Here is a 115343-nt window from a genome sequence, read left to right as displayed (position 1 = left end):
CGGCCGTCACTCTACTGGCGCAGCGGGCGGGCGCCTCACCCGACGACCACCGCCCGCACGCAGAGCACGTCCGGCAGGTGGGAGGCCAACAGCCGCCAGCTCTCGCCCTCGTCGGCGCTGGCGTACACCTCGCCGTTGCGGTTGCCGAAGTAGACGCCGGCCGGATCCGCGTCGTCCGTGCACATCGCGTCGCGCAGCACCGTCCCGTAGTGGTCGCCGTCCGGCAGGCCGTCCGACAGGGCCTCCCAGCTCCGGCCCGCGTCACTCGTACGGTAGACCCGGCACCGCCGCTCCGCCGGGACCCGGTCGGAGTCGGCCGTGATCGGGAAGACGTACGCCACGTCGGCGCGGTGCGGGTGCGCGGCCGCCGCGAAGCCGAAGTCGGAGGGCAGCCCCGCGCCGATGTCGGTCCAGGTGCCGCCCGCGTCGTCGCTGCGGTACACCCCCCAGTGGTTCTGGAGGTAGAGCCGGTCCGGGTCGCCCGCGTCCTGGGCGATCTTGTGCACGCACTGGCCGAACGCGGGGTGGGGGTCCGGCAGGAAGACCGCCGACACCCCCTGGTTCGACGGTGACCAGCTCGCGCCGCCGTCCCGGGTGCGGAACACCCCGGCCGTGGAGACCGCGACCGTCACCGCGTCCGGGTCCCGGGGGTCCGTGACGACCGTGTGCAGTCCCTCGCCACCGCCGCCCGGGACCCACCGGGACCGCGTCGGGTGCTCCCACAGCGGCCGGACCAGCTCGAAGCTCTCCCCGCCGTCCTCGGAGCGGAACAGCGCGGCCGGCTCCGTGCCCGCGTACACCACGCCGGGCGCCGCGGGCCCGGCCGGGTGGAGCTGCCAGACCCGCTCCAGCGAAGCCCCGGTGTCCTTGGGGAACTTGACGGCGGGCCGCACCGGCTCCGTCCACGTGGCGCCCAGGTCGTCGGAGTGGAACACCGACGGACCCCAGTGGGAGCTGTCCCCGCCGACCAGCACCCGCGGGGTGGCCCCGCGCATGTCGATACCGACCGCGTACACGGCCTGCGCGTTGAAGTGAGGGCCCTGGAACTCCCACCGGCCGCCGCGCCTGCGGCCGGTGAACAGCCCCTTGCGGGTGCCTACGGTCAGTAGTACGTCGGTCATCGCCGACACCTCCTGGACGCCTTTGTCGCGGATACGGGCCAGTGTGCACCCGCCCACTGACACCGGCGCCCGGAGGCGGCGTCCGCCCTGGTCGGGGCGGGCGCGTCAGACCGAGCGGTGGTACTGGTCCGGCACGTGCGCGTCACCGCCGAGCTCCCGCGCCGCGTGCCGCGCCCAGGACGGGTTGCGCAGCAGCTCGCGGCCCAGCAGCACCGCGTCCGCCTCGCCGTTCGCGACGATCTTCTCGGCCTGCTCGGCCTCGGTGATCAGCCCCACGGCGGCGACCGGCAGCCCCGTCTCCTCCTTCACCCGCGCCGCGAACGGCACCTGGTAGCCGGGGCCGACGGGGATGCGGACGCGCGGCGCGTTGCCGCCGGTCGACACGTCGAGCAGGTCGACGCCGTGCTCCTTGAGCAGCGCGGCGAAACGGACGGTGTCATCGGCGGTCCAGCCCGCCTCCTCCAGCCAGTCGGTGGCGGAGATCCGGAAGAACAGGGGCAGTTCCTCGGGCCACACCTCCCGCACCGCGTCGACGACGCCCAGGGCGAAGCGCGTGCGGTTCTCGAAGGAGCCGCCGTAGGCGTCGGTGCGGTGGTTGCTGTGCGGGGAGAGGAACTCGCCGATCAGGTAGCCGTGCGCGCCATGGATCTCGAGCACCTGGAAGCCCGCGTCCAGCGCGCGCCGGGCGGCCGTCGCGAACCTGCCGGTGATCTCCTGGATCCGTTCCGGCGTCAGCTCGTCGGGGACGGGGTGGCCCTCGTCGAACGGCACCGCGCTGGGGGCGACCGGCTGCCAGCCGTGCGCCTGGGGGCCGACGGGGGCGCCGCCCTTCCAGGGCCGGTCGGTGGAGGCCTTGCGCCCGGCGTGGCCGATCTGGATGCCCGGCACGGTGCCCTGGCCCTTGAGGAAGCCCGTGATCCGGCGCAGCGCCTCGACCTGTGTGTCGTTCCAGATGCCGAGGTCGTACGGGCTGATGCGGCCCTCGGGCGCCACCGCGGTCGCTTCCAGCAGGATCAGGCCGGTGCCGCCGGCGGCGCGGGCCGCGTAGTGGGCGAAGTGCCAGTCGTTCGCCACGCCCGCGTCCGGCCCCGTGGCCTCGGCACTGTACTGGCACATCGGTGCCATCCAGACGCGGTTGGGGATGGTCAGCGACCGCAGGGTGCGGGGCTCGAACAGTGCGCTCACGGCGGACTCCAGTCAGGGCGGGGCCGGTTACGGTTCGTACGATAACCATCGTAGTACGCCACCTGTCAAACTACGAGGCTCCTCGTACAATGGAGGGAACCGACCGACCTGGAGCCGCCGTGACCACCGCGACCAGCCCGCGCGCACTCGCGCACCCCGCGCGCGACGAGATCCGCCTCGAAGGCGTGCTCCACGCGCTGTCCGACCCCATGCGGCTGCGAGTCGTCCGCGAACTGGCGGCGTCCGGTACGGAGGTGGCGTGCTCGTACATCGAGCTGCCGGTCACCAAGTCGACCACCACGCACCACTTCCGCGTCCTCCGCGAAAGCGGCGTCATCCGCCAGACCTATCGCGGCACGGCCAAGATGAACGCCCTGCGCCGGACCGACCTGGAGGCCCTCTTCCCGGGCCTGCTGGACACCGTCCTGGCCGCGGCCGAGGGCCAGGAGGCGCGGCTGGCCGGCGCCTGACCCCCCGTACCCGGTCCGCCCTGACGGCCCGGGCCGCCAGGGCCGTCCGAACCGCCTGGACGCACCGGTCCGTCCGGACCGGATCAGTCCTGCCCGGCGGCCGCCAGCAGCCCGCTCCAGTCGGGGATCTTGACCGAGCCGCGGCCCAGGGTGTGGCCGAGTGCCGACTCCGCCTCCTCGATCGACAGCCAGCCCGGCCACTCCACCGGCCGGTGGCCCCAGGTGCGCAGCGTGGCGAGGGGGTCCTCCGCCACCGCCCGCCGGGCCAGTGCCGGGGCGTCCGCCAGCAGCGAGCCGGCCGTCTCCTTCGCGCACGGCCGGTTGGTGCCGATCACCCCGGTCGGGCCGCGCTTGATCCATCCCGCCACGTACTCGCCCCGGGACGGCCTCCCGTCCCGCAGCACCCGCCCCGCCGCGTGCGGGACCGTCCCGCGCGCCGCGTCGAACGGCAAGCCCTCCAGCGGCACTCCGCGGTAGCCGACCGCCCGCAGGACGAGCTGCCCCTCGACGTCCTCGTACGCCCCCGTCCCGCGCACCCCGCCCGCACCGTCCGGGACCGTGCGCTCGAAACGCACCCCGGCCGCCCGGCCGTCGCGCTCCAGCACCTCCACCGGCCGCAGGAAGAACCGCACGCGGATCACCCGCTCCCGGGGGTCCCGGCCGGTGGCCCCCGCCCAGGCGCGGACCACCTCCACGTTGCGCCGGTTGACCGCCGGGAGCCCCGCCGGATCGGTGTACGCCGGGTCCAGGGCCAGGTCCGACGACTCGACCTCCACCCGCGCCCGCGGCATCGCGCCCAGCTCCCGCAGCTCCTTGGTGGTGAACTTGGCCTGGGACGGGCCCCGCCGGCCCACCATGTGCACCTCCCGCACCCGGCTCGCGGCCAGTGCGCCCAACGCGGTCTCGGGTACGTCGGTGGGATGCAGCTCCTCGGGGCCGCGGGCCAGGATCCTGGCCACGTCGACGGCCACGTTGCCGACACCGATCACCACCGCGGACCGGGCGCCGAGGACGAACCCGCCGGCGACCGCGTCCGGGTGGGCGCTGTACCAGGAGACGAACTCGGTGGCCGAGTAGCTGCCGGGCAGGTCCTCGCCGGGCACGTCCAGCCGCCGGTCGCGCGCCGCGCCCACGCAGTAGACGACCGCGTGGTAGAGCTCCAGCAGCCGCTCGGGCGTCAGCCCGCGCGCCCCGACCTCGACGTTGCCGACGAATCCGATCCGCTCGTGCTCCAGGACCGTGCGGAGGTTGTTCTGCAAGGACTTGATCTTCTCGTGGTCCGGTGCCACTCCGTAGCGCACCAGCCCGTACGGGCACGGCAGCCGGTCCAGGACGTGGACGCGTACACCCGGTACCGCGGTCTGCTCGACGAGGGACTGCGCGGTGTAGACCCCGCTGGGCCCGGAACCGACGACGGCGACACGAAGCACGGGTGCGCTCCTTCCCGCAGGGACTCCCAGGATCGCACCGCGGCGCCCGGGGCGGGAGTGGGCGGGCGCGGCGTGCGCCGACCGTGGCACGCGTGCGCGTGCCACGACGGACGGGGAGGATCCGATGTTTATGGTGCCGGATATGCAGGATCATGCATTTTCCGCTGTAAATGATGATCTTAACGTCCGCCCGCCCCGCTCGCCATCGCCCGGGCCCCGGGGCCCCCGGCGGGTCGCCGCGTCACATCGCGCGCATGCGGTCGACCTCGGCGGTCTGCTGGGTGATCACGTCGTTGGCCATCTCCTCCACCTGGACGGCGTTCCCCTGCGCCAGCACCTCGGCGGCCATGGTGACCGCCCCCTGGTGGTGCGTGATCATCAGCTCCAGGAACAGCTCGTCGAAGGCGCGGCCGCGCGCCTGGCGCAACCGGGTCAATTGGGCCTCGGTGGCCATACCGGGCATCGTGCCGTGGTCGTGGCCCGAGTGGGGCCTGGGCCCACCGTTGTTTTTCAGCCACCCCCGCATCGCGCCGATCTCCGGCTCCTGCGCCGCCGCGATCCGCGCGGCCACCTGCTTCACCTGGGTCGACGCCGCCTGCTTCGCCGCGAGGGCGGTCATCTCCAGGGCCTGGCCATGGTGGACGATCATCATCTGCGCATAGGCGAAATCCGCCGCATTGGGCGTGTCCGGCGGAACGGCCGCACGGGCCTGCTCCGGCGACAGGGTCCGCGCGGGCTCACCCGGACCGCCGGGAGCCACCACCACCGGGCCGCCGCCCCCGCCCGCCGCCTTGGGCTGCGGTTCGGCACCGCCCCCCGGGGGCCCGGCCTCGCAGCCGGCCAGGGAGAGGACGGCGGTGAGGGCGACCGCCGCCACGACGCTTGAGCTGCGCTTCAACACGAAACCTCCAGTGCACGGGTGATGCCGGGACCGCCGCTGCGCTCGGACTCCTCGATTAAGTCTGTGTTGGACCTGTTGAGATGTACATGTAGAGGCCGATACTGCCGGAGTCCGTCACCCGATCGGATACGAACGGACACAAGGGAGGACGACGCAGTGACCTCGTTGCGCACCACTCATGTGCGACGCAGACGACTGGGCGTGGCCACCGCCGCGGCCGGACTTCTCGCCACACTCCTGACGGCCGGCCCCGCCGCCGCCATCCCCGACCCCGGGGACGCACCCGCCCCGCCGGGCACCGTCTCCTCGCAACAGCGGGACGAAGCCCGGACCGCCATCGCCTCCGGTGAGGTGCCCGGGGTGGACGAGACCGTCCACAGCGCCAACATCACCCACCTCGCCAACGTCCCGCGCGAGGCGTTCACCGGCGTCAACTCGGATCTGGCCTTCCAGGGCCGCTACGCCTTCGCCGGCAACTACGACGGCTTCCGCATCTTCGACATCAGCGATCCCACCGCTCCGGAGACGGTCGCCCAGGTCCTGTGCCCGGGCTCCCAGAACGACGTGTCCGTCTCCGGCAACCTCCTGTTCCTCTCCACCGACTCCTCGCGCAGCGACAACTCCTGCACCAGCACCACGCAGCCCGCCACCGAGAAGTCCTCCTGGGAGGGCATCAAGGTCTTCGACATCAGCGACAAGCGCAACCCCCGGTACGTCGCCGCCGTCGAGACCGCCTGCGGCTCCCACACCCACACCCTGGTGCCGGACGGCCGGAACGTCTACGTCTACGTCTCCTCGTACTCGCCCAACGCCGCCTTCCCCGACTGCCAGCCGCCCCACGACGGCATCTCGGTCATCAAGGTGCCGCGCAAGGCCCCCGAGAAGGCCGCGATCGTGAACTTCCCCGTCCTCTTCCCGGGCGAGGGCCCCGACGGCGGCGGCAACCCGGGCGCGCCCACCAACCCCGGCGTCTCCAAGACCACCGGCTGCCACGACATCACGGTGCTGCCCTCCAAGGACCTGGCAGCCGGCGCCTGCATGGGCGACGGCATCCTGTTCTCCATCGAGGACCCGGAGAACCCCCAGGTCATCGACCGGGTGCAGGACAACGTCAACTTCGCCTTCTGGCACTCCGCCACCTTCAACCAGAAGGCCAACAAGGTCGTCTTCACCGACGAGCTGGGCGGCGGGGTCGGTGCCACCTGCAACGAGCACACCGGACCCACCCGGGGCGCCGACGGCATCTACGACATCGTCGGCAAGGGCGACAAGCGCAAGCTGGTCTTCCGCAGCTACTTCAAGATCGACCGCCACCAGGCGGACACCGAGAACTGCGTCGCACACAACGGCTCGCTGATCCCGGTCAAGGGCAAGGACATCATGGTCCAGGCCTGGTACCAGGGCGGCGTCTCGGTGTGGGACTTCACCGACTCCACCAGGCCCAAGGAGATCGCCTACTTCGAGCGCGGCCCGCTCAGCACCGACAAGCTGGTGACCGGCGGCTCCTGGTCGGCGTACTACTACAACGGCCACATCTACTCGAACGACATGGTCAAGGGCTTCGACGTCCTCCGGCTCGACGACCGTCGCACCGACCCGGCGAAGCGGCTGCGGATGCACCGGCTCAACGTGCAGACGCAGCCCGATTACTTCGACGACTTCGACGACGACTGACCGCCGCTCCCACCCGTGCCGCCGGACGGACCACCGTCCGGCGGCACGCCCAGCTCCCAGTCCAGCCCGTACCGCTGGAACAGCTCGGCGCGCAGCCGCGCCGGCGCCATGGGCGCCCCCGGCAGCAGCACCGCGAAGACCGCGCCCATCAGCAGCGCCCGCAGCAGCGGATAGTCGGCGTCCACGTCCCGGGAGCCGTACCGGTCCACCGTGTCCCGCAGCAGGGACGCCAGCCGCTGCTGCTCCGGGCCCTGGACGAACCCCTCCGCCTGGAGGATCCCCGCCATGTGCGTACGCATCAGCAGCGGCTGCTCCATCGCCAGGCCCAGGATCGCGTCGATGGCCCGCGCCAGCCGCTCCCGCCCGTCCTCGCTGCGGGGCTCGCGCTCCAGCGCCGCCTCCAGGGTCAGGTGCATCAGCCGGTGCACCGCGGACTGGAGCAACTGCCGCTTGCCCGGGAAGTAGTACGACACCAGCCCGCGCGCCGAACCCGCCCGGTCGGCGATGTCCGCCAGCGTCGTCGCCTCGTACCCCCGCTCGGCGACCAGCTCCACCGTCGCCTGGAGCAGCCGCTCCCGCGAACGCCGTCGCAGCTCTTCATTGACCGATGCGCTGCGCGGGGACATGCTTAACTCCTGCGTTGACTGGCTCACAGCCAATATACTCGGGGCAAGGCCGGCCGGACCGGGCGACGCGGGGGATCGCCTGGTCCCGTCGGCCTGCACCGACGTGTGGGGGCGGGGTCAGGCCACGTAGCCGCCCCGCCGCTCGGCGCCCTTCCCGTCCCGCCCGTCCCGCCGCGCCGCTCCGCGCGCGGCCGTCCGCTCGTACGTCAGGATCGCGACGGCCACCAGACACGTCCCCAGCAGCCAGCCGCCCAGGACGTCCGACGCCCAGTGCACCCCCAGGTAGAGCCGCGACAGACCCACCCCCACGACCGACACCAGGCCGACGAGCAGCACCACGGCCCGCACGCGCCGGCCCGCGCCGGAACGCGACAGCAGCCACAGCAGCAGCCCACAGGTCACCGCCGCCGTCATCGCGTGCCCGGACGGGAACGCCGAGAAGTGCGCCGAGTCCACCGGATCGGGCCACTGCGGCCGCTCGCGGCCCACCGCCGCCTTCAGCACCTGCTGCACGGCGGAGCCCAGCACGCTCACCGACGCGGCCCACACCGCCAGCAGCCGCTCCCCGTGCCGCCACAGCCACACCACCCCTACGGCCACCAGCACCCGCATGGCCCACGGATCCCACACCCAGTCACTGAGGATCCGGTTGGCCTGCGTGAGCGCCGGACTGCGCACCGCCGAATCGTGCATTCCCTCCGCCACCGCACGGTCCAGGGTGATCAAGGGCCCCCACTCGGCCGCGACGAACGCCAGCAGGACGGCCGAGAGCGCCCCTGACCACAGGGCGACGGCCGAGGCGGAAGGGGAGCGGGTGCGGGAACGGGTGGGGGAGTGCATGGGGTGATCCTCCCCGGCCTTCCCCGGACTATCCCCGTGCGCCCGCCGGCCCGGCGCGTCGCGGCACGGCCGGGCGACCACTCACCGCCGCGCCCTCAGCGCCCGGCGACCGCTCGCCGCCGCGCCCTCAGCGCCCGGCGACCACTCACCGCCGCGCCCTCAGCGCCCGGCGACCGCTCACCCCAGCGCCTTCAGCGCCGGGACCAACGCCACCAGCAGCGGCACCGCCGGGACGAACGCGGCGGCCGCCGTCAGCCGCAGGCGCCGCCCGGCGGTGAGGCGGGGCGCGGCGGCCAGCAGGCGGTTCACCCGGTGCGGAAGCTGGGCGTCCGGGGCCGGGCACGGCCCGAACACCCCCCGGTCCTCGTTCAGTTCCACCAGCGCCAGCGCGATCGTCAGCCGCCCGTACCGCCGCGACGCCACGTCGTCCGCCGCCAGCTCCACGAGCCGGTGCATCTCGTTCCGGAACGCCGCGAACACCGGAACCCGCGGGAACCCGGTGGCCAGCGCCGTGGAGCAGTGCAGCAGCCAGTGGTGGCGCGCCCGCGCGTGCCCCTGCTCATGGGCGAGGACCGCGTCCAACTGGTGTCCTTTCAAGCGGCGCAGCGCGGCCGTGGTGACGACCAGCCGAGGCGCCGATCCGGGCAGCCACCAGGTGTCCGGCCGCTCGCCCTCCAGCAGCACCAGCGCGTCGGCGCCGGGCTCCTCGCCCGGCAACAGCGGGGAGCGTACGAGGAGTTCGGCGCGCCGTCGCCGGTGCCGCGCCCGGGCCCTGCGCACCTCCCGGGTGAGCATCGCCCCGGTCCACAGCCCGCCGCACGCCAGCAGCACCGCGAGCACGGCCGACCAGGGCCCGTCCGCGCCCAGCTCGTACGCCTCGACCACCGCGCGCGGGGCGGGCGCGAACACGTGCCCCCGTACCGCCTGCCAGGCGGTCGCCGCGCTGAACGTCATCGACAGCGCGAAGCACAGCAACACCGCCGCCACCACGCACTGCCACACCCACAGCGCCACGACCGGCTCGCGCTCCGGCCAGTCGACCCGCGCCAGCAGACGCGGAGCCGCCACGGCGGTGAGAAGGCCGAGCCCGAGCAGCGCGAGGGAGACCAGCATGGACTCACCATAGGAGCGGGGCACTACTCATCGGTATGACCTTGCGCGGCAAGTGACGCACACCACGGAATCCGCAGCACCGGTCACGGTTCGCGCACCCCGCCCCCGTCATACCGCCGCCAGCATGGCCAGCATCGCCAGGCCCATGGCGACCCGGCACGCCGGCGCCGTCTCCGGCCCGGACCACCGCCCGCCGGGCACGGTCCCCGCCGTCCCCGTCCCCGCCGTCCCCGTGGTCCCGGCCGGCGCGGGCACCAGCCGCAGGCCCGACCGCAGCACGTACACCGCGTAATAGACGAGCAACGCCCCCGTCACCAGCGGCACCCCGCCCCCCGCCCCGGCCCCGGCGGCGCCGCCGTGCGCCGTGTGCGGGCCCGTCCCTCCCCCGGTCATCGCCAGCGCCATGTACACCATGGCCAGCGAGCCCACCAGATGGTGCAGATGGTGGCCGGCACCGCCGCGGACCGACCACAGCGCCCGCAGCGCCGCGGCCCCGAACACCACCGCGTACCCGGTCCACACCCACTGCGGCGGCCCCGCCGCCGAGGCCGGCACCGCCATCGCGGCCATCCCCACGCCCATCACCGCCTCGTCCACGGCCGCCCGGCGCCCGGCGCCCGTACAGCTCCTCGTCCGCGCCAGGCAGACGGCGCCGGTCCACAGGCACAGCGCCACCAGCAGCCAGCCGGGCATCGCGGGTCCGTGCACGACGTACCTCCCCCTCGCGGGACGACGGCTGCTGGGACGATGCCCGGCCCGGGCGGGGTGCACGCGAGCGCAGGGGCGTACAGGGGGAGCGTGAACACGGCGCGTTACGCTGCACGGCGGGACCGCACGGACACGAGGGCCCGGACAGCTTCGAGGGAGAGCCATGGACACCGCACTGCCCCAGGACGCGGACGCACTGACCTACCGCGACGCCACCGAGGCCGACGTGCCCGCGCTCGTCGAACTGGTCGAGTCGGCCTACCGGGGCGACTCCAGCCGGGCCGGCTGGACCACCGAGGCGGACATCCTCGACGGGCAGCGCACCGACCCCGAGGGCGTCCGCGAGGTCATCGCCACGCCCGGTTCGCGGCTGCTGATCGCCGAGCGGGAGGGCACCCTGGTCGCCTGCTGCCAGCTCGAACACCGGGGGGACGCCGCCTACTTCGGGATGTTCGCCGTCCGCCCCGGCCTCCAGGGCGGCGGCCTGGGCCGGCGCGTCATCGCCGAGGCGGAGCGGCTCGCCTCCGCCGGGTGGGGCGTGCGCGAGATGCACATGACGGTGATCTCGGTCCGGGACGAGCTGATCGCCTGGTACGAGCGGCGCGGCTACCGCCGCACCGGGCGGACGACCCCGTTCCCGTACGGCGACGAGCGCTTCGGCCTCCCGCTCCGCGACGACCTGGAGTTCGAGCTCCTGGTGAAGGACCTCGTACCGCCGCGCGCCTGAGGGACACCGCGGGCCGGGCGGGACTTCGCCGACACGACCCGGGACCGGGGGGCCGCCCGCCGCTCACACGTCCCGCGCCGCGGTCCCCGGCAGACCGGGCTCGCCCGGCTCGCCCGGTCCTCCTGATCCGCCGCGTCCCTCCGGTCCGCCGGGAGGGGCGGCCCGGTCGCTCCGGGTCGACCCCGGCGGACGGTCCATCGACCCCGGCTTGCCCAGCGAACCGGTGTCGACCGGCTCCCGCCCGGCCGGTTCCCCGCCCGGCGGGCGCCCCGTGTCACCCGGCGCCCCCGGCCGGTCCGTGGCGAACGCCAGCCGCCCGTCGCCGACCGTCACCCGCACCCGCGAGTCCGCCGGGAGCCGGCCGTCCAGCAGCAGCCGGGACAGCCGGTTGTCGACCTCCCGCTGGATGGTGCGCCGCAGCGGACGGGCCCCGTACTCGGGCTGGTGGCCGCGGCGGGCGATCCAGTCGACGGCCTCCGGGGCGAACTCGACCGTGACGTCCTGCGCGCGCAGCCGGCGCCGGGTCTCCTCCAGCAGCAGGTCGGTGATCCGGTGGAGCTGCTCCTCGTCGAGCCGCCGGAACAGGACGATGTCGTCGATGCGGTTGAGGAACTCGGGGCGGAAGTGCTCCCGCAGCGGCCGCAGCGCCCGCTCCCGCATCGCCTCGTCCTCCGCGCCGGACTCCGCCGAGCCGAAACCGAGCACGCCCCGGCCGGTGCCGATGGCCTCCGAACCGAGGTTGCTGGTCATCACGACGACCGTGTTCTTGAAGTCCACCGTGCGGCCCTGCGAATCGGTCAGCCGCCCGTCGTCCAGCACCTGGAGCAGGATGTTGAAGACGTCCGGGTGGGCCTTCTCCACCTCGTCCAGCAGCAGCAGCGAGTACGGGTGGCGGCGCACCGCCTCGGTGAGCTGCCCGGCCTCCTCGTGCCCCACGTACCCGGGCGGCGCGCCGACCAGCCGGCTGACGGTGTGCCGCTCCTGGAACTCGCTCATGTCCAGGCGCACCATCCGCTCCTCGCTGCCGAACAGCGCGTCCGCCAGCGCCCGCGCCAGCTCCGTCTTGCCCACCCCGGTCGGGCCGAGGAAGAGGAAGCTGCCGATCGGGCGCCGCGGGTCGGCCAGGCCGGCGCGCGAGCGCAGTACCGCCTCGGACACCGCGGTGACGGCCTCGTCCTGGCCGATCACCCGCTGCCGCAGGTGCTCCTCCAGTCCCAGGAGGCGGTCCTTCTCCTCCTGGGTGAGGCTGCTGACCGGGATGCCGGTCTGCCTGCTGACGACCTCCGCGACGTCCTCCGCCGTGACCTCCACGACCCGTCCGTCCCCGGCCGGCCGGGCCCCGCGCCCCGCCTTGATCCGTTCACCGATCTCCTGGATGCGGTCGCGCAGCTCCGTCGCCCGCTCGTACTGCTCGGCCGCCACCGCCTGGTCCTTGTCCCGGGCCAGCTGCTCCGCCTGGCGCTCCAGCGCCCGGACGTCGGTGTCGGTGTGGGTGCGCAGCCGCACCCGGGCGCCCGCCTGGTCGATCAGGTCGATGGCCTTGTCGGGCAGGAAGCGTTCGGTCAGGTACCGGTCGGACAGCTCGACGGCGGCGCTCAGCGCCCCCTCGGTGTAGCGGACCTGGTGGTGGGCCTCGTAGCGGTCCTGGAGGCCGCGCAGGATCTCCAGCGCGTCCTCGGGGGCCGGCTCGGGCACCAGGATGGGCTGGAACCTGCGGGCGAGCGCCGCGTCCTTCTCGATGTAGCGGCGGTACTCCTCCATGGTGGTCGCGCCGATGACGTGCAGTTCGCCCCGGGCGAGCGCGGGCTTGAGCATGTTGCCCGCGTCCATGGGCCCGCTGTCGCCGCCCCCGCTGCCGGCTCCGGCGCCGACGACGGTGTGCAGTTCGTCGATGAAGACGACGAGTTCCTCGGAGTGGGAGCGGATCTCCTCGATGATGTTGTTCAGCCGCTCCTCGAAGTCGCCGCGGTAGCGGGTGCCGGCGACCACGCCCGACAGGTCGAGCGCCACGAGGCGCCGGTCGCGCAGCGTGTCCGGTACGTCGTGCTCGGCGATCCGCTGGGCCAGTCCCTCCACGATCGCCGTCTTGCCGACTCCGGCGTCGCCGATCAGCACGGGGTTGTTCTTGCCGCGCCGGGACAGCACCTCGACGGTCTGCTCGATCTCCGTGTCCCGGCCGATCACCGGGTCGATGCGGCCCGCCCGGGCCATGTCGGTCAGGTCGCGGCCGTACTTGTCCAGCGTGGGCGTGCCGCGCTGGGGCGCCGGCCGCTGGTCGGTGTCGCCCACCCAGGGGCCCGGGCCGCCGCGCCCGGGGCCGGAGCCCTGGACGGCGCCCGGGTCGAACTTGGCCGCGTTCAGTATCCGCCCCGCCGCCGAATCCGGGTTGGAGGCGAGCGCCGCGAGCACGTGCTCGGGGCCGATGTACGAGGCGCCCGTGTGCCGCGCCAGGTCGTGGGCGTCGAGCAGCGCCCGCTTGACGGCGGGCGTCACGGCGATCCGGGACTGCGGGGGCCCCTCGCCGGCGGTCCGGTCGATCTCCTCGGCCAGGGCGTCCGGATCGGCGCCCGCGCGGGCGATCAGGTCCCGGGTCGGCTCGGTGGCGAGGGCGGCCCGCAGCAGGTGCTCGGTCTCCAGATCGGTACTGCCGTGCTCGGCCGCGTAGGAGGCCGCGTCACCCACCATCCGGCGCGCGGGTTCGCTCATCAGACGGCCGATGTCGATGTACCGGGGGATGGGCCGCCCGCCGGCGGCCGGGGACGATCCGGACCCGCCCCCGAAGAAACGGGCCAGGAACTCGCTGAACGGGTCGGAGCCGTAACCCTCCGGACCCATGAAACCGCTGCTCATATGCGTCCGTTCCGGTGTCCGGTGTGGCCGGGACACGCTGTACGAGAAGACCTGTCGGATCCAGGTCGCGGGTTCCCGAGCGCATTCCGGTTACACCTGTGACGGGTGGTACGCACAGCGGCTCCGTGCCGCCGCTCAGGCGATGAAGCGGCCGGTACGCCGGATCTCGGGGTGGTCGGTCGTCGCGCCGTCCAGTTCGAGCGCGCGGACCAGCCGGAGGTGCTGTGGGGTGTTCACCACCCAGGCGATCACCCGCAGTCCCCCCGCGCGGGCCCGCTCCGTGGTCTCCAGCGTGAGGCGGCGGACGTTCAGCGCGAGCGTGGCGGCGCCCACGGCCCGCGCCCGCGCCACGATGTCGTCGCCCCAGTGGCTCGCGATCAGCACCGTCCGTACGCCCGGCACCAGCCGCGCGATCTCGGCGACCGCCTCGTCGTGGAACGACGAGACCTCCACCCGCCCGGCCAGGTCGCGCCGCCGCATCACCTCGGCCAGCGCCCGGGCGGCGGCCACGTCCTTGATCTCCGCCTGGAGCGGCGTCCGTACGGCGTCCAGGACCTCCTCGAACACCGGGATCCGCTCGCCCAGCCCCGCGTCGAGCTCCCGCAGCTCGGCGAGGGTCTTCTCGGCGATGCGCCCGCTGCCGTCGGTCGTCCGGTCCACCTCGGCGTCGTGCATGACGACGAGCGCGCCGTCCTTGCTCAGGTGCAGGTCCAGTTCGATGGCGTCCATGCCCGCGTGCTCCGCGCGGACGAAGGACCGCAGGGTGTTCTCCGGTTCGACACCCATGACTCCGCGATGACCGATGGTGAGGAAACTCAAGATCTTCTCGCTTCCGTCGACGGCGGTTGCCGCGCGGTGCCGTGCCACCCGCGGCACCGTCGCAGCCTAACGATCCGCGGCCGGGACGGAACCCGTCCCGCGCGAGGAGGCGGAGTGTTCCACCCCGGGCGCGGCGACGCCCAGCAGGAAACCGGTCAGGACGGCGGCGGCCAGGACGGCGCGGAGACTCATGGCACGGGACTTCCGGCAGGGGACGGGACCCCACCGTCCTACCGGCGGCGCCCGGCGTGCCGCCATCCGCTTCACCCGTGCGTGGGCGTGTCGCGGGGGTGCTCCGGCGGGGTGCGGGCGAGGCATGCCGACGACCGGTGCGGGTACCCCGTACGGCCGTTGACAATCCGTGGATGACGCTGCTTCCCCCATGCCGGACAGGAAAAACAGCGGCCTGAGTGGGGGGTGGACAGGATATTTTCTTCCTGCTCCCCTTGTGGCGAAGAACCACCCATGGATACGGTGCTCTGACGCGAGGTTCTCCCGTGGAGGAAGTGTGATGACGGAAATTCTTGTGCAGGATGTTGCCGGCGGGGACGTGACCGCCGACGCCAGGGTGATCGAGCACCCGGCCTGGCCCGAGCTCAAGAATGCCGTGGAAGAGATCCGCCCCTGGCAGTCGGCGGACGGTTCCATCGACTTCACGGCCGAGGGCGCCCCCTCCCGTGCCCTCGTCGACACCACCCTCGACCGGGTCGTCTCGGCGGTCGAGCAGCTCTCCCCGCTGCTCCCGCACGACACCGCGTACCACCGCGCGCTCGTCGCCGACCTGCGCAAGTGGGCCGACAGCGGCTTCGCGGTGCCGGACTTCCTGGACTCGCTGCTGGCCTTCCAGCCGGCCGCCAACCGCATGGACGGCCTCCAGCACCTGGTGCTGTTCCCCATGTACACCCAGAACGGCAACCCGGACCGCAACCTCGAAGCGGTCGTGCTGCGCATGGTCTGGCCGGAGTGGCTCGCCGAGCTGGAGGCCACCCGCTACGACAACCCGCTGTTCTGCGGCATCACCTTCGAGGACTTCACCTCCGGGTACGACACCAACTCGGCCGTGCTCTTCCCCGAGACCATCGCCGTGCGCGAGGCCCCCGAGCGCTTCAGCTGGGGCGGCATCTTCTGCGACCGCGAGGCCGCCCGCTTCCGCCGCGTCACCGAGGCGGCCGTGGACATCCTCGGTCTGGAACTGCCCGAGGACATCCGCGAGATGCTCGGCGACCAGGAGCGCTGCGAGAAGGCCTTCGTGCTCTGGGACATGGTCCACGACCGCACCCACAGCCACGGCGACCTGCCGTTCGATCCCTTCATGATCAAGCAGCGCCAGCCGTTCTGGATGTACGGCCTGGAGGAGCTGCGCTGCGACCTCACCGCCTTCAAGGAGGCCGTGAAGCTCGACGCCGAGGGCAACCCCCACGGCCGTGACGTCCAGTACGCCGTGCTGTTCGACCGGATGTTCCGCTTCCCGGTCACCGGCGACCGCAACCGGAACTACGACGGCCTCGGCGGCCAGCTCCTCTTCGCGTACCTGCACAAGCACGACGTGCTGCGCTGGACCGACAACACGCTGAAGATCGACTGGGAGCGCGCCCCGCTGGTCACCAACCAGCTCTGCGACGAGATCGAGCGGCTCTACCGCGACGGCATCGACCGCCCGAAGCTGGTCCACTGGTTCGCCGCGTACGACCTGGTCTCCGACTACCTCGCCCCGCACCCCGGCTCCCGCTGGGCCAAGGGCCCCGACGCGCTCGACCTCAGCCTGCCGCCGCGCAAGCTCGTCGACGACGTGCTTCCGGACGAGTTTCCGCTGAGCATGTTCTATGAGGCCCTCTCCAAGAAGCTGAAGAACGTGATCGCCTCCACCAAGGGCATCACCGCCGAGAAGGCCGAGAGGGTCGCCGCGTGAGCTCTCGTACGGAGGAGACGACGACCATGAACGGCAAGGGCAACGGAAACGGCGGCCCGCTCGAGGGTGCCGTCATCGCGGTGGCCGGAGCGGCGGGCGCGGCCGGCCGGGCCGCTCTGCTGCGGCTCGCGGAGGCCGGCGCGACCGTGGTCGCCTCCGACGCGGACCCGGCCCGGCTCGCCGAGGCGGTCGACGCCGCCCGGTACGCGCACGGCGGGGCGACCGTCGTCGGAGACACCGTCGACCTGCTCGACCTGGGCGCGACCCGGGAGTGGGCCGACAAGACCGAGAAGGAGTTCGGCCGGGTGGACGGCCTGGTCCACCTGGTCGGCGGCTGGCGCGGCAGCGCCACCTTCGCCGCCACGGACCTGGCCGACTGGGCCCTGCTGGAGAAGCTGCTGATCCGCACCGTCCAGCACACCTCCCTCGCCTTCCACGACGGGCTGCTGCGCAGCGACCGCGGCCGCTACGTGCTGGTGAGCGCCTCCGGCGCCAGCAAGCCCACCGCCGGGAACGCCGCCTACGCCGCGTCCAAGGCGGCGGCCGAGGCCTGGACGCTCGCGCTCGGCGACGCCTTCCGCAAGGCGGGCGGCGAGGACGGCCCGAAGGCCGCGGCTACGATCCTGATCGTGAAGGCTCTGGTGCACGACGCCATGCGCGCCGAGCGCCCGAACGCCAAGTTCGCGGGCTTCACGGACGTCACGGATCTGGCCGACGAGATCGCCGCCGTCTGGGAGAAGCCCGCCCGGGAAGTGAATGGACAGCGCCTGTGGCTGACCCCCAAGCCGTGACCCCCCAGACCGCCAGGACGGACGCGAAGCGTCGCCACGACCCGGCGGTGCGGGGCTTCGCCAGTGACAACTACGCGGGCGTCCACCCCGAGATCCTCGCGGCCATCGCCCTCGCCAACGGAGGCCACCAGGTCTCCTACGGCGAGGACGTGTACACCGACCACCTCCAGCGGCTGATGCACAGCCACTTCGGGCCGACGGCCGAGGCGTACCCGGTGTTCAACGGCACCGGCGCCAACGTCACCGCCCTCCAGGCGCTCACCGACCGCTGGGGCGCGGTCATATGCGCCGAGTCCGCGCACATCAACGTGGACGAGGGCGGCGCGCCCGAGCGCATGGCCGGGCTGAAGCTGCTGACGGTCCCGACGCCGGACGGCAAGCTGACCCCCGAGCTCATCGACCGGCAGGCGTTCGGCTGGGACGACGAGCACCGCGCCATGCCCCAGGTCGTCTCGATCACCCAGAACACCGAGCTGGGCACCCTCTACACGGTGGACGAGATCCGGGCGATCGTGGAGCACGCCCACGGTCTGGGCATGAAGGTGCACCTCGACGGCGCCCGGATAGCCAACGCGGCCGCCTCGCTGGACGTGCCGATGCGGGCGTTCACCAACGCGGTCGGGGTCGACGTGCTGTCCTTCGGCGGCACCAAGAACGGCATGCTCGGGGGCGAGTGCGTGGTCGTGCTCAACCCGGACGCGGTCAGCCACATGAAGCACCTGCGCAAGATGTCGATGCAGCTCGCCTCCAAGATGCGCTTCATCTCGGTGCAGTTCGAAGCGCTGCTCGCCAAGGACCTGTGGCTGCGCAACGCCCGGCACGCCAACGCGATGGCGCAGCGCCTGGCGGAGGGCGTGCGCGCGGTCGACGGGGTGGAGATCCTCTACCCGGTGCAGGCGAACGCCGTGTTCGCACGGCTTCCGCACGCGGTGACCCGGCGCCTCCAGGAGCGGTTCCGCTTCTACTTCTGGGACGAAGCGGCCGGCGACGTGCGCTGGATGTGCTCCTTCGACACCACGGAGGACGACGTCGACGCGTTCCTGCTGGCGCTGAAGGAAGAGATGGCGCACGGCTAGAGGTGAATAAGTATGCGGCCGACCGGAAAGTGATTGACTCCGGTCGGCCGTCTGCCTATGGTCGGGCAGCATGGAGCTCATCCAGCAGGTGCCCCAACTCTCCGCATACGTAGCGGCAGACGACGTCATCGACCATGAGCACCTGCGGGTGCGGGCGGTGGTGAAGCGCCTCGCCGTCGATCATCCGGACGCATACTCATACGCGGAGGCCGCCTTCGCGTTCGTCCGCGACACCATTCCCCACTCGCAGGACACCGACGACCCGCGCGTCACCTGGCGCGCCTCCGACGTGCTGGAGCGGCGCACCGGGATCTGCTACGCCAAGTGCCATGCCCTGGCAGCCCTGCTGCGTGCCCGGTCCATCCCCACGGCCCTGTGTTACCAGGGCTTCGAGGCCCTGCACGGTCTGGTCGCGGTGCGGCTCCCCGGCGGGGCGGGCTGGGTGCGCCAGGATCCGCGGGGCGGCGGGCCGGGTGCGGCCGCCCGGTTCCGGGCCGACCGGGAGCAGGTCGCCTTCACCGTACGACCAGAGTCCAATGAAATGGACTATCCGGTGCTGTACGCTGAACCACATCCGGTCGTCCTGGACGCCTTGAAGGCCGCCCGCGACCGGCGCCACCTGGACGGCACGCTGCCCACGCACCTGCCACCCACCCGCTGACCCGGAACGGCCCGACCATGACCCTGACGCTCACCGTCTCCGACGAGGTACGCACGCTCGTCCCCGGCTTCACCCACCTCGCCGTCGAGGCCCGGGGTCTGGTCAACGGGCCCAGCGACGGGACCAGCGCGGCCCTCCTCGACGATGCGGCCCGGCGGCTCGCCGAGCGCCTCGGGGGCCGCGCCCCGCACGAGGACCCGCACATCGCCGCCTGGCGCGCGGCCTACGGCGCCTTCGGCGCCAAGCCGTCCCGTACCCGCAACTCCGCCGAGGCGCTCGCCAGGAGGGCCCTCGCCGACGGTGGCCTGCCCCGGATCAACCGGCTGGTCGACGCCTACAACGCGGTCAGCGTGGCGCACCTCGTCCCGGTCGGCGGCGAGGACGCCGACCGGATCCGCGGCGGGATGCGGCTGGTCCGCGCCACCGGCACGGAGCCGTTCGCCACCGCCGCGGGCGGCGAGGAGGTCACCGAGCACCCGGAGGCCGGCGAGGTGGTCTGGTGCGACGACGAGGGCGTCACCTGCCGGCGCTGGAACTGGCGCCAGGGCGTCCGCACCCGGCTCACCGAGCGGTCGGTGAACGCGCTGTTCCTCCTGGAGGGCCTCGCGCCGCTGACGCGCGGCGAGCTGGAGGCCGCGGGCGCCGAACTGGCCGAATCCCTGGAGAAGCTCAGCCCCGGCGCCTTCGTCACGGTCCGCCCGCCGGTCTGACGCGCCCGTGCGGCGCGCCGGCGCCGGGCCCACGCCGGTCCGGGCCCGCGCCGCCGGACCCGGGCCCCGGGCCGTACCGTCAGCCCGCCTCGCGGACCTCGGCCGGGGTCGGGGCCGTACCGCCGAGGTGCGCCGGGACCCACCAGGTGTCGGCCGCGTCCTTGGGTCGCACCGGGTACGAGCGCTGCGCCGCCTCCAGCAGCTCCTGCACCCGCTCGCGCAGCCTGCGGGTGATCGCGCCCGCGTACTGGTCGGTCGGCGCCTCCACCGGCTCGCCCACCCGGATCGTCACCGGGATGTGGCTGCGCCGGAAGTTGCGCGGCCGCCCCTTGGTCCACAGCCGCTGGGTGCCCCACAGCGCCATCGGGATCAGCGGGACGCCCGCCTCCTGCGCCAGCCGGGCCGCGCCCGACTTGAAGCTCTTGAGCGTGAAGGACTGCGAGATGGTCGCCTCGGGGAAGACCCCGATGATCTCGCCGGCGCGCAGCGACTCCAGCGCGTGGTGGTAGGCGGCCTCGCCCTGCGCGCGGTCCACCGGGATGTGCTTCATGCCCCGCATCAGCGGACCGGAGATCTTGTGCCGGAACACCGAGTCCTTGGCCATGAACCGCACGAGCCGCTTCTGCGGCAGTGCCGCCAGACCGGAGAAGATGAAGTCCAGATAGCTGATGTGGTTGCTCACCAGCACGGCCCCGCCCGTCCGCGGGATGTTCTCCGAACCCTGAGTGTCGATCTTCAGGTCGAGCGCCTTGAACATCGTGAGGGCGGCGCCGATGACCGGCCGATAGACGAGTTCTGCCATCTGGAGGAAGACCCTTCTTCAGTGCCTGGGGAGGGTTCTCCCGGCGGAAGTTACGCAGCCGTAGGTATCCGGCATGGGGCCGATCGTGCACCATGTGCGCCGTACAGGCCAGTCCTGACGACTCCGGACAGCGAGATTCTCGTCACGTCATGTCCGCTCAGGAGCGGTTTCATGCCTGTATCGGGAATCCTGTGCGCCCCCGGTGCGCTGCACCGGGGGATGGACGGACGGCATGGCACGGCTGACGGACGGCACGGCGAGGGACGGGAGAGCGGAGTGCGGGAGGGCGAGGGGCGCGGGCGGGTGCTCGGAGCGGCCGAACTGGGTGCGGAGCTGGGGGAGCGGGCGACGCTCGTGCAGTTCTCCAGCGCCTTCTGCCAGCCGTGCCGCGCGACCCGGCGCACGCTGGCCGAGGTGGCGGGGATGGTCGACGGCGTCGCCCATGTGGAGGTCGACGCGGAGCACAACCTCGGCCTGGTGCGCGACCTCGGCATCGTCCGTACCCCCACCGTGCTGGTGCTCGACGGCCAAGGCCGGATCGTCCGCCTGGCCGCGGGCCAGCCCCGCCGGGCCGACGTCATCGCCGCCCTCGGCCACGCCGTGTGACCCCCGTGCCGCTCCCGCCCGCCCCTCCCGCCCCCGGTGCCGGGGGTGTGACCCGGCGCCCACCGGGTAGCGGGGTGTGACCCGCCGTGACGCACGTCGCACATCCCCGGGCGGCCTTGACTGTGCGGGCCACCGATCGTCAGGCTGACGCCGTGCCCCAGGAACTCCTTCTCCACGGGCGGGCGGACGTCGACCCGGCCCGCGGCGCGAGCGCGCGCTGTCCGGGTGTCTGAGCAGCCACGGACCCCCTCCCCGCGCCCCCCGAAGAAGGAACCACCCATGACGGTCCCGTCCCTCGCCGCCGACCCGGCCCCCCGGGCCGCCCGGCTCGCCACGCCCGACCTGCTCCGCTCCGCCTTCCGGCGCCACGCGGCGGGCGTCGCGGTGATCACCGCGCGGGGGGAGCGCCCCGTCGGCTTCACCGCCACCTCGCTCACCTCGGTGTCCGCCGAGCCCCCGATGATCTCGTTCGGCGTAGGGACGTCCTCCTCGAGCTGGCCGGTCATCGCCGAGTCCGGACACGTCGGCGTGCACGTCCTGGGCGAGCACCAGCGCGACCTCGCGGCCACCTTCGCCCGCAGCGGCGCCGACCGCTTCGCCGCGCCGACGCGCTGGCACACCGGCCCCGAGGGCGTACCGGTCCTGGAGGGTGTGCCGGCCTGGCTGGTGTGCCGGATCGTCGCCCGCGTCCCGGCCGGTGATCACCGCCTGGTGGTGGCCGAGGTCGTCGCCGGCGATCCGGACGGCGCCGGGCGTCCGCTGCTCTACCACGAAGGGCGCTTCAACGCTCTGCGCGACTGAGAAATCCCGGTTACGGAGCGTTGGCAAGGTCACAGTTCAAAGCGCTTGCTTACCGGGAAAGCAATCGGTGTACTGACGAGTAATATTTCGGGAGGGGCGTCCACCGCCCCGAGCGGAAACCGTCCCATCAGGCGCCTATGCTGCGTGCAACAAGGCAGCCCAGTTATGACGATGTGTAGGAGAGCCGGCGTGAGCTTGAGGATCGTTGTCTGTGTGAAGTACGTGCCCGACGCCACCGGCGACCGGCACTTCGCCGATGACCTGACCGTCGACCGCGACGACGTCGACGGCCTGCTGTCGGAGCTGGACGAGTACGCGGTGGAGCAGGCGCTCCAGATCGCCGAGGACGCGGACGACGCGGAGATCACCGTCCTGACCGTCGGCCCCGAGGACGCCAAGGACGCGCTCCGCAAGGCGCTGTCCATGGGCGCCGACAAGGCCGTCCACGTCGAGGACGACGACCTGCACGGCTCCGACGTCATGGCCACGTCGCTGGTGCTCGCCAAGGCGATCGAGAAGACCGGCTACGACCTGGTCATCTGCGGCATGGCGTCCACCGACGGCACCATGGGCGTGCTCCCGGCCATCCTCGCCGAGCGCCTGGGCGTTCCGCAGGTCACGCTGCTCTCCGAGGTCTCGGTCGAGGACGGCACCGTCAAGGGCCGCCGTGACGGCGACACCGCGTCGGAGCAGCTCGAGGCGTCCCTGCCGGCCGTCGTGTCCGTGACGGACCAGTCGGGCGAGGCCCGCTACCCGTCCTTCAAGGGCATCATGGCCGCCAAGAAGAAGCCGGTGGAGTCCCTGGACCTCGAGGACCTGGAGATCGAGGCCGACGAGGTCGGCCTGGAGGGCTCCTGGACCAAGGTCGACTCGGCTGCGGAGCGTCCGGCCCGTACGGCCGGCACGATCGTCAAGGACGAGGGCGAGGGCGGCAAGCAGCTTGCCGAGTTCCTCGCGGGCCAGAAGTTCATCTAAGGCTCGCGCGAGCCACTCACCGCCCCCCAGACTCTTCGCATCGCAGGAGATTGAAGTCCCATGGCTGAAGTTCTCGTCTACGTCGACCACGTGGACGGTGCCGTCCGCAAGCCCACGCTGGAGCTGCTGACCCTGGCCCGCCGCATCGGCGAGCCCGTCGCCGTCGCGCTCGGCTCCGGCGCCGAGGCCACCGCCGCCACGCTCGCCGAGCACGGCGCGGTCAAGGTCCTCACCGCCGACGCCCCCGAGTTCGCCGAGTACCTGGTCGTCCCGAAGGTGGACGCGCTCCAGGCCGCGCACGAGGCCGTCTCCCCGGTCGCCGTGCTCGTCCCGTCCTCCGCCGAGGGCAAGGAGGTCGCGGCCCGCCTCGCGGTCCGCATCGGCTCCGGCATCATCACCGACGCCGTCGACCTCGAGGCCGGCGACGAGGGCCCGGTGGCCACGCAGTCCGCGTTCGCCGCCTCCTTCACCACCAAGTCCCGTGTCTCCAAGGGCACCCCGGTCATCACGGTCAAGCCGAACTCGGCTCCCGTGGAGGCCGCCCCGGCCGCGGGCGCCGTCGAGGCCCTGTCCGTCTCGTTCTCCGAGAAGGCCACCGGCACCAAGGTCGTCTCCCGCACCCCGCGCGAGTCGACCGGCCGTCCCGAGCTGACCGAGGCCGCGATCGTGGTCTCCGGCGGCCGCGGTGTCAACGGCGCCGAGAACTTCTCGATCATCGAGGACCTCGCCGACTCCCTCGGTGCCGCCGTCGGCGCCTCCCGCGCCGCCGTCGACGCCGGCTGGTACCCGCACACCAACCAGGTCGGCCAGACCGGCAAGTCGGTCTCCCCGCAGCTCTACATCGCCTCCGGCATCTCGGGTGCGATCCAGCACCGCGCCGGCATGCAGACCTCGAAGACCATCGTGGCCATCAACAAGGACGCCGAGGCCCCGATCTTCGACCTGGTCGACTACGGCGTGGTCGGCGACCTGTTCCAGGTCGTCCCCCAGCTCACCGAGGAGATCAAGTCCCGTAAGGGCTGACCCACGGACGGCCGCGGTCGAACCGCGGCACACGACCGGCTCCGGGGCCGCGCGGTGGATTCCACCGCGCGGCCCCGTGTCGTCGGGGCGACCATTGACGCAGGTCCGGGACACCCATTAACTTCACCATACGGATTGTTGATTCCGTGGAGTGGAAAACTGGAGGGTGTGGGAATGGGTCAGCAGGAGAAGGTGGCGACGAGCCTCACCGGTGCGGTCAGCGAGGGCATCAGCGCCTCCCTCGTCCCGGTCGACGAGGAGCTCGCGCGCCGCTACCCGGGCGACCCCGGCACCCGCCAGCCGGTCCACACCGTGTACGTACCCGGCGAGGCCTTCGACGCCGGGACCATCCGCTCCTGGGGCGACCGGGCGCTCGCCATGCTCGACGAGCACGCCCCCGACGCCGCCTCCTTCGCCGCCGTCCTCGGCCTCCCCGACGCGCTCGCCGCCGACGTCCACGCCCGCGTCCGCGCCAAGCTGGAGCGCGAACCCGTCGAGGACCTCCGCGTCGACTTCGAGGACGGCTACGGCGGCAAGGACGGCACGGCCGAGGACACGGACGCCGCCCGCGCCGCCCGGCTCGTCTCCGAGGCGTACGCCGGCGGCACGGCCGCCCCGTACATGGGCATCCGCATGAAGTGCATGGAGGCCGCCGTACGCGACCGGGGCATCCGCACCACCGACGTCTTCCTCAGCGGCCTCATGGAACACGGCGGCCTCCCCGACGGCCTCGTCCTCACCCTCCCCAAGGTCACCTACGCCGAGCAGGTCAGCGCCTTCGTACGACTCCTGGAGGCGTTCGAGAAGGCCCACGGCCTCGACGCCGGCCGCCTCGGCTTCGAGATCCAGATCGAGACCAGCCAGGCCATCCTCGCCCCCGACGGCACCGCCACCGTCGCCCGCATGATCGACGCCGCCGAGGGCCGCGCCACCGGCCTGCACTACGGCACCTTCGACTACAGCGCCTGCCTCGGCGTGTCCGCCGCCCACCAGGCCAGCGACCACCCCGCCGCCGACCACGCCAAGGCGATCATGCAGGTCGCCGCCGCCGGCACCGGCGTACGCGTCTCCGACGGCTCCACCAACGTCCTCCCGGTCGGCACCACCGAGAAGGTCCACGACGCCTGGCGCCTGCACTACGGCCTCACCCGCCGCGCCCTGGCCCGCGCCTACTACCAGGGCTGGGACATGCACCCCGGCCACCTGCCCACCCGGTACGCGGCCGTCTTCGCCTTCTACCGCGAGGGCTTCGAACAGGCCGCCGCCCGCCTGTCGGCCTACGCCAACCACGCCGGCGGCGATGTCATGGACGAGCCCGCCACCGCCAAGGCCCTCAGCTCCTACCTGCTGCGCGGCATCGACTGCGGCGCCCTCGACACCGACGAGGTCGCCCGCCTCACCGGACTGACCCGCGCGGACCTCGACGGCTTCGCCGCCCCGCGCCGAGGCGACCTGACGGCCACCGCCCAGTAGCGGCGGGCGGCCGTCGGGGCCCGTCATCGCTGCCCCGTACCCTGTACGCCGAACTGATCGCCGGGCGCTACCGGGTGGTCCGGCAGCTCGGGCGCGGTGGCATGGGCGTCGTCTGGCGCGCCGTCGACGAGGTCCTCGGCCGCGAGGTGGCCGTCAAGGAGCTCCGTACGTTCACGGACTCCTCCGGCCACGAGCTGGCCGATCTGCGGCTGCGGATGCAGCGCGAGGCACGGGCCGCGGCGCGGGTCCGCCACCCCGGGGTCATCTCCGTCCACGACGTCGCCGACCACCTGGGCCGGCCGGTCATCGTCATGGAGTTCGTGGACGGGCCGTCCCTCGACGACGTCCTCGCCGAGCGCGGCGTCATGGACCCGCGCGAGGCCGCCGCGATCGGCGCCAAGGTGCTGGAGGCGCTCGACGCCGCGCACGCGGTCGGCGTGCTCCACCGCGACGTCAAGCCCGGCAACGTCCTGCTGGACCGCGGGGGCCGGGTGGTCCTCACCGACTTCGGCATCGCCGCCATGGACGACCCCGGTGACGGCTCCACCACGCACCTGACCCGCAGCGGCGAGATCGTCGGCTCGCTCGACTACCTCGCCCCGGAGCGCGCCCAGGGCCACCAGCCGGGCCCCGCGTCCGACGTCTGGGCGCTGGGCGCCACGCTCTACGCGGCGGTCGAGGGCGCCTCGCCCTTCCGGCGTACGTCGACGTGGTCCACGCTCACCGCGATCGTGAGCGAGCCGCTGCCCGAACCCCGCCGGGCGGGCGCCCTCGGCCCCGTACTGGGGCTGCTGATGCACAAGGATCCGGCCCGGCGGCCGGACGCGGCGACCGCGGCCGGGCTGCTGGCGGCGGTCGCGGAGGGCCGTGACGCCGGGACGGCCGGCGAAGGGCCGTCCGCTCCGGTGTACGTCCCCACCGAGCGCACCGTCCTGCCCCACCGGCCCCAGGGCTTCGGACCGGCGACCGTGGCACCCCAGGAGTCTCCCGTCCCTCCGCCGGGGGCGCCTGCTACGGTCCCGACGGCCGCGGTGACTCCCCGGGAGCGGGAGCGCGGAGGCCGCGGGAAGCTGCTCGTCGCGGCGGCGACGGCCGCCGTGCTGCTCGCCGGAGGAGGCGTGTCGTACGCCTTCATGGGCGACGAGGAGCCGGCCGTGGCGGCCGGCCGGGAGCCGGCCGGCGGGCGGGCCGACGGCTCCGGCAGCCCGGACCCGGGCCGCGCGCTCGACCCCGGTGCCGGCCCCGCCGCGAGCGGCGGCACGCCCGGCGCCGGTCCCGCCGCCTCCGCGCCGGCGGCCGCGACGTCCGCCACGCCGACGCACGGGACGCCCGCCTCCGGCACCGGCGCGGCCACGGGCGGCGGCAAGGACGCTGCCGACGCGGGCGGTTCGACCGGCTCCGCGGCGGGAACGACGGGGGCCGGCTCGGGTACGGGCACCGGTTCGCGACCGGGCTCCACCGGTGGCACCGCCGGCGACGGCGGATCCACGACGACCACCGGCGGCGGCGGGGAGCCCGCCCCGGCGTGCCACTCCATCGGCGGCGGCAAGTACGACTGCCAGGTGTGGCGCACCGCCACGTCCTACCGGGCCGACGGCGGCGAGGCCGGCGTCCTCAACGCCGGCACCAACTACTTCTACTGCCAGAGCGACCTGGGCCGCCGTGAGACCTCGGGGGAGTGGACCAACGTCTGGTGGGCCAGGACGGACGACGACAGCGGCAACACCGGCGTGTACATCAGCGACGTCTACATCAAGGGCGGCGCCAACGACCAGCCGGTACCGGGCCTGCCCCTCTGCTGACCCCGCCGCCCCCCCGGGCCTCACCCGGGCGCGTCGCGATGCCGTGCCCGGCGCCGCGAGGTCATCGCCCGGTTCCGGCCGGTGCGCGCCGGTGCGGGCCGGGCGGGGGCCCGTCGCGGGGCCGTCTCCTACGCGGGCGGGATCTCGCCCGAGCCGCGCGGGATGAGCACCGTGTCCAGGACGGTGCGCGCCGGGGCGTCGTCCGCTCCGTCCAGCCGCCGGAACAGGCGCTCCGCCGCCGTGCGCCCCAGCGCGGCGGCGTCCTGGGCGATCACCGTGATGCCCAGCAGGTCGGCGAGCTCGATGTCGTCGAAGCCGACGAACGCCACCGGCCGCTCGCGCCCGGCCAGCTCCCGCACGGCGGTCACCGTCACCCGGTTGTTTCCGGCGAAGACGGCCGTCACCGGGTCGGGGCCCGCGAGCATCGCGGCCGTGGCCGCCCGTACCCGCTCCGGATCGGTCGGGCCCAGCGACACCCAGGCCTCGTCCACCACCAGGCCCGCGTCCTCCATCGCCGCGCGGTAACCGCGCAGCCGCTCGACGGCGGTGTGGATGCGCGGCCGGTCACCGATGAACCCGATCCTGCGGTGCCCGTGCGCGATCAGGTGCTCCGCTCCGGCGCGGGCGCCGCCGAAGCTGTCGGACAGCACCACGTCCGCGTCGATCCGCCCGGCCGGCCGGTCCACGAACACCGTCGCGATGCCCGCCCGCATCTCCGGCTCCAGGTAACGGTGGTCCGAACCGGCCGGGATGACGATCAGCCCGTCGACCCGACGGGCGCACAGCGCGAGCGCCAGCTCCTGCTCCCGGTCCGGGTCCTCGGCGCTGGAGCCGTTGATGAGCAGCGCCCCGTGCGCCCGGGCGACCTCCTCCACGGCCCGGCTGAGCGGCCCGTAGAACGGGTCGGCGAGGTCCTCCAGGACCAGCCCGATGGAGGCGGTGCGCCCCTTGCGCAGCACCCGCGCGCTGTCGTTGCGGCGGAAGCCGAGCGCCTCGATGGCCTCCTGGACCCGGCGCTCGGTGTCGGGCGTGACTCCCGCCTCGCCGTTGACCACGCGGGACACGGTCTTGAGCCCGACGCCCGCGCGGGCGGCCACGTCCTTCATAGTGGGCCGGTTGCCGTAGCGGTGGGCGGGGCGGCGGGCGGTCTCGGGCACGGTGCGCTGTCCTGTCGTTCGTCGTCCGTGGTGCGGGTGGGTGTGCAAGGCTGTGGCGTCGAGCATAGGCCCTGGACAACGTTGTCATCGCGGGGGAGACTAGGTGGTCGTTCCTGAACCGTTCTCGAACGGCGCCCCGCGCACGTCCGCCGGCCGCGCCGGTCGCGCCCCGCGCGTCCGCGCCGCGCCGTTTTGGCGCCCGTGCGCATGCTCACGCTCTCACCGGGGGATCCGACACCGATGCATTCCGACCTCGTCGCCGCGCTGGACATCGGCGGCACCAAGATCGCCGGCGCCCTGGTGGACGGTGGCGGCGGCATGCGCCTGCGGGTGCGGCGGCCCACCCCGGCGCGGGAGGGCGCCGAGACGGTGATGGGTGCCGTCGAGGCGGTCCTCGCCGAGCTCTCGGCGTCGCCGCTGTGGCCGGGCGTCACGGCCGTGGGGATCGGCAGCGCGGGACCGGTGGACGCCTCGGCCGGTACGGTCAGCCCCGTCAACGTGCCCGGGTGGCGCGAGTTCCCCTTGGTGGAGCGGGTGCGCCGGGCGGTCGGCGGTCTGCCCGTGGCTCTGGTCGGCGACGGTGTGGCGATGACCGCCGCCGAGCACTGGCAGGGTGCCGCCCGTGGGCACGACAACGCGCTGTGCATGGTGGTCTCCACGGGCGTCGGCGGCGGGCTCGTCCTGGACGGCCGTCTGCATCCGGGACCCACCGGCAACGCCGGTCACATCGGTCACATCAGTGTCGATCTGGACGGTGACCCCTGCCCCTGCGGGGCGCGCGGCTGCGTGGAGCGGATCGCCAGCGGGCCCAACATCGCCCGCCGGGCCCTGGAGAACGGCTGGCGGCCCGGCCCGGACGGTGACACCACGGCCGCCGCGGTGGCCGCGTCGGCCCGCGCCGGGGACCCCGTCGCCACCGCGTCCTTCGAGCGTGCCGCGCGGGCGCTCGCGGCCGGGATCGCGGCCACGGCGACGCTGGTCGAGATCGACATCGCGGTGATCGGCGGGGGCGTCGCGGGCGCGGGCGACGTCCTGTTCGCCCCGCTGCGGCGGGCCCTGCGGGACTACGCCACGCTGTCCTTCGTCCGGCGCCTGACGGTCGCCCCGGCGCTCACCGGCGGCGACGCCGGTCTCCTCGGCGCGGCCGCCGCCGTGACCCCCGCCCGCCCCGCGCCGGCCGCCGGCCTCCCCGCCTGAACCCGGCGGGCGCCGCGCCCGCTACGACGGGGCGCCGCGCCGCGTCCATGAGGGACGGACCGGATCACCGTCCGACGCCGCGCCCTGAGGGAACCGGCGTCACCGCCCGGGAGTTCCGCCCGGGAAGGACCGGCGTCACCGGCCGGGCGCCCCGCCCGGCGGCGACCCGGCCCGCCGGGTCAGTGGGCGGCGGCCGGGGTGCGGTACCCCGAGCGGTGATCGGCGCGGAGGTCCATGCCGCGCGGCTGCGGGACGACCACCAGGAACGCGTCCGCGTCGATGTCCATCACGACCTCCGCCGCCAGGCCCTCGTCCCGGCGGGCCCGGGCGAACTCCTCGGCCGGCCACGAACCCCGGGGGCCTCCCGCCGGGAACCTCTCCAACACCATGCGTGCCATCGCACACCCCCTGTCCATCACCTGCTCCAACGACACCCCCTGCCGGGCCGTTACGGCCTGTGCGGGTATGTCTTCATACAGTGAGACGTTCCGTATGCCCCGTCGTCGGCGACGGAAGCGCAACAGCCCGGCCACAGTTCCGTCCCCGGCCGGACACCCGCGTGCCCTCGCGGGTTTCCGTGGCAGGGTGTTGCGGGCAAGCCACTGGGGGCTACGGAGGAGGGGGAACCGTGATCGTCTGGATCAACGGTGCGTTCGGCGCCGGCAAGACCAGTGCCGCGCGCGAACTGATCGATCTGATCCCGAACAGCACCGTCTACGACCCCGAGATCGTCGGCGGGGCGCTGCGCCACCTGCTGCCGCAGAAGAGGCTCGCCGAGGTGACCGACTATCAGGACCTGCCGATGTGGCGGCGCATGGTCGTGGACGCGGCGGCCGCGATGCTCGCCGAGGTCGGCGGCGTCCTGGTGGTGCCGATGACGCTGCTGCGCCAGGAGTACCGCGACGAGATCTTCGGCGGGCTCGCCGCCCGTCGCATCGCCGTGCACCATGTGCTGCTGACACCGGACGAAACGATACTGCGCAGCCGTATCGCCGGTCGCGTGGAGTTCGACGACGACCCCGAGGGCAACGAGCGGGTCCGGCAGTGGGCGTACGACCACATCGAGCCCTACCGGGCGGCGCTCGGCGGCTGGCTGGCCGCCGACGCCCACGCCGTCGACAACAGCCGCCTCACCCCCGCCGAGACCGCGCGGACCGTCGCCGACGCGATCCGCACGGGCGCGGCGCCCGCGTGCGGGATCGTGCAGACGCCGGAGCCGACCGGTGAGACCCTCGCCGCCGGCGTCCTCCTCTTCGACGAGCAGGACCGGGTGCTCCTCGTCGACCCCACCTACAAGCCGGGCTGGGAATTCCCCGGAGGCGTGGTCGAACGCGGCGAACCGCCCGCCCGCGCCGGGATGCGGGAGGTCGCCGAGGAGATCGGGCTCCACCTGGACGCCGTGCCCAGACTGCTGCTCGTCGACTGGGAGCCCCCACAACCGCCCGGCTACGGCGGCCTCCGCCTCCTCTTCGACGGCGGCCGGCTCACCGCCGCCCAGGCCGGACGGGTGCTGCTGCCGGGCGCCGAACTGCGCGGCTGGCGGTTCGTCACCGAGGGCGAGGCCTCCGGGATGCTCCCCCCGAACCGCTTCGAACGGCTTCGCTGGGCCCTGCGCGCCCGCGAACGCGGCACGGTGCTGAACCTGGAGGCGGGTGTCCCGGTCGGCTGACGCGCCGGGCTTCCGGCGCGCTCGGCCGGCACACCGGGACGCCGGGGGTGGCCGGCGCCCGGTCGCGTCCGGCCGCCCGGGGCGCCGGCGGGTGACGCTACGGGCGTACGGTGCCGGCGGCGTCCCGGGCCGCCGCCGCGGCCAGTTCCGCCGCCGCCCCGCCGGTCACCGGGTCCCCGTGCCCGCAGCAGAGGGTGTCCGGTGCCAGGCCGGCCAGCCGCCGCACCGACGCCTTGGCGCGCTCCCGGTCCACATGGAACACGCCCAGCGTCACCCGGCCCACCGACGCGACCGTGTCGCCCGTGAACAGCACGCCGTGCCGGGGCAGGTGCACCGCCATCGAACCGTCCGTGTGGCCCGGTGTGTGGACCGCCACCGCCCCGTCGCCGAACCCGAGCCCGTCCCCGTCCTCGACCTCCCGGTCCACCCGGGTGGGCGGCGCGACCGGGACGGTCAGCCCGTGCTCGTACAGCGGCACCTCCCAGTCGAGGAGTACGGGGTCGGGGACCGGCGCCTCGCCCCGGACGACCGGGGCGTCCAGGGCGTGCGCCAGCACCTCGGCGCCGTACCGCGAAGCCAGTTCCTCCGCCGCGCCCACGTGATCCCCGTGGCCATGGGTGAGCACGATCCGGCGCAGGCCCTCGGGGACCAGGCCCCGGCTCCGTAGCGCCGCCGCGATGAGGGGTGCCGTGCCGGCCCAGCCGGCGTCGATCAGCGTCAGGTCGTCGTCCCCGTCCACCCACACGTACGCCTGCCCCACGGGGAAGCGCAGCATGAGCAGCCGGGGCCGTACCTCGAGGACGTCCACGTTAACGATCATGCGGCGAGCGTAGGCACCCGCGGCCGCCCGGGGCCGTCCGCTCTGCCGTCGGCAGATCCGCCGAGGGCGGATCCGCCGCCAGCGGATCCGGCCGCCGGCCGAACGCCCCGGTCCCGGTCGGCCCGCGCTCCCGCTCAGCCCCGCCCGGCGGCCGCGTAGTTCACCAGGAACAGCGCCTCCGCGACCGACATGCGCTCCAGTTCGTCCGGCGACACGCTCTCGTTCACCGCGTGGATCTGCGCCTCGGGCTCACTCAGCCCGATCAGCAGGATCTCGCTGTCCGGGTACAGCGCCGCCAGCGTGTTGCAGAGCGGGATCGACCCGCCCATGCCGGCGATCTGCATCTCCTGGCCCGGGTAGGCCGCCCCCAGCGCCTCGGCCATCGAGGTGTACGCCGGGCTCGTGACGTCCGCCCGGAAGGGCTGGCCCTGCCCCACCTGCTCCACCGTCACCCGCGCGCCCCACGGGGTGTGCGCCTCCAGGTGGGCGGTCAGCAGCTTCGTCGCCTCCGCCGCGTCCTGGCCCGGTGGCACGCGCAGGCTCACCTGCGCCCGCGCGGTGGCGTGCACGGACGGGGTGGCGCCGACGACCGGCGGGCAGTCGATGCCCATGACGGTGACGGCCGGGCGCGCCCACAGCCGGTCGCCGACCGCACCGTGACCGATGAGCCCGACCCCGTCGAGCACCTTGGCGTCCTTGCGGAAGTCCTCCTCCGGGTACTGGAGGCCCTGCCACGCGCCGTCGGCCGCCAGCCCGTCCACGGTGGTGGAGCCGTCCTCGGCGCGCAGCGAGTCCAGTACGCGGATCAGCGCCGCCAGCGCGTCCGGCGCCGCCCCGCCGAACAGCCCCGAGTGCAGGTTGCCCTGGAGGGTGTCCACCGTGACGCGCACCATCGTCATCCCGCGCAGCGTCGCTGTCACGGTCGGCAGGCCCGCCCGGAAGTTCCCGGCGTCGCCGATCACGATCGCGTCCGCCGCCAGCAGCTCGGGGTGCGCCTCCGCGTACCGCTCCAGGCCGCCGGTGCCCTGCTCCTCCGACCCCTCGGCGATGACCTTGACGCCGACCGGTACCCCGCCGTTCGCCTTGAGGGCGCGCAGCGCGAGCAGGTGCATGATGAACCCGCCCTTGCAGTCGGCGGCGCCGCGCCCGTACCAGCGGCCGTCCTCCCGCTCGGTCAGCTCGAACGGCGGAGTGTCCCAGCCGGCCGGGTCCAGCGGGGGCTGCACGTCGTAGTGCGCGTACAACAGGACCGTCGGCGCGCCCTCGGGGCCGGGCAGGTAGCCGTACACCGCCTGCGAGCCGTCCGGGGTGTCGATCACCGACACGTCCTGGAAGTCCTCCGCCCGCAGCGCGTCGGCCACCCAGGCCGCGGCCGCGCGGCACTCGCTCGGCGGGAACTGGGCCGGGTCCGCCACCGACTGGAAGGCCACCAGTTCCGTCAGCTCCGCCTTGGCGCGGGGCATCAGGGAGGCGACGGTCTCGGCGATCGGTGCGATCGGCCGGGTCGGCTGGGCGGTCATGGGCACGCTCCTGGTGGGTGCGACGGCGGGTCGGGCGTTGCGTGTCGATGTACGGCGAACGCGCGTCCGATCCTCCCACAGGGGCCCCGGACGGCCCGCGCCGTAGGATGCGATCACAAGCATGGGCCATGGGTCGGGATCAGGAGCAGAAGCACATCGTGAGCAGCGAGAACGCAGACGCCGGTAACGAGAACTCCGCGCCGGTGTGGGATGTCGTCGTGGTCGGCGCGGGACCGGCGGGAGCGTCCGCGGCGTACGCGGCGGCCGTCGCGGGCCGCAGGGTGCTGCTGCTGGAGAAGGCGGACCTGCCGCGCTACAAGACGTGCGGCGGGGGCATCATCGGCCCGTCGCGCGACGCCCTGCCGCCGGGGTTCGAACTGCCGTTGCAGGACCGGGTGCACGCGGTCACCTTCTCGCTGAACGGCCGGTTCGCCCGGACGCGGCGCTCGAAGCGGATGCTGTTCGGGCTGGTCAACCGGCCCGAGTTCGACGCGGGGCTGGTCGAGCAGGCGCAGAAGGCGGGCGCCGAGCTGCGCACGGGCGCGACCGTGTCGCGCGTCGAGCAGCACGGCACGGCGGTACCGGACCGGCGCACGGTCGCCGTGGTGCTGGCCGACGGCGAGGTCGTGCTCGCCCGGGCGGTCGTGGGCGCGGACGGCAGTGCCAGCCGGATAGGGGCGCACGTCGGGGTGAAGACGGACCAGGTCGACCTCGGCCTGGAGGCGGAGATCCCGGTTCCGGCCACGGTCGCGGAGGACTGGGCGGGGCGGGTGCTCATCGACTGGGGGCCGATGCCCGGCAGCTACGGCTGGGTGTTCCCCAAGGGCGACACGCTGACCGTCGGCGTCATCTCGGCGCGCGGCGAGGGGTCGGCCACCAAGCGGTACCTGGAGGACTTCATCGCCCGGCTGGGGCTGGCCGGGTTCGAGCCCGCCATCTCGTCGGGGCACCTGACGCGGTGCCGCAGCGACGACTCGCCGCTGTCCCGCGGGCGGGTGCTGGTCTGCGGCGACGCGGCCGGGCTGCTGGAGCCGTGGACCCGCGAGGGCATCTCCTTCGCGCTGAGGTCCGGGCGGCTGGCGGGGGAGTGGGCGGTACGGATCGCCGAGGCGGGCGACGCCGTGGACGCCCGGCGCCAGGCGCTGAACTACGCGTTCGCCATCAAGGCGGGCCTGGGCGTGGAGATGGCGGTCGGGCGGCGGATGCTCGCCATGTTCGAGAAGCGGCCGGGCCTCCTTCACGCGACGATCACCGGCTTCCGGCCCGCGTGGCGGGCGTTCGCCGACATCACCCGGGGCGTCACCACCCTGGGAGGGCTCGTCCGCGGCTCGTCCCTCGCCCGCCGCGCCCTGGACGCCCTGGACCGCCGGCTGTAGACCCGCTGCCCGCCGCCCACGGGCGGCGGGCCCGCCGGCCCGGGCCCCGGTGACGTCCGCCGGCGCCCCGCACGGCGTCGAGCGCGGCCCGGAGGTGCGCCGGGCCCTCACCCAGCCGGATGCCGACGCGGCCCGCCGCGCCCTGCTGGAGCTGATGTGCACGCCCGCCTGGCTGGACGCCCACCCGGGCCGTACGTTCCACACGCTCGGCGACCCGGCGATGCCCGCCCACGCCCGCCGCCGCCACCTGCGGGCCAGCGCCCGCCACGACGCCTGGGACGCCCTGCCCCGCATCGCCGCGCCGACCCTCGTCGTCCACGGCACCGACGACACGTTCAACCCGGCGGCCAACGCCCCCCTGCTCGCCGGCCGCATCCCGGGCGCCCGGCTGCACCTCCTGCCGGGGGCGCGGCACGCCTACTTCGAGGAGTTCGCCGGCACCGCCACCCCTCTGGTGCTCGACTTCCTCGGCGGGACCGGCGCGCGAGCCGCGTGACGGCGGGCTGCCCCCGCCACGGTCGGGCAAGGCCGCGTGGTTAGGGTGGGGTGACCGTGTTCAACTCGTCGTGCCGACCGGTGAGTTACGGGCCACCGGCCTGCCCGGGCCGGTGACCGTCCGGCGCGCGGCGGCCCCTCCTGGAGGCCACCATGACCGCAGACCGCACCTCCGACGCCACCCCCGGCTCCTCCGTCACCTTCATCAACGTCTTCGAGATCGACGCCGACCAGGTCGACGCCTTCGTCGCCCAGTGGGAGCGGCGCGCCGCCCTCATGAGCGCCAAGCCCGGCTTCCTCGACTCCCGCCTGCACCGGGCCCGTTCGGCCGGGGCGAGGTTCCAGCTCGTCAACGTCTCCCACTGGGAGAGCCGGGAGGCCTGGGAGGCCGCGACCGCGGACACCGAGTTCCAGGAGCGCACCCGCGCCGCCCGTGAGGACGCGCCGGCGCCGATCACGCCGAACCCGGGTCTCTACGACGTGGCCGTCGAGTTCACCGCCGTGACGAAGCCCGCGTGACCCCCGGCGCCGCCGGGCCCCGACGTACCGGAAAGCGGTACGGCCGCTCGGCAGCGCCGTGGACTCCGGACGCCTTCGACGCCCTGCTGCGGAACCGGCCCGCCGTGTGACCCGCCCGGCGGCGCCGGCACCGCGACCGTCCGGCCCGCCGGCCCGTGCCGGACCACCCGGCCTCCCACCGCCCCGTGAACCGCCCCCCACCCCCTACCGACAGGCCGACGCCATGCACCCCACCGACCAGCGGATCACCACCCCCGTCACCGCGGACCTCCTGCGCGGCGCCGTCGAGGTCGAGCGCACCGCGCACGGTGTGCTGCCGCACCGGCTCCCCGCCCGGGCCCGCGCCCAGTGCGCCGACGGCCGACTGGCCATGGCCGAGGCCCAGCCCTCGGGCGTACGACTGGCCTTCCGGACCCGGGCCACCGTCGTCGAGCTGGACGCCCGGCCCACCAAACGGGTCTACCCGGGCCTCCCGTCCCGCCCCGACGGCGTCTACGACCTGCTCGTCGACGGCCGGCTCGCCGGGCAGGGCGGGATCACCGGCGGCGACACCGTGACCATGGACATGGTTACCGGTACCGCGGAGCACCGGCCGGGCCCGCCCGGCACCCTCCGCTTCACCGGTCTGCCCGGCCACGCCAAGGACGTCGAGATCTGGCTGCCGCACAACGAGACCACGGAGCTCATCGCCCTGCGCACCGACGCCCCGGTCGAGCCTCCGGCCGACCGGGGGCGCAGGGTGTGGCTGCACCACGGCAGCTCCATCAGCCAGGGCTCCGACGCCGCGAGCCCCACCACGACCTGGCCCGCGCTCGCCGCCTCCCTCGGCGGCGTGGAGCTGGTCAACCTGGGCTTCGGCGGCGGCGCCCTGCTCGACCCGTTCACCGCCCGGACGATGCGGGACACCCCCGCCGACCTGATCAGCGTCAAGATCGGCGTCAACCTGGTCAACACCGACCTGATGCGCCTCCGTGCGTTCGGGCCCGCCGTCCACGGCTTCCTCGACACCCTCCGCGACGGCCACCCCACCACTCCGCTGCTGGTCGTCTCCCCCCTGCTGTGCCCCATCCACGAGGACACACCGGGTCCCGCGGCGTTCGACCCCGCCGCGCTCGCCGGTGGCCGGCTGCGCTTCCGCGCCACGGGCGATCCGGCGGAGCGCGCGGCCGGCAAACTCACCCTGGGCGCCATCCGTGAGGAGCTGGCCCGGATCGTGGCGCAGCGCGCGGCCCACGACCCGCACCTGCACGTCCTGGACGGGCGCGAGCTGTACGGCGAGGCGGACCACGCCGACCTCCCGCTGCCCGACGGTCTCCACCCGGACGCCGCCGCCCACCGCCGCATCGGCGAGCGCTTCGCCGCCGTGACCTTCGCCGCGTCCGGCCCCTTCGCGGGTCCCGGGGGCACCGCCCGCGCGCGGGAGCGCCGTACTCCCGGGGGAGTACCGGTGATCACGACGCACGGCTGACGCCCGGCCCGCCCCACCGCGTCTAGCGTGGCCGTATGCGAGGCCGAGACAGCGACGAACGACGGACGCGCCGGCGCCGCGGCGACGGCCCCCCGTGCGCCCGTGGCCGGCGGGGGCGCACCGGTCCGCCCTGGCTGCGGGACTGGCCGGGGGACGCGGACGCCCCCGGCGCCCGGCCGCCGTGGCGGTCCAGCCTCCTGCTCGCCGTCCTCGTCCTGGTCGGCACCGCTTTCGCGGCCCGCAACCAGCCCGGCCGGGAGCCGCTGGACGCCCTCGGCCGGGTGCTGCTGCTCGCCGGCCCGGCGATGCTGCTGCTGCGCCGCCGGTACCCCGTGACCGTGCTGTACGGGGTCACGGCGACCACCCTCGTCTACGTCGGCGCCGGCTACCCGTACGGCCCCGCCCTGCTCACGGTCGCCGTGGCCGTCTTCACCGCGGTCCTCGCCGGGCACCGCCACGCGGCCTGGTGGGCGCTGGGCCTGCTGTGGAGCGGGCACCTGCTGATCGCGCACTGGCTCTACCGGTACCTGCCGCCCGGCGGGGACGCGGCCGCGTCCTGGGGCCAGGAGCTGCCCCTCACCGCGTCGGTCGTCGCCCTCGTCACCCTGTCCGAACTCGCCCGCGAACGCCGCGCGCACCGGGCCCGGCGGCGCGCGGAGCGCGAGGCCGCCGAGAAGCGCCGCGCCGACGAGGAGCGGATGCGCATCGCCCGCGAACTCCACGACGTCCTCGCCCACTCCATCTCGGTGATCAACGTCCAGGCGGGCGTCGGCCTCGCCCTGCTCGACTCCGACCCGGAGCAGGCACGCACCGCGCTCACCACCATCAAGGCCGCCGGGAAGGAGGCGCTCGGCGAGGTGCGCCAGGTACTCGACACCCTCCGTACGCCGGGAGAGACCGGTACCGCGCCCCGCACCCCCGCCCCCGGCCTGGACCGGCTCCCCGAACTGGTCGAGCAGGCGGCGAGCGCCGGACTGGCCGTCGAGGTGACCACGGAAGGCACCCGGGTCCCGCTGCCACCCGGTGCCGACCTCGCCGCCTTCCGGATCGTCCAGGAGGCCCTGACGAACGTCGTCCGCCACTCCGGATCGCGCACCGCCCGCGTCCACCTCCGCCACGCGCCGGGCCGCCTCGACCTGCGGGTCGACGACGACGGGCCCGCCACCGGCACCGACGCGGGCGGCACCGGCAACGGGCTGGCCGGGATGCGGGAGCGGGCCGCCTCCCTCGGTGGCGGCATCGAGGCCGGCCCGCGCCCGGACGGCGGCTTCCGCGTCCGCGCCACCCTGCCCTTCGACCCCCGGGAGTCACCGTGATCCGTGTCCTGCTCGCCGACGACCAGGCCCTCGTCCGGGCGGGCTTCCGGGCGCTGCTCGACGCGCAGCCGGACATCGGAGTCGTGGCGGAGGCCGCCGACGGTGAGGAGGCCCTGGGCCGTGTGGGCCAACTGCTCCCGGACGTCGTCCTCATGGACATCCGGATGCCCCGGCTCGACGGCCTGGCCGCCACCCGGCGCATCACGGAGGACGCGCGGCTGGACGGCGTGCGGGTGGTGATGCTGACGACGTTCGAGCTCGACGAGTACGTCTTCGAGGCGATCCGCGCCGGCGCCTCCGGCTTCCTGGTGAAGGACACCGAGCCGGACGAACTGCTGCGCGCCGTACGGGCGGTGGTGGCCGGCGACGCCCTGCTGTCGCCCGGGGTGACCCGCCGGCTGATCGCGGAGTTCGCGGCCCGCTCCAAGCGGCCCGCCGGCGACGCGCGGCTGGACGGGCTCACGGAGCGGGAGCGGGAGGTGATGGCCCTGGTCGGGATGGGCCTGTCGAACGAGGAGATCGCCCGGCGGCTGGTCGTCAGCCCGCTGACCGCCAAGACGCACGTCAGCCGGACGATGGTGAAGCTGGGCGCCCGTGACCGCGCCCAACTCGTCGTCCTGGCCTACGAGTCGGGGCTCGTGCGGCCCGGCTGGCTGGGCTGAACGCCCGGCCCGCCCCCGAACCGCCACAGCACCCGCACCACCCGGTAGGCGAACCCCAGTCCCGCCACCGTCGCGGCCACCACGGCCACGCTCTTCGCCGCGCCGCCCTCCAGACCCAGCACGAGCACCGGCGCGGCGCACAGGACGAACAGCCCCGCCGCCAGGAACGCGCCGGTGAGCAGCGCGTACCCGATCTCGACCGTCATGGCGTCCCGTTGGTCCTGCGTGCGCTTCCCCATGGCCCGAGTGTCACAAGCGGGCGGCCGGTGGGCAAGGACCTCGCCCACCGGCCGCCACGCCGCTCCGGCGGATCAGTCCCGTGCGCCCACGGGCTCGGGCCGCTCCGCGGCGGTGGCGTCCTCGGTGCCGGCGGCCTTCCCCGTGGCGCCGGCCGACGAGGCGACGACCACCGACCGTCCCGCCGTCCGGCGGGTGCGCCGCAGCCCGGTCAGGGTGATCAGCAGTCCGGCGAGCGCGATCGCGGTCACCACGGCCAGGCCCGGCCGGAAGCTGTCGAGCACGGCCTGCGGCGAGCCGCCCTCGTGGCCGCCCGCCGTGATCACGGCGGTCACGACGGCGAGGAACACCGCGCCGCCCACCTGGATGGAGGTGTTCAGCAGCCCGGAGACCATGCCCTGCTCGTCGTCGGCCACGCCGTTGGTGGCCTGGATGTTGAGGGACGGGAAGGTCAGGGCGCAGGCCGCGCCCAGCAGCAGCATCGAGGGGAGGATGACCGCCGCGTAGCGGGGGGTGAGGTCGACCTGGAGGAAGATCGCGTACGCGGCGACCAGGAAGGTGAAGCCGGTCGCGATCACCCGGGGCGTGCCGAACCGGTCGACCACGGCACCGATCCTGGTGGAGGACACCGCCACCAGCACGCCGGCCGGCAGGAACGCGAGCGCCGTCTGGAGGGCGCTCCAGCCCAGCAGCGACTGCATGTACTGCGTGACGATGAACTGGAAGGCGACGTACGAGCCGAAGAAGGCGGCGGCGCCGAGCTGGGCGCGGAGCTGGGAGCCGGAGCGGAGGACGCCGAGCCGTAGCAGCGGGCTCGCGCTGCGCCGCTCGATGGTCACGAAGGCGGCCAGCAGGACGGCGGTGGCCAGGAACGACAGCAGCGTACGGGCGGAGGCCCAGCCCGCCTCGGGCGCCTCGACGACGGTGAACACCAGCAGCAGCATGGCGGCGGTCCCGGTGACGGCGCCCGGGACGTCGTAGCCGCCGCGCCGGTCCTCACGGGCGCTGTGCGGGATCAGCCGCAGGCCGGCGGCCAGGGCGATCAGCGCGATGGGCGCGGGCAGCAGCATGGTCCAGCGCCAGCTCAGCTCGGTGAGCAGCCCGGACAGCACCAGGCCCATGGAGAAACCGGTGGCGGCGCAGGTGGTGTAGATGGACAGGGCCCGGTTGCGCTGCGGGCCCTCCTTGAACGTGGTGGTGATGATCGAAAGACCGGCGGGAGCGGTGAACGCGGCGCTCAGGCCTTTGATGAACCGGCTGGCGATCAGCAGCGGGCCGGAGTCCACGAGGCCGCCGAGCAGCGACGCGAGGGCGAAGACCGCGAGGGCGATCAGGAAGACGCGGCGGCGGCCCAGGAGGTCGGCCGCACGGCCGCCGAGCAGCAGCAGACCGCCGTACCCGAGGATGTAGCCGCTGACGATCCACTGGAGCGTGGCGGTCGACAGGCCGAGGTCGCCGGCGATGGACGGCAGGGCGACGCCGACCATGGAGACGTCGAGGGCGTCGAGGAACATCGCGGCGCACAGCACCAGCAGGGTGCCCCACAGGCGGGGGCTCCAGCGGTCTTCCGTGGCCGAACCCACGGTGGGGGAGGGGACGTTGAGCGGAGAGGTCATGCGCAGCACACTACATGCGCATGCATTGAATGCAAATGCATTTAATTCCGATGCAACAAACGGCGTCCTCCCTGCTAACGTGGGTGCATGGCTGCGACGAAGTCCGAGCGCGCGCTCGTGGAACAATGGCGCGACGTGCTCGCCCTGCACGCCCGCACGACGTGCGAACTGGACCGCGCGCTGCATCCCCACGGACTCGGCGCCAGCGACTTCGAGGTGCTCGACGTGCTCGCCGAAGGGGCTCCGGAGGACGGCGGCGCCGCCTACCGGGTCCAGGAGCTCGCCTCCCGGGTGCACCTCAGTCAGAGCGCCCTGTCGCGGCTGGTCGCGCGGCTGGAGAAGGACGGGCTCGTGGCCCGCGGCATGTGCAGCGAGGACCGGCGCGGAGTCCGGGTGCTCCTGACCGAAGAGGGCCGCGCACGCCACGCCGAAGTGCTGCCCCTCCAGCGTGCCGTGCTGAGCCGGATGCTCGCCGCGCGGTCCTGAGTCGTGTTTCGAAAGTCCCGCCCGGCCCTCGGCGCCCCACACGTGACGGGGGCGCCGACGAGGGGCGGCCCCCGCCCCCGCGACTACCAGGTGACCGCGGACGTCTCCCGCCAGAGCCGTGCCAGGCGCTCGTCGCCCGACACCGAGACGGCCGTGCCCGGGGTGCCGTCGGGCAGCCGGTTCCAGAGCGTCATGTAGAGCGCCGCCGCCGGGCCGCTCACCTCGCAGTCCGCGGGCCCCTCGCCGGACCGCTCGACCCGCGGCGCCCGGTCGGACAGTCGAAGGGTCCACACGTCACCGGTGTCGGTCGCCCGTACGCGCAGGACCGCCGGCTCCGGCGTACGCACCCGGCTCTTCTCCCGGGCGTGGAAGCCGCACAGCAGCTCGTCGATCCCGTCGGCGGCGAACGGCGGCGCCACCTCCGCCACCGGCCCGGCCGCCGCGGACTGCGCGTCCACCCGGTGCACGGTGGTCTCGTGCGCCTGGCGCCGCGCCCAGAACGCCCGCGGTGAGGGCGCGGGCAGGAACGTCCAGCACTCCAGCGCGTCGTCGGCCCCGGTCAGCGCGGCGACCAGCAGCCCGTGCCCCTCCCGGAACCAGGCGAGCAGTTCCGCCCCGTCCAGGCCGGGCGGATCCTCGGCCGGGTGGTACGAGGCGTGCCCCTCGGCGACGAAGGCGGTGGCCCAGCGGTGCACCATGCCGGTGTGCCGCAGCAGGTCGCGCACCCGCCAGTCGGGACAGGTCGGTACCGGCGCGTCCGGCCCCGCCGCCTCGGCCGCGTCGGCGAGCAACCGGCCTTCCTCCGCGAGGGACTTGATGTGCTCCATGATCTCCATGTCGCGATTCTGCCAGCGGCCCCGCCGGGCGCGTCGGCGGCCGTGCGTCACTCGGAGCGCGCCGCCGTCGCCCCGCGCGCCGCGTACCCGATCAGTGCCGCGCCGCCGGCCAGCACCGCCACGGTCGTCAGCGCGACCGGGAGCGAGAACCAGTCGGCCAGGAACCCGATCGCGGGCGGCCCCAGCAGCATCCCCCCGTACCCCAGGGTGGAGGCCGCGGCCACACCGCCGGGCCCCGCGACCGCGCCCGCCCGGGCGACGGCCACCGGGAAGATGTTCGCCAGGCCCAGCCCCGTCACGGCGAAGCCGAGCAGCGCGAGCCACACCGTCGGGGCCAGGGAGCCCAGCAGCATGCCGGCCGCCGCGGTCGCCCCGCCCGCCACCAGGGTGCGGGTCTGGCCGAGCCGCTCCAGCATCGCTGTACCGGACAACCGCCCGGCGGTCATGGCGAGGGCGAACATCGAGTAACCGGCCGCCGCCACGCCGGGGTGGGCGTGCAGGTCCTGCTCCAGGTGGAGCGCCCCCCAGTCGGCGAGGGCACCCTCCCCGTACGCGGTGCACAGTGCGATCACGCCGAAGACGGCCACCAGCCGGCGGGACCTGCCGTCGAGCCGGCCCGGCGCGCGCTCGTCGCCGGGCACCGCCTCGGGGACCGTGGGGGAGGGGTACCGCAGGAGTACGGAACCGGCGGCGGCCGTCAGCGCCAGCCCCGCGACCGTGAGGCCGAGCAGGTGCGCCGTGGGCGAGAGGCCGCCCGCGACGAGCCCGCCGAGCCCGGCCCCGACCATGCCGCCGAGGCTGAAGGCGGCGTGGAAGCTGGGCATCACGGGACGCCGGAGCGCGGTCACCAGATCGACGGCGGCGCTGTTCATGGCCACATTGATGCCGCCGTACGCGGTGCCGAAGACCAGGAGCACCAGGCCGAGCGCGAGCGCCGAGTGGGTCAGCGGGGGCAGCGCGATGCTCAGGCTGAGCAGGACGCCCGCCGCGACGGTCACGGGGTGGCTGCCGAAGCGCCGGCACAGGCGGCCGGTCAGCGTCATCGTCACCACCGCGCCGGCCGAGACGCCGAGCAGGGCGAGCCCGAGGTCGCCGGCCGAGGCGCCGGTCTGCTGCTTGATGGCGGGGATGCGGACCACCCAGCCGGCGAACAGGAAACCGTCGAGGGCGAAGAACAGGGTCAGGGCGGTGCGGAGGCGGACCAGGGAACGCGCGGCGGTGTCTCCGCCGGGCCCCCCGGGCAGGGCCGTCCGTAGTTTGTTTAGGTGCGGCACAAACTCAGCATAGGGGTCCGCGCGGGCGCCCTTCAACCACGCCGGCACCGCGCGGTGGCGTGTGCCCCGTCACCCCGCACTCCCGGTTCCGCCCGCGCCGCACCACCGGCGGCACCGCCGGCCCCGGTTCCCCGGCGCGCCCCCGCCCCGGACCCGGAGCCCGGCGGGCTCCGCAGCCGCGGGTCCCGCGCCCGCCCGGGGCGGGACCCGGGGAGCGGGGCGCGGGAACCGGGGATGCCGGCGGCTCAGCCGGTGCGGTCGCCCTTCGGCTTGCCCCGCTGGTCGGGTGTGCCGTGCGGCGGCGGGCTCATGGGCTCCGGCCACGTCGCGGGCGAGACGGGTGAACCGCCCTGGGCGTCGCCGGCCGCCTCGGGCCTGGGCGCGGCCGGGTTGCCGCCGGACAGGGGGGCTCCGGCGTCCAGTTGCCGCTTCCGGGCCGTCAGGACCTGGACGACCATGGCACGGTCGGCGTGCTCGTGCTCGTAGTGCAGCAACTGGTCCAGCTCCGTGACGCCGAGCGACCGGATGCGGTGCTCCAGCGTGCCGACGGTCAGGTCGTCGTAATCGGGCAGCGGAAGTGTTCCTCGGTCGGGGGTCATCCGGATCCTCCCTGTGTCTCGTTGACGGTCCCGTGGACGTGGTCGACGACGCGCCCGTCCAGCGCGGCGCGCACCAGCGCGGCGGCCAGCGCGGGCAGCTCCTCCTTCCGCACCAGACGGGCCAGCGCCTCCGGGTCGGCCGGCAGGCCGAGCCGCTCCGCTCCGTCCAGCGTCTTGTCGTCCAGGTACGGCGACAGCCCGGGCCAGACGCCCTGCACCTCCCGCAGGAAGATGTCCGCGCCGGCCGGGCCGATCCCGGGCGCCTCCTGGAGCAGCGCGCGCAGCTCCGCCACGTCGCCGCCCGCCTTCTCGCGCAGCCGGCGGAGATCGCCGCCGTACGCGTCGAGCACCAGCTCGGCGGCCTCGCCGAGCTGGGTCGACGTCCGCTCGTCGTAACGCCGGTAGCCGCCCTTCCCGAGGGCGTCCACCCGCTGCTGCCACGTGGCGTCGCGCATGTGGCGGGCGTCCCGCATCCCCGCGTCGAACAGGGCACGGGCGGCCGCCACCGCGACGTCCGCCCGGATCCGGGCGCTCAGCAGGTGGGCCAGCACGAGGAGCCGGTACAGCGGCCCGGGGGTGTCCTTGAGGCGGATCCCCGCCCGCTCCGCGTACGTGCGGCCCTCCTCGTCGAGCAGGGCCCGGACGATCGTCCCGCTGTCGGGGCGTGCCATGAGACCTCCAGGAGCTCGGCCGGTGGCGGTCCCGGCCTCGGCGATCCTGCCGCCCGCAGTACCCGTCCACGTCCGGCCGAAACAGCACCGCCGGGCCGGGCGGCCCCCGGGATCATGGGAGACTCGCCCCCATGAACGGCAAGGCGACCACGACCCGATCACGGCTGGACAGGGGCCGCAGCGCGCTCGGGCCCGCACTGGAACTGGTGCATACCGGACGCGCCCCCACTCGAGCGGTCCTCACCGCCGAGCTGGGTGTCACCCGCGCCACCGCAGGAGCCGTCGCCGCCGAACTGGAAGCACTCGGTCTGATCCGCGTCGACTCCCGCCCCGGTGCCGCCGCCGGCTCCCAGGGCCGGCCGTCGCACCGGCTCCTCGTCGACGAGAACGGGCCGGTCGCGCTGGCCGCCCAGATCCACGCCGACGGCTTCCGCGCCGCCCTCGTCGGCCTCGGCGGCCGCATCGTGGCCACGGCACCCGGCTGCGTCACCGTCTCCGCCGACCCCGCCCAGGTCCTCGCGGCCGTCGTCGAGGCGGGCGCCGGACTCCTGCGCGAGAGCGGGCGCCGCTGCGTGGGGGCCGGTCTGGCCGTGCCGTCCGCCGTCGCCGAGCCGGAGGGCACCGCCCTCAATCCGCTGCACCTCGCCTGGCCCGCCGGCGCCCCCGTGCGGGACGTCTTCGCCGGACTGGTCCGGGCGGCCGGCATCGACGGCCCCGCCTTCACCGGCAACGACGTCAACCTCGCCGCCCTGGCCGAGCACCGGCACGGCGCGGGCCGGGGCGCCCAGCATCTGCTGTGCGTCGCCACCGGGCACCGGGGCGTCGGCGGCGCCCTCGTCCTCGACGGGCGCCTCCACACCGGCAGCTCGGGGCTCGCCCTGGAGGTCGGCCACCTCACGGTGAACCCCCAGGGCCGCCCCTGCTACTGCGGGAGCCGTGGCTGCCTCGACGTCGAGGCCGACCCGCTGGCCTTCCTCACGGTCGCCGGACGCACCCCCGGCCCCGAGGTCTCCCTGCTCCAGCAGTGCCGCGACCTGCTGCGCGACCACGCCGACGACGCGGGCGTACGGGCGGCGGCCCAGGAGCTGATCGACCGGCTGGGCCTGGGGCTGGCGGGCCTGGTGAACATCCTGAACCCGGACCGGATCATCCTCGGCGGGCTGCACCGTGAGCTCCTCGCGGCCGACCCCGAACGGCTCCGCGCGGTCGTCGCCGACCGCAGCCTGTGGGGGCGCAGCGGCGGCGTGCCGATCCTGGGCTGCACCCTCGACCACAACAGCCTCGCGGGCGCGGCCGAGCTGGCCTGGCAGCCGGTCCTGGACGACCCCCTCGCCGCCCTGGGCCGCCCCGCCGCGTGAACCGCCGCCCCGGCGACCGGGGAACGTGACGCCGCTCCCGGTGCACCGCCGGTCCGGCCCGCCGGCCCCGTCACGCGTGCGGGGCGTGCGTGCGGCTCGTGCCCGCCCACCGCTTCCGGCAACCGCCGCGGTGACGGGTTCACCAGGCCGTCCTGGCGACGCGCACGGTCGGCACCGCGCTTGGAGCCGCAGCTTCCCGCGGTACGGGCGGCCGGGCCGCCGGTGCACGACCACGTCCCCGCGGTCCTCGCCCCATGACCTTCCCCCTCCGCCGGCGCGAGAGTACTCCGCCGGTCGTACCCGGGCTGTCGCCGCCCGTACGACGACGGGACCACCCCCGCGGGGGCAGTCTCGAACACGTCGCGGACCGCGACCACGTACACCGAGGAGATGATCGGGATGACCGGCATGACCACGCTCGCCCACGACGGGCCCGGCCCGTGGGCCCTCTTCTTCCCGCTGTTCTGGGCCGCGGTGGTGTTCACCGCGGTCACCCTGCTGCGCCGCGCCCGCCGGTACCGTCACCACGGCCGGAGCGTGCCCGACGAGCAGTCGCCCATCGCCCTGCTCGGCCACCGCTTCGCGGCGGGCGAGATCGACGAGGAGGAGTACTGGCGCCGGCTCTCCGTCCTGGACGAGCAGTTCGGCCGCGCCGCCACGGCGGGCGGGACCGGCCGGCCCGGCAAGGGCTGACCACCGGCCCCGGCGGACCGGTCGGGGGCGGCCCGCCTCCCGGTCAGCCCGCCACGGCCGGCCGGGCGGCGGCCCGTTCGCGGACCGTGTCGGCCGCGTCCGCCATGTCCCCGAAGGGCACCGCACCCGTGAAGGGACCACTGGTGGCGGCCCCGTACACGGGCAGGGGCGGTATCGGCAGGGGGGAGGACGAGGGTGCCGGGAGGGTGAACCAGACGACCTTCCCGGACTCGCCCTGCGGCCTTGCGCCCCAACTCTCGCTGAACGCCTCTATCAAGGCGAGGCCCCGCCCCGAAGTGGCCATGGGGTCGGACCTGTTGACCGCGGGGAGCCGGGGGTCGTGGTCGTGGACGGAGACCGTCAGCCGGTCGAGCATCAGCTCGATCTCGACGGTGCACACCTTGTCGGGCTGGGCGTGCTGGTGAACGTTCGTCAGGAGCTCGGTGACACCGAGCGCGGCCTTCTCGATCAATGCGTCGAGATTCCAGTAGCGCAACTGCGCTGAAACGATTCTGCGGACCTGACCGATCCGCGACGGCAGGGCTTGGAGCTCTACCGTGCACTGCCTGCTTGCCTGGCTGATCACGGCTGCGACTCCCCGAAATAGGTCCGGAAGAAGACGGAGATCGGATCCAGAAGATGGCTGGCTGTTCGGTCCGGCGGGCTGGATCGCAGCGTCACCGCCGGTGCACCCTGGGTAGTGATGTCAGTCCAGCGTGGACCACGGCCGACCGCTCCGCAACTCGCGGCAAGCGGTTACCCCCCGGCCCCTGCCGGTACCTCCGTCACTGCTGTACGTCCTGTCAGTCCTGGCCGGCACCCGCGCGGCGGACGGTCTCCAGCAGGCGGCCGGCCAGCGCCGTCGCCGCCGGACCGTCCGGCCTCCGGTCCCGCTGGCCCATGGTCAGCCGGTACCGCGTACCGTTCAGGGTCGCCACCATGGCGTCCTCGCGCCCCGCGAACCAGGGCCTGCTCGCCCTCACCGCCCGCACCGGCGCGCTGTCGATCACCCGCCCGTAGCTGGTGAGGAGCGCCAGCCTGCCGTCCTTGACCAGGACCTCGCCCGCCCGGGTCAGCGAACGCGGCCACCGCTCGATCCGTACGCCTGTGGCAGTGAAATCAGCCTCGGCCATGCCGTACCCAGCCCCCTTCGCGCAGGTTTATGCCGGTCAGTCTGCACAAGTGGTCGCCTCCGCGCCAGGGCGCGTGGACGGATGCGCCCCCTGCGCCGCGTGCCCGCCGGGAGGTGCGCCCCCCGTACCGCGCGGCCCCGCTCGGTGCGCCCCCCTGACGCGTACCCCCGTCGGGTGCGACCCCGCCCCGCCCCGGCCGCCGGGGCACCCTGCAAGCGTTCCCTATGGGGGATCAAAGTCATCGTTTGTGCAGGTGAGGGAGGTATGTTCGAGGTGGGGGCAGCCGGACGGGGAACGCGGCCGGACGGAGAACGACGAGGAGCGGCGCGTGAGCACCATCGAGCAAGCAGGACGGACCGGCCGGACGGTCGACGTGGACCACAGCGACCCGGCCTACCGGGAGTGGCTGAAAGAAGCCGTACGCAAGGTGCAGGCCGACGCCAACCGGTCCGCCGACACACACCTGCTGCGCTTCCCGCTGCCCGAGGAGTGGGGCATCGACCTGTACCTCAAGGACGAGTCCACCCACCCGACCGGCAGCCTCAAGCACCGCCTGGCCCGTTCGCTCTTCCTCTACGGGCTGTGCAACGGCTGGATCCGGCCCGGGAAGCCCGTCATCGAGGCGTCCAGCGGCTCGACCGCCGTCTCCGAGGCGTACTTCGCGAACCTCATCGGGGTGCCGTTCATCGCCGTCATGCCGCGCACGACCAGCCCGGAGAAGATCCGGCTGATCGAGATCCACGGCGGCCGGTGCCACTTCGTCGACGACTCGCGGAAGATGTACGAGGAGTCCGCCGCCCTCGCGGCCACCACGGGCGGCCACTACATGGACCAGTTCACCTACGCGGAGCGGGCCACCGACTGGCGCGGCAACAACAACATCGCCGAGTCGATATACCAGCAGCTACGCCTGGAGCGCTATCCGGAACCCGCCTGGATCGTCGCCACGGCCGGTACCGGCGGCACCTCGGCGACCATCGCCCGCTACGTCCACTACATGATGTACGACACCCGCGTCTGCGTCCCCGACCCGGAGAACTCCTGCTTCTTCGAGGGCTGGACCACCGGCAACCCGGACGCCGCCAGCGACTGCGGGTCACGCATCGAGGGCATCGGCCGGCCCCGGATGGAGCCCAGCTTCGTACCCGGCGCCATCGACCGGATGATGAAGGTGCCCGACGCGGCGAGCGTCGCCGCCGTACGCGCCCTGGAGAACGCCATCGGGCGCAAGGCGGGCGGCTCGACCGGGACCGGCCTGTGGAGCGCGCTGAAGATCGTCGCCGAGATGGTGGCCGAGGGCCGCACCGGCAGCGTCGTCACGCTGATCTGCGACCCCGGCGACCGCTACCTCGACAAGTACTACTCCGACGACTGGCTCGCCGGACAGGGCCTGGACATCGCCCCGTACGCCGCCGCCATCGACGCGTTCCTCGGCAGCGGGGTCTGGCCGGACGGACCGTCCGCCGCCTGACGGTGCGTCAGGGAGCCGGGGAGGACGCCAGCCGGCGGTCCAGGTTGCGCATCGCGTCCCGGAAGGAGCGGCCCACACCGGACCGGGCCAGCCGCATCACCAGACGGAACGGCGCGACGCCCTCGGCGGCCATGGTCCACCGCACCCGGGTGCCGGTGCCCCCCGCCGCCGGGGTGAGCAGCCACTCCTCCATCAGGGCCCGTACCCCGGGGGCGTTGGTCTCCTCCACGCGGTAGGCGTAGCGCGCACCGGCGTCCGTCACCAGGATCCGCTCCTGGAAGACCACACCGCCCCGCAGCCGTATCTCCCGGCCGGCGCCCCCGGCGGTCGGCCGGGCCGCGGCAATGGCGGTGAACCAGGAGGGACTGTCGGCGACCTCGTCGGCCAGGGCGCGGTACACCGCCGAGGGCGGCGCGGTCACTTCCGTGTCGAAGACCAGGCGCAGGGGCGCGGACTCGAGGAAGTCGAGCCGCACCGGGCGCAGTCGGCGTGCCATGGACCGTACCTCCAGCAGGCGAAGGGATGGCGTCGCGCCCGTGCGGTGGTGCGCCCGCCCGGAGCGTCCGCCCGCGTCCGGCCGCCCGCTCCGTCCGGCGGGCCGGACGAACGGCGTGCGGACACCCCCGGCAGGGGGCACCCGCGGGAGCGGGGCCATGGCGGCCGGTGACGGCGGCGAGGACGGGCGTGGTGCGGCACCGCCCGGCGGACGGGGACCACACACGGACACGACCTGGGCCCCACACCATAGCTGGCGGCCCGTCAGTTGTCCGCCAGAAGACCGGACAGGGCCCGCCCGAAGAGCCGCCGCCCCACGAACGCCACCACCGGGTCGCACGCCCGGGGCAGCCCCCGTACACGCACCTCCTCGGTCCACGTCACCCGCACCGCCCCCGGTGCCGTCTCCCGCACCTCGATCTCGGCCCACCCGGCGACCACCCGGCCGCGCTTCTCCAGCCGGCACACACCCGCGCCCGCACCGTCCGGCCCGGGCGGCTCACACCGTACGACCTCCATCGGGTCGTCGAACGCGACCCGCCCCACACCGGTGCGCATGGTGAACCGGCTCCCGGCCCGCACCGGGCCCGGCGTCATCGCCGTGGCACGGGTCAGCGGCACCAGCGCCGCGTGCGCCGGCCAGTCGGTGAGCCGCCGCCACGCCTCGGCGGCGGACATCGGGACGGCACGCGTGATCCGCAACAGGGCCATCCCCGGATCGTAAGCCCCCGGCCCCCGCCCTCCCGGCCGCCGCCCCGCCCGGCGTCAGCCCGCGTCCTCCTCGCCGGCCACGACCAGGCCCGGCAGGTGCTCCGCCATCTCGGCGCGGATGCCGTCCGACAGCCCGCCGTCCGTCACCAGGGCGTCCACCTCGTCCAGCCGCGCGAACGAGCTCAGCCCCACGGTGCCCCACTTGGTGTGGTCCGCCACGACCACCACCCGGCGCGCCGAACGGACGAAACGCCGGTTGGTCTCCGCCTCCGCCAGGTTCGGGGTCGACAGGCCGGCCGCCACGGAGACACCGTGCACGCCCAGGAACAGCACGTCGAAGTGGAGCGAGCGGATCGCCTGGTCGGCCACCGGACCGACCAGCGAGTCCGACGGCGTCCGCACCCCGCCCGTCAGCACCACCGTCGCCGCGCCCGCCCGGGGCGCACCGCCCGAACCGGAGCGCTGGGCGGTGTGGAACACGTCCGCCACCCGCACCGAGTTGGTCACCACCGTCAGGTCCGGCACCTCCAGCAGGTGCTGGGCCAGCGCGTACGTCGTGGTACCGCCCGAGAGGGCGATCGCGCTGCCCGGCGCCGCCATGGCCGCGGCCGCCCGCGCGATGTCCTCCTTGGCGCTCCGCTCCAGCGACGACTTCGCCTCGAACCCCGGCTCGTGGGTGCTCGCCTCGGCCGACGGCACCGCGCCCCCGTGCACCTTCTCGATGACGCCCTGCCGCGCCAGCGCGTCCAGGTCCCGGCGGACCGTCATGTCGGAGACGTTGAGCCGGCGGGTGAGCTCGTTGACCCGCACCCCGCCGCGCCGCCTCACCTCGTCCAGGATCAGGGCACGCCGTTGCTCCGCGAGGAGGTTCTGGTTGTCGCTCACCGCTGGGGCCGGTCCTTCCCTCGTACCACCGCTGGCCAAGGGTCATCATCCTGCCACGGCCCCTCCGGCGACGGACCGGGGGAGATTCCGTGAGAACCCTGCCTTTCCGGCCCCCCTTCCACGATCCTGGTCACGTCCGGTCACGACCGGTCACCCGCCACCCCACGCGAACCCCACCCGAGAGGGGAGCCCGCTCGTGCCCCCTGCCACTGAGGAGCCCACGCGCCCCGGCGCCGCGCTGGAACTGCTGGTCCACGGCGTCGGCGGCACCACACCCGAGCTGATGCTCGACGACCCCCGGACCGTACGGATCACCGGAGACGGGACCGCGGCGATCCACCGGCGCACCGCCGACCAGTACGCGGAACGCGAACCGGAGCGGTTCGCCGACGGCCGGCCCGTCCCCGAGGCGTACTGCTGGTGCAACCTCACCTCCGGCAACGGATCGCGCGCCTTATGGCTGCTGCTCCTGCCGTTCATGGTGGTCAACCTCGCCCACTGGATGCGCCCGCCCGCCGAACGGCAGGCCGCCTCCCTCCGGCTCTACGGCGTGCTGGTGCGGCTCGTCGCCCTCAGCCTGACCGTGCTGCTCACCGCCGCCGCCTGCGAGGTCGCCCTGGATCTGACGGCCTGGCAGTGCGCCGGGTCCGCCCGCTGCGCCGGGGACCGGTCCTGGCTCGGCTTCCTGTCGGCCGCCCAGGGCGGCTGGTGGTCCCAGCCCGGCCGCCGGCTCGCCCTCGCCGCCCTCGTCCCCACCGCCCTCGTCGGCCTCCTGTGGTACCTGTCCAACCGCACCTGGAGCGCCTACGAGGCCCAGCGCCCGCCCCGGGACGGGCTGGACGGCGACGGCCCGGCCGGCCGGGCGCCACGGCCCGCCCTGGGCCGGCCCGGCTTCTGGTACGGCCGCCGCCTCGTCGCCCGGCTGCGCGCCGCGCACACCGCCGCCGGGCTGCTCACCGTCGCCGCGGCCGTCGGCGGGGCCGCCGCCCGGTACGACCGGCACGCCTCCGGCGGCGTCCGCGAGGCGCTCGGGCGGACCCTGGAGGTTGCCCTGCTGCTCGGCGGGGCCGTCGTGGTGGCGGTGGTGTGCCGCCGGGGCCGCAGCGAGAAGCGGATCGACAACCGGCTCGACCGCGCCGTCGTCACCTCGCTGCCCGGCGCCTCCGCCGCCCTGCTGCTCCTCGCCGTCCTCTACGCCGCCTGGTCCCGCCCCGCCTGGCGCTCCACCGGCACCCTCCCCGGGGACACCACCTTCAGCGTGATCACCCTCGCCCAGGGGGTCCTCGTCCTGGCGCTCGCCGTCGTGGCGCTGCGCCTGCACCGGCGCGCCCCCCATGCCCGGACGGTGCTGTACGGGCTCGGCGGCCCCGCCGTCGCGATGCTCGCCTGCGCCCTCGGCGGTGTCATGAGCGGCGGCGTCGCCCAGCGCGTCGCCGACTGGCTCGACGGCCCGGCCACCCCCGGCACCGGCGGCAACCCCATCGGGCCGCCCGTGCTGCTGAGCTGGCAGGCCTCCGTCATCCCCGTCCTGCTGCTCCTGCTGCTCGTCCCCGCCGTCGTCCTCGCCGTCCGCACCGCGCTCACCGCCCGCCGCCTCGCGCCCGTGGTGGAGGCCGAGTACGAGGGCGAGCAGCCGGACGCCGTCCGTACCCGGCGCATCGCCGCCACCCGGGCCCGCGCCGCGCTCACCGACGCGGCCCCCGTCCTCGTCGGCATCGTCTCCGGCGCCACGCTGCTGCTGGGCGCCGGTGCCCTCGCCGGCGCCTGGACGAGCGGCACGGTGCCCGGCCGGGCCTTCACCGGCGGCCCCCCGTTCGTGGAGAACGCGGCCGAGGCGGCGCAGGCACTGGGGTCCTGGCTCATCGGCTTCGGCTTCATACTGTTCGTCACCTGGGGCCGCCGCGCCTACAAGGACGCCTCGGCCCGCCGCACCATCGGCATCCTCTGGGACGTCGGGACGTTCTGGCCGCGCGCCGCCCACCCGTTCGCACCGCCCTGCTACGCCGAGCGGGCCGTGCCCGACCTGGCCTGGCGCATGTCGTCGTGGACCGGCCGCACGGGCGGCCGCCTGGTCATCTCCGGCCACTCGCAGGGCAGCGTGCTGGCCGCCGCCGCCGTGTGGCAGCTCCCGGCCGGCACCCGCCGCCGGGTCGCCCTGCTCACCTACGGATCGCCGCTGGAGCGGCTGTACGGGCGCTGGTTCCCCGCCTACTTCGGCCCCGGCCCCCTCGGCGCCCTCCACCGGGAGCTGCACTGCTGGCGCAACCTGTGGCGCCGCACGGACCCGATCGGCGGCCCGGTCAACCTCCCCGCCGAGGGCGACAAACCCGAGGTCGACCACCGGGCGCTGCGCGACCCGGTGGTGTACGGCCGCACCCATGAGCACCCGCTGCCCGAGCCGATCCTGGGCCACGGCGACTACCAGGCCGACCCGGTGTTCGCCAAGGAACGGGCCGTCCTGCTCGACCGGTTGCCGCCCGCGCTGCCGCTCCCGGCCACCCCGCCCGCCCCGGTCGGGGCGCCGCTGCCCGGGCAGCGGGCCGGAGCGGTCCCCGAGGGGCCGGCCGACCCGGGCCCGCCCGGCGAGGGTCAGGGCAGCTCCGGCAGATCCTCCGGGTAGAGCAGGGTCAGGTCGTCGGTGCTCGTCTCGGCGAGCCCGGCGACCCGGCCCGCGTGCCGCTCGACCATCGACTCGAACGTCCGGCGGGCGGTGCGGCCGTTGCCGAACGCGGGCCCCTTGGGCAGTTCGGTGAAGTACTTGAGGAGTGCGTCGGCCGTCCCCGCCGCGAGCCGGTACTCGTGCTCCTCCGCCTGCTGCTCCACGATCCGCAGCAGCTCGTCCGGCACGTAGTCGCTGAAGGTGATCGTCCGTGAGAAACGGGACGCCACACCCGGGTTGACGGTCAGGAACCGCTCCATCTCCTCCGTGTACCCGGCGACGATCACCACGACGGCGTCCCGGTGGTCCTCCATCAGCTTCACCAGCGTGTCGATCGCCTCGCGGCCGAAGTCCCGGCCGGAGTCCTCCGGGGACAGGGCGTACGCCTCGTCGATGAACAGCACCCCGCCGCGCGCCCGGTCGAACGCCTCCTGGGTGCGGATCGCGGTGGAACCGATGTGCTCGCCCACCAGGTCCACCCGGGACACCTCCACCAGGTGGCCGCGCTCCAGCACGCCCAGGGACGCCAGGATCTCGCCGTACAGCCGGGCGACGGTCGTCTTGCCGGTGCCGGGGGAGCCGGTGAAGACCAGGTGGCGGCGGACGGACGCGGCCTTGAGCCCGGCCTCGCGGCGCCTCCTGCCGACCTCGATCATGTTGGTGAGCGTGCGCACCTCGCGCTTGACGCTGTCCAGGCCCACCAGCGCGTCGAGTTCGCCCAGTACGTCGTCGGAGCCGCGCACGGACGGTACGGCGGCCGGCTCCGGCCCGGCGGTGGTTTGCCCCGGCACCCGTACGGCGGCGGCAGGGGAAGGGGCCGGTGCCGGGGCCGGCACGGGAGCGGAGGCGGAGACGGAGGCCGCCGTACCGAGCAGTCCGCCGGCCGACAGGGGCGCGGACGGCACCGTGCTCGCGGCGGAGGCGGCCAGGACCCCGCTCTCGTCACCGGTGCAGTCCTCCACCACGGGGCCCTCCTCCCCGAACTCGTACCCGGCTCGCGCACACCGCTCCGTACGGCACCGCCGGAGCGTCGTCCGGCAGCCGTCCCGCACATGGAAGCCGTACCCTCCGCTGTCCGTCACCCGGCAGCCGTGGAACGTGCCGCGGCCCTCCGCCGACACGTAGAACCCGGCCTCCGCGGGGGAGGTGACCGTGCACCGCTCGATCGCCGGGTCGGCACCCTTGGTGACGATCACCCCGGTCTGCACGGAGTCGATGGTGCACCCGTTCAGGGTGCCGCCGCTGCCGTGGTCGCGGAACCAGGCCCCCGTGGAGGCCTCCCGGATACGGCAGTCGTCGAGCTGGGCGGTGGCGCCGTCGCTGACCGACACGGCGGTGTTGCGCACCTGGGACAGGTCGCTGTCGACGACGTCGGCGCGCGACCCCCGGTCCAGGACGAACAGCGCGTCCGGCACGTCGTGGACGCGGCACGCGTCGAGCACGGCCGTCGCGCCGTCGCTGACCCAGACCGCCGGGTAGTCACCGGTGCTGTCGTGGATCTCGCACTGGTTGGCGTCCACCCGTGTGCCGGGGTCCCACACGGACAGGCCGTTGCGGCCGAACCGCCGTACCGTCGACCGGGTCAGCGTCAGCACGGAACGGGACCGGAGGTCGACCGCGTTCTCCGGCACGTCGTGGATGTCGCAGTCGGAGAGGGTCAGCACCGCGTCCGTGTCGAGGGTGATCCCGTCGGCCGTGGTCCGGTGCACGGACGAGTCGGTGAGGTGGGCCGCCGCCCTGGACGTGACCTGGACGCCGCTGCCCTTGATCTCGTACACCTCGCAGCCGATGGCCTCCAGGCCGCTGCCCTCGCCCGTCACCGACAGCCCGGCGCCCGAGGCGTGGTGGACCCGGCACCGCTCCAGCCGGGGATGCGCCCCACCGCGCACCGAGACGCCCGACTGGCCCGCCGAGACCACCTCGCACTCCTCGAACACCCCGCCCGCGCCGTCGAGTACGCCGATCCCGACGCCCGCCGGGTTGTCGACCGTGCAGCGCCGCACGGTGGGCCGCGCCGCGCCCCGGACCTCCACCCCGGCCGCCGAGCGGGTCACGATCCGCAGGTCCAGCAGCTCCGGCGTGCCGTCCTCGACGAGCAGCGCCGGCGCCGAGGTGTCCTGCCCCTCGACGTGCAGGTCCCGCACGGTCGCCGAGGCGCGCACGGTCAGCGGCACCCCGTCGGCGGGGGCGATCCGCACCGGGCCCACCGCGCCCTCCGCGCCGCGCAGGGTGACGGCGCGCTGGACGACCAGGTTCTCCCGGTACGTGCCGGGGGAGATGGTCAGGACATCACCGTCACCGGCGGCCTCCAGGGCCGCCGCGAGGGAGGCGTACTCGCCCGTGCGGCGCCGCCACCGCGATGTGCCGGTGTGCGTCACCTGGACCGTGCCCTGTGCCATGGTGCTGCCTTGCCCCCACCTCGTGCGCCGCGCGTCTTCCCGGACGATCGCACCACCGTAGCGCGCGCGGCGGGGGCGGGTTGACCGGTCGGCCGACCCGGTGGCGACGGCGGGTCAACCGCCCGCCCCCGTCCGGCCCCAGTCCGGGCCCGACCGTGCCCACGCCCGGTCCAGCCGCTCGTACCGCCGTCGGACCAGCCCCCGAACGACTGTCCGCCGGACGGCCTCGACGAGCCCGGCCGTCAGCAGCATGGTGCCGATGCCGGCCAGGACGGCGTGGTCGCGGGCGGTGGCCGCGGTCAGCGGGCGGTCGACCGGCCGGCCCCGGTCGTCGGTCCAGATCCGGAAGGTGTCGCCCGGCGCGGCGCCGGCCGGCGAGGTGGTCTGGGTCCCGGTGCGCCGGGTGCCGTCGGGCGCGGTCCACTGGGCCGGCACCGGCCGGCGGGGGCGGTGGTCGCCCGCCGGCCCGGCGTCCCGCGCCCGGGTGCCCCCGGCGGGGTCCAGCACCCGGGCGGTAACGGGATGCCGTTGTTCCTGCTGGAGCCGCGCCGACTGCTGGAGCGAGGCGTTGGTCAGGGCGCCGGCGACCCAGCCGGTGGCCGGGGCGGCGAGGCAGATCAGCAGCAGGGCGGCGAGCGCCACCCACGCCTCGGTGAGATCGGTGGCCCGGCACAGGGGATTGTGCCGCCAGCGCCAGAGCCCGACGACCGCACGCACGGGTCCGCACCCCCTTCGTGTCCGTCAACGCGTGTGCCGGGCTCCCGGGTTCCCGCCCCGGCACGGCCTATGCGGCGCGGGGGCGGGGCGGTGCGACGGTCTCACGGGGCCGGTGGCGCGACGTCCGCACGGGCACGGCGGCGCGACGGCGTCACGGGCGCGGCGGCCTCACGGGCGCGGCGGACGGATCACGCGGAGGGCCGGACGGACGGCTGGGCGGACGACCGGGCGGAGGAGGGCCGCCGGTCGAGGATCCTCACGGGGTCGCCCACCCGGATGGCGCCGGTCCCCTCGGGGACCAGGTTCTGGCCGAAGACCATCTTCTTGCCGATGAGGCGGTGCCGGGCCAGCGTGCGCAGCGGCTCCCTGCCGCGCCGTGCCGTCGCCTGGTCGGTGGTCGTCACGACGCAGCGGGCGCACGGCTTGGCGACGCGGAAGGTGACCTCGCCGATCGCGAGGCGGCCCCAGTGGTCCTCGTCCCAGGGGTCGGTGCCCTCGACGACCACGGTGGGCCGGAACCGGTCCATGGGCAGCGGGCCCTCGTCGGGGTGGTCGCCCCGGGCGATGAGGGAGTTGAGGGCGTCCAGCGAGGAGACGGAGGTGACGAGCAGGGGGTAGCCGTCGGCGAAGTTGACGGTCTCGCCGGGCAGCGCGTGATCCGGGTCGATGGGGCGGCGGCGGGCCGGGTCGTCCAGGTGCACCAGGCGTACGGCCTCGCCCAGATAGGCGCTGAACCATGCGTCCGCTGCCTCCCCGGCGGGCACCGCCTCCACCGTGGTGCCGAAGATCTCCGCCGGTACGGTCGCGGCGGGCTCCGGCACGGCGACGGTGAGCGGCTCCGTGCCCGGCGCGGACAGCCGGAGCCCGCCGTCCTGCGACTGTTCGGCGAACGCCAACGCCAGCCGCGCGTGCTGGCGTTGGGTGACCACCTTCGCCGTGGTGTCGATCAGCATCCAGCGGCGGTCCCCGGCGAGCCCCCATGGCTCGACCGCCGCGGTGACGGGTGAGGACCCGCCGAGGGACTTGACCGGACGGATGTGCAGCGCTTGCAGGACAGGAGTCGGCATGGCCTCATCCTGCCAGCACCGATGACGTCCCTCGGACCGGCCGAAGCGGCCCGGTCAGTACCCTCCGCCCTGGTAGGGGCGGTTGTAGGGGTCGTCGTAAGGCGACGGCGTGGGCACCGGCCGGGGCGCCGCCGGGCGCATCGCCTCGTACCCGGCCGGGACCGGCCGCTGCTGCTGGGGCTGCGGCCCCGGGTAGCCGTAGCCGCCGCGGGGAGCGGTCGGCTGCTGCGGGATGTACGGCGCCGGCATGTGCTGCAACGGGGCGGGCTGCGGCGCCGCCTGCTGGGGATAGCCGTACGCCCCGCCGCCGTAGGACGGCATGGGCTGGGAGGGGGCGGCCGGAAGGGCGGGGAGGGCCGCGGGCAGCGCCGGCAGGTAGGAGTTGCCGGTGTCGTAGGCGGCGGGCACTCGGATCGGCGCGATCTGAGGCGTGCCCCGTTCCGCGACGAGGGAGTCGTAGATCGGGGTGTCCGGGAACGACGGCGCGTTGTAGTAAGCGCCGCCGTAGGAACGGGGGGAGGTCATGGCACATAAGGTAAGCCCACGATGTGCCGTATGGGGAGGCCGATAAGCAGGTTCTTTTACGCGGTGTGAGTGGCGGCGGATCGCCAATACGAGCGAACCTGGGAAAAACGGTCACGGTCCGTGTAAAGGCCAGGCTGATGGGGGGTTACCGGCAGGTCGGTCGCGCATCGCGGAAGGCCGGAGGTGGCCCGTACAGAAATCCCCGCATGATCGCCGGACGTCCGTTCCGCATGTCCATGCTTAAAATGGATCACTCATCACCAGGGAAATTGGACCGGGCTTACGGACCGGCGCTACTCCGCGTGCCGGGAAAGGTGCGCAGCGGCGCCGACTCCGGCTTTACGTCCCCGTCCTGACGTCCCGTCACCCCTCGCCGGCACTCCGGGCCCACGGGGCCGCCCCGGGACGCGGGTAGGTCCGGCCCTTCCACGCGGCCCCGCGGCCCCGGTGGTGCAGCACCGCCGAATCGACCGTCATGCACAGATAGAGGGACGCCGTCACCGGCAGCAGGAGCGCCTGCCACAGCGACTGCCGGTAGTAGCGCAGCATCGGGACGTACGACCCCGCCATGATCGCCCACGCCACCGCGCCCAGCGCACCGGCCGCCGCGTCACCCGCGAACAGCCCCGCACCCACCGCGGCGGGCGGCGCCAGGTACACCACCGCCAGCCCCGCCACCGTCCCGGCCAGCACCACCGGGCTGTGCCACAACTGGGCGTACGCGCTGCGCGCCACCATCCGCCACAGGTCCGCCAGCCGCGGATACGGGCGCACGCTGTCCACCCGGTCGGCCAGCCCCAGCCAGATCCGGCCGCCGGCCCGCCGTACCTCCCGGGCCATCGACACGTCGTCGATCACCGCCTGACGGATCGACTCCGGCAGGCGCGCCCGCACCGCCGTGTCCGTGCGCAGCAGCACGCACCCGCCCGCGGCCGCCGCCGTCCGCGCCCCCGCCCGGTTCACGCGGCGGAACGGATAGAGCTGGGCGAAGAAGTAGACGAACGCCGGAACGATCAGCCGCTCCCAGCCCGTCACCACCCGCAGCCGCGCCATCTGCGACACCAGGTCGAGGCCGTTCGTGGTGGCCGCCGCGACCAGCTCGCGCAGGCTGTCCGGCTCGTGTGCGATGTCCGCGTCCGTCAGCAGCAGGAACTCCGGGCCGCCCGCGCCGGCCGGCGTCCCCGCCGCCCCGGCCGCCGCCCCGCCACGCGCGCGTGCCAGGGCGATCCCGTGCCGCAGCGCCCACAGCTTGCCGGTCCAGCCCGGCTCGGGCGGCCCGGGCGACGTCACCGTCAGCGGGGGCCCGCCGCACCGCACGGCCAGGGCGCGGGCCACGTCCCCCGTACCGTCCGCACTGCCGTCGTCCACCAGGAAGATCTCCAGCGGACCCGGATAGTCCTGGGCCAGCAGCGACGGCAGGGCCAGCGGCAGCACCTCCGCCTCGTCCCTGGCCGGCACCACCACGGCGACCGACGGCCACCGGTCCGGGTCGGCGCGGCGCGGCAGCCGCTGGTCGGTGCGCCAGAAGAAGCCCTGCCCCAGCAGCAGCCACGCCCAGGCGGCCACCGACCCCAGGGCGATCCACGCAATGGTGCTCATTCGCCGCAGTCTGCCCCACAACGGCCGGAGCGCAAGGGTGTCGGCTAGGGTGACCGGGTGAAGATCGCGCTCATGGACTCCGGAATCGGCCTGCTGGCGGCGGCCGCCGCGGTGCGTCGGCTGCGGCCGGACGCGGCTCTCGTCCTCTCCTCCGACCCCGACGGCATGCCCTGGGGCCCGCGCACGGTGGACGACCTCACCACCCGCGCCCTCGCCGTGGCCCGGGCGGCGGCGGCGCACCGGCCCGACGCGCTCGTCGTGGCGTGCAACACCGCCTCCGTCCACACCCTGCCGGCCCTCCGCGCCGCGCTGGAACCCGCGATCCCGGTGATCGGGACCGTCCCGGCGATCAAGCCGGCCGCGGCCGGCGGCGGACCCGTCGCCATCTGGGCCACCCCCCTCACCACCGGCAGCCCCTACCAGCGCAACCTCATCAGGGACTTCGCGGGCTCGGTCCGGGTCACCGAGGTGCCCTGTCCCGGCCTCGCGGACGCGGTCCAGTACGCCGACGAGGAGGCCATCGACCGGGCCGTCGCCGCGGCCGCCGCGCTCACCCCCGACGACGTCACCTCCGTCGTCCTGGGCTGCACCCACTACGAGCTGGTCGCCGAACGCATCCGCGCGGCCCTCCGGCCCGCCGGACACCCGCCCCTGGAGCTGTACGGCTCGGCGGACGCGGTCGCCGCCCAGGCCCTGCGCCGCGCCGGCGCCCTCCCCGCGCCCGACGCGACCCCCGGCACCGACCTCACGGTGCTGCTCAGCGGCCGCGAGGCGGAGCTGCCCGCCGCGGCCCTCGCCTACGCGGAGGGCCGCCTCCTCCGGGCGGCCGCGCCCACCACCCGCTGAGGCGCCCGGGCCGCTCGTCCGGACGGCCCCCGACGACGGGGCGCGGTGGCGGAACGTGCGTACGCTGCTACGCATGAGGGACCACTCCCGCGACGAGCCGCTCCCCCCTGGTCCGGACCCGGCGCCGGAGCCCGCCCCCGCTTCCGCGGTCGGCCCCGGCCCCGGTTCGGCCCCCGCCGCCGGCCCCGGCCCCGGCCTGGTGGCGACGGCGGCGCCGGTGCCCGACGTCTGGACCGGACGGGCCACCAACCGCGCCCAGTGGGCGCTCGCCGCGGCGGGCGCGGCCTGCGTGGCCCTCGGCGTCGCCCTGGGCGTCGAACTGTCGTGGGCCTCCGGCACGGCCGCCCTGCTGATGGCGGTGGTCGGCTGTGTCGCGGCGGGGCTGCTGGTCCTGTTCGGGACGCTCGCCTTCGTCCACGTCGAGATCACGGTGGACCTGCACGCCCTCGACGTGCGCTGCGGCCACCTGGGCCTGCCGCGCCGGCGCATCCCGCTGGACACCGTGGCGGGCGCCGAGTTCATCCCCTCGGTCACACCGTGCCAGTGGGGCGGGTGGGGTTACCGGTGGCTGCCGGACAAGGGCACGGCGGTGGTCGTCCGCCGGGGAGAGGGCCTCGTCCTGACCCTGAGCGACGGGCGGACCTTCACGGTCACGGTGGACGACGCGGAAACCGCCGTCCACGTCATCCGCCACCGCCTCCGGCTCCGCCACCGCCACCGCCCGGCCCCGACGGGCCACCCCGCCCCGGGCCCCGGTACCACCCCCGTCCCCGGCCCCCCACCGCCCCCGGGCCCACCCTGACGCCGCGGACCGCGGCGTGTGCCCCCACCGCACCGCCGTCCCCTCGGCCTTCTCCTCCGCCTCCTGCGCTCCCTCCGCCCCCCTGCGCCCCCTCCACCCCCCCCGCGCCCCCTCCACCTCCTGCGCCCCTCCGCCTCCTGCGCTCCCTAGGCCTCCTGCGCCCCTCCGCCTCCGGCCGCACCGGGCCGCCCCGCCGCCCGCCGCAGCCCGGGCCGGGCCGGGGCGGGGCGGCGGCGTCGTGCTCGTGGAGCGCGCTGGGGTTCGCACAGGTGGTCGCCGTAGACTCCGCACGTGAGCGCCACCATGACCACCGTCGATGTCCCTCCCCCCGCCCCCGATGAGCGGCGGGGCCGGTTGCCGCGGCGGTTCGTGAGGCCGGCGGCCGCGGTCCTGGCCGGGGTCCTGCTGTTCCTGAGCTTCCCGCCGCGCCCCCTGTGGTGGCTGGCCCTGCCCGGGTTCGCGCTCCTCGGGTGGACGCTGCGGGGCAGGCGCCTCCGGGCCGGCTTCGGCCTGGGGTATCTCGCCGGGCTCGGCTTCCTCCTGCCCCTCCTGGTGTGGACCGGCGAGGAGGTCGGGGCCGGGCCGTGGCTGGCGCTCGTCGCCGCCGAATCGCTCCTCGTCGCCGCCACGTGCCTGCTCGTCGCCGCCGCGTCGCGGCTCCCCGCGTGGCCGGTGTTCGCCGCCGCCGCGTGGATCACGGGCGAGGCGGTACGCGCCCGCGTGCCCTTCGGCGGCTTCCCCTGGGGCAAGATCGCCTTCGGCCAGGCGGACGGCCTCTTCCTCCCGCTCGCCGCGGTGGGCGGTACGCCCGTCCTCGGCTTCGCCGTCGCCCTGTGCGGCTTCGGCCTCCACGAGGCGGTACGGGTCCTCCGCGCGTACCGGAGGACCGGCGCCCTCCCGCGCGGCCCCCTCGCCGCCGCCGCCCTGTCCCTCCTCGTACCGGTCACCGCCGCCCTCGCCGCCCGGCCGCTGGTGTCGGACACCGCCGAGGCCGGCACCGCGACCGTCGCCGCGATCCAGGGCAACGTGCCGCGTCTCGGCCTGGACTTCAACGACCAGCGCCGGGCCGTCCTCGACAACCACGCCCGCCGCACCGAGCGACTGGCCGCCGACGTCGCGGCGGGCCGGGCGCCCCGGCCGGACTTCGTCCTGTGGCCGGAGAACTCCTCCGACCTGGACCCCTACCGCAACGACGACGCCCGGATGGTCATCGACCGGGCGGTCACCGCCATCGGCGTACCGACCGTCGTCGGGGCCGTCCTCACCCCCGAGACCGGGCCCCTCCGCAACACCCTGATCCAGTGGGACCCGCGGCGCGGGCCGGTCGCGACGTACGACAAGCGGCACGTCCAGCCCTTCGGCGAGTACATCCCGATGCGGTCCTTCGTGCGGATCTTCAACAAGGACGTGGACCGGGTCAGCCGTGACTTCGGCCCCGGCACCGAGGTCGGCGTCTTCGACCTCGCCGGCACCAGGGTCGGTCTCGCCACCTGCTACGAGGCGGCCTTCGACTGGGCGGTGCGGGACACCGTCACGCACGGCGCGCGCCTCATCTCCGTACCCAGCAACAACGCCACCTTCGGCCGCAGCGAGATGACCTACCAGCAGCTCGCCATGTCCCGGGTGCGGGCCGTCGAGCACAGCCGTTCCGTCGTCGTGCCCGTCACCAGCGGCGTCAGCGCGATCATCCGCCCGGACGGCACCATCGTCCGGGAGAGCCGTATGTTCACCCCGGACGCCCTGGTCGCCGAGGTGCCGCTGCGGTCCTCCCTGACGCCCGCGACCCGCATGGGCACGCTCCCCGAGGCGCTCCTGGTCCTGCTCGCCGCCGCCGGTCTCGGCCGGGTGGCGTACGGGGCCGCACGCCGCCGGAGCTCCGCCACCGACCGGGGACGGGTCCATGGCAACTCCTGACTTCATCCGGACTCTGCGGGCCACCGCCGGACAACAGCTCCTGTTCCTGCCGGCCGTCACCGCCGTCGTCCTGGACGACGAGGGCCGGGTGCTGCTGGCCCGGCGCGTCGACAACGGCCGCTGGTCGCTGATCGGCGGGATCGCGGAGCCGGGGGAGCAGCCGGCCGTGACCGTGGTGCGCGAGGTGTACGAGGAGACGGCCGTCGAGTGCGTCGTCGAACGCGTCGTCCTGGTGGAGACGCTGCCGCCGGTGACCTACCCCAACGGCGACCGGTGCCAGTTCATGGACACCAGCTTCCGCTGCCGGGCCGTGGGCGGGGAGGCGCGCGTCAACGACGACGAGTCGCTGGAGGTGGGCTGGTTCCCCCTGGACGCGCTGCCGCCGCTGCGCGCCGGAGAGCTGTTCCGGATCGAGCGGGCCCTCACCGACGCCCCCACATGGTTCGCCACCACGGCCGACTGAACCCAACTATGGGCGCGGGCCACATCGGTCGGGCCGCCGGTCCTCCATAGGGTGCCAGGCATGACCGCACCCCACACCGTCACCACCCTCGACCTCGGCGGCCGCACCGCGCTCGTCACCGGCGCGGCGAGCGGCATCGGCCGGGCCTGCGCCCTGCGCCTGGCCGCCGCCGGGGCGAAGGTCCGGGCCGCCGACCGGGACGCCCCGGGCCTCGAAGCCCTGGCCGACGTGGCGCCCACGACGGGCGGGCCGGTCGAACCCCACCTGGTGGACCTGACCGACCTCGACGCGGCCGAGCGCCTGGCGGCGGGCACCGACATCCTCGTCAACAACGCCGGACTGCAACTGGTCCGCCCCATCGAGGAATTCCCCCCGGACGTCTTCCACACCGTCCTCACCGTGATGCTGGAAGCGCCCTTCCGCCTGATCAGGGGCGCGCTGCCGCACATGTACGCGCAAGGGTGGGGCCGTATCGTCAACCTCTCCTCCGTCCACGGGCTGCGCGCCTCCCCCTACAAGTCCGCCTATGTGGCCGCCAAACACGGCCTGGAAGGACTCTCCAAGACGGCCGCCCTCGAAGGCGCGCCCCATGGCGTCACCTCCAACTGTGTGAACCCCGGCTACGTCCGCACCCCACTGGTCGAGGCCCAGGTCGCCGACCAGGCGCGGGCACACGGCATCCCGCCCGAGCGGGTCCTCACCGAGGTCATGCTCAAGGACTCGGCGCTCAAGCGGCTCGTCGAACCCGAGGAGGTCGCCGAGGCCGTCGCCTACCTCTGCTCCCCGCCCGCCTCGTTCATCACCGGCACCTCCCTCGTCCTCGACGGCGGCTGGACCGCGCACTGACCGGGCCGCCGGCCGTCCACAGGGCTGGTGCGACCACCCGTACGACAGGTATCCCTGTGACCATGTCCGAAGAACAGCCGCGTGAGCCGGAGCCCGGCGCCGACCCGGCCGTCTACCTGGGGCTCCTCGCGCGCGGGGCGGCCGCCGAGGCGTACGACCGGCCCGTGCTGCTCGCCCGCGCCGACGGCGCCGGTCCGGCCGCGCTCGCCGCGCTCGAAGGGGCCAAGCGGCTCGCCCTGCGCGTCCGGGCCGAGCTGGAGGGGCGGCGGCGCCGCGAGGCCGAGCTGTCCGCGCTCTTCGAGACCGCGCACGACCTCGCGGGGCTCCGCGATCTCGACGCGGTCCTGCGCGCCATCGTGCAGCGCGCGCGGTCGCTGCTGGGCACCGAGGTCGCCTACCTGAGCCTGCACGACCCGGTCGCCGGTGACACCTACATGCGGGTCACCGAGGGCTCGGTGTCGGCCCGCTTCCAGCAACTGCGGCTCGGCATGGGGGAGGGCCTCGGCGGCCTCGTCGCCCAGACCGCCCGGCCGTATGTCACGGAGAGCTACTTCGACGACGAGCGGTTCCTGCACACCCGGGCGATCGACTCCGGCGTACGGGACGAGGGCCTGGTGGCGATCCTGGGCGTCCCGCTCACCCTGGGCAGCCAGGTGATCGGCGTGCTCTTCGCCGCCGACCGGCGCGCCCGGGTCTTCGAGCGCGAACAGGTCGCGCTGCTCGGCTCGTTCGCCGCGCACGCGGCCGTCGCGATCGACACCGCCAACCTGCTGGCGGAGACCCGGTCGGCACTGGCCGAGCTGGAGCGGGCCAACGGCATCATCCGCGCCCACAGCGGTGTCATCGAACGCGCCTCGGAGGTCCACGACCGGCTGACCGAGCTGGTGCTCCGGGGCGGTGGCGTCCACGACGTGGCGGCGGCCGTGGCCGAAGTCCTCGACGGGGCGGTCGAGTTCACCGAGGGGCCGCTGCCCGCCGAGTGCGTCGACGGTCACGCGACCCGGCGCGGCGACGACTGGGTGGCGGCCGTGTCGGCCGGCGGCGAGGCCCTCGGTGCCCTGGTGCTGCGCGGCCACCCCGACCTGGACCCGGTCGACCAGCGGACCCTGGAGCGGGCGGCGATGGTCACCTCCCTGCTGCTCCTCGCCCGCCGCTCCGCCGGGGAGGCCGAACAGCGGGTGCGCGGGGAATTGCTGGACGACCTGCTCGACGCGCCCGAGCGTGACCGGCGCCTGCTCAGGGAGCGTGCCGCGCGCCTCCGCACCGACCTGGACGCCCCGCACGTGGTGCTGGCGGCCCGTATCGACCGGCCCGCCCCGCCCACGGACCCGCACGCCCCCGGCCGGGAGGGCACTGCCCGCGAGGGCGCCGGCCGGGAGGGCGCCGAGCGGGACGGCGCCGACCGGCAGCGCCTGTGGTCGGCCGCCTCGCACCTGGCCGCCACCCGCCACGGCCTCGCCTCCGCGCGCGACGGCGGCACCGTGCTGCTGCTTCCGCTGGGGCCGGGCGACTGCGCGGCCGACCTCGCCCGGCAGACCGCCAAGCACCTGGGCGGCACCCTCCGCGAGCCGGTCACCGTCGGCGCCTCCTCCCCGGTCGACGCGCCCGCCACCCGCCCGGGCGCCATCGCCCCGGCGTACGAGGAGGCGCGCCGCTGCCTGGAGGCGCTGCGCCTGCTGGGCCGCTCCGGCGAGGGCGCGGCCGCCTCGGACCTGGGCTTCCTGGGGCTGCTGCTGGCCGACACCCGGGACATCACCGGCTTCGTGACGCGCACCATCGGCGAGGTCGTCGCCTACGACCGGAGCCGGGGCACCGACCTGGTGCGGACGCTGGACGCGTACTTCGCCAGCGGGATGAGCCCGGTCCGTACGAAGGACGAACTCCACGTCCACGTCAACACGGTGGCACAGCGGCTGGAGCGCATAGGCCGGCTCCTGGGCCCGGACTGGCAGTCGCCGCCCCGGACCCTGGAGATCCAGCTCGCGCTGCGGCTGTACGCGATGTCCGCCGCCGTCGCACGCTGAAACGGCCGGCCGCCCCGGCGGGCGACCGGCCGCGCTCACGGCCCGTGGGCGCTGCCCGGGGGTTCAGCGTCCCGCGGGCAGCGCCCTGGGCTCAGCGCCCTTGGGCTCAGCGTCCCGCAGGCTCAGCGCCCGTGGGCTCAGCGTCCCGCCACCACCCGTTCGTCCTCCGCCTCGTCGGCGGCCAGGTCCCGGTCGCGGGTTTCCCGGGCGCACGCGAGGGCGACCACGGTGATCAGCGCGGCGGCGATGACGTACAGGGCGATCGGCGTCGCACTGTGGTGCTCGGCGAGCAGCGCGGTCGCGATCAGCGGCGCCGGGGCACCGGCCGCGACGGACGAGAACTGTGCCCCGATGGAAGCGCCCGAGTAGCGCACCCGGGTCGTGAACATCTCGGAGAAGAACGCCGCCTGCGGCGCGTACATCGCCCCGTGCAGCACCAGCCCCACGGTCACGGCGAGCAGCAGACTCCCGAAGCTCCGGGTGTCGACGAGCGCGAAGAACGGGAACATCCAGGCCCCGACACCGACCGCGCCGATCAGATAGACCGGACGGCGCCCGATCCGGTCCGACAGCGCCCCCCACGCCGGGATCACCGCGAAGTGCACGGCGGAGGCGACGAGTACGGCGTTGAGCGCGGTCTGCTTGCTCAGTCCGGTCGACGTCGTCGCGTACACCAGGATGAACGCGGTGATGACGTAGTAGCTGATGTTCTCCGCCATCCGGGCACCCATCGCGATCAGCACGTCACGCCAGTGGTGGCGCAACACGGCGACCAGCGGCATCTTCTCCACCGCCGCCGACTCCGCCTTCCGGGCCTCGGCCCGCGCCAGAGCGGCCTTGAAGACGGGTGACTCGTCGACGGACAGCCGGATCCAGAGCCCGACCACCACCAGCACACCCGACAGCAGGAAGGGAACGCGCCACCCCCACGAGACGAACGCCTCGTCGGACAGCAGGGCCGTCAGCGCGGACAGCACCCCGGTCGCCAGCAACTGCCCCGCCGGCGCCCCGGTCTGCGGCCACGACGCCCAGAACCCGCGCCTTCCCGCGTCCCCGTGCTCCGACACCAGCAGCACGGCTCCGCCCCACTCACCCCCGAGGGCGAAGCCCTGCACCAGCCGCAGCACGGTGAGCAGTACGGGCGCGGCCGTACCGATGGTGGCGTGCGTCGGCAGCAGCCCGATGGCGAAGGTCGCCCCGCCCATCAGCAGCAGGCTCAGCACGAGCAGCCTCTTCCGCCCGAGCCGGTCCCCGAAGTGCCCGAACACCAACGCCCCCAACGGCCGCGCGGCGAACCCGACCGCGTACGTCAGGAAGGACAACAGGGTGCCCACGAGCGGGTCGGACCCGGGGAAGAACAGCTTGTTGAACACCAGCGCGGCGGCTGACCCGTACAGGAAGAAGTCGTACCACTCGATGGTGGTCCCGATGAGACTCGCGGCGACGATGCGCTTCAGCGAGTTCGGGTCTGGTGGAGCGGATGCGGGGGCGGCCATGAACACCACTTCCGGACAGTTGGCGGGGACGTTTCCGTGTCGCCATACCGTAGGAACGTGCAGGTCAGAGGCGTATGTGGTGGGACACCATAGTTCTGTGTGCCGGGATGCGCGCCGCCACCATGGGGGCCCGCGGGCGGTGGCCCTGCCGCTCCGCCGCGGACGGAGCGTCGTCAGCGGGCGAAGGCGTCCACCACGATGTCGGCGAGCAGCGCACCCGCCGTGCCGTCCGGGTCGAGATCGGGGTCGTAGATGGTGACGTTGAACCCGGAACAGAGCGGGGAGGCGAGCAACGGCCTCAGCAGGGCGACGAGTTCGTCGGGCAGCAGTCCGTCGGCGTCGGGGCTGTCCACGGCGGGCATGACGCCCGGGTCCAGGACGTCGGCGTCCAAGTGGACCCAGAAGCCGGACACGTCCGGGCTCGCGAAGGACCGCGCGGTGGCCCGTGCGAGTGCCTCCGCGCCCCACTCGCGCAGGTCGCCGACGGTCACCACGGGGATCTTCAGGGCGGCGAGTTCGACGCAGTCCTCGTCGTCCCGGAAGGCGTCGCGGATCCCGAAGAACCGCACGTCCTCGTCCCGCAGATAGGGCTTGAGCCCCTCCAGATCCGTCAGGTCGTCCTGCCCGCGCCCGGTGGCCAGCGCGACCTCCTCGCCGCCGGCCGCGCCGATCAGGCCGGAGTGGCCCGGGTGCCGGAAGTCCGGCGAGGCGTCGACCGCGACGAGCCCGTACCGCCCCAGGCGGCGCAGCGCGAGCGAGGCGCCGAGCTGGATCGAGCAGTCGCCACCGAGTACGACGGGAAAGTCCCCGGCGCGGACATGGTGCTCGATCCGGTCGGCGAGCTTGCGGGTGTAGGAGGCGAGCGCGGCGGCGTTGAAGACCCCGTCGCCCTCCTGCCAGTCCCCGCGGTCGTACCGCGGTGGCACCACCACACCACCCTCCAGCGCCTCCAATCGTCGCACGATCCGCTGTTCCCGCAGGGCTCCGGCGAGCTTGTAGCAGCCGGGAACGGTACCGGGGGCGGGCGGGCGCAGGCCCAGGTTGGAGGGGGCGTCGACCACCACGATGTTCCGCATGCGGGCCATCCTCGGCGACGTGGAGCCGGTCCTTCAACCGGAATTGGGGAAGAAAGGGCACGGCGTCCAGGCCCTGCCGCCGCACGTCGTCACGGCCGGCGGTGAAGCGGGCCGGCGCGTCATGGTCGCCGGAGAACAGGACCGCACGCCGCTGCCCGGCACCGGCAAACGCCGGAGGTGTGAGTCCGGTGCGTGGGGCACATCCGTAAGAAGGGCCGTCCGGCCCTGGCCCTTCGACCGGCGTCCGAGGGAAGCTGCAGGAGGACCCCCGTTCCCGGGGGACCGGACAGGAATGACGGAGCCGCATGATGACGGACAACACCCCCGGCGTCCCGACGCGAGGACCGGTCAAGGTCTTCCTCCTCGACGACCACGAGGTGGTACGCCGTGGTGTGCACGACCTGCTGGACGGCGAGCCCGACCTGACGGTGGTCGGAGAAGCCGGCACCGCCGAGCAGGCCCTCGCTCGCGTTCCCGCCCTGCGCCCCGACGTGGCGGTCCTGGACGTGCGCCTGCCGGACGGTGACGGCGTGAGCGTCTGCCGCGAACTGCGCTCCCGCATGCCGGAGCTCCACTGCCTGATGCTGACCTCGTTCGACGACGAGGAAGCCCTCCTCGACGCGATCATGGCCGGCGCGTCGGGGTACGTCCTGAAGCAGATCACGGGAACGGACCTCGTCTCAGCGGTACGCACCGTCGCGTCCGGCCAGTCCCTGCTCGACCCCGGCGCGACCGCCCGTGTGATGGCCCGGCTGCGCGGTGGAGGCCCCCGCGACGAGGAGCAGCCGGGACTCGCCGGGCTCACCGAGCGGGAGCGCGACATCCTGGCGCTGGTGGGGGAGGGGCTGACCAACCGCGAGATCGGCAAGCGCCTCTACCTCGCCGAGAAGACCGTCAAGAACAACATCTCACGCCTCCTGGCCAAGCTCGGCGTGGAGCGCCGCGTGCAGGCCGCCGTCCTGGCCACCCGGATGTCCGGCCGGAAACAGGACCCCCGCCCACCACGCTGAGAATCCCTGACCGATCCGGCGGAGCTGCCGGCCCGGCCGAGCGGCGACCGCGGACGACAGGTGTCATCCGGGTGCCCGGCAGCCCTCGCCGCCGGCTCCGACGGTGGATTCCGGCCGCTTCCGCCACCGGCACCGGAGGAGCGACACGGCTGGATAGGCTGGAGGGAGGACAGAGTGTGACGCTCCGAGGAGGGGCCTGTGGGCGTGGAGGAGTCGTTGTCGCGGATGCCTCAGTTGCGGCTGGACGAGCTGCTGGAGGAGCTGCAGGCACGCATCAACGCCGCTCGCGGGACCAGGGACCGTGTCCACAGCCTGCTGGAAGCCGTCGTCTCGGTGGGCCGCGAACTGGATTTGGCGCAGGTGCTGCGCCGTATCGTCGAGGCCGCCGCCCAGCTCGTGGACGCGCGCTACGGGGCGCTGGGAGTCATCGGGCCGGACGGCCGGACGCTGTCGCAGTTCCTGACCACCGGGCTCACGCCGGAGGAGATCGCGAAGATCGGTCACCTGCCGGCCGGTCACGGACTGCTCGGCGAGATCATCCACAATCCCGAACCGCTGCGGCTGCGTGACCTCAGCACGCATGAGGCGTCATACGGTTTCCCGCCGCACCACCCGCCGATGCGTTCGTTCCTCGGCGTGCCGATCCGCGTCCGCGATCAGGTGTTCGGCAATCTCTACCTGACCGACAAGCGGGGCGGGCAGGACTTCGACGCCGAGGACGAGTCGGTGATCTCCACCCTCTCCGTCGCCGCCGGCGTGGCCATCGACAACGCCCGGCTGTACGAGGACTCGCAGCGCCAGCAGCGGTGGCTCCAGGCCAACGCCGAGATCACCAACAGCCTCCTCTCCGGCAGCCCCCGGCTCGCGGTCCTCGAACTGATCGCCCGGCGTGCACAGGAGATCACCGGAACCCGGCTCGCGGACGTGTCGGTGCCCGTCGAGGGCACCGACGACCTGGTGGTCGAGCTCGCGACAGGAGCGGACGAGGGCCGACGGCGAGGCCTGGTCGTTCCTGTCGACGGCACGCTGACCGGCGCCGCGTACACCTCCGGCAGCCCCGTGACCACGGCTTCGCTGGCCGACGACACGCGCTACCACGCCGGGCCCCGTCGGTTCGAGGGACTGGGGCCGGCCGTGGCGGTGCCGCTGGGCACCGGGGCGAAGGACACACGCGGCGTCCTGCTGCTGGCACGTGCCGCGGACGGAGCGCTGTTCGCGGACGAGGAACTCGACCCTCTGCTCGCCTTCGCCGGCCAGGCCGCCCTCGCGCTGGAGCTGGCCGAGCGCCGGCACGACGCCGAGCAACTCGCCCTGCTGGAGGACCGCGACCGCATCGCCCGTGACCTCCACGATCTGGCCATCCAGCGGCTCTTCGCGACCGGGATGACCCTGCAGAGCGCGGCGCGGCTGGTCGAGCACAAGGGCGCCGCGGAGCGCGTCGAGCGGGCCGTGCGCGACCTGGACGAGACCATCAAGATCATCCGGTCGACGATCTTCGGCCTCCGGGCCCGCGAGGAGGACACCGGGCCCAGCCTGCGCGCACACATCGCCCGAGCCGTCGGGGAAGCCGCCTCGGCACTCGGCCACCCGCCGAGGCTCAGCATGGAGGGCCTGCTGGACACCGATGTGCCGGCGCGGGTGGCGGACCACGTGATGGCGGCGCTCACGGAGGCGCTCAGCAACGCGGCCAGGCACGCGCATGCGACACGGGTGGAGGTCACGGTGCAGGCCACGGCCGACGAGGTCATCCTGACGGTGGCCGACAACGGCAGGGGCATCCCCGAGGGCGGCCGGCGCAGCGGCCTGGGAAACCTCGGGGAGCGGGCGCGTGCGGTCGGCGGAACGTTCGTGATCGAAGGATCGGCCGGGAGCGGCACCCGGCTCGTATGGCGTGCCCCCCTGGGCGGCGCGGATGGCGCCTGACTCCGGGCCGGCCGCGGCCCTCAGCCCAGGGGGAGCCGTACGCCGGTGGCGCCGGCGGTCACGGGCGCGGTCACGGCCGGCGGGCCGGCCGTCAGCCGGAAGCCGGTGACGATGCCAGGCCGGATGCGAAGGGCGTGATCCATGGCCCCCGCCACCCACGGCCGGAGGGCGGACCGGTAGTGGTCCAGCAGATCGGGATCCGCCACCGGGCGCGCGTATCCGGTGACGACCACGCTCCAGCCGAGCCGGGTGTCCAGGTCGATCACGTCGGCTTCGTACGCCACGACCAGGCCCGGGCCGTCCGCGGGAGCCGTGAGGGAGGCGAGCGTCGTACCGTCGTGGATGCCGACGACGACGTCGTCGCCGTCGAGGCAGTGGTTGACGGGACGCACCGCGGGCAACGCCTGATGCGTGAAGACGATCCGCCCCAGGGGAACGGTCCCCAGCAGCCGCAGCGCCTCGGTCCGGGACAGCGGCGTCGGATGCCGAGGCGCCACCTCACGGCGAACCCCCGCGTCCCGCGCGTAGTCGTTCATCGTGCGCACCCTTCACTGCGGCCCTGGGGCCGGATCCTCTGGTTCCGACGTCAAGCGTTTCCCCATCCGCCGTCCGGTGCCAGGGCCTGACGGCCCCCTTGGCGGGGCCGGTGGGGCAGTACCCGTACCGCGCGTACGGCGGCACCTCGCGCCGCCGTACGCCCGGACGGCGAACCCCAGGACCTCGGCACTGTCCTCCGGGGCCCCCGCGGGCTCTGTCGGGGGCACTGGTTCCGGTCGTCTTCACCCCCGCCGCGCATGATCGGCCCGTGGCCCGGAAGGGGGACCTCATGGACCGTCCGCGGGGCCGACCGGCCCCTGCCCCGGCCGCGGCCGGGACGGAACGCTGGGGTGACCCGGCCGTGCGGCACGCACGAACACGACGCATCCTTGCCTTGGTCCGGCCCACGAACGGAGAAGCTCATGAGTGACGGCGCATCCGCCCGTACCACCCTGCCGGCGGAGGAGCTCGACGCCCTGGACGCCCACTGGCGCGCGGCGAACTACCTGGCGGTGGGCCAGATCTACCTGATGCGCAACCCCCTGCTGCGGGAACCCCTGCGGCCCGAACACATCAAGCCGCGACTGCTGGGGCACTGGGGAACGTCCCCCGGCCTCAACCTGGTGCACACCCACCTCAACCGGGTGATCAAGGCCCGGGACCTGGACGCGCTGTGCGTCTGGGGGCCCGGCCACGGCGGTCCCGCCGTACTGGCCAACTCGTGGCTGGAGGGAAGCTACAGCGAGGTCTACCCCGACGTGCCCAGGGACGCGAGCGGCATGGAGCGGCTCTTCCGGCAGTTCTCGTTCCCCGGTGGCGTGCCGAGCCACGTCGCTCCGGAAACCCCCGGCTCGATCCACGAAGGCGGCGAACTGGGCTACTCCCTCGCCCACGCCTACGGCGCCGCACTGGACAACCCGGGCCTCTTGGTGACCTGCGTCATCGGCGACGGCGAGGCGGAGACCGGGCCCCTGGCCGCCTCGTGGCACGCGAACAAGTTCCTCGACCCCGTCCACGACGGCGCGGTGCTGCCCGTTCTGCACCTCAACGGCTACAAGATCGCCAACCCGACGGTCCTGTCCCGCCTGCCGCAGGACGAGCTGGACGCGTTGCTGCGCGGCTACGGACACGACCCCCTGCACGTGACCGGGGACGACCCGGCCGAGGTGCACCGGGCGATGGCCGCCGCCATGGACCAGGCCCTGGACCGGATCGCCGGCATCCAGGCCGCCGCCCGCGAGCAGGGCGTCACCCGCCGGCCGCGCTGGCCCGTGATCGTCCTCAGGACGCCCAAGGGCTGGACGGGCCCCGCCGAAGTGGACGGCTCGCCGGTGGAGGGCACCTGGCGTGCGCACCAAGTGCCCCTGTCCGGAGTGCGTGACGACCCCGGGCACCTGGCACAACTGGAGGCGTGGCTGCGCTCGTACCGCCCCGAAGAGCTCTTCGACGACCTGGGCCGTCCCCGCCCCCGGGTACTGGAATGCGTACCGGAGGGGCGGCGCAGGCTCGGGGCCACCCCGCACGCCAATGGCGGGCTGCTCACCCGGGACCTGCCGATCGCCCCTCTGGAGCGCTTCGCCGTCCCCGTCGACAAGCCCGGCACCGACCGCCACGAGCCGACCCGAGTCCTCGGCGCGCTGCTCGAACAGGTGATGGCGGACACCGCGACACGCCGCGACTTCCGTCTGGTGGGCCCGGACGAGACCGCCTCCAACCGCTTGGAGGCCGTCTATGAGGCGAGCGGCAAGGCGTGGCAGGAGCGGACCCTCGATACGGACGAACACCTGGACCGGCACGGCCGGGTCATGGAGGTCCTCTCCGAGCACCTGTGCCAAGGATGGCTGGTGGGGTACCTCCTGACCGGCCGCCACGGGCTGTTCTCCTGCTACGAGGCCTTCGTCCACATCGTCGACTCCATGGTCAACCAGCACATCAAGTGGCTGAAGACGTCCCGTGACCTCCCATGGCGGCCGCCCGTCCCCTCGCTCAACTACCTGCTGACGTCCCATGTGTGGCGCCAGGACCACAACGGCTTCTCGCACCAGGACCCCGGTTTCGTCGACCACGTCCTCAACAAGAGCCCCGACGTCGTACGGGTCTACCTGCCGCCGGACGCCAACACACTGCTGTCGGTCGCCGACCATGTGCTGCGCAGCCGTGATCACGTCAATGTCGTGGTGGCCGGCAAGCAGCCCTGCTTCGACTGGCTCTCCCTCGACCAGGCCCGCGCCCACTGCGCGCGCGGCGCCGGCGTCTGGGAGTGGGCGGGTACCGAGAAGCACGCGGGTGAGCCCGACGTGGTCCTGGCGTGTGCCGGGGACGTCCCGACGCAAGAGGTCCTCGCGGCGGTCACCCTCCTGCGCGCCGAACTGCCCGACCTGGCGGTGCGGGTGGTCAACGTGGTCGACCTGGCCCGGCTGATGCCGCACGAGGAACACCCGCACGGCATGACCGACGCCGAGTACGACGCGCTCTTCACCCCGGACAAGCCGGTGATCTTCGCGTATCACGGCTACCCCTGGCTCATCCACCGCCTCGCCTACCGCCGCGCCGGCCACGCCCACCTGCACGTCCGCGGCTACAAGGAGATGGGTACCACCACCACGCCCTTCGACATGGTCGTGCGCAACGACCTCGACCGCTACCGGCTCGTCATGGACGTGATCGACCGCGTTCCGGGCCTCGCGGTGAAGGCCGCGGTGGTGCGGCAGCGCATGGAGGACGCCCGCACCCGCCACCACGCCTACATCCGCGAGTACGGCACCGACCTGCCGGAAGTCGCCGACTGGAGGTGGACGGACTGATTCGCCGGCCGGGCGCGGCGGCCCCGCCGACCCGGCCGCTCGCCGCCCGCGAGCCCTCGCCGGGCGGCCCCGGGCCGGGCGGTCGGGGCCGCACGCGGGGGCCCGCAGTGGATTCGGTGGACCTCTACGTGGTTCCCCCGATGTCCTGCGGCGGCCCGGGACGCGAGGATGCGGACGAACGGGCTTCCCCGGACCCGAGAGAAGGGGCCACGTCATGGGCTGGATCATCTTTTTCGCGGTCATCATGGCCCCGTCCCTGATCGGATTGACCCTCTCGGTCCGTACCGCCCGGCGGGTCGGCAGGGCGGACCGGGCGATGCGTGCCCTGGCCGCTCGTCCCGGCTGGCAGCGGGTCGAGCGCGACGAGGACGGGGCGCGGTGGGCCGGTCATGCGGTCCACTTCCCGTGGCTGCTGCGGGCGCGGCCCGGAACCACCGTGACCGGCCCGCTCGGCGACCACCGGGTCACCGTCGCCAGGTTCGTCGAGAACCTGACGGGCAAGGTCGACGCCCACTGGCTGGTCTGTGTGTTCGACGTGCCGGGCCGCCGGCCGAACCTGCGGCTGGAGCGCCACTGGAGTGCGGCGGAGCTCGGGCTCACCTTCCACCGGGACGCGCCGTACCTGCCGATGAGCGACGACCGCGCGGGGACGACCGAGCGGTTCTACGCCTCGCGGCTGCCGGAGCGCCTGGTCGAGCTCGCCGCACCGGCGGTCTCGGTGACGAACGACGGGATCTGCTTCGTCCACCACCCGCTGCCGGACGTGGTGGACCCGGACAGGCTGCTGGAGGAACTGGCCGGGATCCTTCCGGACCTCGTCGCGCTCGCCGGGCCCGGCGCCCCGAAATGGGAGCCGGGCTCAGAGGCGGGGGAACACGGCCGTGAAGAACAGCCACAGCAGGACGGCCCAGAAGAGCGCCGCGGCCAGTGACACGAGCAGGGAGCTGCGCCACTTCAGTACCAGGAACGGGAACAGGACCAGGGCCGCCCAATGCCCGGCCACGTCGATGCTGATGCGGGCGGCCTCCCCCAGGGTGCCGGCGCGCCCGGAGGCGATACGGCGCAGCAGCCGCTGGGAGACGAAGCCGTACAGCCCGAAGACGACGGGGAAGAACCACAGCGGTGTGATCGCGACCAGTTCGGACTCCGAGAACGCGTCGAACATGACCATGTAGACGACCCCGGCCCCGGTGAGGCCGACGATCAGCGCGGTCACGTAGAGCGCCGTCAGCGCGACCGGCTCGGTGGCACCGGCCTGCGCGGACGCGGGCGCGGGAGCGAGAGCCGGCTCGGGAGCCGCCACGGGTGAGGCGTACGGAACGTCGGCCCGCGGGACCCGGACCACGTGATGGCAGTAGGGGCAGCGGGCGTCCAGCCCCGCCCGGTCGGCCGGAGCCGAGATCAGATGCCCGCAGGAGGCGTGGAATTCCATCTGCTGACCGGGGTTCATGCGTTGCCCTTCCTGATACCGCTGGAGGAGTGATCATCGCAGCGGCCCCATGGCCCCGGCATCCGGAGAACCACGTAGGGCACGTACGTAGGCGTGTGCACCCGCACGCGCCGCCCGCCGGGTGCCCGCGCGATCGGTCCCGCCGAGCGGCTCAGGTGGTGGCGTCCTCGAAGTGGCCCAGGTAGCGGAAGCGGCCGCCGGTTGCCCGGAAGAGGTACATCGCCTCGGTGGCGTAGCCGGTGCTCGGGCCCGTGTAGCGCAGCCGCTTGGTGACGCCCTGGTGGTCGGTCTCCCGCAACCGGCTCACGAGCGGGCCCCGTTCGGCGGGGGACGGGTCCGGTGCCGTCAGCGCACGCGCCAGGAAGAGCGTGGCGTCGTAGGCCTCCGCGGAGTACCAGGGCGGGGCGGTGCCGAAGCGGTGGCGGTAGGCGGTGACGAAGGACTTCGCGGCCGCCACGCGGGTGGGATCGAGGAAGGTGGTCGCGAAGACCCAGCCCTCGGCGGCGTCGCCGGCCACGGTGAAGAAGCGTGTGTCGAGAGCGCGTTGGGTGGCCAGCCGGGCTCCCGACCAGCCGGCCGCGCGCAGCGCTCGCGCCAGTTCCGCCGCGCGTGCGCCTCCTCCGGCGAACACCACCGCGTCCGCCCTCCAGCCGGCCACCGACTCGGCCAGGGCACGGACGTCGCCTGACGTGGCGCCCTCGGCGGCGAGGGTGCGCCGGGTCGTGGCGCGCTGTCCGGAGGCAAGCGCCTGGGCGACGTCCGCGCAGAGCTCCCAGCTGACGTCGCCCTCGGCCGCGTCGTCGACCAGCACCGTTCGGCGCGTACGGACGGTGCGGACGAGATGGGCGACCAGGGGTACCGCCAGATCGCGGTCGGGGGGCCGGGTGGCCGCGTACGTCCGGTACCTCTCGGCGGACACCCCGTCGAGCCCGACCGACACGCAGACCATGGGCAGCAGCGCGGTCCGGTACTGCTCCAGGACGGCCTCGGCACAGGCGTCGGTGGTCGGCCCGATCACCGCGCGGACCAGCTCGTCGGCCGACAGCCGCCGCGCGATCCGCTGCGCCCGGGTGGTGCTGCCCGCGTCGTCGTGCACCTGGAGAGCGAGGTCGAAGCCGCGGCCGGTACGGGAGTTGTGGTGGTCGACGGCGAGCCGGACGCCCCTCTCCTGCGCCAGGCCGGCGGCCTTCCCGTTTCCCGTCAGATCGGCGTGCAGGGCGATCACCCGCCGGGGCAGCGGTGCGCCGCCCCCGCGTACCGGCGTACGGCGGGGGCGGTCGGCGGTCCACCAGGCGGCCGTGGCGCCGCCCGCCGCCACGATCCCGGCGAACGAACCCAGCGTCAGCAGACGGCGCCGGGTGACGCCCTTGGGTCGTTCCCGCGCGTCCGGCACCGTGTCGGCGGCCGCCGGGGCGCCGGACACCTCGGTCGCCTCGACCGCCGGCAGAGCGAGGACGGCGGCGGAACGGCGGGCGATCAGCCGGGTGAGCGCCTCCGGCAACCAGCCGCCGTCCTCGCCCGTACGGTCCAGAGCCGCATGGATCTCGGGCACGGTGGGGCGGGCACCGGGCTCCTTCGCCAGGCAGGCCCGCAGCAGCGGCAGCAACGGCGCCGGTACGGCGTCCAGGTCCGCCTCGTCGTGGACCGTGCGCACCAGCACCTCGGCCGCCGAGCCCCACCCGAAGGGGCGCCCGCCGGTCACCGCGTACGCCAGCAGACAGCCGAGCGAGAAGACGTCGCCGGCCGGCCCGATCTCCCGGCCCCGCCCCTGGGCCTGCTCGGGGGAGAGGAACCCCGGGGAGCCGACCACCACCCCGCTCGCGGTGAGCGCGGTGTCCTCCGGTGGCCGGGCGATCCCGAAGTCGATCATCCGCGGCCCGTCGACCGCCAGCAGTACGTTGGCGGGCTTGACGTCCCGGTGCACCAGACCCGCCCCGTGCACCGCCGTCAGCGCCTCGGCCAGCCGCGCCCCCAGGACGCGGGCACTCCGGTACGGCAGGGGACCGCACTCCTCCACGGCCTCCGCGAGGGACGGCCCCGGCACGAACTCCGTGGCCAGCCACGGCGACTCCGCGTCGGGGTCCGCGTCGAGCAGAGGGACGACCCAGGGGCTGGCCACCCGGCTGCCCGCGTCCACCTCGCGGCGGAAGCGGGCCCGGAAGCCCGGGTCGTCCGCGTACGCGGCGCGGATGACCTTCACCGCGGTGAGCGAACCTCCCCCGGTGCGGGCCAGGTAGACCACGCCCATGCCGCCCGCGCCGAGGCGGCGCAGCAGCCGGTGGCCCGCGATCCTGGCCGGGTCGGCTCCGCGCAACGGCTCCATCAGCGCCCCATCACGTGGCCACCCGGTACGGCGCCGGGCCCTGGTACGCGAACCTGCCGCCCTCGACCCGCCACAGGTGGACCCCGCTGCCGTCGGGCACCAGCGCCCCGGTCTCCTCGGCGAACGCGAGGTTCCGGGCGATGCCCCGGTGCGACCCGGACCGCAGTGCCGTCGTCAGGGTCTGCCGGGTGCGGCGCCCGGCGCCCAGCGACCGCAGCGTCTTCACGGCGAACCGCGCCACGTCGTACGTCTCCACGGCGTACCGCTCCGGCTCCGCGCCGAAGAGCGTGCGGTGGGCGGCTCGGAACGCCCTGGCCCCGGGTGCCACGGTCGCGTCCATGGCCGGGGCGACGATCACCCAGCCGTCGGCCGCGTCCCCCGCGGCGGTCAGGAACCGGGCGTCGAGCACCCCCTGCGCGGCGAGCCTGGCACCGGGGAAGCCACGGCGGTGGAGTTCCCGGGCCAGCAGCGCGGCCCGGTCGTGGTGACCGGCGAAGACCACCGAGTCGGCGCCCCCCGCCAGCAGGGCGTCCAGGGTCGGCCCGAAGTCGGTGCGCAGTGCGCTGACCACCTTGGGCACGGCGGGCAGCGGGACCTCGCGCAGCACGGTGGCGAGCGTGCTGCTGATCTCCCAGGCGTAGGCGTCCGCCGCCCGGTCGTCGACGATCCCGACCGTGCGCGACTTCGCCGTCCCGCGCAGGTACACGTCCAGGTAGAGGGGCAGCAGTGTGTCCGGCACCCGGGCGTGCAGGAAGGACCGGCTGCCCATCACCTGCAGCACGGTGGCGCCGGGCGTCACCGCGATCAGCGGCAGCGACGCGGCGTCGTACGTCCCCAGCGAGGCCAGGGCGGTGGCGTCGGTGGTCGGACCGATCACCGCCAGCACGGAACGGTCGGCGACGAGTTCCCCGGCCGCCTCGGGTGCCCGGGCCGGATCGCCCGCGTCGTCCACCGTCTTCACGGCGAGCGTGAAGGGCTTGTCCGCACGGGAGTTGAACTCGTGGACGGCGAGCCGCAGCCCCCGCTCCTGCGCCCGTCCGACCGCCTTCTGGTCACCCGTCAGGTCGGCGTGCAGGCCGAGGGTGTGCACCGGACCGGTGGCGGCCCGCGTGGCGTCGCCCTCCCCGCCACGGTCGAGCGCTGCCCACGCCGCCAGTCCACCCCCCGCCGCGGCGACCGCCGCGCCTCCGGCCAGGAGCAGCAGCCGGCGTCTGCCGACGGCACCGGCCGCCGGCCGCGCGGCCGCGGTGTCCGGCGGGACGGGGCCGGCGGACGCGGGGTCGACCTCGGTCCCGTCGACGGCGGGCAGGGCGAGCCCGGCCGCCGAGCGTTCCGCGATCAGCCGGACCAACGGCTCGGGCAACCAGCCGTCGTCCGCGGGGACGTGTGCGTCAGCCGTCCGCGCGGCCGCACCGTCGGCCACCGCGTCCGCCGCGTCGGAGTCCCGCGGCGGCGCCGGACGCACCGCCCGCAGCGCCTCCCGCGGATCGGGTGCCGTTCCGGACACGGCGACCGTGAGCGTCTCCGACAGCGCTTCCGCCGTGGGCCGCAGCCGAGGGTCCCTCTCCAGGCAGCCGCGCACCACCTCGGCGAGCGGTCGCGGTACGCCCTCCAGGTCCGGGGCGTCGTGCACCGTGCGGTACAACAGCGCGTCCGGCGAGCCGGTGCCGAACGGAGGACGGCCGGTGGCCGCGAAGGCCAGCACGCAGCCGAGCGAGAAGACGTCGCCGGACGCGGCCGGCGCGGCCGTGCCCCGCACCTGTTCGGGCGGTACGAAGCCGGGGGTGCCGACCACCACCCCGGTCGAGGTGAGCGCGGTGTCCCGCGGGTCGCGGGCCACACCGAAGTCGATCAGCCGGGGCCCGTCGAGCGCCAGCAGCACATTGCCCGGCTTCACGTCCCGGTGCACGAGGCCGACGTCGTGCAGGTCCCCCAGAGCCTGGGCGAGCCGCGCCCCCAGTACGCGCAGACTCCCCAGGGGCAGCGGCCCGTGGGCCGCGACGGCCTCACCGAGCGAGGGTCCCGGCACGAACGCGGTGGCCAGCCAGGGCCGCGGCGCGTCCGGGTCCGCGTCGACGAGGGACGCCACCCAGGGACTGGTCATCCGGCGGGCCGTCTCCGCCTCCCTGCGGAACCGCTCCCGGAAGCCGGCGTCCTCGGCGTAATCGGGCTGGATCACCTTCAGCGCGACCAGGGAACCGCCGGCCGAGCGGGCCAGGTAGACCACGCCCATGCCGCCCGCGCCGAGTCGTCCGAGCAGCCGATGACCCGCCAGAGCGGACGGGTCGGAGGTACGCAGCGGGTCCATCAGTTCTCCTTCGCGCGCTGCCGGACGCGCGCCAGCATCTGCCCCAGGGCGTCGGCGCCCAGCCGGTGGAGTTCCTGCTCGGTGTGTCCCTGCCCGCCCGTCACGGAGACGGCCACGACGACCGTGCCCAGCCGGGCGACCATCCACCGGTACGGCCGGGCCGCGCCGTCCTTCTCGACGTACTGCCCGGCCTCCAGCACGGAGTCGTCGGCGTAGTCCTGCTCGCGGGCGCCGAAGGGGGTGGCGAGCGAGTTCAGCCCGGTGATCCGGGCGCCGGCCCGGGGGTGCTGCTCCGGGCAGCGCAGGACTTCCTCCAGGGTGGTGCTCAGTTGTTCGTCGGCGCCGAGGACGGAGGAGTGCGCGGTGGCCGCGGCGGTCACCCTGACGGCACCCTTGGAGCCGCCGGCGGGCAGCAGGCTGTAGCGGGACAGGCCGGCCAGTACTCCCCTGGGAGCCTTCTCCCGATCCCAGCGGCAGTCGTCGTCCAGCACGGCCCAGGTGCCCGGCCGGCTCTCGGCCGGATCCTGGGCGACGAAGCCCCGCCCCCAGTCACCCGGAGCGAACACCACCGACTCCACCAGCCTCCGCCCCTCCTCCGGGGTCCGGGGCACCGGGGAGGCGTCGGGGGTGTGGACCGGGGCGGCGGCCGGCCCGCCCGACGGGGGTGCCGTGGAGCGCGGTGAGGCGGTGTGCGCGGACGCCCCGGTCCGCCGCGGGGATCCGCCGTCCGCCGCCTGGGCCGAACACCCGGCCAGCAGACTCCCCGTCACCAGGAGCGGCACCCAACCGCTCCGTACGCCATGGGTGTTGCCTCTCACGCAATCCCCTCTGCACCGCTCGAGTTGTCCGACCGGTCGAACGTAGACGGCGGCGGGGGGCAGCGGCCTCAGGGGAAACACGCAATCGCCTACGGGTTTCGCCCTGTCGCGCGGTGCTGGGCCCTGGGCTCTGGGTGCCGGGCCCTGGGTGCCGGGCCGGGTCAGATGCGTCCCGTGTGCGTGGCGGCGGCGCTGTACGGGGAGCTCACGACCCCGTTCCCAGGCCGACGCGGGTCATGAGTCCGGCCAGGGCCGCCCGGGACGGCACCGACGCCTTGCGGTAGATCGAGGACAGGTGGGTCTCGACGGTGCGCCGGCTGAGGTGGAGCCGGTCGGCGACCTCCTGGTTGCTCAGCCCCTGGGCCACCAGCTCGGCCACCTCCCGCTCACGAGCGGTCAGTTCCGCGAGCTGCGCCGGGAGCGCGGGTGTCTCCGCCATCACCTGCGGGCGGATCAGTTCGGCGAGGTCCACCAGCAGGCGTGCGCCGCCGCCGGTCACGATGCGGTGGGCCCGGTGCCACATCGCGGCGGCCCGGGCTCCCTGCCCGGTGCGCCGCACCAGGGGCGCCGCCCGGAGCAAGGAGTACGCCTCCCACAGGGTCTGTCCGCAGCGGACGTATTCCTCCGTCGCCGCGTCGAGGAGCCGTACGGCCCTGCTCGTCCCGCCGTGGTGCTCGGCCAGTGCGGCCTGGGCGCGCAGGGCGGCCGCCCGCTGACCGTCGAGGCCGAGCCGGTCGGCCTCGCGGGTGGCCTGGGCGACCCAGCGGCCGGCCGCCTCGACGTCCCCGGCGGTCAGGGCCGCCGCGGCGAGGGTGTCGAGCTGGCCGGGACGGATCGACGGCTGGAGCAGGGGCAGTCCGGGGCCGCCGCCGGCCGTCGTGATGGCCTCCTGGGCGCGATGGGGGTCGCCGCCGACGAAGGCCGCGTGCCCGAGCATGCACCAGGCCAGCGACGACCACCAGCCCCTGCCGCGGCCGGCCGCGGCGGTGGCCTCCTCACCGGTGGCCAGGGCGCTTCCGTCGCCCAGCGGCCGGGCCAGCAACAGCACCAGCGTCTTGATGGCCAGGGCGAAGCCCAGCAGGTCGTCGCTGCCCGCCGCCCGGGCGATGGACTCCGCCTCCTCGGCGGCCTCCAGCGCGGACGGCAGACGGCACGTGGTGAGGTGGACGAAGGCGCGGCTCACCAACAGGTGGGGCAGGAGGTGGAGCTGTCCGGTGCGACGGGCGATGCCCAGCCCCCGGGTGATGTGCCGCTCGGCGTCGCCGTACCGTTCCAGCAGGGTTTCCGCCCAGGCCAGCCAGACCAGGGCCTCGCACGGACCGGCGAGGCCGGGATCGGTCAGCGCGTCCGCGAGGGACGCGGCGGAGTCGGCGAACCGGGCCGCCGCCTCCGTCTCCCCCTCGTACGCCTCGCCCAGGGCCGCGAGCGCGAGCGCCGCCGCCTCGCCGGCGGGATCACCGTCGGCGCGGGCGACGGCGACGGCCTGCGCGACGTCCGCGCGTGCCTGTGGATAGGACGCGGTCAGCAGGGCGGACATGCCGAGGGCCAGGCGCAGGGAGACCGCCTGGGCGGGGGCCGGGCCGGGGTCGCGGGACAGCTCCCGGCGCAGCAGGGCGGTGGCCTCGGGGGAGTGGCCGAGGTGCCGTTCCATCACGGCGCACTGGGCGACGGCCCGCGTCCGCAGTTCCGGATGGTCCTCGCCGGCGGTCTCGATCAGGGTGTGCAGCAGGTCCCGGCTCTCCCGGAGGTGCCCGCTGACGCCGAGCGCGCGTGCGCGCGCCAGCACCAGTTCGCCGCGCCGCGCGGAGCGGTCGGGGGTGTCCGGCATATGGGTCAGGACGACGTCCAGCAGATGGGCGGCGGTGGCCGGCGCCGTCGACGCGAACCGTGCGGCCGCCTCGACGAGCACCTCCGCCGCCTCGGCGTCCCAGCCGGTCATCGAGCGGGCGACGTGGCCGGCCCGCTCGGTGGCGGGAGCGCCGCCGCGGGCCAGTTCCCGCGCCGCGCGGCGGTGGAACGCGGCTCGCGGCCCCGGCGCGGTCCTCTCGTAGACCAGGGCCCGGACCAGCGGATGGCGCAACGTCCACCGGCCGCCCGGCCCGGCCCGCAGCACGTCACGCGCCACCAGGGCCCCGGTCTCCCGCTCCACGTCCCGCACGGACCGTTCGCTCACCACGGCCAGCAGGGCGGACGAGGCGTGGTCGCCGAGCGCCGCCACCGCCTCGACCAGCCGGCGCTGCGACCCGGTGAGCGTGCCCAACTCGTCGAGCAGCAGCGCGGCGAGCCCACCGGGCACGTCGGCGGCGGACCCGGCGTACCCCGCGTCCGTGGCGCCGTCGTGTGCGGTGCCCGGGGTGAGGCCCGGCAGGGACGCCCCGGTGCGGTGGGCGTGCCCCAGCGCCAGCAGGTACAAGGGGTTGCCCTCGCTGGCGGCGTGCAGCCGCCTGGCCTGGTCCTCGGCGATGTCGGGCGCGAGTGCCAGGAGGGACTCCCGCTCGGAGAGCGGCTCCAGCGGGAGGTGGAGCACGGTCCCGCTGTCCGCGCCGCGCGTCAGCGCCGCGGTCAGGGAGGTCGGCGTCTGCCGGGTCCGCCGGGCCACCACCAGCAGGACGCCTCCGTGCGCGGGGTGCCGGATCAGATGGTCCACCAGCTCGCGCGACGCGGGACCGGCCCAGTGCACGTCGTCCAGGGCCAGCACCAGACCGCGCTCGCCCAGCCGCGCCAGGAAGGCGGCGATCGCACGATGCAGCCCGAAGCGGGCGGCGGCGCTCTCGGTGGAACCGTCGCCCGGGGCCGGCCGGACGCCGTGCAGCACCGCGTGCGCCTCGGCGAAGGCGGGGTCGGCGAAGGCGGCCCGTGCGCCGGGGTCGGCATCGGCGAACGCGTCCGTGAAGAGCTGGAAGGGAACATGCTGTTCGTACTGGGTGGCCCGTCCGCGCAGGACGGTGACCCCGGCCCGGCGGGCCCGCGCGCACACCTCGTCGAGCAACCTGCTCTTGCCGATGCCGGGTTCACCGACGACGTCGACGACCTGCGCCGGCCCGGAACGGCCCAGGCCGGCGAGCACGGCGTCCAGCCGTTCGAGTTCCGCCGATCTGCCCACCAGTCCCGCCACGTTCCCGTCCCCCCAGGGTGCTTTCCCACCCGCGTCGATCTTCGCCGCCCCACGGGCCACCCTACGGGGCGGTCCTGTGCCCCGCAGGCCACCTCCACCCGCACCGGCCCGCGCGAGGAGGGGCCCGGAAGGCAGGGCCGTCGCCGACTCCTGTGGGGTGCGAGCGCGCTTCCGCGATGGCTACGCCGTGGCAGTGGGATCGATTCGCCAGGGGTCTGTGGCCGCCATCGATCCGGGAGCTTCGTTCGGCTCTCGGAGTCCTGGTGGGTGACCGCACCCGTCTGTGGCCCTGTTCGCGTCCTGGGCCATGTAGATCCAGTCGAATCCGTCGTATCCCTCGGTGTCGAGATGCTGTGCTCGGCTGAGCCCCGCGCGTATCGCCACGCGCTGAGAAGCGACGTTGGCCGGTCGGACGCGGGCGATCAGCGGGAGGTCGGGCAGGTGATGGGATGCCCAGGTGGCAACCGCGGCTGCGGCTTCACCGGCGAAGCCTTGGCCCCAGGCTGAGGTGGCGAAGCGGTAGAAAAGATTCAGGACCGGGGCCCCGTGCAGTTCCATGGGCTTGATTCCGCAGAATCCGAGCTGCTGGGCGGAGCCGTGGTGCCGGACGACCCAGTACCCATAACCGTACTGCTGCCACTGGTTGTCCCAACGCTGATAAAGCGCCTCTGCTTCCTCGAACCGGGCGAGCGCGTCGGACGGGTTGTGGGTACACGTCCCGGGATCGTGGTGGACGGCGAAGATCGCGTCGACATCGGCTGCGGTTGGACGCCTCAGCAACAGCCGGGCGGTCCGCAGCTCGACGGCTGCTGGGCTCGGGTCACTCATGTCGCGACCGCCTTACCGGTGCGGAAGATTCGGCTCAGGTGGTGGTCCAGGACCGTGTTCGCGGACTCCGTGCTGCGCTGGCCGACGAGGATGCTCGTGCCGAGTCCCGCAGACATGGCAAGCAGGCCGGCTGCCTCCAACCGCGGGTCCACCCCGGGCTCGAGCAGTGCCGCTTCCTGGGCCTGCCGGAGGAGTTCGGTCAGGGCGTCTTCGGCGGCATCAGGGTTCTTGATGAAGGGCTGGGCCGCGAGCGCCGGGTCGTTCACGGCCAGGACCGCGTATGAGGTGTAGAGGTGGTGGAAGGTGCGGCTCTCGTCGTCCGTCGGCAGCGCCGCCATCAGCAGCGCCTCGACGATCGCGCGCGGACCCGGGCTGTTCCCGGCGGCCCGTACCCGGGCGGAGACCCGTTCCCCGAATCTCTCGGCCAGAAGCTCGAGCCCGAAAAGCAGCAACTTCTCCTTGGTCTGGAAGTAGTACTGCACCAGCCGCAGCGATACGCCCGCCTCCGCTGCCACATCGCGCATGCCGACGGCATGCAGCCCGCGTCGGCCGGCGACCCGGATCAGGGCCTCGGCGATCTCGGTGCGCCGTTCTGCGTGGTCCACGCGCTTGGGCATCGGCCGGTTCTCCGCTCGTCGTTCCCACTGCGGCTCCCATGAACCCCTTGATGGTACATCTGTACCAACTCCGTGGTACGTTCGTATCACAAAACCGGAGCGCTGGAGGTGGCCATGCCCGAGACCGCTGCCCGACCCCAGGCCGATGTCGGCCGTTATGTGAGCGATGCCTGGCGGGATCGCTACTTCACGGCCTGCGACGCGGTCTACGCACTGGGGGCGCCCGCGCTCGCGGAAGAGGACGTGGAGACCTCCTTCGGTACGACGCACGTCTACCGCTACGGCTCCGCCGACGAGGCTGTCCGGGACCGCACCCCCGTCGTCCTGGTGCACGGGGCGGGCTCCTGCTCCGCCATGTGGTACCCGAACACCCCCGCTCTCGGCGCGGACCGCCCGGTCTACGCGATCGATACCCTGGGCGATCCCGGTCGCAGCGTGCAGCGCGAACCCATCCACCAGCCCGAACATGCGGCGCAGTGGCTGGATGAGACGCTCGCCGGGCTCGGACTCGACCGCGTCCACCTCGTCGGCTCCTCCTACGGTGGCTGGCTTGCCCTGAACCAGGCGCACCGCAGGCCCGGTCGCCTCGCCTCGGTCACCCTGCTCGACCCCGGCGGCCTGGAGAAGGTGGGGTTGCGCTTCTTCGTCTGGATCTTCGCCAGCCTCTTCGCGACCTTCGCGCCCAAGGCGTTCCGCCCGCGACTGGCGGCCTGGCTCGAACAGCCGGTCCTCGTCGTGCCGGAACTACGCGCGATGATCCGAGCGGCGGTTCGCGCCTACCGCATACGCCGTCCGGCGCCGCTTCCCCTGTCCGAGGAGGAGTTGTCCACCATCCGGACTCCGCTCTATCTGGTGCTCGGCAAGCGAAGCCTCCTCGTGCACCCGCAGCGGCAGGCGGAGCGTGTGCCGCGGCTGATCCCCGGTGCCCGAGCCGAGATCATCTCCAGCACGGGCCACGGGCCGCAGATCGATCACGCGGAGGAGATGAACCGCAGGATGCTGGACTTCATGGTCTCCGTCGACTGACCACCGCCCACGCCGACGGGCCAGGACAGTGCCGAGGACGGCCGGCGGCTACCCGCTCCTGTCCGAGGACGAACTCGCCGGCCTGGACGTCCTCCGCCCGTCCCAGGTCAGCGGGGTGCACGGGGCCGTCTAGGCTTCTGTCCCGGGCCGGCCCGCCGGCCGGTCGGGGATCAGGGGGACGACAGGCCGATGAGCAGCACCACCGGGGTGTTCCCGCCGCTCCAGGCGGACGACCCTCCCGTCGTGGCCGGTTACCGCCTCGCGGCCAGGCTCGGCGCGGGCGGCATGGGCCGGGTGTACCTGTCGCACACCCGGGGCGGCCGCCCGGTGGCGATCAAGGTGGTGCGGCCGGAACTGGCCGACGACCCCGCCTTCCGGCGGCGGTTCCGCCGCGAGGTGGAGGCCGCCCGCCGGGTCAGGGGCGCCTACACCGCGGAACTCGTCGACGCCGACACCGACGGCGCGCCCCCCTGGCTCGCCACTCTGTACGTGCCCGGGCCGTCCCTCACCGGGGCCGTCGCACGGCGGGGCCCGCTGCCGGTGGCCGCCGTGCTGTGGCTGATGGCCGGCGTGGCCGAGGCGCTCCAGGCGATCCACGCGGCGGGGATCGTGCACCGGGACCTCAAGCCGTCCAACGTGCTGCTGGCCGCCGACGGTCCGCGCGTGATCGACTTCGGCATCTCGATCGGCGCCGACCTCTCCTCGTACACGGCCACCGGCTCCACCGTCGGCACACCCCACTTCATGGCCCCCGAGCAGGCGACCGCCGGTGAGGTCACCCCGGCGACCGACGTCTTCGCGCTGGCCCAGACGGCAGCCTTCGCGGCGCTGGGCGAACCGCTGTACGGGGACGGCATCGCACCCGTCGTGCTCTACCGGATCGTGCACGAGGAACCCGACCTGTCCCGGCTGCCCGAGCCGCTGCGCCCGCTGTTCGCCCGGTGCCTGGCCCCCGACCCGGGGGAGCGGCCCACTCCGGCGGAGGTCGTCGAGTGGTGCCGACGGCGACTGGACACGGACGCCGACGCGGGCACCGGGCCGGCCGTCTGGCGCGAGGTCACCGGACCCGAGGCGACCGTCCCGGATCCGGTACGCACCCCGGTGGCCCCGTCCACCGAGGCCGCGACCCGGTTGCTGGCACCCGCCCGGCGCCGGGCGGGCCGACGGCGTACCGCGATGGTCACGGCCGCCGCCGTGACGGCGGGCGCTCTCGTCCTCACGGGCCTGACCTGGCTCGCCGGGGACCGGTTCGGCCTCGGCCTCGGCGAGCGGGCCGCGGACGCGCCCGTCCCGCGACCCGGCCCGACGAGGTCCGCCCGCTCCACGGCGCCTCCGTCGCCCACCCCGCCCACCCCCGGCGGCGCCCTCCGGGCGTCGGGACCCGCCCCGAACGCCTCCCCGGCGCCGGGAGCCCACGTACTGTCCCCCGTGTGGCTGGACGAGAAGAACTCCCTGAGCCTCCGCAAGCCGATGCTGCGCGCTGACCGCGCGGGCGACATCCGTCTCGACTGCGAGGACGACGCCGACTGCGCGCTGCGGAGCGACACCAGCGTGTTCGTGCAGCTCTTCAACGGGAAGGCCGGGTCCCTGGCGGCCTGCCGCCACCTCCTCGGCGGCGCCACCGGCTCCGAGTACCGCACCTGGTCGCTCGCGGCGGCGGACGACGGCACCCAGCTCTGCGTCAAGAACGCCTCCGGCGACATCGCGGTGCTCACCATCCAGGTCAAGCAGACGGCCCTGCGAGATGCCGCCTTCCTGCAACTGGGCATGAACATCTGGAAGAAGGCCGCTTAGTCAGAGGGTGTCTCGCCGGTCGTACCGGGGGACGGCGCCGGGCGGTCCAGCCGCCACACCACCTCGACGCCGCTGCACGCGGGGGCCTCCGGCCGGGCCGGCCGCTCACGCCGCACCTCGGTGAAACCCAGGCGGCGCGGAACGGCGGCGCTGGGGGTGTTGGCCAGGTCGTGCGCCACCTCGACGTACTCGACGTCCGGCAGGGCGAACATCTCGGTCACCACGGCCGCCGTCGCACGGGTGGCGATCCCCCGCCCGGTGGCGGCGGGATGCAGCCAGTACCCGGCCCGCCACCCCCCGGTGCCGGGCAGACGGTGGGCCTGGCACATCCCGACGGGGGTCCCGTCCACGACGACGGCGTAGTTGTACGCGTCGCCGCTCGCCCACCGCGACTCCCACGTCGCCAGGAGCGCCCGGGTGCCGGCCTCGCTGTGGCCGGCCACCCACGACATCCACGGGCGCAGATGCTCCAGGGACTCCTCGATCAGCAGGAACGCCGCGGCGACGTCGTGCTCCCCGCGCCAGCGCCGGAGCGTCACGTCCCCGCGGTCGATGATCTCACTCGGTCGTTCCATGACAGCAGTCATCGTCCCCCCGAACGCCCCGCCGCACAACGGGAGATGGGCACGGACCGCCCGCCCGCTGCCGGCCGTCGCCGCTGGTCGGCGGCGTCCCTTGGTCCTTCCGCCGAGCGGCTGCGGCGTCCTTGGTCGGGACAGCGCATTGCGTACGCGGGGGCGGGCGGACTGAACTGCCGGGGTCAGGAACGGCGGTGGGGTGCTCCCCGGGTCACAGCGCGCCGCCGGCCGGTCAGCGGCGCACCCCTGGACCGGGCGCTCGCGGAACGGACGGCCCGTGCGTGGGGCGGCCGTCTCCAACGGGTGTTCGCCCTGCCCGAGGGGGTGGTGACGCTCACCCGGCCCGCCGGTCCGGAGGGGACGGTGCCGCACACCCAGGGGCGGCCGCTGTCGCCGGACGACGAGCTCCGGGTCGCCGGCCCCGACGGCGAGGACGTGCCCGACGGGCGGACCGGTGAACTCCTCGCCCGCGGGCCGTCCGTTCCGCGCGGTTACTACCGGGCGCCCGGCCACGACGCCCGTTCCTTCACGCCCGACGGCTACCTCCGCACCGGCATGCTCGCCCGGCGCACCCCGGACGGCGACCTGGTGGTGAGCGGCCGTAAGACGGAGGACCTCCACTGAGACCTCCAGTGAGGACCCGTACGGAGGCCCCGTACTGAGCACCCGCGCCGAGGACCGCCACCTCCGGCCACCGTGCTAGATTCCCGGCCGACATGATCAAGCGTCTGATACCGGCCTCGTTGACGGCCCGCTGCCTGCTCGTCGCCGCCGTGGCCGTCGTCGCCACCCTCCTCGTCCTCGCCGCCGGCGGATCCCACCGCGCCGGCCACACGGTCACCCACGTGGTCGGCCCGACCGCGTACGGACCCGCCGAACGCCGCATCACCGTCGCGGCCGGCGACGACTTCACCCTCGAGGTCCCCGCCCGCCCCTACATGGGCGAGCACTGGTACCTGGCCGACCCGGCGCCGGACGCCGATGTCCTCGCCTACGGGGGCACCCACGAGGACATCGAAGGCACCGACGAGGACGTCGCGGGCGGCGGCGACGGCACGGCGTACTTCGACTTCACAGCCCGCGCCGAGGGCACGACGACGGTGACCCTGCTGCACTGCCCGCTGGCCCGCTGCGGCAGCGTCGCCGCGGCCAGGGCCAGCGCCGTACCCGTCCCGACGGCCGGCGCGGCGCAGACGCCGGGCGGTGAGCCGGCGTTCTTCCGTTACGAGATCACCGTGCGCTGAGCCGGCGTCGTTCCGTCACGGAACCGCCGCGCGCCGAACCGCGGGCCGCGCCCGCCGGGCGCTCCCGGCCCCGCCGCCCTTGGGGCGGACGACGCCACCGCCGGAACAGGTCCTGGTGGAGTGAGCGACATGCCGTCCCCCGGCGCGCGGGCGCGGACGGGCGGCGGTCCGGCCCTAAGCTGCGCAGGCCGGGAGGGACCCGGCGGGAAAGCGCAGGACGTCATGCTTGCCGTCACCGTCATCGCGGGCATTCTGTTCACGTGGGCCGTCCTGTCGCACCGGATGGCCCGCTGGAGCATCTCGGCGCCCATCGCGATGATGGTGGCCGGCATCCTGCTCACCCGCGGGGACGACCCCCCGATGTACTTCGACTATGACACCGCCGCCGTGGAGCACGCCGTCGAAGTGGTCCTGGCGCTGATCCTCTTCGTCGACGCGACCGAGGTCCCCCGCGGCGCCATCGGCCGGGAGAAGGGCACCGTCACACGTCTGCTCGGGGGCGCGCTGCCGCTCACCCTGGGCGCCGCGTTCCTGGCCGCCCTCGCGTTCTTCCCCGACCGGCCCGGCTGGGTGCTGGCGGTGCTGGCGACGGTCGTCGTCCCCCTGGATCTCGCCCCGACCTCGGCCGTCGTCCGGGACCGGCGGATCCCGGCGCGGCTGCGTGAGGTGCTCAACGTCGAGGGGGGCATCAACGACGGCATCATCTCGCCGGTCTTCCTGCTGTGCGTGGCCGCCGCCGGCGCCTCGCACACCAAGAGCGCCGACTACACGGACGCGCTGCTGGAGGCGGTCGTCGCGGCGGGCTGGGCCGTGGCCGCCGGTTCGGCCGTCGGCTGGGCGGCCGGGTGGCTGCTGCGCCGCTCCTGGGCGCACGGCTGGACGCAGCCCGCGGCGGCGAGACTGGGCGTGCTGACCGTTCCGGTGGCCGCCTACAGCCTCTCCGTGGCGCTGGGCGGCAACGGATTCGTCGCCTCCTTCGTCGCCGGTGTCTGCCTGGCACCCGCGATGCGGCACCTGCCCGAGGACGCGGTGGAGACGACCGACGACCTGACCGCCCTGCTGGCCCTGGCGCTGTGGTTCCTCTTCGGCCAGATGGTGAACGACGAGTTCTGGGACGGCTTCCACCTGACGGTGGTGCTGTACGCCGTCGTCGCCGTCACCCTGGTCCGGATGGTCCCGGTCGTGCTGGTGCTCCACGGAACGGGGATGCGGTCGCGTGACAAGGCGTTCCTGGGGTGGATGGGGCCGCGAGGGGCGACGTCCATCGTCTTCGGGCTCCTGGCGGCCGTCGAACTGCCCGACGAGAGCGGTGCGTTCATCACCCGCGTCATGGTGATCACGGTCATGGTGAGCATCCTGCTGCACGGGCTGAGCGCCGAACCGATCGCCCGTGCCTACGCCCGCCGCGCCGCCGCCCGCGCCGAGGCCCCCCACCCGGGCGGGACCGGCGGCGGTGGACCGGCCGGGTGACCCGGCCACCGCCGTCCGGTCCCCGTCACCGGGCGAGCCAGAGGTCCGGGCCGAAGACCTCGTAGTGGATCCTCTCGGCGGGCACGCCGCGCCGCAGCAGGTCGCCGCGCACGGCCCGCATGAAGGGGAGCGGGCCGCACAGGTAGGCGGTCACGTCGCCGGGGAGGTCCAGGCCCGAGACGTCGGCCCGGCCGGCCGCCGCGTGCGGGGCCCCGTCGCCGGGCCGCTCGTACCAGAGGTGGAGCCGGGCGTCCGGGAGCGCCCGGACCAGCGCGGCCTGCTCGTCCCGGTGGGCGTGGTCGGCGGGGGAGCGGTCGGCGTGGACCACGGTCACCGGACGGGGTGAGCCGGTGGAGGCGAGGTGGCCGAGCACGGACAGCAGCGGGGTGACGCCGATGCCGGCGGACGCCAGCAGCAGCGGTCCGTCCCCCTCCGGCAGGACCAGGTCGCCGAAGGGGGCGGAGACGGTGAGCACGTCGCCCGGCCGTGCGTGCTCGTGCAGCCAGGTCGACACCTCGCCGTCCGGGTGGGCCGGGCCGCCGGCCACGCGCTTGACCGTGATGCGCCAGTCGGGCCGGCCGGGAGCGGCGGAGAGGCTGTACTGGCGGATCTGCCGTGCCCCGTCGGGCAACTCGACCTGGACGCCGACGTACTGGCCGGGCCGGAAGGGACCGGCGGGGCGGCCGTCGGCGCGGCGCAGGACGAAGGAGGCGGCGTCGGGCGTCTCCTCGCGCCGCTCGACCACCTCCATGCGGTGCCGGACGCCGCCCTCGGCGGCACCGGCCTCCTGGTAGAGGCGGGCCTCGATGGCGATCAGGGCGTTGGCCATCAGCCAGTAGACCTCGTCCCACGCGGCGGCGACCTCGGGCGTGACGGCGTCACCGAGCACCTCGGCGATCGCGGCGAAGAGGTGGTGGTGGACGGTCTTGTACTGGTCGGAGGTGATGCCCAGCGAGGCGTGCTTGTGCGCGATCCGGGCGAGCATCGCGTCCGGACGGTCGTCCGGTCCGTCCAGCAGCATGCCCGCGAACGCCGCGATTGAGCCCGCCAGCGCCCGCTGCTGCTCGCCGTTGGCCTGGTTGCCCCGGTTGAACAGGTCCTTCAGCAGCTCCGGGTGGGCCTCGAACAGCTTGCGGTAGAACAGGGCCGTGATGTCCCCGATGGCGGCGCCGACCACCGGCAGGGTGGCCCGGACGACAGGGGTGGACTGCTCGGAGAGCACAGCGACTCCTTAATTGGTTGATCTTCGTATTTAAGGGGAACGGTTCGCCGCGGACGTGCGTCCGCGTGCGGCCCGCCCCGGCGGGGGCTATTCCGGTGCGGGCCGTTCCACGGGGCGGCCGACCAGTCCGATCAGTACCGGCCCGGTGGGCGAGGCCACCAGGTCCGTCACCGTGAGGGGGTCGAGCGTGGCGTAGAACGCCTCCTGGGCGTCGCGCAGCGCCCGCCGCAGGCGGCACGCCCCGCGCAGCGGGCAGGGCGTGTCGCCCTCGCAGGCGACCACTTCGCCGTCGCCCTCCAGCTCCCGGACCAGCCGCCCGACCGAGGCCTGCCGGCCGGCGCCGGTCAGCGACAGTCCGCCGCCGCGGCCGCGCCGGGCTTCCACCACTCCCAGGTGCTGGAGGCGCGAGATCGCCTTCGCCACATGGGTGTACGGCACGTCCATGACCTCCGCCACCTCCCGCGTGGTCAGGGCCTCGCCGTCCTTCGAGACCGCCAGGCGCATGAGCGAGCGCAGCGCCAGGTCGGTGAACTTCGTCAGCCTCACGGTCCGGACGCTAGCAAATGTGCATGGGATATTCCTATTTAATGGATCCCGGTCGTCGTGTGGCCTGTGTCACCCGGCACGCGGCGGCCGCCGGACGAACGGGCGCGGGACCCTCGCCCGTTACTTGCTGGTAGGGAATGATGGCGGGCAACCATCCACACGGCCGGGGCTGAGGTAGCGGTGACGACTTTCGACGAACGGACCACGGTGCACGCCTTCCGGGACGACGCCCTCGGGGAGCATGACGCCGTCGGCCTCGCCGAGGCCATCCGGCGCGGTGAGGTCGGCGCGGCCGAGGCGGCCCGGGCCGCCGCCGACCGGGTACGGGCGGTCGAGGAACGGCTCCGCGCGGTCCAGGTGCACACCGAACCCCCGGCCCGCACGGCGCCGGCCGGCGGAGCCCTCGCCGGCGTCCCCACCTTCGTCAAGGACAACACCGACTACCTGGGGCTGCCCACCGGCCACGGCAGCGCGGCCTTCTCCCCGCGCGCCGCGCGCCGGCACGCGCCGTTCGCCCGGCAGTTCCTCAGCAGCGGCGTCACCGTGCTGGGCAAGACCCGGCTGCCGGAGTTCGGGTTCAGCCCGACCACGGAGTACGAGGGCGCCGAGCCCGTCCGCAACCCCTGGAACACGGGCTTCTCGGCGGGTGGTTCGTCGGGCGGCAGCGCGGCGCTCGTCGCCGCCGGGGCGGTGCCGATCGCCCACGCCAACGACGGCGGCGGATCGATCCGCATCCCCGCCGCCTGCTGCGGCCTCGTGGGGCTCAAGCCGACCCGCGGCCGGGTCCTGGCCAACGCCCAGAGCCGCCAACTGCCCCTCGACATCGTCTCCGACGGCATCCTCAGCCGCTCCGTCCGGGACACCGCCGCCTTCCTCGCCGCGGCCGAGACGTACTGGCGCAACCCGAAGCTGCCGCCCCTGGGCCTGGTCGAAGGCCCCTCGGAGCGGCGGCTGCGCATCGGGTTCCTGCTGGACTCGCCGAGCGGCGTCCCCTCCGACGCCACGACCCGCGCGGCCGTCACGGAGACGGTGGCCGTTCTCGAACGCCACGGCCACACCGTGGAACCGGTGGAACTGCCGGTGGACCCCCGCTTCACCGGGGACTTCCTCACCTACTGGGGGATGCTGTCCTTCCTCCTGGGCGTCACGGGCCGGACCCTGGGCGCGGACTTCGACCGCCGCCGCATGGACGGCCTCAGCCGGGGGCTGCGCGAGGAGTACCTGCGCAACTGGCGGCGCACCCCCGGCGTGCTCCGGCGGCTGAAGGGCGCCGGGCGCACGCACGCGGCGGCGTTCCGCGGACTGGACCTGGTGCTGTCCCCCGTGCTCGCGCACACCACCCCGCCGATCGGCCACCTGAGCCCGGTCGTTCCCTACCGCACGCTGATCGAGCGGATCCTCGCGTACGTCGCTTTCACGCCGCTCGACAATGTCGTCGGCACACCGTCGATCTCCGTCCCCGCCCCGGTCGTGACGGCGGACGGGCTGCCCGTCGGCGTCATGTTCTCCGGCCGCCCCGGCGCCGAACGGACGCTCTTGGAGGTGGCGTTCGCGCTGGAGGCGGACCGCCCCTTCCGGCGCGTCCAGGACGTCTGACCGCTCCCGCCCGCCACCCACCGCCACCACGGCCCGGCCGGGCGCACCCGAGGCCGCCGTCCCCTCGGGCCCCTGGCGTACACCTCCTTCCCGCGTGCGGGTGCACCCGCCACGGGTCCCGTCGCCATGCCCTCGGCCGGATCGTCCGAATGTCGCCGGTGACCCCGTTAAACCCCTGCGAACCAAGATCACTGCATCGAGGTAATGCGCGTGGTCGCGGGGAGCGAGCGGAGCTCACGGGCCGTTAGTGTTCCCGAGGATCTGGACGGATTCCCCGAGATTGCTCCTCTTTCCTCCCGTATCTCCTCCTCGGGAGTGTGTGGCGTGCCCGTCCGCCGATCACCACCATCGCGAAGGAGAACCCACCCGATGACCGTGGAGACCCGCCCGGAAGCGCAAGCGGAGCCGCCCCGGCAGTCCAGCCTGAGCACCGCGGCCGCCCGCAACCTCGCCACCACGACCAAGTCCGCCCCGCAGATGCAGGAGATCACCTCCCGCTGGCTGCTGCGGATGCTGCCGTGGGTGGAGACGAAGGGCGGCGTCTACCGGGTCAACCGCCGACTGACGTACACCGTCGGCGACGGGTGCATCGAGTTCGTCCAGGACGGTGCGGACGTCCGGGTGATCCCCCGGGAGCTGGGCGAACTGGCCCTGCTGCGCGGCTTCGACGACGTGGAGGTGCTGACCGCGATCGCCGGCCGGTGCGTCCAGCGCGACTTCCGGGCCGGTGAGGTCCTGGTCGAGCGGGACGCCCCCGCCGACCGGATCCACCTGATCGCCCACGGCAGGGTCAACCGGACGTCCGTCGGCAAGTACGGCGACGAGGTCACCGTCGCGGTGCTCGGCGACGGCGACCGGTTCGGCGAGAACGCCCTGCTGGACGCCGACGCCACCTGGGACAGCACGGCGACCGCCGAGACCTCCGGCACGCTCCTCACCCTCTCCCGCGCCGACTTCGCCGCCGTGATGGCCGGGGCGCCCGCCCTCCAGGACCACATCCGGCGCTTCAGCTCGCTGCCCCGGCAACGGCAGAACCGCCACGGCGAGGCCGAGATCGCGATGTCCGCCGGCCACGTCGGCGAGGCCGAGCTGCCGGGGGCCTTCGTCGACTACGAACTCAACCCGCGCGAGTACGAACTCTCCGTCGCCCAGACCGTGCTGCGCGTCCACACCCGGGTCTCCGACCTCTACAACGGGCCGATGAACCAGACCGAGGAGCAGCTCAGGCTCACCATCGAGGCGCTGCGCGAGCGCCAGGAGCACGAGCTGATCAACAACCGGGAGTTCGGGCTGCTCCACAACGCCGCCTTCAAGCAGCGGATCCAGCCCCACTCCGGCCCGCCCACCCCGGACGACCTCGACGAGCTGCTCTGCCGCCGCCGCGGCACCCGGCTGTTCCTCGCACACCCCCGGACGATCGCGGCCATCGGCCGGGAGTGGAACGCGCGCGGGATCTACCCCGACCACGTCGACGTCGGCGGGCAGCACGTGCCGGCCTGGCGCGGGGTCCCGATCCTGCCCTGCAACAAGATCCCCATCAGCAAGGAGAACACCAGCTCCATCCTCGCCATGCGTACGGGCGAGGACAACCAGGGCGTGATCGGCCTGCGCCAGACCGGCCTGCCGGAGGAGTACGAACCGGGCCTGTCGGTGCGCTTCATGGGCATCAGCGAGCAGGCGATCGTCTCGTACCTGGTCACCACCTACTACTCCGCCGCGATCCTGGTGCCCGACGCGCTCGGTGTGCTGGAGAACGTGCAGATCGCCCGCAGGCGCGACTAGGGCGTGTGTCGAAAGTCCCGTCTGGCCGGGGGCGTCCGGCACGCCCGCTCGCCGCGTTGTCGGTCGTCGGCGCAGCCCGCTGCGCTCTCTCCCCCCGCGCCTGGCGGCGCGGGAGGTGCCCCCACCCTCCGCCTTGCGATCGCACGCACCGGGCGCCCCCGGCCCCGCCCTCCGGGCGGACGACGCCACTTTCGAAACACGCCCTAGCGGAACCGACGACGCACCCGCAACGGCCCGGACACCCCCGGGGAGGGCGAGCACGCCCGGGATCCGGGGGCGGCCCACCCCACCCCCCAGCAAGGAGTTTCGGATGCCCGAACCTGGGCTCTCTCCCGCGCAGTCGAGCCTGCCCGCCGCTGCCGCCCGCTTCGGAGAGCACGTCCTCGGCCAGGCCCGCACCACCGGCGCCGAGGCCGCTGCCGACGCCGCCGCCGAGGCCGCCCCCGCGCGGACCGTGCTGCCCGGCCCGCCTTCCCCGCCCGTGTCCCTGCCCGCCAAGGGGGACGCGCCCCCCACCGCCGGGTCCGTGTCCACCACCCTGCCCACCGCCGGGTCCGTGCCGCACGGCGGCCCGGGCGGCGAGCCGGTCGTCCCGGACGGGCGGGAGAGTGCCGGAGCGGTCCGGGGGGCGAACCCCGCGCTGGAACGGATCATGCGCGGTCCCAGCGGCCTCGGCACCGCCGGCCTGCGCTTCTTCCGGCACGACGAGCGGCCCGGGGTTCCGCCGGCAGCGTCGCCCGGGGCCCCCGCGGAGGGCCGTCCCATCCCGGGCCTCTACCACCACCCGGTGCCGGAACCCGACCCGGTCCGGGTCGCGGAGGTCAGCCGCAGGATCAAGTCCTGGGCGGTGGACGAGGTCCAGGCGTTCCCGCCCGAGTGGGAGGACCAGTTCGACGGCTTCTCCGTCGGCCGCTACATGGTCGCCTGCCACCCGGACGCCCCCACCGTCGACCACCTGATGCTCGCCACCCGGCTCATGGTCGCCGAGAACGCCGTCGACGACTGCTACTGCGAGGACCACGGCGGCTCACCCGTCGGCCTCGGCAGCCGCCTGCTGCTGGCCCACACGGCCCTCGACCCGCTGCACACCACGAAGGAATACGAGCCGGACTGGGCGGAGTCCCTCCACGCGGACGCCCCCCGGCGCGCCTACCGCTCCGCGATGGAGTACTTCGTCCAGCAGGCCACCCCCTCCCAGGCCGACCGGTACCGGCACGACATGGCCCGCCTGCACATGGGCTACCTCGCCGAGGCGGCATGGGCCGAGACGGACCATGTCCCGGAGGTCTGGGAGTACCTGGCCATGCGCCAGTTCAACAACTTCCGCCCCTGCCCCACCATCACCGACACCGTCGGAGGGTACGAGCTGCCGGCGGACCTGCACGCCCGGCCCGCCATGCAACGGGTCATCGCGCTCGCCGGCAACGCCACCACCATCGTCAACGACCTCTACTCGTACACCAAGGAACTCGCCAGCCCGGGCCGGCACCTCAACCTGCCCGTGGTGATCGCCGACCGCGAGGACGCCTCGGAACGGGACGCCTACCTCAAGGCGGTCGAGGTCCACAACGACCTGATGCACGCCTTCGAGGCGGAAGCCGCCGCGCTGGCCGCCGCCTGCCCCGTGCCGAACGTGCTGCGCTTCCTGCGGGGCGTGGCCGCCTGGGTCGACGGCAACCACTACTGGCACATGACCAACACGTACCGCTACAGCCTGCCCGATTTCTGGTAAGAAGGATTCATCTGTGACCAGCACCGAGCTCACCAACGCCAACGGCACCTCCGCGTTCGTCCCCGGCCCGGCGTCGCCCTACCAGGGTGACATCGCCCGCTACTGGGACCAGGAGGCCAGGCCCGTCAACCTGCGCCTCGGCGACGTCGACGGGCTCTACCACCACCACTACGGCATCGGCGAGGTCGACCACGCCGCCCTCGGCGACAGCGCCGACAGCGAGTACGACAAGAAGCTGATCGCCGAGCTGCACCGCCTGGAGTCGGCACAGACCGACGTCCTGCTGGACAACCTCGGTTCCATCGGCCGTGACGACACCCTCGTCGACGCCGGCTGCGGCCGGGGCGGCTCCATGGTCATGGCCCACCAGCGCTTCGGGTGCACGGTCGAAGGCGTGACCCTGTCCGCCAAGCAGGCCGAGTTCGCCAACCGCCGCGCCCGTGAACTCGGCATCGAGGACCACGTCGGCGCCCGCGTGTGCAACATGCTGGACATGCCCTTCGCGACCGGGCAGGCCGCCGCCTCGTGGAACAACGAGTCGAGCATGTACGTCGACCTGCACGACCTCTTCGCCGAGCACTCCCGCATCCTCCGGGTCGGCGGCCGCTACGTCACCATCACCGGCTGCTGGAACCCGCGTTACGGCCAGCCCTCCAAGTGGGTCTCCCAGATCAACGCCCACTTCGAGTGCAACATCCACTCCCGCCGGGAGTACCTGCGTGCCATGGCCGACAACCGTCTCGTCCCGCAGGCCGTGGTCGACCTCACCGCCGCGACCCTGCCCTACTGGGAGCTGCGGGCCACCTCGTCCCTCGTCACCGGGATCGAGGAGGCGTTCATCAACTCCTACAAGGACGGCTCGTTCCAGTACGTCCTGATCGCCGCCGACCGCGTCTGACGGGCCGCCGGAAAGCACCATGACGGCAGGCCGGGCCCGTGACCCAAGGGCCCGGCCGACGCCGGACCGGGGCGGCCGGCACCACCGGGACGATTCCCGGCCGCCGAAGTGGTGATGAGGGAAGCATGACGACTCCGGAAGCGCGCACCAGGCTGCAAGAGCTCGAGGACCGGCTGGGCGAGCGGACCCCGCCACCGATCGACGGCCAGACCCGCATCCCGCTGCCCCCGTCCGGCCGGGCGGACGACGAGGACGACGGCTGCGGCACGCCCTGACCGGGCGCGCGCGCCGGTCCGGGCCACCGGACCGGCCGGAGGGCCTAGGCCTCCGGCCCCATGACAGCAGCCGCGCCGGCGGCGAGACTGTCGCCATGATCACCGAGCCGGTCACCGACGCCTACCTGCACCGCATCGGCGCCACGCGCCCCGCACGTCCCGACGCCGACGCCCTGCGCGAGCTGCATCTGCGCCACCTCCGCACCGTGCCGTTCGAGAACCTCTCCATCCATCTGGGCGAGGAGATCGTGCTGGAGGAGAAGGCGCTCCTCGACAAGGTCGTCCACGCCCGGCGCGGCGGTTTCTGCTACGAGCTGGGCGGGGCCTTCGCCGCCCTGCTGCGCGCCCTGGGCTTCCGCGTGGCCTTCCTCCAGGCGCGCACCTTCGGCGAGGAGGGCCGCCCCGGCATCCCCTACGACCACCTCGCGCTGGCCGTCGAGACGGACGACGGCACCGGACCGTGGCTGGCGGACGTCGGGTTCGGCGACCACAGCCACCACCCGCTGGCCCTGGACGAGCGGGGCGAGCAGGAGGACCCGGGCGGCTCGTTCCACCTCCGGGAGACCCCCGACGGCGACCTGGACGTCCTGCGCGACGGGCGGCCGCAGTACCGCCTGGAGCGGCGGCCGCGCGAGCTGTCCGACTTCGCGGCCGGAGCCTGGTACCACCGCACCTCCCCGGCCTCGCACTTCACCCGGTCCCTGATCTGCTCCCTCCTCACCGGGACCGGGCGGACCACGCTGAGCGGCCGCAAGCTGATCACCACCGTCGACGGGCGCCGCACGGAACGGGTGCTGGAGGGCGACGCCGAGACCCTGGCCGCCTACCGGGACCACTTCGGGATCGTCCTCGACCGCCTGCCGCCCGTACCACCGTCACCCGCCACGGCCGGGGACCCGGCTACAGCAGGCGCGTCCGGATGAAGCCGGGCAGGAGTCCCGCGTCAAGCCGCCTTTCCAGCTCGGCGAGTTCGGCCGCCGTGGGAGCCGTCATGTCGAGGTAGCCGGGGTCCTCCGGGGACCGCGGAGCGGCGGGGTCGGGGAGCGCCAGGGGGGAGGTCGCCGGGGACGCCCCGGCGAGGTGGCGCCCCATCGCCGCCGCCGGGCTGGTGCCCAGGCGCATGGGCCGGTCCGCCAGGAAACGCCAGACGTCCTCCTGCACGTCCGGAAGGCTGGGCAGGCTGCCGTGCTCGCCGTTGACGTAACGGGTCTCGCCGACCCAGGGCAGCTTCGCCGACGTGAGCGGGACCCGCCCGTCGCCGTCCCGGTCGGGGTGGTCGGGGACACGGCTGGTGATGCGGTCCATGTGCTGCCAGAGGAAGCCCAGACGCTTGTTGTACGCCAGGCGGAACAGCGTGTTGAAGCCGGTGCCGGCGATGACCGCCATCCGGTCGCGCTGCCGCTGGTCGAGGGAGTGGTGCCACACGTGCAGGTCGTGGTGGTGCCGGGCGGTGGCGTCCAGCAGCGATTGGAGGGCCAGTTGCTGGGCGGGCCCGAGCCCGAGGCGCCAGGCGGCGGCGTCGTAGAGGTCGAAGTTGGCGCACGGGTGGTCGTACTCGGGTCCGTCCTTGACCCCGGTGCCGGGATACACACCCGCCGGGGCGGGGAGCAGGCTCAGGACACCGGACAGCGAGCGGAACGTCTCACGGGACAGGTACGAGCGCAGCAGCGTGAGGAACTCGTGCCCCCACAGGTGGTTCTTGAGGTACCCGCCGATGGCCGGTGAGCCGTAGTGCGGAGTGCCCAGGAACACCACCTTCCCCACGCGGTCCCACAGATCGGGGTGGCGCATCAGCGCGGTGCGCACGACGAGGCCGCCCATGCTGTGGGCGACGAGGTGGACGGGCTCCCGGGGCCCGTCGCCGGAGTGAGCCGCCACCACCGTGTCGTACAGGCGGTCGGCGCTGGTGTGGAGCGGCTTGCGCCAGTCGTACGGGAAGGTGAGGTGCTGGATGCCGTCCTTCCGCTCGGCGGCGAACAGGAACCCTTCGTAGGAGGCGTCGACGGCGACCGGCTGGATCTTGAAGGACGGGTGGGCGTCGCTCCGGCCGTCGGCGGCCAGGGCGAGGCTGTCGATGCGCCGCCGGGACCTGATGTCCAGCCACCAGATGCCGCCCAGCCCGGTGCTGGCGAGCACGCTGCCCATGACGCCCGGGACGAAGACCAGGTTGACGGGGCCGTCGCCGAGGTGGTGCGCCGGGGCGGGGCCGGCCAGCCGGACGAGTTCGTCGTGGACGGCGTCGCCGAGGAGATCACGCAGGGCCGGTGCGCTGTCCGGGTCCCGGACGAGGGCCATCCGGGTGCGGGTGTCCGCGGTGAGGAAGCGCTCGCTCACGCCGTCCGGGTGGTGCGGTGTCGTCACGCCTGCCTCGCTCGGGTCTGCGGTTGCGGATGTGGTTGCGGTTGCGGTGTGCGGGGATCGGGCCGGTGCAGGGCGGCCACTTCGTGGGGCTTGGCGATGCGGACGTGGTAGTCGTTGACGTAGCTGTAGAACAGTCCGCCGATGCTCCGGTACTCGTCCCAGAAGAACTTGCGCGTCTGGGCCAGGGCCTCGCCCGCGGAGGTGGGCGAGCCCTCGTGCTCGCGCGTGTAGAGGAAGTGGAAGAAGACACTGGCGAAGCGGGCGGCGAAGTTGGTGGGCACCTTGCACTCGCTGCCGATGTAGGCGCGGCTGCCGCGCTTGAGGAAGGTGTTCTGCAACTCGTTGCTGTAGGTGTGCTCGGCGGCCGACGTCTCGCAGGCGTTGATGAAGACCAGCGGCCGGTCCGTCATGGGAGCGATGCCCATGTCGGTGAGCTGGAGGACGTCACAGGCGTCGCTGGTGCTGCCGAACCGCAGACTGGGCTTGTTGCCGGCCCCGGTGGACGCCTGGCAGAACACGTAGATGAGGGAGACGGGCGAGGGGTCCCACAGGAACTCCGCGAGCTGGGCCTTGCGGCCCTCGCTCGTCGCGGGCAGCACCTTGGGGCGCCACCCGGACAGTTCCCGCGCGTGCTCCTCGGCCGCGAGCAGCGTCTCGTCGTTCGGCTTGCCGCCCCAGTACATCAGGTGCGCCCGCACGGCGTCGTCGTCGAGCGCCCGGGTGGTGTCGAACGACGGGTGCGAGACGTGGGAGATCCGCAGCCGGAGACCGAGGAAGTCGTGCGCCTGCACCGGCTGCCCGGGGCGGGGCAGCGTACCGCGATACATCAGGGGCCAGGGCACGTGCTGGGGGTCGCAGTTCTCCCAGTGGATGGTCAGCCGGTCGCCGGGCTCCAGTTCCCTGACCATCCTGCTGAGCTGGGCGTCCGGGAACATCGCCTGGAACAGGTGGTGTCCGGCGAGGGCCAGGTCGCGGACCTCCTGGCTGAGCGCGTCCGCGTGCCACGCCTCCTCGTCCTCGTCCCGGAGGGACGGCACGCCCGGCGCCGACCAGTCCGTGCTGGGGCGGAACGCCTCGAGGCGCTTGGCGACGTCGGACGCGGTGATGTCGTTGTACCGCTGCGCCCGGCTCTGCCAGTAGGCGTCCAGGGCCAGTTGGGCGTCACGGATGTACTGGTGGGCCGCCGCCTGGGGCTTCCAGGCGGCGGAGGCGGTCTGCTCACCGGGTGTGCCGGTGACCTGCCTGCACCACCAGACGCCCGGCGGGTTCACGTACAGGGACAGACGGCGGGCCTCCCGCTGCCAGCCCTGCGCGGGGTGCGGGGCGGTCTCCCGGGCCGGTACGTGCTGCCGTGCCCGGACCTGGACGGAGCCGTGCCGGCGGCGGGGGCTCCTCGGCGGGCATAACGCGCGGGCGACCTGGGCCGCCGCGGGTTTCGGTTCGTCGGCGGGGGGCGCCGCGGCGGGCGGGCGCTGGTGCGGGAGGCCGGCCGGTTCCGGGTCCGGGGGCGGGTCGCCGGACGGCTGGTTCGGGGAGCCGGCGCGCAGCCCGTTGCGCGGCTCGCCCGGGTCCGCCTCGTCCACCGGGAACTCGATGGTCAGCTCGCGGTAGGGGTCGCCGTCCACCAGCACCAGCGCGTCGATGCGGGCGGTGCCGGCCTGCCGGGGGGTGACGATGACGGGGCGTTCCTCGGACGGGCCGTGCGGCGGGATCAGCAGGGTGAAGTCGACGTTCCACTGCTGTGCGTCGCCGCTGACGCTGATGCCCGAACCGAAGGAGGGGTCCGCGTCGTCGGGGAGGGCCAGTTCGCATGTAGAGGACCAGACGACCCAGTGCGTGAGCAGTCCGGCGGCGGGGATGTCGTGGGGCGGGACGACCCGGTCGCCGGCCGCCAGGTTGTCCGGGTGGTCGGGACCGACCTGGAAACATCCGGTACGTCTCTCCGCGACCCGCAGGGGCGGATCGCCGGCGGCGCCGTCGTCCGTGAACCAGAAGTTGACGAGCTGGGCGTCCACCGCGTCCAGCTCCTCGCTGGGCAGGACGTGCCGCTCGGCCGTCTCCTCGCTGGACGGGACGTGCCGCTCGGCCGTCTCGCGCCGCCGCGCCACGAGGTCGGCTCCGGTGTCCCCCGTACGGTCGTCGATGTCCTCGGGGTCCTCGGGGTCCTCGGTGTCGCCGTCGTCGGTGCGGTCCGCCTCGGCCTCCGCTGCGGTGTCGGTGAGGTCCGCGTCGTCCCTGTCGTCCCCGTCGCCGCCGCCGTGGTCTCCCTCATCGTCGGCGGGCCCCGGTGGGCCCGTCGGGGTGCTGGGCGGCTCGTCGTCCCCGCCGCCCCGTGAACCGGCCGCATGGTGCGGACCGGCCTCCTCCGGGCCGGTGTCACGTGGTACGTCCCCCCGCGACGCCGCCCCCGGGGGTGCCTCGTCGGGTACGTGGCGCGCCCGCAACCCCAGGGCCAGGTTCTCCAGTTGCGTGAGGAAGTCGTCGGGTGCCGGACGGGAGACGGAGTCCACCGTCATCGGCGGGGGTACGGTGCGGTCGGCGCCGGTGGCCGGGAGCGCGTCGGCCGGCCGGGCACCCTGCTCGTACGTCTTCCGCTGCCCGTACCGGTCGCCGGCCTCCGTGAACAGCTCCGCCGCCTCGTCCAGGGCGGAGAGGGCGCGGTCGTACCGGCCGCTCAGCCGCTGGGCCAGGTACAGGCCGTACAGCGCCCGGGCCGCGCCCAGCGTCCAGCCGTCGGCGAGACTGGTCCGCACCGCCCGTTCCAGGTCGGCCACCGAGGCGGCGATGTCGTTCTCGGCGAGGGCCAGCAGGCCGGACAGATGCGTGAACAGCGCCTGTGCGCGGACGTCACCGCGGCTGGTCACCCTCCGGTGACCGGCCTCGACGAGCTCCCGCGCGGTCCGGACGCCCGTGTCCCCCCGGCGCAGGAGGTAGGCCGTCACCACCGTGGCGAGGTCGGCGACCACCTCCGGGTGGTCCGCGGTGTACTGCGTACAGGCGGAGAGGTTGTCCAGCTCGGCGGCGAGCCAGGCCGCCGCCTGGGACGGGCCGCTGAGGGACGGCGCGCGCTCCGGGAGCGAGCCGCGCACGGCGTCGGGCGTCTCCTGCCGGGTCTCCACCAGGTAGGCGGCCGTCGCCGTACGGCGGTAGTAGTCGACGAGGCGCCTCCGCACCTCCTCCTCGTCCACGGTGTCGTCCGGCGCGCCGGCGCGGGCGAACTGCTCGGCGGGCGCGGCCCGGAGGTACGACGAGACCAGCACGTGCATCCGGAAGCGGCCGGGGGAGACCTCCGTCAGGAGGCTGTGCCGGTACAGCGAGTCCAGGAACTGGTCGGCGTCCTCGACCGAGGTGCCGGCCAGCACGGCGGCCGCGCGCTTCTCCAGTTCGGGGCCCGGGTGCATGCCCAGCCGCCGTAAGAAGTGCCGCTCCGTGTCGTCGAGGGTGCGGACCGAGGTGTCGAGGGCTTCGGACACCGGCGCCCGGCCGCCGGCCGGGCGGGTGAGCCGCCGCTGGGAACGGGACAGGTCGTCGACCAGGTGCGGGACGCGCCATGTGGGGTGGGCGAGCAGGACGCTGGCGGCGAACACCAGGGCCAGCGGCAGGTTGCCGCACAGCCGGGCCACCTCGTGGGCGTTGCCCGCCTCGCCCTCGTAACCGCGGTGCCGCAGCAGACGGTCGAAGAGCCGGGCCGACGCGTCGGGGGCCAGCTCGTCCACCGGGACGGATCTGGTGACCTCGGCGGCCTCCAGCCGGAGTCTGCTCGTCACCAGGGTGAGGCACCCGGGATAGCCCGGCAGCAGTGGTTCCACCTGGGAGAAGTCGGCCGCGTCGTCCAGGATGATCATCATGCGCTTCGAGGACAGGTAGCTGCGCCACATGCCGGCCCGACCGTGGACGCTGGCCGGCTGCACCCCGGCGGGGAAACCGGCCGCCGTCAGCAGGGTGCCGAGGAGCTGGAACGGCGAGGCGGGGGTGTCTCCGGGATCGTGGCCCCGGAGGTTGATGAAGAGCTGGCCGTCGGGGAAGCGGTCGGTCACCCGGTGGGCGGTGTGCACGGCCAGCGCGGTCTTCCCGACCCCGGGCATGCCGTGCACCAGGCAGACGGACGGTTCGTCGGTCGCGTCCGCCGCCTCCAGCAACTGCTCCATCTCCGGTTCACGGCCGGTGAACGCCGACACGTCGCGCGGCAGCATGCGCGCGGGGCCCAGCCGGTCGAACACCGTGGGGACGGGCAGGCACGCCGCGGCGACGGCCGAGGGATCGCCCTCGGGCAGGGTCAGGGGAGCGGCGGGTCCCAGCAGACCCGGCAGGGGCAGGACGGGGACGCCGGTCCCTTGTGTCGCCCAGGCGGTGAGCACCGACAGCGGTGCCGGCTGCGACAGGGAGGCCGGCTGGGACAGGAGGGTGTTGCGGGACGACACCAGGAGCTGGCCGAGCAGCCGCAGCACATTGGGGTCGACCGCGGGGTCGTCGCCCACCAGGTCCTGCAACCGGCGCTGGAGTGTGACCGTCAGTTCGTGTTCCACCCGGGCGTCGTCGTCGTCCCGGGCGGCCAGGATGAGTTCGCGCGCCTCCTCCAGCTCCAGTGAGACGTTGTCGGCCTCGTCGGGCTGGGCGTGACGGACCAGGTCCACCATCCGGTCCCGGACGGGCTGCCAGGCGTCGGTGGCGAGGGCCCCCACGATCGACGCCGACGTCGCAGCCAGAACAAGTGGATCCATCAGGCCCCCGCCCAATCGTCCGTCGTCCCCCACTGTACGAGCCGAGAAGGCGGCCAGGGCTCGTTTCGACAGGTTGTCCAGAAGCATGGCGAGGGGCCCCGTTCACTCTTGCGGCCGGCAGCGGCGCGTCCGCGCGCCCGCCTGCCCGTTGGTGCGTCGTGCGTGATGTGTCGTGCGTGATGCGTCGATCCGTGCATACGTGGTGCGTGGTGCGTGGTCGGTCCTCGGTCACGACCGGTGCGGCGGGGAACCCCTCAGCCGTCAGGCTCCTGACGCGCTCGCCCCGGACGGACCGGGCGTCGCCGGAGGCAGAAAGGCACGGGGCATATGAACTTCCGTTCGTGAAAAGACACGTGGTGGCCACACTCTGGCGAATAGCGGGAATCTGACGCAGCAACAGACGGTATTGCCTACTCTCCCGGTCCTTCCACGGTGTTACCGAATCGCGACATTCCGTTACCGCACATGCTCCTGTCCTGTGCGCCCGGCGGACCGGACCGGACCGGGCCCGTCCGGACGGGACAGGACCGGGCCCGTCCGGGCCGGGACGCATGACGGGGCGCGGGCAGTGTGCCCGCGCCCCGTCGTGTACGTCCGGGTCGTGCCGTGCCGGCGGTGCTCAGACGGCCCGGTAGGCCGCGGTCAGCTTGGCGACCGCGCCGGGGAGGTCGCCCGTCAGCAGCAGGTGGTCGGCGTCGGCGAACGGCTTCGCGGAGGCCTCGGTGATGTGTCCCGCCATCCTGGCCTGGACGATGTGCCGGGCCCGGCCGACCAGTTCGGCGCCCTGCTCGGAGCGGCCGAGGCCGGCCGCCTGGAGCGCCCTGGCCGCGACGGCGATGGCCTTCAGGGCGGCCTCGCCGTCGCCGGCCGGAGGCCCGGTGCGGGTGGTCAGGCCCCAGCCGTAGGGGAACTGCGGGTCGTAGGCGGCGTCCCCCACGTTGATCGGGAGCTGCTCCTGCGACTTGGGCCAGGTGACGGGGAGCCGGCCGGTGAACCGGCGCTTGCCGTACAGGACGTCGGCGACGCCGTCGCCCTCGGTGCCGGGCAGCCAGGAGGCGACCAGCGCGTCGATGCGGTCCAGCCGGTCGCCGATGAGCTGCGGCCGGCCGGACACGACCAGGACGGCGCACGGCATGGCCGCGCACACCGTGTCGACCGCCGCCCGGTCGGCGTCGGTGAGCTCCAGGTCGTGGCCGTTGCCGACGTCGCCGAATCCTTCGGCGTACGGGGTCTCGCCCACGACCACGACGCCGACGTCGTGGCCCGCGGTGGCGGCGGAGGCGTCCTTGGAGTAGGTGATCGTGGCGTCCGGGGCTGCCTTGCGCATGCCCTCCAGGATCGTGGTGCCCGGGGTGGTCCGGCCCGGGGAGCCCTGCCAGCTGATGGTCCAGCCGCCGGCCTGGTTGCCGATGTCATCGGCGTTGGACCCGGCGACGTACACCTTCTGCGAGGCCTTCAGCGGGAGTACCGCGCCGTCGTTCTTCAGCAGGACCTGGGACGTGGCGGCGGCCTCGCGGGCCACGGCGCGGTGCTCGGCCGAGCCGATCCGGCCGAGGTGGGTGGTGTCCGCGTACGGCCGCTCGAAGAGGCCCAGGGTGAACTTCTGGGTGAGGATCCGGGACACCGCGTCGTCGATCCGGGCCTCGCCGACGCGACCCGCCGTGACCTCGTCCTGGAGCGTGCGGGTGAAGCCCCGGTAGTCGGTCGGCACCATGATCATGTCGAGGCCGGCGTTGACGGACGTGCGGACGTCGCTGGGGTAGTCGCCCGGGATCTGGTCGATGGCCTGCCAGTCACTGATCACGAACCCGTCGAAGCCCATCCGGCCCTTGAGCACCCCATTGATCATCTCGGCGTTGGCGTGCATCTTCACAGGCCCCCGGTCGTCGCCCAGGACGTCCAGCGAGGAGTACGAGGGCATGACCGTGCCGGTGCCGCGCTCGACGGCCTCGGCGAACGGGGCGAGGTGCACCGCCTCCAGCTCCTGGCGGGTGACCTTGGTGACGCCCTGGTCGATGGTGTACGACCCGGTGGTGGAGGTGCCGAAACCGGTGCCGCCGTCGCCGACGAAGTGCTTGGCGCTGGTGAGCACCTTGTCGTTGCGGTCCAGGTCCCTGCCGTCACGGGCGCCCTGCATCCCGTTGATCACGGTCTCCATCGCGGTGACCAGGGCGGGGTCCTCGCCGAACGCCTCGTAGGAGCGGCCCCACCGTTCGTCCCGGGTGACGCACAGACAGGGCGCGAAGTCCCAGGGGATTCCGGTCGCGCGCACCTCCCGGGCCGTCACCGCGCCGGTCCTCGCCGCGATGCCGGGGTCGCGTCCGGCGCCGATGCCGATGTTGTGCGGCATGATCGTCGCGCCGATGACGTTGTTGTGACCGTGCACGGCGTCGACGCCGTACAGGAGCGGGATCTGGAACCGGGTGGCGCGGGTGCGCAGTTGGTAGGAGTCGACCATCCGCGCCCATGCCTCGGGCGTGTTGGGCGTCGGCACCGAGCCGCCGCCGGAGAGCAGCGACCCCAGGCCGTACGCGGCGATGTCGCCCTGCGCCGTGAGGGCGTTGCGTTCCGCCTGGGTCATCTGGCCGGCCTTCTCCGCGAGGGACATCCTCGAGAGCAGGTCCGCGACGCGCTTCTTCACCGGGAGCCTCTTGTCGAGGTACGGCAGCCCATGGGCGTCGACGACGACGTGCGGGGTCTCGGCGGGGGCCTTGGCGCCGCGGACGGTCAGTTCCAGCGGGACGGTCTCCGCGCTCTCGGCGGAGCGGTCCTTGCGGGTGGTGACGGCGATGGTGCGGGTCTCGCCGGAGGCGGTGCCGGCCGGGAAGGTGACGCTGCCGCTGACCGGCCGGTAGTCGTCGCCGGGCGTCGCGCTGCCGTCCCGGGTGGTGTAGTCGACGGTGACGGGTGCGTCGAGCGGGCCGGAACCCGTGGTGGCGACGGAGACCTTCACCCGGGCGGTCCCGCCCTCGGCCACCGGGTACACGGCGGCGTCGGTGACCACCCGGGCGGTGAGGGCGGGGTCGGCCTTCCCGTACAGCTCGACGCCGTCGACGGCGAAGGAACCCGGCGCGCCGGGCGGCAGGGTGAGGGCGTACCCCCACATCTCCTTCAGGCCGAGGACCTGGTCGATGCCGCCGACGGGCTGGTAGTCGGACCGGTACCGGAAGTCGGCGAACGGTATCTCGACGAGGTGCCAGCCCTCCCAGTCGTCGGTGAACGAGGTGGTCCACAGCTCGGACGCCTCGCCGTTGGCGCCGCCGTCCTTGATCTCGAAGCTGACGCGCTTGCCCGAACCGGGCGGCAGGGGAGCGGTGTTCTGTCCGTACCACCAGAAGCGGATGCCCTTGTGGGCCGTCCAGTCCTGTGCCGGGGCGTCGAAGGCGAAGTCGTGGCTGAACCCGCCCCAGCCGCTGATGTCGTACCGGCCTTCGAGGACCTTGCCGCCCTCGGGTGCGTCGGCCCGCGCGCGGAGCTCCAGCTCCGGCCGGTCGTCGGCGTCGCTGCCCCAGGTGAAGATGCCCTCGGCGGGCGGGTCGGCGAAAGGCACCTCGCCCTCGAAGCGGTCGACGGCCCGGGGTGCCGGATCGTCCGCGGCGGACGCCGGCGCCTGGCCGGTCAGCAGGCCGGCGAGTACGGCGGCCGCGGCCAGTACCGCCGTACCGGCTCCGAGCGGAGGTCGTGAGCGTGGCGTGCGTGATCGGCACACTCTTGATCGTGACATGACAGCTCCTGGTCGGTGGGAGAAGCGGGGAGAACCGGCGGGGCGGGCGCCCGGCCGGGGCCGGCGCGGGTGCGTACCGGCGGGGAACGGCCGGGGGGGGGATCCCGGCACGGGGGAGCGGCGGGCCGGCCGCGCCGCGGCCGGCGGGGCGGCAGGTGCCTCACCGGTGGGGCGCGGAACCCCGGACGACCAGGTCGGTGGGCAGCACCACCGGTTCGGCGGGCAGCGCCGTCCCCCCGAGGCCGGCGAGGAGGAGCCGGGCCGCCGTCTCGCCCATCCGCCGCATGGGCTGGCGGACGGTGGTCAGGGGCGGCTCGGTGTGACGGGCGAGCGGGATGTCGTCGAACCCGACGACGGCGACGTCGCCCGGGACGTCCCGCCCCGCCTCCCGGAGGGCGCGCAACGCGCCCCCCGCGATCAGGTCGTTGTGCGCGAAGACGCCGTCGCCGTCCCACCCCTCGGCCAGGGCCCGCTCGACACCGCGCCGCCCGGACTCCTCGGTGAACTCCCCGTCGATGACGTACGCGTCGGGCGCCACCTCCCGGAACCCGTCGAGCCGTTCGCGTACGCAGCCGAAATCCCGCCGGCCGGCCAGCACGAGGGGCCGGGTGCGGCCGGAGCCCACCAGATGACGGGCGGCGGACGCGCCCCCCTCGCGGTTGGTGGTCGCCACCGACGGGAACGCGGGGTGGTGGCCGCGGTCGTCGATCAGGACGACGGGCAGCCCCCGGCGGTACATCTCCGTGAGGGCGCCGAGGGTGCTCTCCGGTTCGACCACCAGCAGACCGTCGAAGGCCCGGGCGGAGACCTGTGCGGTGAAGTGCCGGACCGACTCCGCGCCCCGGTTGCTGCTGAACAGCAGCAGCCCGTACCCGGCCGCCTCGACGGTGTCGGCGACGCCCTGGAGCACCTCGCCCATCCACGGCCAGGTCAGGGACGGCGTCAGTACGGCGATGGTGCGGCTGGTGCCGCGGGCCAGGCCGACGGCACCCGAGCTGGGGACGTAGCCGAGTGCGGCGATCACTTCGCGAACCCGGGCGGCGGTGCCGGGATCCACCTCCGCCCTGGCGTTGAGCACCCGGGAGACCGTCGTCCTGCTGACTCCCGCCTCACGTGCGACATCGGCGATGGTCACGGGCATGCGGGCGCCTCCGCGTCGAGATCCGGTACGGCCGCCGGAAGCGGTTCCGGAACCGGTACCGGTGGGTGCGGCGAGTCAACAGCCGAGTGGACCCGCCGTCAAGACTTCACGCCGAAACCGGAAGGGTTCTCAACTGGCGGCCCAGTAAGGGAGTTGTTCGTTCAGAAAGTGAATGCGCAGGCTCTTGACGCCGCTGCGCAACGGGAGTTCACTCACGCCTCGATACATGGCTTCACCCCGCATCCGTGGCAACTGCGCCGACCCGGTCCAGACCAAACGCTTGACACGCCCGTCACTCACTTCTTCAATCACGTGATGAACTAAGCGCCTCCCCAGGTGCGTTCCCCCCCACCCCCGTCGGCGGGATACCCGCCGGGTGCCCCGTTCCCCACAGGCCCCGGCAGCCGCACGCCCGCACGCGTACGCCCGTCATGCGTGTGTCGTTCGATGTGCGCGGCCCCTTCCCCCGGCACGTCCCCATGGAGGGATGGTCATGCCTCTCCCGCGCTCTCCCCGGCGCCTCCTCGCGGCGCTCGTTCCGGCGCTCGCCCTCGGGTCGCTCGTCACCGGCCCCGCCCAGGGCGCCTCCCCGCCCGTGGCGGGTCCCGCACCCGGCGCGGCGGCGGTGACCGCCCCCGCCGCCCCCGCAGCGCCCGCGGCGGTCACCTTCTCCGACGACTTCGACGGCCCCGCGGGCTCCGCCGTCGACGGCGCGAAATGGCAGATCGAGACCGGCGACAACGTTGCCAACCACGAGCGCCAGTACTACACCGCCGGCAACCGCAACGCCGCCCTGGACGGCCAGGGTCACCTGGTCATCACCGCCCGCCGGGAGAACCCGGGCAACTACACCTGCTGGTACGGGCGGTGCGAGTACACCTCCGCCCGGCTCAACACGGCCGGCCGGTTCACCACCACCTACGGCCACGTCGAGGCCCGGATGAAGATCCCGCGCGGACAGGGCATGTGGCCGGCCTTCTGGATGCTCGGCAACGACATCGGGCAAGTGGGCTGGCCCGACTCCGGTGAGATCGACGTCATGGAGAACGTGGGCTTCGAGCCGTCCACGGTCCACGGCACGCTTCACGGACCGGGATACTCCGGTTCGGGCGGCATCGGGGCCGCCCACACCCTCCCCGGCGGCCAGGCCTTCGCCGACGCCTTCCACACCTTCGCCGTCGACTGGAGCCCCGAGGCGATCACCTGGTCCGTCGACGGCGCCGTCTACCAGCGCCGCACGCCGGCCGATCTCGGCGGACGGCGGTGGGTCTTCGACAAGCCCTTCTTCCTCATCCTCAATCTCGCGGTGG

At 74.1% G+C, this 115343-nt stretch carries 99 protein-coding genes and 1 pseudogene (2 of these 100 running past the window's edge); 49 read left to right on the top strand and 51 right to left on the bottom strand.

All coding sequences use genetic code 11. The features are described from left to right. The 3 genes from ACZ7LK_RS16440 to ACZ7LK_RS16430 all read right to left on the bottom strand — a co-directional run. Position 1 carries a 1-nt sliver of a uracil-DNA glycosylase gene (locus tag ACZ7LK_RS16440; protein ID WP_392273435.1) on the bottom strand. Its footprint begins 677 nt before the window's first position, so just 1 of its 678 coding nucleotides falls inside the window; the start codon is cut by the window's left edge — 1 of its three bases falls inside, at position 1; its stop codon lies off the left edge, out of view. Between the two features lie 34 nt (positions 2-35). Next, a complete protein-coding gene (locus ACZ7LK_RS16435) occupies positions 36-1121 on the bottom strand; it encodes a WD40/YVTN/BNR-like repeat-containing protein (RefSeq protein ID WP_469462577.1) in 1086 nt (361 codons plus the stop codon). A 105-nt stretch (positions 1122-1226) separates the two neighbouring features. Next, on the bottom strand, positions 1227-2306 hold the full coding sequence (locus ACZ7LK_RS16430; RefSeq protein ID WP_469462575.1) for an NADH:flavin oxidoreductase/NADH oxidase: 1080 nt from the start codon (positions 2304-2306) through the stop codon (positions 1227-1229). 119 nt (positions 2307-2425) lie between these two features. Here ACZ7LK_RS16430 and ACZ7LK_RS16425 point away from each other — a divergent pair, with 119 nt between their 5' ends. After that, the gene (locus tag ACZ7LK_RS16425) at positions 2426-2776 is read left to right on the top strand and encodes an ArsR/SmtB family transcription factor (protein ID WP_392273438.1); all 351 of its coding nucleotides are present in this window, start codon (positions 2426-2428) and stop codon (positions 2774-2776) included. Between the two features lie 83 nt (positions 2777-2859). Here ACZ7LK_RS16425 and ACZ7LK_RS16420 read toward each other — a convergent pair whose 3' ends face one another. Together ACZ7LK_RS16420 and ACZ7LK_RS16415 are read right to left on the bottom strand one after the other, a co-directional pair. Next, the gene (locus tag ACZ7LK_RS16420) at positions 2860-4206 is read right to left on the bottom strand and encodes an FAD-dependent oxidoreductase (RefSeq protein WP_471141345.1); all 1347 of its coding nucleotides are present in this window, start codon (positions 4204-4206) and stop codon (positions 2860-2862) included. A 241-nt stretch (positions 4207-4447) separates the two neighbouring features. Then, complete coding sequence (locus ACZ7LK_RS16415; protein ID WP_471141342.1) at positions 4448-5104, bottom strand: DUF305 domain-containing protein; 657 nt, start codon at positions 5102-5104, stop codon at positions 4448-4450. 159 nt (positions 5105-5263) lie between these two features. Here ACZ7LK_RS16415 and ACZ7LK_RS16410 point away from each other — a divergent pair, with 159 nt between their 5' ends. Continuing rightward, positions 5264-6781 carry an LVIVD repeat-containing protein gene (locus ACZ7LK_RS16410; RefSeq protein WP_469465309.1) on the top strand — a complete coding sequence of 506 codons (1518 nt, stop codon included), beginning with the start codon at positions 5264-5266 and terminating at the stop codon, positions 6779-6781. Here the strand turns inward: ACZ7LK_RS16410 and ACZ7LK_RS16405 are convergent. The 4 genes from ACZ7LK_RS16405 to ACZ7LK_RS16390 form a co-directional block, all read right to left on the bottom strand. Then, complete coding sequence (locus tag ACZ7LK_RS16405) at positions 6754-7407, bottom strand: TetR/AcrR family transcriptional regulator (RefSeq protein ID WP_392273442.1); 654 nt, start codon at positions 7405-7407, stop codon at positions 6754-6756. The genes ACZ7LK_RS16410 and ACZ7LK_RS16405 overlap by 28 nt on opposite strands. 117 nt (positions 7408-7524) lie before the next feature. Further along, on the bottom strand, positions 7525-8247 hold the full coding sequence (locus tag ACZ7LK_RS16400; RefSeq protein WP_469465207.1) for a phosphatase PAP2 family protein: 723 nt from the start codon (positions 8245-8247) through the stop codon (positions 7525-7527). 177 nt (positions 8248-8424) lie between these two features. Further along, positions 8425-9360: a M56 family metallopeptidase gene (locus tag ACZ7LK_RS16395; RefSeq protein WP_392273444.1), complete on the bottom strand. Its 936-nt coding sequence runs from the start codon at positions 9358-9360 to the stop codon at positions 8425-8427. Positions 9361-9468: 108 nt separating this feature from the next. After that, the gene (locus ACZ7LK_RS16390) at positions 9469-10068 is read right to left on the bottom strand and encodes a DUF5134 domain-containing protein (RefSeq protein ID WP_469465208.1); all 600 of its coding nucleotides are present in this window, start codon (positions 10066-10068) and stop codon (positions 9469-9471) included. Positions 10069-10231: 163 nt separating this feature from the next. On the opposite strand from ACZ7LK_RS16390, the gene ACZ7LK_RS16385 reads away from it, so the two are divergent. Next, a complete protein-coding gene (locus ACZ7LK_RS16385; RefSeq protein WP_471141335.1) occupies positions 10232-10795 on the top strand; it encodes a GNAT family N-acetyltransferase in 564 nt (187 codons plus the stop codon). Between the two features lie 63 nt (positions 10796-10858). Here the strand turns inward: ACZ7LK_RS16385 and ACZ7LK_RS16380 are convergent, their stop codons facing one another. The 3 genes from ACZ7LK_RS16380 to ACZ7LK_RS16370 all read right to left on the bottom strand — a co-directional run bounded on the left by ACZ7LK_RS16380 (position 10859) and on the right by ACZ7LK_RS16370 (position 14656). Further along, the gene (locus tag ACZ7LK_RS16380) at positions 10859-13645 is read right to left on the bottom strand and encodes an ATP-dependent Clp protease ATP-binding subunit (protein WP_392273447.1); all 2787 of its coding nucleotides are present in this window, start codon (positions 13643-13645) and stop codon (positions 10859-10861) included. Positions 13646-13780: 135 nt separating this feature from the next. After that, the gene (locus ACZ7LK_RS16375; protein WP_469465213.1) at positions 13781-14464 is read right to left on the bottom strand and encodes a glycerophosphodiester phosphodiesterase; all 684 of its coding nucleotides are present in this window, start codon (positions 14462-14464) and stop codon (positions 13781-13783) included. A 66-nt stretch (positions 14465-14530) separates the two neighbouring features. Further along, positions 14531-14656, bottom strand: coding sequence for a hypothetical protein (locus ACZ7LK_RS16370; protein ID WP_392273449.1), 126 nt, complete (start codon positions 14654-14656; stop codon positions 14531-14533). 319 nt (positions 14657-14975) lie between these two features. Here ACZ7LK_RS16370 and ACZ7LK_RS16365 point away from each other — a divergent pair, with 319 nt between their 5' ends. From ACZ7LK_RS16365 to ACZ7LK_RS16345, 5 genes are all read left to right on the top strand, one after another. Then, complete coding sequence (locus ACZ7LK_RS16365; RefSeq protein ID WP_392273450.1) at positions 14976-16373, top strand: DUF6421 family protein; 1398 nt, start codon at positions 14976-14978, stop codon at positions 16371-16373. 26 nt (positions 16374-16399) lie between these two features. Next, positions 16400-17164 (top strand): SDR family NAD(P)-dependent oxidoreductase, encoded by a 765-nt coding sequence (locus ACZ7LK_RS16360; RefSeq protein ID WP_392273854.1) that lies wholly within the window; start codon positions 16400-16402, stop codon positions 17162-17164. Continuing rightward, positions 17161-18240 carry a threonine aldolase family protein gene (locus tag ACZ7LK_RS16355; protein ID WP_392273451.1) on the top strand — a complete coding sequence of 360 codons (1080 nt, stop codon included), beginning with the start codon at positions 17161-17163 and terminating at the stop codon, positions 18238-18240. The genes ACZ7LK_RS16360 and ACZ7LK_RS16355 overlap by 4 nt, the downstream gene beginning before the upstream one ends. Before the next feature lie 70 nt (positions 18241-18310). Beyond that, positions 18311-18901, top strand: a complete 591-nt coding sequence (locus tag ACZ7LK_RS16350; RefSeq protein ID WP_471141329.1) for a transglutaminase-like domain-containing protein — start codon at positions 18311-18313, stop codon at positions 18899-18901. 17 nt (positions 18902-18918) lie between these two features. Next, complete coding sequence (locus tag ACZ7LK_RS16345; protein ID WP_392273453.1) at positions 18919-19611, top strand: B3/B4 domain-containing protein; 693 nt, start codon at positions 18919-18921, stop codon at positions 19609-19611. Between the two features lie 79 nt (positions 19612-19690). On the opposite strand, the gene ACZ7LK_RS16340 is transcribed toward ACZ7LK_RS16345, so the two are convergent. After that, positions 19691-20413: a lysophospholipid acyltransferase family protein gene (locus ACZ7LK_RS16340; RefSeq protein WP_392273454.1), complete on the bottom strand. Its 723-nt coding sequence runs from the start codon at positions 20411-20413 to the stop codon at positions 19691-19693. A 171-nt stretch (positions 20414-20584) separates the two neighbouring features. Between ACZ7LK_RS16340 and ACZ7LK_RS16335 the strand changes: the two genes are divergently transcribed. From ACZ7LK_RS16335 to ACZ7LK_RS16310, 6 genes are all read left to right on the top strand, one after another. Next, complete coding sequence (locus tag ACZ7LK_RS16335) at positions 20585-21019, top strand: TlpA family protein disulfide reductase (RefSeq protein WP_392273455.1); 435 nt, start codon at positions 20585-20587, stop codon at positions 21017-21019. Positions 21020-21298: 279 nt separating this feature from the next. Continuing rightward, positions 21299-21820: a flavin reductase family protein gene (locus ACZ7LK_RS16330; protein WP_392273456.1), complete on the top strand. Its 522-nt coding sequence runs from the start codon at positions 21299-21301 to the stop codon at positions 21818-21820. A gap of 189 nt (positions 21821-22009) precedes the next feature. Further along, positions 22010-22795: an electron transfer flavoprotein subunit beta/FixA family protein gene (locus ACZ7LK_RS16325; RefSeq protein WP_392273457.1), complete on the top strand. Its 786-nt coding sequence runs from the start codon at positions 22010-22012 to the stop codon at positions 22793-22795. 60 nt (positions 22796-22855) lie between these two features. Further along, the gene (locus tag ACZ7LK_RS16320) at positions 22856-23818 is read left to right on the top strand and encodes an electron transfer flavoprotein subunit alpha/FixB family protein (RefSeq protein ID WP_392273458.1); all 963 of its coding nucleotides are present in this window, start codon (positions 22856-22858) and stop codon (positions 23816-23818) included. Between the two features lie 174 nt (positions 23819-23992). Continuing rightward, entirely contained in the window at positions 23993-25291 is a 1299-nt protein-coding gene (locus ACZ7LK_RS16315) for a DUF6986 family protein (protein ID WP_469464800.1), read from the top strand. Between the two features lie 101 nt (positions 25292-25392). Continuing rightward, complete coding sequence (locus ACZ7LK_RS16310; protein ID WP_471141320.1) at positions 25393-27093, top strand: serine/threonine-protein kinase; 1701 nt, start codon at positions 25393-25395, stop codon at positions 27091-27093. 128 nt (positions 27094-27221) lie between these two features. Here ACZ7LK_RS16310 and ACZ7LK_RS16305 read toward each other — a convergent pair whose 3' ends face one another. After that, positions 27222-28250, bottom strand: a complete 1029-nt coding sequence (locus ACZ7LK_RS16305) for a LacI family DNA-binding transcriptional regulator (RefSeq protein WP_471141317.1) — start codon at positions 28248-28250, stop codon at positions 27222-27224. 240 nt (positions 28251-28490) lie between these two features. Here ACZ7LK_RS16305 and ACZ7LK_RS16300 point away from each other — a divergent pair, with 240 nt between their 5' ends. Beyond that, positions 28491-29447, top strand: coding sequence for an ROK family protein (locus tag ACZ7LK_RS16300; protein WP_392273462.1), 957 nt, complete (start codon positions 28491-28493; stop codon positions 29445-29447). Between the two features lie 179 nt (positions 29448-29626). Here the strand turns inward: ACZ7LK_RS16300 and ACZ7LK_RS16295 are convergent, their stop codons facing one another. Further along, a complete protein-coding gene (locus tag ACZ7LK_RS16295; RefSeq protein ID WP_471141313.1) occupies positions 29627-29845 on the bottom strand; it encodes a hypothetical protein in 219 nt (72 codons plus the stop codon). Positions 29846-30075: 230 nt separating this feature from the next. Here ACZ7LK_RS16295 and ACZ7LK_RS16290 point away from each other — a divergent pair, with 230 nt between their 5' ends. Continuing rightward, positions 30076-31116 (top strand): NUDIX hydrolase, encoded by a 1041-nt coding sequence (locus ACZ7LK_RS16290; protein WP_469464803.1) that lies wholly within the window; start codon positions 30076-30078, stop codon positions 31114-31116. Between the two features lie 97 nt (positions 31117-31213). On the opposite strand, the gene ACZ7LK_RS16285 is transcribed toward ACZ7LK_RS16290, so the two are convergent. Next, positions 31214-31936: an MBL fold metallo-hydrolase gene (locus ACZ7LK_RS16285; protein WP_471141309.1), complete on the bottom strand. Its 723-nt coding sequence runs from the start codon at positions 31934-31936 to the stop codon at positions 31214-31216. A gap of 134 nt (positions 31937-32070) precedes the next feature. Then, a complete protein-coding gene (locus ACZ7LK_RS16280) occupies positions 32071-33456 on the bottom strand; it encodes a M20/M25/M40 family metallo-hydrolase (RefSeq protein WP_469464804.1) in 1386 nt (461 codons plus the stop codon). 158 nt (positions 33457-33614) lie between these two features. On the opposite strand from ACZ7LK_RS16280, the gene ACZ7LK_RS16275 reads away from it, so the two are divergent. The 6 genes and pseudogenes from ACZ7LK_RS16275 to ACZ7LK_RS16250 all read left to right on the top strand — a co-directional run bounded on the left by ACZ7LK_RS16275 (position 33615) and on the right by ACZ7LK_RS16250 (position 39292). Then, positions 33615-34832 carry a geranylgeranyl reductase family protein gene (locus ACZ7LK_RS16275; protein ID WP_392273467.1) on the top strand — a complete coding sequence of 406 codons (1218 nt, stop codon included), beginning with the start codon at positions 33615-33617 and terminating at the stop codon, positions 34830-34832. Positions 34833-34884: 52 nt separating this feature from the next. Further along, positions 34885-35328 (top strand): annotated as a pseudogene (locus tag ACZ7LK_RS16270) (alpha/beta fold hydrolase); the annotation flags it as partial. 152 nt (positions 35329-35480) lie between these two features. Then, entirely contained in the window at positions 35481-35846 is a 366-nt protein-coding gene (locus tag ACZ7LK_RS16265) for an antibiotic biosynthesis monooxygenase family protein (protein ID WP_392273468.1), read from the top strand. A gap of 223 nt (positions 35847-36069) precedes the next feature. Then, complete coding sequence (locus ACZ7LK_RS16260) at positions 36070-37314, top strand: GDSL-type esterase/lipase family protein (protein WP_471141304.1); 1245 nt, start codon at positions 36070-36072, stop codon at positions 37312-37314. Between the two features lie 35 nt (positions 37315-37349). Next, positions 37350-38630, top strand: a complete 1281-nt coding sequence (locus ACZ7LK_RS16255; protein WP_392273470.1) for a sensor histidine kinase — start codon at positions 37350-37352, stop codon at positions 38628-38630. Continuing rightward, positions 38627-39292, top strand: a complete 666-nt coding sequence (locus tag ACZ7LK_RS16250; RefSeq protein ID WP_392273471.1) for a response regulator — start codon at positions 38627-38629, stop codon at positions 39290-39292. Before ACZ7LK_RS16255 ends, ACZ7LK_RS16250 begins: the two co-directional genes overlap by 4 nt. Here the strand turns inward: ACZ7LK_RS16250 and ACZ7LK_RS16245 are convergent. Both ACZ7LK_RS16245 and ACZ7LK_RS16240 read right to left on the bottom strand, forming a co-directional pair. Next, positions 39253-39531 carry a DUF6332 family protein gene (locus tag ACZ7LK_RS16245; RefSeq protein ID WP_392273472.1) on the bottom strand — a complete coding sequence of 93 codons (279 nt, stop codon included), beginning with the start codon at positions 39529-39531 and terminating at the stop codon, positions 39253-39255. The two genes, ACZ7LK_RS16250 and ACZ7LK_RS16245, sit on opposite strands and share 40 nt — an antisense overlap. Before the next feature lie 72 nt (positions 39532-39603). Next, the gene (locus tag ACZ7LK_RS16240; protein ID WP_392273473.1) at positions 39604-41145 is read right to left on the bottom strand and encodes an MFS transporter; all 1542 of its coding nucleotides are present in this window, start codon (positions 41143-41145) and stop codon (positions 39604-39606) included. Between the two features lie 87 nt (positions 41146-41232). Here ACZ7LK_RS16240 and ACZ7LK_RS16235 point away from each other — a divergent pair, with 87 nt between their 5' ends. Continuing rightward, entirely contained in the window at positions 41233-41631 is a 399-nt protein-coding gene (locus ACZ7LK_RS16235) for a MarR family winged helix-turn-helix transcriptional regulator (protein WP_392273474.1), read from the top strand. Positions 41632-41714: 83 nt separating this feature from the next. On the opposite strand, the gene ACZ7LK_RS16230 is transcribed toward ACZ7LK_RS16235, so the two are convergent. From ACZ7LK_RS16230 to ACZ7LK_RS16215, 4 genes are all read right to left on the bottom strand, one after another. Further along, complete coding sequence (locus ACZ7LK_RS16230; RefSeq protein WP_469464809.1) at positions 41715-42467, bottom strand: maleylpyruvate isomerase family mycothiol-dependent enzyme; 753 nt, start codon at positions 42465-42467, stop codon at positions 41715-41717. A gap of 47 nt (positions 42468-42514) precedes the next feature. Beyond that, positions 42515-43741 carry an MFS transporter gene (locus ACZ7LK_RS16225; protein WP_392273476.1) on the bottom strand — a complete coding sequence of 409 codons (1227 nt, stop codon included), beginning with the start codon at positions 43739-43741 and terminating at the stop codon, positions 42515-42517. Between the two features lie 245 nt (positions 43742-43986). Continuing rightward, positions 43987-44340, bottom strand: a complete 354-nt coding sequence (locus tag ACZ7LK_RS16220; RefSeq protein WP_471141296.1) for a DUF8129 domain-containing protein — start codon at positions 44338-44340, stop codon at positions 43987-43989. Continuing rightward, positions 44337-45011 (bottom strand): endonuclease, encoded by a 675-nt coding sequence (locus ACZ7LK_RS16215; RefSeq protein WP_392273478.1) that lies wholly within the window; start codon positions 45009-45011, stop codon positions 44337-44339. The genes ACZ7LK_RS16220 and ACZ7LK_RS16215 overlap by 4 nt, the downstream gene beginning before the upstream one ends. Before the next feature lie 131 nt (positions 45012-45142). Between ACZ7LK_RS16215 and ACZ7LK_RS16210 the strand changes: the two genes are divergently transcribed. Together ACZ7LK_RS16210 and ACZ7LK_RS16205 are read left to right on the top strand one after the other, a co-directional pair. Next, positions 45143-46369, top strand: a complete 1227-nt coding sequence (locus ACZ7LK_RS16210; RefSeq protein WP_392273479.1) for an ROK family protein — start codon at positions 45143-45145, stop codon at positions 46367-46369. Between the two features lie 408 nt (positions 46370-46777). Beyond that, on the top strand, positions 46778-47062 hold the full coding sequence (locus tag ACZ7LK_RS16205) for an SHOCT domain-containing protein (protein ID WP_469464825.1): 285 nt from the start codon (positions 46778-46780) through the stop codon (positions 47060-47062). A gap of 43 nt (positions 47063-47105) precedes the next feature. On the opposite strand, the gene ACZ7LK_RS16200 is transcribed toward ACZ7LK_RS16205, so the two are convergent. Together ACZ7LK_RS16200 and ACZ7LK_RS16195 are read right to left on the bottom strand one after the other, a co-directional pair. Continuing rightward, the gene (locus ACZ7LK_RS16200; protein WP_392273480.1) at positions 47106-47648 is read right to left on the bottom strand and encodes an ATP-binding protein; all 543 of its coding nucleotides are present in this window, start codon (positions 47646-47648) and stop codon (positions 47106-47108) included. A 217-nt stretch (positions 47649-47865) separates the two neighbouring features. After that, positions 47866-48195 (bottom strand): hypothetical protein, encoded by a 330-nt coding sequence (locus tag ACZ7LK_RS16195; RefSeq protein WP_392273481.1) that lies wholly within the window; start codon positions 48193-48195, stop codon positions 47866-47868. A gap of 328 nt (positions 48196-48523) precedes the next feature. Here ACZ7LK_RS16195 and cds1 point away from each other — a divergent pair, with 328 nt between their 5' ends. After that, a complete protein-coding gene (gene cds1 / locus ACZ7LK_RS16190; RefSeq protein ID WP_392273482.1) occupies positions 48524-49666 on the top strand; it encodes an L-cysteine desulfhydrase Cds1 in 1143 nt (380 codons plus the stop codon). 7 nt (positions 49667-49673) lie between these two features. Here the strand turns inward: cds1 and ACZ7LK_RS16185 are convergent, their stop codons facing one another. From ACZ7LK_RS16185 to ACZ7LK_RS16175, 3 genes are all read right to left on the bottom strand, one after another. Further along, complete coding sequence (locus ACZ7LK_RS16185) at positions 49674-50162, bottom strand: SRPBCC family protein (protein WP_392273483.1); 489 nt, start codon at positions 50160-50162, stop codon at positions 49674-49676. Between the two features lie 263 nt (positions 50163-50425). Beyond that, positions 50426-50872 (bottom strand): SRPBCC family protein, encoded by a 447-nt coding sequence (locus tag ACZ7LK_RS16180; protein WP_469464811.1) that lies wholly within the window; start codon positions 50870-50872, stop codon positions 50426-50428. A gap of 54 nt (positions 50873-50926) precedes the next feature. Next, entirely contained in the window at positions 50927-51757 is an 831-nt protein-coding gene (locus ACZ7LK_RS16175; protein WP_392273485.1) for a DeoR/GlpR family DNA-binding transcription regulator, read from the bottom strand. Positions 51758-51953: 196 nt separating this feature from the next. Here ACZ7LK_RS16175 and ACZ7LK_RS16170 point away from each other — a divergent pair, with 196 nt between their 5' ends. Then, on the top strand, positions 51954-54377 hold the full coding sequence (locus ACZ7LK_RS16170; protein WP_392273486.1) for a hypothetical protein: 2424 nt from the start codon (positions 51954-51956) through the stop codon (positions 54375-54377). On the opposite strand, the gene ACZ7LK_RS16165 is transcribed toward ACZ7LK_RS16170, so the two are convergent. From ACZ7LK_RS16165 to ACZ7LK_RS16145, 5 genes are all read right to left on the bottom strand, one after another. Beyond that, a complete protein-coding gene (locus ACZ7LK_RS16165) occupies positions 54347-56815 on the bottom strand; it encodes a right-handed parallel beta-helix repeat-containing protein (RefSeq protein WP_471141287.1) in 2469 nt (822 codons plus the stop codon). The genes ACZ7LK_RS16170 and ACZ7LK_RS16165 overlap by 31 nt on opposite strands. Before the next feature lie 114 nt (positions 56816-56929). Beyond that, positions 56930-57532 (bottom strand): Rv1733c family protein, encoded by a 603-nt coding sequence (locus tag ACZ7LK_RS16160; protein WP_471141284.1) that lies wholly within the window; start codon positions 57530-57532, stop codon positions 56930-56932. 188 nt (positions 57533-57720) lie between these two features. Next, positions 57721-58599: an MOSC domain-containing protein gene (locus ACZ7LK_RS16155; protein ID WP_471141281.1), complete on the bottom strand. Its 879-nt coding sequence runs from the start codon at positions 58597-58599 to the stop codon at positions 57721-57723. Positions 58600-58653: 54 nt separating this feature from the next. After that, on the bottom strand, positions 58654-59124 hold the full coding sequence (locus tag ACZ7LK_RS16150; protein ID WP_392273490.1) for a DUF6643 family protein: 471 nt from the start codon (positions 59122-59124) through the stop codon (positions 58654-58656). A gap of 363 nt (positions 59125-59487) precedes the next feature. Further along, positions 59488-60723, bottom strand: coding sequence for a glycosyltransferase (locus ACZ7LK_RS16145; RefSeq protein ID WP_471141277.1), 1236 nt, complete (start codon positions 60721-60723; stop codon positions 59488-59490). Between the two features lie 57 nt (positions 60724-60780). Here ACZ7LK_RS16145 and ACZ7LK_RS16140 point away from each other — a divergent pair, with 57 nt between their 5' ends. The 6 genes from ACZ7LK_RS16140 (at position 60781) to ACZ7LK_RS16115 (ending at position 67618) form a co-directional block, all read left to right on the top strand. Further along, a complete protein-coding gene (locus ACZ7LK_RS16140) occupies positions 60781-61569 on the top strand; it encodes a glutamate racemase (RefSeq protein WP_392273492.1) in 789 nt (262 codons plus the stop codon). A 73-nt stretch (positions 61570-61642) separates the two neighbouring features. After that, entirely contained in the window at positions 61643-62371 is a 729-nt protein-coding gene (locus ACZ7LK_RS16135; protein WP_471141274.1) for a hypothetical protein, read from the top strand. Between the two features lie 291 nt (positions 62372-62662). Continuing rightward, positions 62663-64285: an apolipoprotein N-acyltransferase gene (lnt, locus tag ACZ7LK_RS16130; protein WP_471141271.1), complete on the top strand. Its 1623-nt coding sequence runs from the start codon at positions 62663-62665 to the stop codon at positions 64283-64285. Continuing rightward, on the top strand, positions 64272-64748 hold the full coding sequence (locus tag ACZ7LK_RS16125) for an NUDIX hydrolase (protein WP_392273495.1): 477 nt from the start codon (positions 64272-64274) through the stop codon (positions 64746-64748). The genes lnt and ACZ7LK_RS16125 overlap by 14 nt, the downstream gene beginning before the upstream one ends. Before the next feature lie 60 nt (positions 64749-64808). Further along, positions 64809-65594 (top strand): 3-hydroxybutyrate dehydrogenase, encoded by a 786-nt coding sequence (locus ACZ7LK_RS16120; RefSeq protein WP_471141266.1) that lies wholly within the window; start codon positions 64809-64811, stop codon positions 65592-65594. 62 nt (positions 65595-65656) lie between these two features. Continuing rightward, positions 65657-67618, top strand: a complete 1962-nt coding sequence (locus ACZ7LK_RS16115; RefSeq protein ID WP_471141263.1) for a helix-turn-helix domain-containing protein — start codon at positions 65657-65659, stop codon at positions 67616-67618. 137 nt (positions 67619-67755) lie between these two features. On the opposite strand, the gene ACZ7LK_RS16110 is transcribed toward ACZ7LK_RS16115, so the two are convergent. Then, positions 67756-69114 carry an MFS transporter gene (locus tag ACZ7LK_RS16110; protein ID WP_392273498.1) on the bottom strand — a complete coding sequence of 453 codons (1359 nt, stop codon included), beginning with the start codon at positions 69112-69114 and terminating at the stop codon, positions 67756-67758. Between the two features lie 173 nt (positions 69115-69287). Then, positions 69288-70190, bottom strand: coding sequence for an arginase family protein (locus tag ACZ7LK_RS16105; protein ID WP_469464822.1), 903 nt, complete (start codon positions 70188-70190; stop codon positions 69288-69290). A gap of 305 nt (positions 70191-70495) precedes the next feature. Here ACZ7LK_RS16105 and ACZ7LK_RS16100 point away from each other — a divergent pair, with 305 nt between their 5' ends. Then, positions 70496-71200 (top strand): response regulator, encoded by a 705-nt coding sequence (locus tag ACZ7LK_RS16100; RefSeq protein ID WP_469464823.1) that lies wholly within the window; start codon positions 70496-70498, stop codon positions 71198-71200. Positions 71201-71425: 225 nt separating this feature from the next. Next, positions 71426-73123 (top strand): sensor histidine kinase, encoded by a 1698-nt coding sequence (locus tag ACZ7LK_RS16095; protein ID WP_471141257.1) that lies wholly within the window; start codon positions 71426-71428, stop codon positions 73121-73123. Between the two features lie 20 nt (positions 73124-73143). On the opposite strand, the gene ACZ7LK_RS16090 is transcribed toward ACZ7LK_RS16095, so the two are convergent. After that, on the bottom strand, positions 73144-73659 hold the full coding sequence (locus tag ACZ7LK_RS16090) for a pyridoxamine 5'-phosphate oxidase family protein (protein ID WP_471141254.1): 516 nt from the start codon (positions 73657-73659) through the stop codon (positions 73144-73146). 423 nt (positions 73660-74082) lie between these two features. On the opposite strand from ACZ7LK_RS16090, the gene ACZ7LK_RS16085 reads away from it, so the two are divergent. Beyond that, positions 74083-76464 carry a phosphoketolase family protein gene (locus ACZ7LK_RS16085; RefSeq protein ID WP_471141251.1) on the top strand — a complete coding sequence of 794 codons (2382 nt, stop codon included), beginning with the start codon at positions 74083-74085 and terminating at the stop codon, positions 76462-76464. Positions 76465-76678: 214 nt separating this feature from the next. Beyond that, a complete protein-coding gene (locus ACZ7LK_RS16080; RefSeq protein WP_392273502.1) occupies positions 76679-77395 on the top strand; it encodes a hypothetical protein in 717 nt (238 codons plus the stop codon). Here the strand turns inward: ACZ7LK_RS16080 and ACZ7LK_RS16075 are convergent. The 7 genes from ACZ7LK_RS16075 to ACZ7LK_RS16045 all read right to left on the bottom strand — a co-directional run bounded on the left by ACZ7LK_RS16075 (position 77324) and on the right by ACZ7LK_RS16045 (position 87923). Continuing rightward, a complete protein-coding gene (locus ACZ7LK_RS16075) occupies positions 77324-77914 on the bottom strand; it encodes a hypothetical protein (protein ID WP_471141247.1) in 591 nt (196 codons plus the stop codon). The genes ACZ7LK_RS16080 and ACZ7LK_RS16075 overlap by 72 nt on opposite strands. Positions 77915-78065: 151 nt before the next feature. Beyond that, positions 78066-80237 (bottom strand): bifunctional serine/threonine-protein kinase/ABC transporter substrate-binding protein, encoded by a 2172-nt coding sequence (locus ACZ7LK_RS16070; protein ID WP_471141244.1) that lies wholly within the window; start codon positions 80235-80237, stop codon positions 78066-78068. A 10-nt stretch (positions 80238-80247) separates the two neighbouring features. Beyond that, positions 80248-82545, bottom strand: a complete 2298-nt coding sequence (locus tag ACZ7LK_RS16065) for a bifunctional serine/threonine-protein kinase/ABC transporter substrate-binding protein (protein WP_471141241.1) — start codon at positions 82543-82545, stop codon at positions 80248-80250. Further along, on the bottom strand, positions 82545-83327 hold the full coding sequence (locus tag ACZ7LK_RS16060) for a hypothetical protein (RefSeq protein ID WP_471141238.1): 783 nt from the start codon (positions 83325-83327) through the stop codon (positions 82545-82547). Before ACZ7LK_RS16060 ends, ACZ7LK_RS16065 begins: the two co-directional genes overlap by 1 nt. Before the next feature lie 241 nt (positions 83328-83568). Then, on the bottom strand, positions 83569-86478 hold the full coding sequence (locus tag ACZ7LK_RS16055; RefSeq protein WP_471141235.1) for a helix-turn-helix transcriptional regulator: 2910 nt from the start codon (positions 86476-86478) through the stop codon (positions 83569-83571). Positions 86479-86658: 180 nt separating this feature from the next. Next, positions 86659-87306, bottom strand: a complete 648-nt coding sequence (locus ACZ7LK_RS16050) for a GNAT family N-acetyltransferase (protein ID WP_392273508.1) — start codon at positions 87304-87306, stop codon at positions 86659-86661. Beyond that, positions 87303-87923: a TetR/AcrR family transcriptional regulator gene (locus ACZ7LK_RS16045; protein WP_471141231.1), complete on the bottom strand. Its 621-nt coding sequence runs from the start codon at positions 87921-87923 to the stop codon at positions 87303-87305. The genes ACZ7LK_RS16050 and ACZ7LK_RS16045 overlap by 4 nt, the downstream gene beginning before the upstream one ends. A 114-nt stretch (positions 87924-88037) precedes the next feature. Here ACZ7LK_RS16045 and ACZ7LK_RS16040 point away from each other — a divergent pair, with 114 nt between their 5' ends. Next, entirely contained in the window at positions 88038-88949 is a 912-nt protein-coding gene (locus tag ACZ7LK_RS16040) for an alpha/beta fold hydrolase (RefSeq protein WP_392273510.1), read from the top strand. Positions 88950-89138: 189 nt separating this feature from the next. After that, positions 89139-90743 carry a serine/threonine-protein kinase gene (locus tag ACZ7LK_RS16035; protein WP_469463315.1) on the top strand — a complete coding sequence of 535 codons (1605 nt, stop codon included), beginning with the start codon at positions 89139-89141 and terminating at the stop codon, positions 90741-90743. On the opposite strand, the gene ACZ7LK_RS16030 is transcribed toward ACZ7LK_RS16035, so the two are convergent. After that, positions 90740-91318 (bottom strand): GNAT family N-acetyltransferase, encoded by a 579-nt coding sequence (locus ACZ7LK_RS16030; RefSeq protein ID WP_392273512.1) that lies wholly within the window; start codon positions 91316-91318, stop codon positions 90740-90742. The two genes, ACZ7LK_RS16035 and ACZ7LK_RS16030, sit on opposite strands and share 4 nt — an antisense overlap. Between ACZ7LK_RS16030 and ACZ7LK_RS16025 the strand changes: the two genes are divergently transcribed. From ACZ7LK_RS16025 to ACZ7LK_RS16015, 3 genes are all read left to right on the top strand, one after another. After that, a complete protein-coding gene (locus ACZ7LK_RS16025) occupies positions 91208-91945 on the top strand; it encodes an AMP-binding protein (RefSeq protein ID WP_471141226.1) in 738 nt (245 codons plus the stop codon). The genes ACZ7LK_RS16030 and ACZ7LK_RS16025 overlap by 111 nt on opposite strands. Before the next feature lie 92 nt (positions 91946-92037). After that, positions 92038-92565, top strand: coding sequence for a protease inhibitor I42 family protein (locus ACZ7LK_RS16020; protein WP_392273514.1), 528 nt, complete (start codon positions 92038-92040; stop codon positions 92563-92565). Between the two features lie 222 nt (positions 92566-92787). After that, positions 92788-94035 (top strand): cation:proton antiporter domain-containing protein, encoded by a 1248-nt coding sequence (locus ACZ7LK_RS16015; protein ID WP_471141223.1) that lies wholly within the window; start codon positions 92788-92790, stop codon positions 94033-94035. Between the two features lie 25 nt (positions 94036-94060). On the opposite strand, the gene ACZ7LK_RS16010 is transcribed toward ACZ7LK_RS16015, so the two are convergent. Together ACZ7LK_RS16010 and nsrR are read right to left on the bottom strand one after the other, a co-directional pair. Next, a complete protein-coding gene (locus ACZ7LK_RS16010) occupies positions 94061-95257 on the bottom strand; it encodes a globin domain-containing protein (RefSeq protein WP_392273516.1) in 1197 nt (398 codons plus the stop codon). Positions 95258-95344: 87 nt separating this feature from the next. After that, entirely contained in the window at positions 95345-95803 is a 459-nt protein-coding gene (gene nsrR / locus ACZ7LK_RS16005) for a nitric oxide-sensing transcriptional repressor NsrR (protein WP_469463319.1), read from the bottom strand. 180 nt (positions 95804-95983) lie between these two features. Between nsrR and ACZ7LK_RS16000 the strand changes: the two genes are divergently transcribed. The 6 genes from ACZ7LK_RS16000 (at position 95984) to ACZ7LK_RS15975 (ending at position 103009) form a co-directional block, all read left to right on the top strand. Beyond that, the gene (locus ACZ7LK_RS16000; RefSeq protein ID WP_471141219.1) at positions 95984-97399 is read left to right on the top strand and encodes an amidase; all 1416 of its coding nucleotides are present in this window, start codon (positions 95984-95986) and stop codon (positions 97397-97399) included. A 369-nt stretch (positions 97400-97768) separates the two neighbouring features. After that, positions 97769-99181 carry a family 2B encapsulin nanocompartment shell protein gene (locus ACZ7LK_RS15995; protein ID WP_471141216.1) on the top strand — a complete coding sequence of 471 codons (1413 nt, stop codon included), beginning with the start codon at positions 97769-97771 and terminating at the stop codon, positions 99179-99181. A 310-nt stretch (positions 99182-99491) separates the two neighbouring features. Then, positions 99492-100913 (top strand): family 2 encapsulin nanocompartment cargo protein terpene cyclase, encoded by a 1422-nt coding sequence (locus ACZ7LK_RS15990; RefSeq protein ID WP_471141213.1) that lies wholly within the window; start codon positions 99492-99494, stop codon positions 100911-100913. 13 nt (positions 100914-100926) lie between these two features. Continuing rightward, positions 100927-101811, top strand: coding sequence for a geranyl diphosphate 2-C-methyltransferase (locus ACZ7LK_RS15985; protein ID WP_392273521.1), 885 nt, complete (start codon positions 100927-100929; stop codon positions 101809-101811). Positions 101812-101936: 125 nt separating this feature from the next. Then, on the top strand, positions 101937-102086 hold the full coding sequence (locus ACZ7LK_RS15980; protein ID WP_469463324.1) for a hypothetical protein: 150 nt from the start codon (positions 101937-101939) through the stop codon (positions 102084-102086). Positions 102087-102181: 95 nt separating this feature from the next. Beyond that, complete coding sequence (locus ACZ7LK_RS15975) at positions 102182-103009, top strand: arylamine N-acetyltransferase family protein (RefSeq protein WP_471141208.1); 828 nt, start codon at positions 102182-102184, stop codon at positions 103007-103009. Here ACZ7LK_RS15975 and ACZ7LK_RS15970 read toward each other — a convergent pair. The 5 genes from ACZ7LK_RS15970 to ACZ7LK_RS15950 form a co-directional block, all read right to left on the bottom strand. Then, entirely contained in the window at positions 102987-104447 is a 1461-nt protein-coding gene (locus tag ACZ7LK_RS15970; protein WP_471141205.1) for an alpha/beta hydrolase, read from the bottom strand. The two genes, ACZ7LK_RS15975 and ACZ7LK_RS15970, sit on opposite strands and share 23 nt — an antisense overlap. Then, complete coding sequence (locus tag ACZ7LK_RS15965; protein WP_471141202.1) at positions 104444-109168, bottom strand: ATP-binding protein; 4725 nt, start codon at positions 109166-109168, stop codon at positions 104444-104446. Before ACZ7LK_RS15965 ends, ACZ7LK_RS15970 begins: the two co-directional genes overlap by 4 nt. 619 nt (positions 109169-109787) lie before the next feature. Continuing rightward, positions 109788-112892 carry a glycoside hydrolase family 3 protein gene (locus ACZ7LK_RS15960; protein ID WP_471141199.1) on the bottom strand — a complete coding sequence of 1035 codons (3105 nt, stop codon included), beginning with the start codon at positions 112890-112892 and terminating at the stop codon, positions 109788-109790. A gap of 160 nt (positions 112893-113052) precedes the next feature. Next, complete coding sequence (locus ACZ7LK_RS15955) at positions 113053-114033, bottom strand: LacI family DNA-binding transcriptional regulator (RefSeq protein ID WP_471141196.1); 981 nt, start codon at positions 114031-114033, stop codon at positions 113053-113055. Between the two features lie 129 nt (positions 114034-114162). Further along, a complete protein-coding gene (locus ACZ7LK_RS15950; protein ID WP_471141193.1) occupies positions 114163-114345 on the bottom strand; it encodes a hypothetical protein in 183 nt (60 codons plus the stop codon). Positions 114346-114526: 181 nt separating this feature from the next. On the opposite strand from ACZ7LK_RS15950, the gene ACZ7LK_RS15945 reads away from it, so the two are divergent. Next, positions 114527-115343, top strand: partial view of a ricin-type beta-trefoil lectin domain protein gene (locus ACZ7LK_RS15945; protein WP_471141190.1) — the 5' portion only. The gene runs 479 nt beyond the window's last position; 817 of the gene's 1296 nt are visible here — the first part of the coding sequence; the start codon lies at positions 114527-114529; its stop codon lies off the right edge, out of view.

The sequence above is a fragment of the Streptomyces sp. NPDC039423 genome (genome assembly GCF_055598725.1).
The sequence above is the reverse complement of the archived record's forward strand: the minus strand, read 5'-3'. Positions and strand labels throughout refer to the sequence as shown.

Coding starts and splice junctions, on each gene's coding strand:
- ACZ7LK_RS16435 (WP_469462577.1), bottom strand. CDS start 1,121: ATGACCGACGTACTACTGACCGTAGGCACCCGCAAGGGGCTGTTCACC.
- ACZ7LK_RS16405 (WP_392273442.1), bottom strand. CDS start 7,407: ATGTCCCCGCGCAGCGCATCGGTCAATGAAGAGCTGCGACGGCGTTCG.
- ACZ7LK_RS16400 (WP_469465207.1), bottom strand. CDS start 8,247: ATGCACTCCCCCACCCGTTCCCGCACCCGCTCCCCTTCCGCCTCGGCC.
- ACZ7LK_RS16395 (WP_392273444.1), bottom strand. CDS start 9,360: ATGCTGGTCTCCCTCGCGCTGCTCGGGCTCGGCCTTCTCACCGCCGTG.
- ACZ7LK_RS16385 (WP_471141335.1), top strand. CDS start 10,232: ATGGACACCGCACTGCCCCAGGACGCGGACGCACTGACCTACCGCGAC.
- ACZ7LK_RS16380 (WP_392273447.1), bottom strand. CDS start 13,645: ATGAGCAGCGGTTTCATGGGTCCGGAGGGTTACGGCTCCGACCCGTTC.
- ACZ7LK_RS16370 (WP_392273449.1), bottom strand. CDS start 14,656: ATGAGTCTCCGCGCCGTCCTGGCCGCCGCCGTCCTGACCGGTTTCCTG.
- ACZ7LK_RS16365 (WP_392273450.1), top strand. CDS start 14,976: ATGACGGAAATTCTTGTGCAGGATGTTGCCGGCGGGGACGTGACCGCC.
- ACZ7LK_RS16360 (WP_392273854.1), top strand. CDS start 16,400: ATGAACGGCAAGGGCAACGGAAACGGCGGCCCGCTCGAGGGTGCCGTC.
- ACZ7LK_RS16350 (WP_471141329.1), top strand. CDS start 18,311: ATGGAGCTCATCCAGCAGGTGCCCCAACTCTCCGCATACGTAGCGGCA.
- ACZ7LK_RS16345 (WP_392273453.1), top strand. CDS start 18,919: ATGACCCTGACGCTCACCGTCTCCGACGAGGTACGCACGCTCGTCCCC.
- ACZ7LK_RS16340 (WP_392273454.1), bottom strand. CDS start 20,413: ATGGCAGAACTCGTCTATCGGCCGGTCATCGGCGCCGCCCTCACGATG.
- ACZ7LK_RS16335 (WP_392273455.1), top strand. CDS start 20,585: ATGCCTGTATCGGGAATCCTGTGCGCCCCCGGTGCGCTGCACCGGGGG.
- ACZ7LK_RS16330 (WP_392273456.1), top strand. CDS start 21,299: ATGACGGTCCCGTCCCTCGCCGCCGACCCGGCCCCCCGGGCCGCCCGG.
- ACZ7LK_RS16320 (WP_392273458.1), top strand. CDS start 22,856: ATGGCTGAAGTTCTCGTCTACGTCGACCACGTGGACGGTGCCGTCCGC.
- ACZ7LK_RS16315 (WP_469464800.1), top strand. CDS start 23,993: ATGGGTCAGCAGGAGAAGGTGGCGACGAGCCTCACCGGTGCGGTCAGC.
- ACZ7LK_RS16310 (WP_471141320.1), top strand. CDS start 25,393: ATGGGCGTCGTCTGGCGCGCCGTCGACGAGGTCCTCGGCCGCGAGGTG.
- ACZ7LK_RS16300 (WP_392273462.1), top strand. CDS start 28,491: ATGCATTCCGACCTCGTCGCCGCGCTGGACATCGGCGGCACCAAGATC.
- ACZ7LK_RS16295 (WP_471141313.1), bottom strand. CDS start 29,845: ATGGCACGCATGGTGTTGGAGAGGTTCCCGGCGGGAGGCCCCCGGGGT.
- ACZ7LK_RS16285 (WP_471141309.1), bottom strand. CDS start 31,936: ATGATCGTTAACGTGGACGTCCTCGAGGTACGGCCCCGGCTGCTCATG.
- ACZ7LK_RS16280 (WP_469464804.1), bottom strand. CDS start 33,456: ATGACCGCCCAGCCGACCCGGCCGATCGCACCGATCGCCGAGACCGTC.
- ACZ7LK_RS16265 (WP_392273468.1), top strand. CDS start 35,481: ATGACCGCAGACCGCACCTCCGACGCCACCCCCGGCTCCTCCGTCACC.
- ACZ7LK_RS16260 (WP_471141304.1), top strand. CDS start 36,070: ATGCACCCCACCGACCAGCGGATCACCACCCCCGTCACCGCGGACCTC.
- ACZ7LK_RS16255 (WP_392273470.1), top strand. CDS start 37,350: ATGCGAGGCCGAGACAGCGACGAACGACGGACGCGCCGGCGCCGCGGC.
- ACZ7LK_RS16245 (WP_392273472.1), bottom strand. CDS start 39,531: ATGGGGAAGCGCACGCAGGACCAACGGGACGCCATGACGGTCGAGATC.
- ACZ7LK_RS16240 (WP_392273473.1), bottom strand. CDS start 41,145: ATGACCTCTCCGCTCAACGTCCCCTCCCCCACCGTGGGTTCGGCCACG.
- ACZ7LK_RS16235 (WP_392273474.1), top strand. CDS start 41,233: ATGGCTGCGACGAAGTCCGAGCGCGCGCTCGTGGAACAATGGCGCGAC.
- ACZ7LK_RS16230 (WP_469464809.1), bottom strand. CDS start 42,467: ATGGAGATCATGGAGCACATCAAGTCCCTCGCGGAGGAAGGCCGGTTG.
- ACZ7LK_RS16220 (WP_471141296.1), bottom strand. CDS start 44,340: ATGACCCCCGACCGAGGAACACTTCCGCTGCCCGATTACGACGACCTG.
- ACZ7LK_RS16215 (WP_392273478.1), bottom strand. CDS start 45,011: ATGGCACGCCCCGACAGCGGGACGATCGTCCGGGCCCTGCTCGACGAG.
- ACZ7LK_RS16210 (WP_392273479.1), top strand. CDS start 45,143: ATGAACGGCAAGGCGACCACGACCCGATCACGGCTGGACAGGGGCCGC.
- ACZ7LK_RS16205 (WP_469464825.1), top strand. CDS start 46,778: ATGACCACGCTCGCCCACGACGGGCCCGGCCCGTGGGCCCTCTTCTTC.
- ACZ7LK_RS16195 (WP_392273481.1), bottom strand. CDS start 48,195: ATGGCCGAGGCTGATTTCACTGCCACAGGCGTACGGATCGAGCGGTGG.
- ACZ7LK_RS16185 (WP_392273483.1), bottom strand. CDS start 50,162: ATGGCACGCCGACTGCGCCCGGTGCGGCTCGACTTCCTCGAGTCCGCG.
- ACZ7LK_RS16180 (WP_469464811.1), bottom strand. CDS start 50,872: ATGGCCCTGTTGCGGATCACGCGTGCCGTCCCGATGTCCGCCGCCGAG.
- ACZ7LK_RS16165 (WP_471141287.1), bottom strand. CDS start 56,815: ATGGCACAGGGCACGGTCCAGGTGACGCACACCGGCACATCGCGGTGG.
- ACZ7LK_RS16155 (WP_471141281.1), bottom strand. CDS start 58,599: ATGCCGACTCCTGTCCTGCAAGCGCTGCACATCCGTCCGGTCAAGTCC.
- ACZ7LK_RS16150 (WP_392273490.1), bottom strand. CDS start 59,124: ATGACCTCCCCCCGTTCCTACGGCGGCGCTTACTACAACGCGCCGTCG.
- ACZ7LK_RS16145 (WP_471141277.1), bottom strand. CDS start 60,723: ATGAGCACCATTGCGTGGATCGCCCTGGGGTCGGTGGCCGCCTGGGCG.
- ACZ7LK_RS16135 (WP_471141274.1), top strand. CDS start 61,643: ATGAGGGACCACTCCCGCGACGAGCCGCTCCCCCCTGGTCCGGACCCG.
- ACZ7LK_RS16125 (WP_392273495.1), top strand. CDS start 64,272: ATGGCAACTCCTGACTTCATCCGGACTCTGCGGGCCACCGCCGGACAA.
- ACZ7LK_RS16120 (WP_471141266.1), top strand. CDS start 64,809: ATGACCGCACCCCACACCGTCACCACCCTCGACCTCGGCGGCCGCACC.
- ACZ7LK_RS16115 (WP_471141263.1), top strand. CDS start 65,657: ATGTCCGAAGAACAGCCGCGTGAGCCGGAGCCCGGCGCCGACCCGGCC.
- ACZ7LK_RS16110 (WP_392273498.1), bottom strand. CDS start 69,114: ATGGCCGCCCCCGCATCCGCTCCACCAGACCCGAACTCGCTGAAGCGC.
- ACZ7LK_RS16105 (WP_469464822.1), bottom strand. CDS start 70,190: ATGCGGAACATCGTGGTGGTCGACGCCCCCTCCAACCTGGGCCTGCGC.
- ACZ7LK_RS16100 (WP_469464823.1), top strand. CDS start 70,496: ATGATGACGGACAACACCCCCGGCGTCCCGACGCGAGGACCGGTCAAG.
- ACZ7LK_RS16095 (WP_471141257.1), top strand. CDS start 71,426: ATGCCTCAGTTGCGGCTGGACGAGCTGCTGGAGGAGCTGCAGGCACGC.
- ACZ7LK_RS16090 (WP_471141254.1), bottom strand. CDS start 73,659: ATGAACGACTACGCGCGGGACGCGGGGGTTCGCCGTGAGGTGGCGCCT.
- ACZ7LK_RS16085 (WP_471141251.1), top strand. CDS start 74,083: ATGAGTGACGGCGCATCCGCCCGTACCACCCTGCCGGCGGAGGAGCTC.
- ACZ7LK_RS16080 (WP_392273502.1), top strand. CDS start 76,679: ATGGGCTGGATCATCTTTTTCGCGGTCATCATGGCCCCGTCCCTGATC.
- ACZ7LK_RS16075 (WP_471141247.1), bottom strand. CDS start 77,914: ATGAACCCCGGTCAGCAGATGGAATTCCACGCCTCCTGCGGGCATCTG.
- ACZ7LK_RS16070 (WP_471141244.1), bottom strand. CDS start 80,237: ATGGAGCCGTTGCGCGGAGCCGACCCGGCCAGGATCGCGGGCCACCGG.
- ACZ7LK_RS16065 (WP_471141241.1), bottom strand. CDS start 82,545: ATGGACCCGCTGCGTACCTCCGACCCGTCCGCTCTGGCGGGTCATCGG.
- ACZ7LK_RS16050 (WP_392273508.1), bottom strand. CDS start 87,306: ATGAGTGACCCGAGCCCAGCAGCCGTCGAGCTGCGGACCGCCCGGCTG.
- ACZ7LK_RS16045 (WP_471141231.1), bottom strand. CDS start 87,923: ATGCCCAAGCGCGTGGACCACGCAGAACGGCGCACCGAGATCGCCGAG.
- ACZ7LK_RS16040 (WP_392273510.1), top strand. CDS start 88,038: ATGCCCGAGACCGCTGCCCGACCCCAGGCCGATGTCGGCCGTTATGTG.
- ACZ7LK_RS16035 (WP_469463315.1), top strand. CDS start 89,139: ATGAGCAGCACCACCGGGGTGTTCCCGCCGCTCCAGGCGGACGACCCT.
- ACZ7LK_RS16025 (WP_471141226.1), top strand. CDS start 91,208: ATGCTCCAGGGACTCCTCGATCAGCAGGAACGCCGCGGCGACGTCGTG.
- ACZ7LK_RS16030 (WP_392273512.1), bottom strand. CDS start 91,318: ATGGAACGACCGAGTGAGATCATCGACCGCGGGGACGTGACGCTCCGG.
- ACZ7LK_RS16020 (WP_392273514.1), top strand. CDS start 92,038: ATGATCAAGCGTCTGATACCGGCCTCGTTGACGGCCCGCTGCCTGCTC.
- ACZ7LK_RS16015 (WP_471141223.1), top strand. CDS start 92,788: ATGCTTGCCGTCACCGTCATCGCGGGCATTCTGTTCACGTGGGCCGTC.
- ACZ7LK_RS15995 (WP_471141216.1), top strand. CDS start 97,769: ATGACCGTGGAGACCCGCCCGGAAGCGCAAGCGGAGCCGCCCCGGCAG.
- ACZ7LK_RS15990 (WP_471141213.1), top strand. CDS start 99,492: ATGCCCGAACCTGGGCTCTCTCCCGCGCAGTCGAGCCTGCCCGCCGCT.
- ACZ7LK_RS15980 (WP_469463324.1), top strand. CDS start 101,937: ATGACGACTCCGGAAGCGCGCACCAGGCTGCAAGAGCTCGAGGACCGG.
- ACZ7LK_RS15975 (WP_471141208.1), top strand. CDS start 102,182: ATGATCACCGAGCCGGTCACCGACGCCTACCTGCACCGCATCGGCGCC.
- ACZ7LK_RS15965 (WP_471141202.1), bottom strand. CDS start 109,168: ATGGATCCACTTGTTCTGGCTGCGACGTCGGCGTCGATCGTGGGGGCC.
- ACZ7LK_RS15960 (WP_471141199.1), bottom strand. CDS start 112,892: ATGTCACGATCAAGAGTGTGCCGATCACGCACGCCACGCTCACGACCT.
- ACZ7LK_RS15955 (WP_471141196.1), bottom strand. CDS start 114,033: ATGCCCGTGACCATCGCCGATGTCGCACGTGAGGCGGGAGTCAGCAGG.